General features: G+C 67.0%; 103 protein-coding genes, 1 tRNA gene and 1 pseudogene (1 of these 105 only partly in view). 57 read left to right on the plus strand and 48 right to left on the minus strand.

All coding sequences use genetic code 11. From position 1 onward, the window contains the following. Nucleotides 1–193: the beginning of a LysR family transcriptional regulator gene (locus tag ACF8NF_RS16390; RefSeq protein WP_392450864.1), read on the minus strand. Its footprint begins 737 nt before the window's first position; the window shows 193 of its 930 coding nt (coding positions 1–193); the start codon lies at nucleotides 191–193; its stop codon lies beyond the left edge, outside the window. Nucleotides 194–295: 102 nt separating this feature from the next. On the opposite strand from ACF8NF_RS16390, the gene lysA reads away from it, so the two are divergent. Continuing rightward, nucleotides 296–1,549, plus strand: coding sequence for a diaminopimelate decarboxylase (gene lysA, locus ACF8NF_RS16395; RefSeq protein ID WP_392450865.1), 1,254 nt, complete (start codon nucleotides 296–298; stop codon nucleotides 1,547–1,549). Nucleotides 1,550–1,739: 190 nt separating this feature from the next. Here the strand turns inward: lysA and ACF8NF_RS16400 are convergent, their stop codons facing one another. The 4 genes from ACF8NF_RS16400 to ACF8NF_RS16415 all read right to left on the minus strand — a co-directional run bounded on the left by ACF8NF_RS16400 (nucleotide 1,740) and on the right by ACF8NF_RS16415 (nucleotide 4,209). Next, on the minus strand, nucleotides 1,740–2,750 hold the full coding sequence (locus ACF8NF_RS16400; RefSeq protein WP_016454153.1) for an NAD(P)H-dependent glycerol-3-phosphate dehydrogenase: 1,011 nt from the start codon (nucleotides 2,748–2,750) through the stop codon (nucleotides 1,740–1,742). 120 nt (nucleotides 2,751–2,870) lie between these two features. Then, nucleotides 2,871–3,326 (minus strand): protein-export chaperone SecB, encoded by a 456-nt coding sequence (secB, locus tag ACF8NF_RS16405; protein WP_013803924.1) that lies wholly within the window; start codon nucleotides 3,324–3,326, stop codon nucleotides 2,871–2,873. A 129-nt stretch (nucleotides 3,327–3,455) separates the two neighbouring features. After that, the gene (gene grxC, locus ACF8NF_RS16410) at nucleotides 3,456–3,713 is read right to left on the minus strand and encodes a glutaredoxin 3 (protein ID WP_016449064.1); all 258 of its coding nucleotides are present in this window, start codon (nucleotides 3,711–3,713) and stop codon (nucleotides 3,456–3,458) included. Nucleotides 3,714–3,801: 88 nt separating this feature from the next. Then, entirely contained in the window at nucleotides 3,802–4,209 is a 408-nt protein-coding gene (locus tag ACF8NF_RS16415) for a rhodanese-like domain-containing protein (protein WP_016449065.1), read from the minus strand. A 98-nt stretch (nucleotides 4,210–4,307) separates the two neighbouring features. Here ACF8NF_RS16415 and gpmA point away from each other — a divergent pair, with 98 nt between their 5' ends. The 4 genes from gpmA to ACF8NF_RS16435 all read left to right on the plus strand — a co-directional run bounded on the left by gpmA (nucleotide 4,308) and on the right by ACF8NF_RS16435 (nucleotide 7,951). Beyond that, entirely contained in the window at nucleotides 4,308–5,051 is a 744-nt protein-coding gene (gene gpmA / locus ACF8NF_RS16420) for a 2,3-diphosphoglycerate-dependent phosphoglycerate mutase (RefSeq protein WP_016449066.1), read from the plus strand. A 121-nt stretch (nucleotides 5,052–5,172) separates the two neighbouring features. Continuing rightward, on the plus strand, nucleotides 5,173–6,609 hold the full coding sequence (locus tag ACF8NF_RS16425; RefSeq protein ID WP_016449067.1) for a S41 family peptidase: 1,437 nt from the start codon (nucleotides 5,173–5,175) through the stop codon (nucleotides 6,607–6,609). A gap of 71 nt (nucleotides 6,610–6,680) precedes the next feature. Then, nucleotides 6,681–7,433, plus strand: a complete 753-nt coding sequence (locus tag ACF8NF_RS16430) for a HesA/MoeB/ThiF family protein (protein WP_017404230.1) — start codon at nucleotides 6,681–6,683, stop codon at nucleotides 7,431–7,433. Between the two features lie 119 nt (nucleotides 7,434–7,552). Further along, nucleotides 7,553–7,951 (plus strand): response regulator, encoded by a 399-nt coding sequence (locus ACF8NF_RS16435; RefSeq protein ID WP_013803928.1) that lies wholly within the window; start codon nucleotides 7,553–7,555, stop codon nucleotides 7,949–7,951. 89 nt (nucleotides 7,952–8,040) lie between these two features. On the opposite strand, the gene ACF8NF_RS16440 is transcribed toward ACF8NF_RS16435, so the two are convergent. Continuing rightward, entirely contained in the window at nucleotides 8,041–8,673 is a 633-nt protein-coding gene (locus ACF8NF_RS16440) for a response regulator transcription factor (protein ID WP_012203736.1), read from the minus strand. Nucleotides 8,674–8,816: 143 nt separating this feature from the next. Here ACF8NF_RS16440 and ACF8NF_RS16445 point away from each other — a divergent pair, with 143 nt between their 5' ends. From ACF8NF_RS16445 to ACF8NF_RS16465, 5 genes are all read left to right on the plus strand, one after another. Beyond that, nucleotides 8,817–10,166 (plus strand): CHASE3 domain-containing protein, encoded by a 1,350-nt coding sequence (locus tag ACF8NF_RS16445; RefSeq protein ID WP_016449069.1) that lies wholly within the window; start codon nucleotides 8,817–8,819, stop codon nucleotides 10,164–10,166. A 244-nt stretch (nucleotides 10,167–10,410) separates the two neighbouring features. Continuing rightward, a complete protein-coding gene (locus tag ACF8NF_RS16450) occupies nucleotides 10,411–10,572 on the plus strand; it encodes a DUF1328 domain-containing protein (RefSeq protein ID WP_013803930.1) in 162 nt (53 codons plus the stop codon). 111 nt (nucleotides 10,573–10,683) lie between these two features. Continuing rightward, nucleotides 10,684–11,073, plus strand: a complete 390-nt coding sequence (locus ACF8NF_RS16455; RefSeq protein WP_016449070.1) for a hypothetical protein — start codon at nucleotides 10,684–10,686, stop codon at nucleotides 11,071–11,073. Nucleotides 11,074–11,144: 71 nt separating this feature from the next. Beyond that, nucleotides 11,145–11,465 (plus strand): BON domain-containing protein, encoded by a 321-nt coding sequence (locus ACF8NF_RS16460; protein ID WP_012203732.1) that lies wholly within the window; start codon nucleotides 11,145–11,147, stop codon nucleotides 11,463–11,465. A gap of 165 nt (nucleotides 11,466–11,630) precedes the next feature. Then, nucleotides 11,631–12,749 (plus strand): putative zinc-binding metallopeptidase, encoded by a 1,119-nt coding sequence (locus ACF8NF_RS16465; protein WP_016449071.1) that lies wholly within the window; start codon nucleotides 11,631–11,633, stop codon nucleotides 12,747–12,749. Nucleotides 12,750–12,802: 53 nt separating this feature from the next. Here the strand turns inward: ACF8NF_RS16465 and coaD are convergent, their stop codons facing one another. From coaD to ACF8NF_RS16485, 4 genes are all read right to left on the minus strand, one after another. After that, complete coding sequence (coaD, locus tag ACF8NF_RS16470) at nucleotides 12,803–13,303, minus strand: pantetheine-phosphate adenylyltransferase (RefSeq protein WP_016449072.1); 501 nt, start codon at nucleotides 13,301–13,303, stop codon at nucleotides 12,803–12,805. 130 nt (nucleotides 13,304–13,433) lie between these two features. After that, nucleotides 13,434–14,141 carry a 16S rRNA (guanine(966)-N(2))-methyltransferase RsmD gene (gene rsmD / locus ACF8NF_RS16475; RefSeq protein WP_016449073.1) on the minus strand — a complete coding sequence of 236 codons (708 nt, stop codon included), beginning with the start codon at nucleotides 14,139–14,141 and terminating at the stop codon, nucleotides 13,434–13,436. Then, nucleotides 14,138–15,499 (minus strand): M16 family metallopeptidase, encoded by a 1,362-nt coding sequence (locus ACF8NF_RS16480; protein WP_392450866.1) that lies wholly within the window; start codon nucleotides 15,497–15,499, stop codon nucleotides 14,138–14,140. Before ACF8NF_RS16480 ends, rsmD begins: the two co-directional genes overlap by 4 nt. Nucleotides 15,500–15,525: 26 nt before the next feature. After that, complete coding sequence (locus ACF8NF_RS16485) at nucleotides 15,526–17,004, minus strand: pitrilysin family protein (protein WP_016449075.1); 1,479 nt, start codon at nucleotides 17,002–17,004, stop codon at nucleotides 15,526–15,528. Between the two features lie 28 nt (nucleotides 17,005–17,032). On the opposite strand from ACF8NF_RS16485, the gene ftsY reads away from it, so the two are divergent. The 4 genes from ftsY (at nucleotide 17,033) to ACF8NF_RS16505 (ending at nucleotide 22,689) form a co-directional block, all read left to right on the plus strand. Next, on the plus strand, nucleotides 17,033–18,253 hold the full coding sequence (gene ftsY, locus ACF8NF_RS16490; RefSeq protein ID WP_016449076.1) for a signal recognition particle-docking protein FtsY: 1,221 nt from the start codon (nucleotides 17,033–17,035) through the stop codon (nucleotides 18,251–18,253). 932 nt (nucleotides 18,254–19,185) lie between these two features. Continuing rightward, entirely contained in the window at nucleotides 19,186–19,923 is a 738-nt protein-coding gene (locus ACF8NF_RS16495) for a GntR family transcriptional regulator (protein WP_241150346.1), read from the plus strand. A 523-nt stretch (nucleotides 19,924–20,446) separates the two neighbouring features. Next, nucleotides 20,447–21,376 (plus strand): DMT family transporter, encoded by a 930-nt coding sequence (locus ACF8NF_RS16500; RefSeq protein WP_061288227.1) that lies wholly within the window; start codon nucleotides 20,447–20,449, stop codon nucleotides 21,374–21,376. Between the two features lie 323 nt (nucleotides 21,377–21,699). Next, on the plus strand, nucleotides 21,700–22,689 hold the full coding sequence (locus tag ACF8NF_RS16505) for a Bug family tripartite tricarboxylate transporter substrate binding protein (RefSeq protein WP_392450867.1): 990 nt from the start codon (nucleotides 21,700–21,702) through the stop codon (nucleotides 22,687–22,689). Here ACF8NF_RS16505 and cutA read toward each other — a convergent pair. The 8 genes from cutA to ACF8NF_RS16545 form a co-directional block, all read right to left on the minus strand. Then, entirely contained in the window at nucleotides 22,676–23,074 is a 399-nt protein-coding gene (gene cutA, locus ACF8NF_RS16510) for a divalent-cation tolerance protein CutA (RefSeq protein ID WP_034366069.1), read from the minus strand. The two genes, ACF8NF_RS16505 and cutA, sit on opposite strands and share 14 nt — an antisense overlap. A 52-nt stretch (nucleotides 23,075–23,126) precedes the next feature. Next, nucleotides 23,127–24,152, minus strand: coding sequence for a 2-dehydropantoate 2-reductase (locus ACF8NF_RS16515; protein WP_043791133.1), 1,026 nt, complete (start codon nucleotides 24,150–24,152; stop codon nucleotides 23,127–23,129). 18 nt (nucleotides 24,153–24,170) lie between these two features. Further along, nucleotides 24,171–25,004 (minus strand): class II aldolase/adducin family protein, encoded by an 834-nt coding sequence (locus ACF8NF_RS16520; protein WP_264675423.1) that lies wholly within the window; start codon nucleotides 25,002–25,004, stop codon nucleotides 24,171–24,173. Continuing rightward, on the minus strand, nucleotides 24,997–25,542 hold the full coding sequence (locus ACF8NF_RS16525) for a MarR family winged helix-turn-helix transcriptional regulator (protein WP_034366065.1): 546 nt from the start codon (nucleotides 25,540–25,542) through the stop codon (nucleotides 24,997–24,999). The genes ACF8NF_RS16520 and ACF8NF_RS16525 overlap by 8 nt, the downstream gene beginning before the upstream one ends. Before the next feature lie 156 nt (nucleotides 25,543–25,698). Continuing rightward, entirely contained in the window at nucleotides 25,699–26,934 is a 1,236-nt protein-coding gene (locus ACF8NF_RS16530) for a dienelactone hydrolase family protein (RefSeq protein WP_016449084.1), read from the minus strand. A gap of 59 nt (nucleotides 26,935–26,993) precedes the next feature. Next, nucleotides 26,994–27,521 (minus strand): flavin reductase family protein, encoded by a 528-nt coding sequence (locus ACF8NF_RS16535; RefSeq protein WP_016449085.1) that lies wholly within the window; start codon nucleotides 27,519–27,521, stop codon nucleotides 26,994–26,996. Between the two features lie 14 nt (nucleotides 27,522–27,535). Continuing rightward, nucleotides 27,536–28,843, minus strand: a complete 1,308-nt coding sequence (locus tag ACF8NF_RS16540) for a styrene monooxygenase/indole monooxygenase family protein (protein ID WP_392450868.1) — start codon at nucleotides 28,841–28,843, stop codon at nucleotides 27,536–27,538. A gap of 36 nt (nucleotides 28,844–28,879) precedes the next feature. After that, on the minus strand, nucleotides 28,880–29,671 hold the full coding sequence (locus ACF8NF_RS16545; protein WP_392450869.1) for an SDR family oxidoreductase: 792 nt from the start codon (nucleotides 29,669–29,671) through the stop codon (nucleotides 28,880–28,882). A gap of 192 nt (nucleotides 29,672–29,863) precedes the next feature. Here ACF8NF_RS16545 and ACF8NF_RS16550 point away from each other — a divergent pair, with 192 nt between their 5' ends. After that, entirely contained in the window at nucleotides 29,864–30,871 is a 1,008-nt protein-coding gene (locus ACF8NF_RS16550) for an AraC family transcriptional regulator (protein ID WP_392450870.1), read from the plus strand. 18 nt (nucleotides 30,872–30,889) lie between these two features. Here the strand turns inward: ACF8NF_RS16550 and ACF8NF_RS16555 are convergent, their stop codons facing one another. The 4 genes from ACF8NF_RS16555 to ACF8NF_RS16570 form a co-directional block, all read right to left on the minus strand. Next, nucleotides 30,890–31,660, minus strand: coding sequence for an SDR family oxidoreductase (locus tag ACF8NF_RS16555; protein WP_013803947.1), 771 nt, complete (start codon nucleotides 31,658–31,660; stop codon nucleotides 30,890–30,892). Between the two features lie 138 nt (nucleotides 31,661–31,798). Continuing rightward, nucleotides 31,799–32,602: a 2-oxo-hept-4-ene-1,7-dioate hydratase gene (gene hpaH, locus ACF8NF_RS16560; RefSeq protein WP_392450871.1), complete on the minus strand. Its 804-nt coding sequence runs from the start codon at nucleotides 32,600–32,602 to the stop codon at nucleotides 31,799–31,801. A gap of 10 nt (nucleotides 32,603–32,612) precedes the next feature. Then, nucleotides 32,613–33,299, minus strand: coding sequence for a flavin reductase family protein (locus ACF8NF_RS16565; protein WP_392450873.1), 687 nt, complete (start codon nucleotides 33,297–33,299; stop codon nucleotides 32,613–32,615). 39 nt (nucleotides 33,300–33,338) lie between these two features. Further along, entirely contained in the window at nucleotides 33,339–33,797 is a 459-nt protein-coding gene (locus tag ACF8NF_RS16570) for a VOC family protein (RefSeq protein WP_017404212.1), read from the minus strand. A 162-nt stretch (nucleotides 33,798–33,959) separates the two neighbouring features. Here ACF8NF_RS16570 and ACF8NF_RS16575 point away from each other — a divergent pair, with 162 nt between their 5' ends. The 14 genes from ACF8NF_RS16575 to ssuD all read left to right on the plus strand — a co-directional run bounded on the left by ACF8NF_RS16575 (nucleotide 33,960) and on the right by ssuD (nucleotide 49,035). Further along, nucleotides 33,960–34,532 (plus strand): MarR family winged helix-turn-helix transcriptional regulator, encoded by a 573-nt coding sequence (locus ACF8NF_RS16575; RefSeq protein WP_392450874.1) that lies wholly within the window; start codon nucleotides 33,960–33,962, stop codon nucleotides 34,530–34,532. 267 nt (nucleotides 34,533–34,799) lie between these two features. Beyond that, the gene (locus tag ACF8NF_RS16580; protein WP_016449091.1) at nucleotides 34,800–35,615 is read left to right on the plus strand and encodes a MetQ/NlpA family ABC transporter substrate-binding protein; all 816 of its coding nucleotides are present in this window, start codon (nucleotides 34,800–34,802) and stop codon (nucleotides 35,613–35,615) included. A 48-nt stretch (nucleotides 35,616–35,663) separates the two neighbouring features. Next, complete coding sequence (locus ACF8NF_RS16585) at nucleotides 35,664–36,470, plus strand: MetQ/NlpA family ABC transporter substrate-binding protein (RefSeq protein ID WP_016449092.1); 807 nt, start codon at nucleotides 35,664–35,666, stop codon at nucleotides 36,468–36,470. A 23-nt stretch (nucleotides 36,471–36,493) separates the two neighbouring features. Then, on the plus strand, nucleotides 36,494–37,687 hold the full coding sequence (locus tag ACF8NF_RS16590; protein ID WP_392450875.1) for a methionine ABC transporter ATP-binding protein: 1,194 nt from the start codon (nucleotides 36,494–36,496) through the stop codon (nucleotides 37,685–37,687). Then, nucleotides 37,659–38,321, plus strand: coding sequence for a methionine ABC transporter permease (locus tag ACF8NF_RS16595; RefSeq protein ID WP_012203707.1), 663 nt, complete (start codon nucleotides 37,659–37,661; stop codon nucleotides 38,319–38,321). Before ACF8NF_RS16590 ends, ACF8NF_RS16595 begins: the two co-directional genes overlap by 29 nt. An 83-nt stretch (nucleotides 38,322–38,404) precedes the next feature. Then, the gene (locus ACF8NF_RS16600) at nucleotides 38,405–39,697 is read left to right on the plus strand and encodes an SfnB family sulfur acquisition oxidoreductase (RefSeq protein ID WP_392450876.1); all 1,293 of its coding nucleotides are present in this window, start codon (nucleotides 38,405–38,407) and stop codon (nucleotides 39,695–39,697) included. A gap of 5 nt (nucleotides 39,698–39,702) precedes the next feature. Then, entirely contained in the window at nucleotides 39,703–40,980 is a 1,278-nt protein-coding gene (locus ACF8NF_RS16605) for an SfnB family sulfur acquisition oxidoreductase (protein ID WP_016454125.1), read from the plus strand. A 25-nt stretch (nucleotides 40,981–41,005) separates the two neighbouring features. Beyond that, on the plus strand, nucleotides 41,006–41,830 hold the full coding sequence (locus tag ACF8NF_RS16610; protein ID WP_012203704.1) for a MetQ/NlpA family ABC transporter substrate-binding protein: 825 nt from the start codon (nucleotides 41,006–41,008) through the stop codon (nucleotides 41,828–41,830). A gap of 25 nt (nucleotides 41,831–41,855) precedes the next feature. Further along, nucleotides 41,856–43,220, plus strand: a complete 1,365-nt coding sequence (locus ACF8NF_RS16615; RefSeq protein WP_016454123.1) for an LLM class flavin-dependent oxidoreductase — start codon at nucleotides 41,856–41,858, stop codon at nucleotides 43,218–43,220. Between the two features lie 125 nt (nucleotides 43,221–43,345). Beyond that, complete coding sequence (locus ACF8NF_RS16620) at nucleotides 43,346–44,647, plus strand: acyl-CoA dehydrogenase family protein (protein WP_392450877.1); 1,302 nt, start codon at nucleotides 43,346–43,348, stop codon at nucleotides 44,645–44,647. A gap of 271 nt (nucleotides 44,648–44,918) precedes the next feature. Further along, the gene (msuE, locus tag ACF8NF_RS16625) at nucleotides 44,919–45,536 is read left to right on the plus strand and encodes an FMN reductase (protein ID WP_212646466.1); all 618 of its coding nucleotides are present in this window, start codon (nucleotides 44,919–44,921) and stop codon (nucleotides 45,534–45,536) included. Further along, nucleotides 45,533–46,714 (plus strand): acyl-CoA dehydrogenase family protein, encoded by a 1,182-nt coding sequence (locus tag ACF8NF_RS16630; RefSeq protein WP_392450878.1) that lies wholly within the window; start codon nucleotides 45,533–45,535, stop codon nucleotides 46,712–46,714. Before msuE ends, ACF8NF_RS16630 begins: the two co-directional genes overlap by 4 nt. A 9-nt stretch (nucleotides 46,715–46,723) precedes the next feature. After that, the gene (locus ACF8NF_RS16635) at nucleotides 46,724–47,884 is read left to right on the plus strand and encodes a sigma 54-interacting transcriptional regulator (protein WP_392450879.1); all 1,161 of its coding nucleotides are present in this window, start codon (nucleotides 46,724–46,726) and stop codon (nucleotides 47,882–47,884) included. After that, the gene (gene ssuD, locus ACF8NF_RS16640; protein ID WP_016453780.1) at nucleotides 47,881–49,035 is read left to right on the plus strand and encodes an FMNH2-dependent alkanesulfonate monooxygenase; all 1,155 of its coding nucleotides are present in this window, start codon (nucleotides 47,881–47,883) and stop codon (nucleotides 49,033–49,035) included. Before ACF8NF_RS16635 ends, ssuD begins: the two co-directional genes overlap by 4 nt. 23 nt (nucleotides 49,036–49,058) lie before the next feature. Here ssuD and ACF8NF_RS16645 read toward each other — a convergent pair whose 3' ends face one another. The 4 genes from ACF8NF_RS16645 to ACF8NF_RS16660 all read right to left on the minus strand — a co-directional run bounded on the left by ACF8NF_RS16645 (nucleotide 49,059) and on the right by ACF8NF_RS16660 (nucleotide 54,378). Next, nucleotides 49,059–50,396: an MmgE/PrpD family protein gene (locus ACF8NF_RS16645; protein ID WP_392450880.1), complete on the minus strand. Its 1,338-nt coding sequence runs from the start codon at nucleotides 50,394–50,396 to the stop codon at nucleotides 49,059–49,061. A gap of 72 nt (nucleotides 50,397–50,468) precedes the next feature. Then, nucleotides 50,469–52,571 carry an acetate--CoA ligase family protein gene (locus tag ACF8NF_RS16650; protein WP_343740702.1) on the minus strand — a complete coding sequence of 701 codons (2,103 nt, stop codon included), beginning with the start codon at nucleotides 52,569–52,571 and terminating at the stop codon, nucleotides 50,469–50,471. A 4-nt stretch (nucleotides 52,572–52,575) separates the two neighbouring features. Further along, on the minus strand, nucleotides 52,576–53,367 hold the full coding sequence (locus tag ACF8NF_RS16655) for an enoyl-CoA hydratase/isomerase family protein (protein ID WP_017406507.1): 792 nt from the start codon (nucleotides 53,365–53,367) through the stop codon (nucleotides 52,576–52,578). A gap of 33 nt (nucleotides 53,368–53,400) precedes the next feature. After that, nucleotides 53,401–54,378, minus strand: coding sequence for a tripartite tricarboxylate transporter substrate binding protein (locus ACF8NF_RS16660; protein WP_016453777.1), 978 nt, complete (start codon nucleotides 54,376–54,378; stop codon nucleotides 53,401–53,403). Between the two features lie 274 nt (nucleotides 54,379–54,652). Here ACF8NF_RS16660 and ACF8NF_RS16665 point away from each other — a divergent pair, with 274 nt between their 5' ends. The 3 genes from ACF8NF_RS16665 to ACF8NF_RS16675 all read left to right on the plus strand — a co-directional run bounded on the left by ACF8NF_RS16665 (nucleotide 54,653) and on the right by ACF8NF_RS16675 (nucleotide 57,465). Continuing rightward, nucleotides 54,653–55,441, plus strand: a complete 789-nt coding sequence (locus tag ACF8NF_RS16665; RefSeq protein ID WP_392450881.1) for an IclR family transcriptional regulator — start codon at nucleotides 54,653–54,655, stop codon at nucleotides 55,439–55,441. A 115-nt stretch (nucleotides 55,442–55,556) separates the two neighbouring features. Continuing rightward, nucleotides 55,557–56,399 carry an alpha/beta fold hydrolase gene (locus ACF8NF_RS16670; RefSeq protein ID WP_235434561.1) on the plus strand — a complete coding sequence of 281 codons (843 nt, stop codon included), beginning with the start codon at nucleotides 55,557–55,559 and terminating at the stop codon, nucleotides 56,397–56,399. A gap of 73 nt (nucleotides 56,400–56,472) precedes the next feature. After that, nucleotides 56,473–57,465, plus strand: coding sequence for a tripartite tricarboxylate transporter substrate binding protein (locus tag ACF8NF_RS16675; protein ID WP_017406504.1), 993 nt, complete (start codon nucleotides 56,473–56,475; stop codon nucleotides 57,463–57,465). Between the two features lie 29 nt (nucleotides 57,466–57,494). Here the strand turns inward: ACF8NF_RS16675 and ACF8NF_RS16680 are convergent, their stop codons facing one another. After that, nucleotides 57,495–58,394 (minus strand): LysR family transcriptional regulator, encoded by a 900-nt coding sequence (locus ACF8NF_RS16680; RefSeq protein WP_016450162.1) that lies wholly within the window; start codon nucleotides 58,392–58,394, stop codon nucleotides 57,495–57,497. A 118-nt stretch (nucleotides 58,395–58,512) separates the two neighbouring features. Here ACF8NF_RS16680 and ACF8NF_RS16685 point away from each other — a divergent pair, with 118 nt between their 5' ends. Next, nucleotides 58,513–59,310 carry an SDR family NAD(P)-dependent oxidoreductase gene (locus ACF8NF_RS16685; protein WP_392450882.1) on the plus strand — a complete coding sequence of 266 codons (798 nt, stop codon included), beginning with the start codon at nucleotides 58,513–58,515 and terminating at the stop codon, nucleotides 59,308–59,310. A 95-nt stretch (nucleotides 59,311–59,405) separates the two neighbouring features. On the opposite strand, the gene ACF8NF_RS16690 is transcribed toward ACF8NF_RS16685, so the two are convergent. Then, nucleotides 59,406–61,364, minus strand: a complete 1,959-nt coding sequence (locus tag ACF8NF_RS16690; RefSeq protein ID WP_392450883.1) for a sigma-54-dependent Fis family transcriptional regulator — start codon at nucleotides 61,362–61,364, stop codon at nucleotides 59,406–59,408. 320 nt (nucleotides 61,365–61,684) lie between these two features. On the opposite strand from ACF8NF_RS16690, the gene ACF8NF_RS16695 reads away from it, so the two are divergent. The 9 genes from ACF8NF_RS16695 to ACF8NF_RS16735 all read left to right on the plus strand — a co-directional run bounded on the left by ACF8NF_RS16695 (nucleotide 61,685) and on the right by ACF8NF_RS16735 (nucleotide 72,480). Next, nucleotides 61,685–63,487 (plus strand): NAD(P)/FAD-dependent oxidoreductase, encoded by a 1,803-nt coding sequence (locus tag ACF8NF_RS16695; RefSeq protein ID WP_046986487.1) that lies wholly within the window; start codon nucleotides 61,685–61,687, stop codon nucleotides 63,485–63,487. 69 nt (nucleotides 63,488–63,556) lie between these two features. Beyond that, entirely contained in the window at nucleotides 63,557–64,624 is a 1,068-nt protein-coding gene (locus ACF8NF_RS16700) for a 2,3-butanediol dehydrogenase (protein ID WP_016450158.1), read from the plus strand. A 272-nt stretch (nucleotides 64,625–64,896) separates the two neighbouring features. Then, nucleotides 64,897–65,841 (plus strand): RNA polymerase sigma factor RpoH, encoded by a 945-nt coding sequence (rpoH, locus tag ACF8NF_RS16705; RefSeq protein ID WP_016450157.1) that lies wholly within the window; start codon nucleotides 64,897–64,899, stop codon nucleotides 65,839–65,841. Nucleotides 65,842–65,937: 96 nt separating this feature from the next. Continuing rightward, nucleotides 65,938–66,930, plus strand: coding sequence for a tripartite tricarboxylate transporter substrate binding protein (locus tag ACF8NF_RS16710; protein ID WP_017404747.1), 993 nt, complete (start codon nucleotides 65,938–65,940; stop codon nucleotides 66,928–66,930). Between the two features lie 33 nt (nucleotides 66,931–66,963). Continuing rightward, complete coding sequence (locus ACF8NF_RS16715; RefSeq protein WP_392450884.1) at nucleotides 66,964–67,710, plus strand: sterol desaturase family protein; 747 nt, start codon at nucleotides 66,964–66,966, stop codon at nucleotides 67,708–67,710. Next, nucleotides 67,707–68,642, plus strand: coding sequence for a fatty acid desaturase (locus tag ACF8NF_RS16720; protein ID WP_209798728.1), 936 nt, complete (start codon nucleotides 67,707–67,709; stop codon nucleotides 68,640–68,642). Before ACF8NF_RS16715 ends, ACF8NF_RS16720 begins: the two co-directional genes overlap by 4 nt. A 15-nt stretch (nucleotides 68,643–68,657) precedes the next feature. Further along, the gene (locus ACF8NF_RS16725) at nucleotides 68,658–70,610 is read left to right on the plus strand and encodes a 3-oxoacyl-[acyl-carrier-protein] synthase III C-terminal domain-containing protein (RefSeq protein WP_392450886.1); all 1,953 of its coding nucleotides are present in this window, start codon (nucleotides 68,658–68,660) and stop codon (nucleotides 70,608–70,610) included. Continuing rightward, entirely contained in the window at nucleotides 70,610–71,587 is a 978-nt protein-coding gene (locus ACF8NF_RS16730; RefSeq protein ID WP_392450887.1) for a DUF6999 family protein, read from the plus strand. Before ACF8NF_RS16725 ends, ACF8NF_RS16730 begins: the two co-directional genes overlap by 1 nt. A gap of 227 nt (nucleotides 71,588–71,814) precedes the next feature. After that, on the plus strand, nucleotides 71,815–72,480 hold the full coding sequence (locus tag ACF8NF_RS16735; protein WP_392444638.1) for a Crp/Fnr family transcriptional regulator: 666 nt from the start codon (nucleotides 71,815–71,817) through the stop codon (nucleotides 72,478–72,480). A gap of 69 nt (nucleotides 72,481–72,549) precedes the next feature. Here the strand turns inward: ACF8NF_RS16735 and ACF8NF_RS16740 are convergent, their stop codons facing one another. The 5 genes from ACF8NF_RS16740 to ACF8NF_RS16760 form a co-directional block, all read right to left on the minus strand. Further along, nucleotides 72,550–74,445: a putative bifunctional diguanylate cyclase/phosphodiesterase gene (locus ACF8NF_RS16740; protein ID WP_392450888.1), complete on the minus strand. Its 1,896-nt coding sequence runs from the start codon at nucleotides 74,443–74,445 to the stop codon at nucleotides 72,550–72,552. Continuing rightward, nucleotides 74,442–76,037: a methyl-accepting chemotaxis protein gene (locus ACF8NF_RS16745; RefSeq protein WP_392450889.1), complete on the minus strand. Its 1,596-nt coding sequence runs from the start codon at nucleotides 76,035–76,037 to the stop codon at nucleotides 74,442–74,444. The genes ACF8NF_RS16740 and ACF8NF_RS16745 overlap by 4 nt, the downstream gene beginning before the upstream one ends. A gap of 160 nt (nucleotides 76,038–76,197) precedes the next feature. After that, nucleotides 76,198–76,812 (minus strand): SCO family protein, encoded by a 615-nt coding sequence (locus tag ACF8NF_RS16750; RefSeq protein ID WP_016453745.1) that lies wholly within the window; start codon nucleotides 76,810–76,812, stop codon nucleotides 76,198–76,200. Nucleotides 76,813–77,020: 208 nt separating this feature from the next. Next, nucleotides 77,021–77,710, minus strand: a complete 690-nt coding sequence (locus ACF8NF_RS16755) for a transmembrane protein (RefSeq protein ID WP_047326130.1) — start codon at nucleotides 77,708–77,710, stop codon at nucleotides 77,021–77,023. Continuing rightward, a complete protein-coding gene (locus tag ACF8NF_RS16760; RefSeq protein ID WP_016450146.1) occupies nucleotides 77,697–78,470 on the minus strand; it encodes an SURF1 family protein in 774 nt (257 codons plus the stop codon). Before ACF8NF_RS16760 ends, ACF8NF_RS16755 begins: the two co-directional genes overlap by 14 nt. Nucleotides 78,471–78,499: 29 nt before the next feature. On the opposite strand from ACF8NF_RS16760, the gene ACF8NF_RS16765 reads away from it, so the two are divergent. After that, the gene (locus tag ACF8NF_RS16765; protein ID WP_016450145.1) at nucleotides 78,500–78,742 is read left to right on the plus strand and encodes a twin transmembrane helix small protein; all 243 of its coding nucleotides are present in this window, start codon (nucleotides 78,500–78,502) and stop codon (nucleotides 78,740–78,742) included. Nucleotides 78,743–78,812: 70 nt separating this feature from the next. On the opposite strand, the gene ACF8NF_RS16770 is transcribed toward ACF8NF_RS16765, so the two are convergent. From ACF8NF_RS16770 to ACF8NF_RS16800, 7 genes are all read right to left on the minus strand, one after another. Continuing rightward, entirely contained in the window at nucleotides 78,813–79,694 is an 882-nt protein-coding gene (locus ACF8NF_RS16770) for a cytochrome c oxidase subunit 3 (RefSeq protein ID WP_016450144.1), read from the minus strand. A gap of 70 nt (nucleotides 79,695–79,764) precedes the next feature. Then, entirely contained in the window at nucleotides 79,765–79,977 is a 213-nt protein-coding gene (locus ACF8NF_RS16775; RefSeq protein ID WP_016450143.1) for a DUF2970 domain-containing protein, read from the minus strand. After that, nucleotides 79,974–80,594: a cytochrome c oxidase assembly protein gene (locus ACF8NF_RS16780; RefSeq protein WP_080945248.1), complete on the minus strand. Its 621-nt coding sequence runs from the start codon at nucleotides 80,592–80,594 to the stop codon at nucleotides 79,974–79,976. The genes ACF8NF_RS16775 and ACF8NF_RS16780 overlap by 4 nt, the downstream gene beginning before the upstream one ends. A 28-nt stretch (nucleotides 80,595–80,622) precedes the next feature. Beyond that, complete coding sequence (locus ACF8NF_RS16785; RefSeq protein ID WP_016450141.1) at nucleotides 80,623–80,730, minus strand: cytochrome oxidase small assembly protein; 108 nt, start codon at nucleotides 80,728–80,730, stop codon at nucleotides 80,623–80,625. A 105-nt stretch (nucleotides 80,731–80,835) separates the two neighbouring features. After that, entirely contained in the window at nucleotides 80,836–82,506 is a 1,671-nt protein-coding gene (gene ctaD, locus ACF8NF_RS16790) for a cytochrome c oxidase subunit I (protein WP_392450890.1), read from the minus strand. Between the two features lie 35 nt (nucleotides 82,507–82,541). Continuing rightward, entirely contained in the window at nucleotides 82,542–83,723 is a 1,182-nt protein-coding gene (gene coxB / locus ACF8NF_RS16795; protein ID WP_016450139.1) for a cytochrome c oxidase subunit II, read from the minus strand. A 670-nt stretch (nucleotides 83,724–84,393) separates the two neighbouring features. Then, the gene (locus ACF8NF_RS16800) at nucleotides 84,394–85,296 is read right to left on the minus strand and encodes a trans-aconitate 2-methyltransferase (RefSeq protein ID WP_017406701.1); all 903 of its coding nucleotides are present in this window, start codon (nucleotides 85,294–85,296) and stop codon (nucleotides 84,394–84,396) included. Nucleotides 85,297–85,385: 89 nt separating this feature from the next. Here ACF8NF_RS16800 and ACF8NF_RS16805 point away from each other — a divergent pair, with 89 nt between their 5' ends. From ACF8NF_RS16805 to ACF8NF_RS16815, 3 genes are all read left to right on the plus strand, one after another. Next, nucleotides 85,386–86,129: a ComF family protein gene (locus ACF8NF_RS16805; RefSeq protein WP_252653107.1), complete on the plus strand. Its 744-nt coding sequence runs from the start codon at nucleotides 85,386–85,388 to the stop codon at nucleotides 86,127–86,129. A gap of 52 nt (nucleotides 86,130–86,181) precedes the next feature. Then, on the plus strand, nucleotides 86,182–86,679 hold the full coding sequence (trmL, locus tag ACF8NF_RS16810) for a tRNA (uridine(34)/cytosine(34)/5-carboxymethylaminomethyluridine(34)-2'-O)-methyltransferase TrmL (RefSeq protein ID WP_016450136.1): 498 nt from the start codon (nucleotides 86,182–86,184) through the stop codon (nucleotides 86,677–86,679). 183 nt (nucleotides 86,680–86,862) lie between these two features. Then, entirely contained in the window at nucleotides 86,863–87,168 is a 306-nt protein-coding gene (locus ACF8NF_RS16815) for a DUF4148 domain-containing protein (RefSeq protein WP_016453737.1), read from the plus strand. Nucleotides 87,169–87,299: 131 nt separating this feature from the next. On the opposite strand, the gene ACF8NF_RS16820 is transcribed toward ACF8NF_RS16815, so the two are convergent. After that, entirely contained in the window at nucleotides 87,300–87,764 is a 465-nt protein-coding gene (locus ACF8NF_RS16820; protein WP_034390662.1) for a MaoC family dehydratase, read from the minus strand. Between the two features lie 341 nt (nucleotides 87,765–88,105). Beyond that, nucleotides 88,106–88,735, minus strand: a complete 630-nt coding sequence (locus ACF8NF_RS16825; RefSeq protein ID WP_012203595.1) for a LysE family transporter — start codon at nucleotides 88,733–88,735, stop codon at nucleotides 88,106–88,108. A gap of 297 nt (nucleotides 88,736–89,032) precedes the next feature. Between ACF8NF_RS16825 and kefC the strand changes: the two genes are divergently transcribed. Beyond that, nucleotides 89,033–90,916, plus strand: coding sequence for a glutathione-regulated potassium-efflux system protein KefC (gene kefC, locus ACF8NF_RS16830; RefSeq protein ID WP_392450891.1), 1,884 nt, complete (start codon nucleotides 89,033–89,035; stop codon nucleotides 90,914–90,916). A gap of 10 nt (nucleotides 90,917–90,926) precedes the next feature. On the opposite strand, the gene ACF8NF_RS16835 is transcribed toward kefC, so the two are convergent. After that, a complete protein-coding gene (locus tag ACF8NF_RS16835) occupies nucleotides 90,927–91,817 on the minus strand; it encodes a LysR family transcriptional regulator (RefSeq protein WP_016453734.1) in 891 nt (296 codons plus the stop codon). 106 nt (nucleotides 91,818–91,923) lie between these two features. On the opposite strand from ACF8NF_RS16835, the gene ACF8NF_RS16840 reads away from it, so the two are divergent. Then, nucleotides 91,924–92,523 (plus strand): short chain dehydrogenase, encoded by a 600-nt coding sequence (locus ACF8NF_RS16840; RefSeq protein ID WP_212646478.1) that lies wholly within the window; start codon nucleotides 91,924–91,926, stop codon nucleotides 92,521–92,523. 77 nt (nucleotides 92,524–92,600) lie between these two features. Continuing rightward, nucleotides 92,601–93,059, plus strand: coding sequence for a DUF1841 family protein (locus tag ACF8NF_RS16845; protein ID WP_016453732.1), 459 nt, complete (start codon nucleotides 92,601–92,603; stop codon nucleotides 93,057–93,059). 75 nt (nucleotides 93,060–93,134) lie between these two features. Here the strand turns inward: ACF8NF_RS16845 and ACF8NF_RS16850 are convergent, their stop codons facing one another. Continuing rightward, nucleotides 93,135–93,809 (minus strand): cytochrome c, encoded by a 675-nt coding sequence (locus ACF8NF_RS16850; RefSeq protein ID WP_016450129.1) that lies wholly within the window; start codon nucleotides 93,807–93,809, stop codon nucleotides 93,135–93,137. A 116-nt stretch (nucleotides 93,810–93,925) separates the two neighbouring features. Here ACF8NF_RS16850 and ACF8NF_RS16855 point away from each other — a divergent pair, with 116 nt between their 5' ends. The 6 genes from ACF8NF_RS16855 (at nucleotide 93,926) to ACF8NF_RS16880 (ending at nucleotide 103,143) form a co-directional block, all read left to right on the plus strand. Next, nucleotides 93,926–94,780, plus strand: a complete 855-nt coding sequence (locus tag ACF8NF_RS16855) for a MoxR family ATPase (RefSeq protein ID WP_016450128.1) — start codon at nucleotides 93,926–93,928, stop codon at nucleotides 94,778–94,780. An 8-nt stretch (nucleotides 94,781–94,788) separates the two neighbouring features. Beyond that, nucleotides 94,789–95,523, plus strand: coding sequence for a GNAT family N-acetyltransferase (locus tag ACF8NF_RS16860; RefSeq protein ID WP_046240826.1), 735 nt, complete (start codon nucleotides 94,789–94,791; stop codon nucleotides 95,521–95,523). Nucleotides 95,524–95,554: 31 nt separating this feature from the next. Beyond that, complete coding sequence (locus tag ACF8NF_RS16865) at nucleotides 95,555–96,742, plus strand: VWA domain-containing protein (RefSeq protein WP_392450892.1); 1,188 nt, start codon at nucleotides 95,555–95,557, stop codon at nucleotides 96,740–96,742. 76 nt (nucleotides 96,743–96,818) lie between these two features. Then, nucleotides 96,819–98,669: a BamA/TamA family outer membrane protein gene (locus ACF8NF_RS16870; protein WP_046987464.1), complete on the plus strand. Its 1,851-nt coding sequence runs from the start codon at nucleotides 96,819–96,821 to the stop codon at nucleotides 98,667–98,669. Between the two features lie 2 nt (nucleotides 98,670–98,671). Beyond that, entirely contained in the window at nucleotides 98,672–102,991 is a 4,320-nt protein-coding gene (locus ACF8NF_RS16875) for a translocation/assembly module TamB domain-containing protein (RefSeq protein WP_392450893.1), read from the plus strand. Nucleotides 102,992–103,068: 77 nt separating this feature from the next. Further along, nucleotides 103,069–103,143 (plus strand) — tRNA-Arg (locus ACF8NF_RS16880). A 262-nt stretch (nucleotides 103,144–103,405) separates the two neighbouring features. Here ACF8NF_RS16880 and ACF8NF_RS16885 read toward each other — a convergent pair. From ACF8NF_RS16885 to ACF8NF_RS16900, 4 genes and pseudogenes are all read right to left on the minus strand, one after another. Continuing rightward, nucleotides 103,406–103,732 carry a hypothetical protein gene (locus ACF8NF_RS16885; protein ID WP_392450895.1) on the minus strand — a complete coding sequence of 109 codons (327 nt, stop codon included), beginning with the start codon at nucleotides 103,730–103,732 and terminating at the stop codon, nucleotides 103,406–103,408. 304 nt (nucleotides 103,733–104,036) lie between these two features. After that, nucleotides 104,037–104,496: pseudogene (locus ACF8NF_RS16890) on the minus strand (hypothetical protein). 95 nt (nucleotides 104,497–104,591) lie between these two features. Then, a complete protein-coding gene (locus tag ACF8NF_RS16895) occupies nucleotides 104,592–104,888 on the minus strand; it encodes a YciI family protein (RefSeq protein ID WP_099752075.1) in 297 nt (98 codons plus the stop codon). A 34-nt stretch (nucleotides 104,889–104,922) separates the two neighbouring features. Beyond that, nucleotides 104,923–105,726: an SDR family NAD(P)-dependent oxidoreductase gene (locus ACF8NF_RS16900; RefSeq protein ID WP_016454548.1), complete on the minus strand. Its 804-nt coding sequence runs from the start codon at nucleotides 105,724–105,726 to the stop codon at nucleotides 104,923–104,925. A 264-nt stretch (nucleotides 105,727–105,990) separates the two neighbouring features. Between ACF8NF_RS16900 and ACF8NF_RS16905 the strand changes: the two genes are divergently transcribed. Beyond that, the gene (locus tag ACF8NF_RS16905) at nucleotides 105,991–106,428 is read left to right on the plus strand and encodes a helix-turn-helix domain-containing protein (protein ID WP_016454547.1); all 438 of its coding nucleotides are present in this window, start codon (nucleotides 105,991–105,993) and stop codon (nucleotides 106,426–106,428) included. Then, nucleotides 106,425–107,654 carry a multidrug effflux MFS transporter gene (locus ACF8NF_RS16910; RefSeq protein WP_392450897.1) on the plus strand — a complete coding sequence of 410 codons (1,230 nt, stop codon included), beginning with the start codon at nucleotides 106,425–106,427 and terminating at the stop codon, nucleotides 107,652–107,654. The genes ACF8NF_RS16905 and ACF8NF_RS16910 overlap by 4 nt, the downstream gene beginning before the upstream one ends. Nucleotides 107,655–108,045: the final 391 nt, after the last annotated feature.

Here is a 108,045-nt window from a genome sequence, read left to right on the forward strand (position 1 = left end):
CGCGCTCGAACAGCGCATAGCCCAGCAGGCTCTCCATCCGCGCCAATTCGCGGCTGACGGTGGGCTGGGAGCTGTACAGCATCTGCGCCGCGCCAGTGGCGCTGCCGCTGAGCATGAGCGCGCGAAACACCTCCAGGTGGCGATGGGAGATGCGGGGCTCGGGGGACGTGTGCGGCAGCGCGGGGTCTTGCATGGGCAGAGCATATCCAAATCAAATGGACACCATAAGAACAAGCATTGGACTGAATGACCCCCATCCGCCATCATGCGCGGCAGTTCCCCTGAAAGAGACACCATGTCCAATCCCTTCTCGCCCGCCCAGCTCTGGGCCCTGGCCGACCAGCACGGCACGCCGCTGTGGGTCTATGACGCCGCCACCATCCGCGCGCGCATCGCCCAGCTCAAGGCCTTCGACACCATCCGCTTTGCGCAGAAGGCCTGCTCCAACATCCACATCCTGCGGCTGATGCGCGAGCAGGGCGTGAAGGTGGATGCGGTATCGCGCGGCGAAATCCTGCGCGCGCTGGCCGCCGGCTACGCGGCCGGCCATGGCGACGACCTGCACAGCGACATCGTGTTCACCGCCGACGTGATGGACGAGGCCACGCTGGCCTGCGTGGCCGAGCACAAGGTGCCCGTGAACGCCGGCTCCATCGACATGCTGCACCAGCTGGCCCAGGCCTCGCCCGGCCATCCCGTGTGGCTGCGCATCAACCCCGGCTTCGGCCACGGCCACAGCAACAAGACCAACACGGGCGGCGAGCACAGCAAGCACGGCATCTGGCACAGCGACCTGCTGGCGGCGCTGCAGGCCGTCCGCGACGGCGGCCTGCAGCTGGCCGGCCTGCACATGCACATCGGCTCGGGCGTGGACTACGGCCACCTGCAGCAGGTCTGCGGCGCCATGGTCGAGCTGGTGCGCGCCACCCGCCAGGCAGGCCATGACCTGCAGGCCATTTCGGCCGGCGGCGGCCTGTCCATTCCCTACCGCGATGGCGACGCCACCATCGACACCGCCCACTACCACGGCCTGTGGGATGCGGCACGCAAGGACGCCGAGGCCATCGTGGGCCACGCGCTGGCCCTGGAGATCGAGCCGGGCCGCTTCCTGGTGGCCGAGTCGGGCGTGCTGCTGGGCCAGGTGCGCGCCACCAAGAACGCGGGCAGCAACCATTTCGTGCTGGTCGATACGGGCTTCAACGAGCTGATGCGCCCCTCCATGTACGGCAGCTGGCACGGCATGGAAGTGCTGCGCCGCGACGGCCAGGCCATGCCCCTGCGCGATGCCGTGGTCGCCGGCCCGCTGTGCGAATCGGGCGACGTGTTCACCCAGGGCGACGGCGGCGTGGTGCTGCCGCGCGCGCTGGCAGGCGCCTCGGTGGGCGACCTGCTGGTCATCCATGACACGGGCGCCTATGGCAGCTCCATGTCCAGCAACTACAACACGCGCCCGCTGGCCGCCGAAGTGCTGGTCGATGGCGACAGCACCCGCCTCATCCGCCGCCGCCAGACGGTGGAGGAACTGCTGGGTCTGGAGCTTGGCCTGTAACTGGGCCTGTAACTGGGCATGTAGCGCGCCAGGCACCAGGATTTCTGACGCAAAAAAGCCCCGGGGCCTTCCAGCTCCGGGGCTTTTTCATCGCCGGGCCGCCCCAAGATGAAAAGCGGCCCCCTCGGGGGGCAGTGGACCTTGCGCAGCAAGGGGAGCGTGTGGGCCATTTTTCATGGACACCGAAGAATCACTCGCCGCGTGGATCGCGCGCCATCAGGTGCTGCACGGCCTCGGCCGCCTGCAGCCGGCCGTCCAGCAGCTCGACCACGGTTTCGGTGATCGGCATCTCCACATTCAGCAGCCGCGCGCGCGCCAGCACGGTGCGCGCGCTGTACACGCCCTCGGCTACATGGCCCAGCGAGGCCACGGCCTGCTCCAGCGTGCGGCCCTGGGCCAGCAGCAGGCCCACCTTGCGATTGCGCGACAGGTCGCCCGTGGCCGTCAGCACCAGATCGCCCAGGCCGGACAGGCCCATGAAGGTCTCCACCCGCGCGCCCAGGGCCAGGCCCAGTCGCGTCATCTCGGCCAGGCCGCGCGTGATCAGCGCGGCGCGGGCGTTCAGGCCCAGCTGCAGGCCGTCGCACAGGCCGGTGGCAATGGCCAGCACGTTCTTCACGGCGCCGCCCACTTCCACGCCCACGATGTCGGCGTTGGCGTAGACGCGCATGGCATCGCCATGGAAGGCCGCGACCAGGGCGTCATTGACCTCGGCATGCCGGCTGGCCGCCACCAGGGCCGTGGGCTGGTGGCGCGCCACCTCGGCCGCAAAGCTGGGGCCGCTGAGCACGCCGCACAGCAGATCGGGCGCCACCTCGGCGCAGACCTCGTGCGCCATCAGTCCATGGGCGGCGGCCGACGCGCCTGCGGGCACGGCCTCGAAGCCCTTGCACAGCCACACCACGGGCGCCCGCACATTGCGCAGGCGGCCCAGCCATTCGCGCAAGGCCGCCATGGGCGTGCCGATCACGATCAGGTCTGCCGCAGCCAGATGGCCGTCGATCTCGCCATGCACCACCTGCAGCGCGGCAGGCAGCGCCACGCCCGGCAGGTAGCGCGCGTTCTCGCCGCTGTCCCGCATGGCCTGCGCCTGGGCAGCGTCGCGCGCCCACAGCGTCACGACACGTCCGTCATCGCGCGAGGCCGCGCTCATTGCCAGCGCCGTGCCCCAGGCGCCTGCACCAATCACCACAATGTTCATATCTGCCCGACGTTGAAGAAGCGACGTTGATGAAAAAAAGAGGCCCTCGGGCCTCTTTTCTTGTACCACAGCGATGCGACGCGCCTGGGCGCAAGTCTCATCGGCCGGGATGGGACCGGCTTACTGCGGCAGCGAGTTGCCGTCCGCCTGGGCGGCTGCCTGCTGCTGCTCGTACATGGCCTGGAAGTTGATCTCGGCCAGGTGCACGGGCGGGAAGCCGGCGCGTGTGACCACGTCGGCCACGTTGCCGCGCAGGTAGGGATAGATGATCTGGGGGCAGGCAATGCCGATCACGCCACCCATCTGGTCTTCGGGCACGTTGCGGATCTCGAAGATGCCGGCCTGCTTGGCCTCGACCAGGAACACGGTCTTGTCCTGGATCTTGGTCTGCACGGTGGCCGTCACGGCCACTTCGTAGATGCCTTCGGCCACGGGAGTCGCCTCGACGCCGAGCTGGATGTCCACGCTGGGCTGCTCCTGCTCCAGCAGGATGGCGGGCGAATTGGGCTGCTCCAGCGACAGGTCCTTGAGGTAGACGCGCTGGATCTGGAAGACGGGAGTGTCCTGTTCGGCCATGGAATCAGTCTTTCTGGGCAAAAAACCCTGGCACGGCGGCCAGGGCATCAAAAAAATCACCAACAAAATGCCCGCTGCCAATAGGTTGCGCAGCGGGCACCTGGGCCTGCATTATGCAGTGCCCGTGTTTCAGCTTTGCAGCATGGGCACCAGGCCACCGTCGGCGTCCAGCGCCATCAGGTCGTCGCAGCCGCCCACATGGTGGTCGCCGATGAAGATCTGGGGCACCGTACGGCGGCCCGTGCTCTGCATCATCACGTCACGCGCGGCAGGGTCGGTATCGATGCGGATCTCTTCGATCTGCTCCACGCCCTTGGACTTGAGGATCTGCTTGGCCCGGATGCAATAGGGGCAGACAGCGGTGGTGTACATCTTCACGGCTTGCATATGCGACTTTCTTCGAGTGGGCGGCTTGCCGGCTGCAGGCGCCGGGGACGCGGCGCAGCGGCTTCCATCGTGATCAACTGGAGGCGCTTCAGGCCTTTTCAACCGGCATGCCGGCATCGCGCCAGGCCTTCAGGCCACCGGCCAGGGCCTGGGCCTTTTCGTAGCCCAGCTTCTTCGCAATGCCTTCGGCACGCGAGGCGCGGTTGCCCTTGGTGCAGATCAGCACCAGCGGCAGGGCCTTGTTCTTCACGGTGGCAGGCAGCTTTTCCTCGAACTGGCCCAGCGGCACATTCTTGGCGCCATTGGCATGGGCGGCCGCGTACTCCTCGGGCTCGGAGACATCGATGACCACGGCCTTTTGGCGGTTGATCAGTTGCACGGCCTGCGCCGCCGTCAGCGAGCCGCCGCCTGCGCCGCGCACCAGGGGCAGCAGCAGCATCACGCCGGAAGCCAGCGCGATCAGGATCAAATACCAGTTATCGATGATGAATTTCACGTCATTCCTTGGGTTGGCAAACCTGTCAATTCTAGAATGCTGGCTTTTGCCCCCGCGACAGCCCAGCTTTGTCGCATCGAGAGACTTAGAAAGCCGCCATGTACAAGCTCGTGCTGATCCGCCACGGTGAATCCACCTGGAACCTCGAAAACCGCTTCACCGGCTGGACCGATGTGGACCTGACCGCCACCGGCGTCGAACAGGCCAAGAACGCCGGCCGCCTGCTTAAGGCCGAAGGCTACGACTTCGACCTGGCCTTCACCAGCGTGCTCAAGCGCGCCACGCGCACGCTGTGGCACACGCTGGACGAAATGGACCGCACCTGGCTGCCCGTGCAGCACAGCTGGCGCCTGAACGAGCGCCACTACGGCGGCCTGCAGGGCCTGAACAAGGCCGACATGGCCAAGCAGTACGGCGACGCCCAGGTGCTGGTCTGGCGCCGCAGCTACGACACTCCCCCGCCGGCCCTGGAGCCCCAGGACCCGCGCAGCGAGCGCAGCGACGTGCGCTACGCCCAGCTGGACCCCAGCCAGGTGCCGCTGACCGAATGCCTGAAGGACACGGTCGCGCGCGTGCTGCCGTTCTGGAACGAGTCCATCGCGCCCGCCATCCTGTCCGGCAAGCGCGTCGTGGTTGCCGCGCATGGCAACTCCATCCGCGCGCTGATCAAGTACCTGGACGGCATCTCGGATGACGCCATCGTCGGCGTCAACGTGCCCAACGGCATTCCGCTGGTCTATGAGCTGGATGCCGATCTCAAGCCCATTCGCCACTACTACCTGGGCGATGCCGAGGCTGCCGCCAAGGCGGCTGCCGCCGTGGCCGCACAGGGCAAGGCTTGAGCCTGACCCGCCTGAGGTGAGCGCCTGCTACGGAAATTGCGCTTGCTGCGCCGTTTTTAGGGAACCACGCGGGCGCTTGCCTTTCCAAGCGGGTGTATATTGACGCGGTTAAAGGGGTGATATGGGCCAGAAAATCAAAATTGCCGGCTGGGTTTCCGTAGGCGTAATCGCCGGAGCACTGACCACGGTTTCCTTGCAGACCGTGGCCCGCGGTGCCATGACCCCGCTGCCGCTGGAGGAAATCCAGCAGCTGTCCGCCGTCTTCGGCCTGATCAAGACCGACTATGTCGAGTCGGTCGATGACAAGAAGCTGATCACCGATGCCATCTCCGGCATGGTGTCCAGCCTCGATCCGCATTCGCAGTACTTCGACAAGAAGTCCTACAAGGAATTCCGCGAGGGCACCTCGGGCCGCTTCGTCGGCGTGGGCATCGAGATCACGCAGGAAGACGGCCTGATCAAGGTCGTCTCGCCCATCGAAGGCTCCCCCGCCTTCCGCGCGGGCCTCAAGACCGGCGACCTGATCACCAAGATCGACGACACGGCCGTCAAGGGCCTGTCGCTCAACGACGCCGTCAAGCGCATGCGCGGCGAGCCCAACACCAAGGTGCAGCTGACCATCCTGCGCAAGGATGAAAGCCGCAGCTTCCCCGTGACCATCACGCGCGAGGAAATCAAGACGCAATCCGTCAAGGGCAAGGTCATCGAGCCCGGCTACGGCTGGATCCGTCTGAGCCAGTTCCAGGAACGCACGGTGGACGACTTCGTGCGCAAGGTCGAAGAGCTGTACAAGCAGGAACCCAACATGAAGGGCCTGGTTCTGGACCTGCGCAACGACCCGGGCGGCCTGCTGGACGCGGCCGTCGCCATCTCGGCAGCCTTCCTGCCGCCCGATGTGACCGTGGTGTCCACCAACGGCCAGCTGGCCGAGAGCAAGGAAACCTACAAGGCCTCGCCCAGCTTCTATGCCCGCCGCGGCATGGGAGACCCGCTGCAGCGCCTGCCCGCCTCGCTCAAGAAGCTGCCGCTGGTGGTTCTGGTCAACGAAGGCTCGGCCTCGGCCAGCGAAATCGTGGCCGGCGCCCTGCAGGACCACAAGCGTGCGGTCATCATGGGCAGCCAGACCTTCGGCAAGGGCTCGGTGCAGACCGTTCGCCCGCTGGGTCCCGACACGGGCCTGAAGCTGACCACGGCCCGCTACTACACGCCCAGCGGCAAATCCATCCAGGCCAAGGGCATCGTTCCTGACGTGATGGTGGACGAGACCCCTGAAGGCGATCTGTTCGCTGCCCTGCGCATGCGCGAGGCCGACCTGGAAAAGCACCTGTCCAGCGGACAGGGCGCCGAAGTCAAGGACGAAGTGCGCGAGAAGGCCCGCGAGGAAGCCCGCAAGCGCCTGGAGGAAGAGGCCAAGAAACCCCTGGCCGAGCGCCGCCTGCCCGAGTTCGGCACCGAAAAGGACTTCCAGCTGCAGCAGGCGCTCAACCGCCTCAAGGGCCAGCCCGTCATGGTCAGCAAGACCCTGACCGAGCGCGAGCCCGAAAAGAAGGAAAACTGAAGAGCGCGGACCGGGTCCGCGCTCCCACCAAGCCGGGCCCGCGCCCGGCTTTTTCACGTCTGGAGACGCGAATGAACGACGATCAACTGCTGCGCTACTCGCGCCACATCCTGCTGGACGAGATCGGCATCGAAGGCCAGGAGCGCATCCTGGCAGCGCATGTGCTCATCATCGGCGCAGGCGGCCTGGGCGCGCCTGCCTCGCTGTACCTGGGCTCGGCCGGCATCGGCCGCATCACCCTGGTGGACGACGATGCCGTGGACATGACCAACCTGCAGCGCCAGATTGCCCACACCACCGATCGCGTGGGCCAGCCCAAGGTGCAATCCATACGCACGGCCGTGCATGCCATCAACCCCGGCATCCGCATTGATTGCCGCCAGCAGCGCGCAGACGATGCCCTGCTCGACGAGCTCGTGCCCCAAGCCACGGTGGTGCTGGACTGCACGGACAACTACCGCACGCGCCACATGATCAACGCGGCCTGCGTGCGGCACAAGGTGCCCCTGGTGGCGGGGGCGGCCATCCGCCTGGATGGCCAGCTCATGGTGATGGACCCACGCGACGAGAACTGCGCCTGCTATGCCTGCGTATTCCCGCCGGAGGCGCAGTTCGAGGAAGTGCAGTGCTCGACCATGGGCGTCTTCGCCCCCGTGGTCGGCGTCATGGGCACGCTGCAGGCGGCCGAAGCCCTCAAGCTGATCGCGGGTTTTGGCACGCCTGCAACAAACCGCCTGACCATGTTCGACAGCCGCAGCCTCGATTGGAGTAGCATGCAAACCACCCGTGTGCCGGACTGTCCCGTTTGCGGCAACAAGGCGTAGGAATCGGCTGACTTCCAGGCCGATCCCCCACTGGCACAATCGCCCGCTGTCGCGCAGGACAATGAAGGCCGGGTTCCGCCGGACTCCGATTGCCATCCGCGTCCCTATTGGATACAGCCGTGAAATTGCGCACCTATCTTGTTGAAGACAACCCTACGATCCGCGAGAACCTGATCGCCACGCTCGAGGAACTCGCCGATGTCGAGGCCGTGGGCATCGCCGAGACGGAAAGCGCGGGGACGGACTGGCTTCAGCAGAACCCCGACGCATGGGATCTGGCCATCGTCGACCTGTTCCTGCGCCAGGGCAGCGGCCTGGGTGTGCTCACCGCCTGCCGCGAGCGCCAGCCGCACCAGAAGATCGTGGTGCTCAGCAACTACGCCACCCCTGACATCCGCAGCCGCTGCGCCCAGCTCGGCGTGGATGCGGTCTTCGACAAGTCCAATGAGATCGATGCACTCATGGACTATTGCATGAATATCGACGCCGCATCGCTCAATCAACTCAAAACAGCCTGAACCCAAAACACGGCATTTTTACTCTCCATCAAAGAAAAAGGCTGCACGACTTGATAATCGTGCAGCCCGTATTTTCTATTGACTGGAAATCAGTCGATCAGCCGGTTTTTCAGCGCGTAATACGTGAGATCGCTGTTGGATGACAATCCCATTTTCTCCATAAGCCGCGTGCGATAGGTACTGACCGTCTTCACGCTCAGCGAGAGCGATTTCGCAATATCACCTGCCGTTTCGCCGCGCGCGAGTTTGAGGAAGACCTGGAACTCACGCTCGGACAGTTGTTCATGCGCTGGCGCGTCATCCTTGCGGTTGAGCTGCTGGGCCAGCAGGTCGGCCACGGCCGGCGTCAGGTAGCGGCGGCCCAGGGCCACGGTGCGGATCGCTTCGGCAATCTCCTGGGGATCGCATTCCTTGTTCAGGTAGCCGCTGGCGCCCTGGCGGATCAGGTTGATCGCGTAGTGCTCCTCGGGATATCCGCTCAGGATCAGGATGCCCATGTCGGGGGCCTTGGCCCGCAGCATGGCCAGCGCATCGATGCCGCTTTGCCCGGGCATGGACAGGTCCATCAACAGCACGTCGATCTCGTGGGCTCGGACCAAGTCGATGGCCTCACGGCCATTGGCGGCCTCACCGACTACACGCAGGTCCACATGTTCCGAGAGAAACTGACGCAGACCCGAGCGCACAATTGCATGGTCGTCCACAATGCCGATTCTGATCATGAATACCTCTTTTTCGGGGGACCAGCAGGAACGCCGGTCGTGCAAACAATATATGGTAACGGCCGGGGCAGGAACTGCTCCGGCTGCCGATAACACGAATTATGCAGAATATCGGCGAAGATCTTGTAGGTGAGAGGATGCTTATGCGTTGGATAAATTTCCGAAGAATTGCGATCAGCCTGGCATTTGCCATCGTTGCGGCCGTGCTGCTTGTCAGCATTAACGAGGCCAGCTACAAGCGCTCGACCAAGGCGCTGGAGGCCATGACCCAGACCCAGGCGACCCGCTCGGAAATCAGCCAACTGTTGCGGTTGATGCTCGATGCCGAGACCGGCCTGCGCGGCTACCTGCTTACGGGGGAGGAGCGCTACCTGGAGCCCTACAGCAAGGCGATCACGGCCATCAACTACAACATGGACGAGTTGCGCCAGATCTTCATCTACGACCCCCAGGAACTGGCCATCTTCACGCCGCTGGCCCGCCAGGTCGAGCGCAAGATGAGCGAGATGGAGTTGAGCCTGCGCCTGTACCGCCAGGGCAACGAGGAAGCCTGGCGCTTCGTCATGTTCACGGACGTGGGCATGGAGAACATGGACGCCATCCGGGACTACACCGGCAAGCTGCTGTCAGGCATAGACGAGCGCTCGGCCAAGAACCTGCAGGATATCGAGCACACGCTGTCGCTGTCGCGCATAGGCATTGCCACGGTGACCGCGCTGGGCGTGCTGGGCTTTTTCATGTACCTGCGCCAGGCCCACGCGCTGCAGCAGGCCCATCAGCGCGAGCAGGAAATCCAGCGTGACGAGCGCAACCGCCTTGAAGCCCTGGTGCGCGAACGCACGGCCACGCTGACGGAGCTGGCCAACCACTTGCAGCAGGTGCGCGAGGATGAGCGCGGCCACCTGGCGCGCGAGCTGCACGATGAACTGGGCTCGCTGCTGACGGCGGCCAAGCTCGATGTGGCCCGGCTCAAATCCAAGATCGACCTCAGCGCCCCCGACGTGGGAGAGCGCGTCAGCCATCTGGTGGAGACGCTCAACAGCGGCATTGCCCTCAAGCGCCGCATCATCGAGGACCTGCGTCCTTCGTCACTGTCCAACCTGGGCCTGACCACGGCGCTGGAAATCCTGGCACGCGAATTCGGCGAACGCAGCGGCATCGAGGTCACAGCGAACCTGGAGCAGGTGGAGCTGCCGGAATCGACCCAGCTCACGGTCTACCGCATCGTGCAGGAGTCGCTGACCAATATCGGCAAATACGCCAAGGCCAGCCACGTACTAGTCTCCGTGCACAACTACCCGACCTATGTGACAGTGCAGATCCAGGACGATGGCGAGGGCTTCGAGACCTCGGCCATGCGCCCCAACTCCCACGGGCTGGCCGGCATGCGCCATCGCGTGGAGGCGGCAGGCGGGCGGCTGACAGTCTCCTCCGAACTGGGCAAGGGCACGGCCATCTCCGCCGTCATTCCGCTGAGCCCGGCATCCGCCTGACCACGACGCCTCGCCTGCACGCACAACCCCTGCCCGGCACCGCCCTGGCAGGGGTTTTTCTTGATGGGCACTGCGGGCCGGCGCTTTTCCTACACCCACCCCCTGCCTAACCCTGACGCCATGCCACGCCGGGCACCGTCAATCCGGCCTCGGGCGGCTCGGTACAGTCAATCGCATGGGAACAGCACTCGGCTCCTGACAGCCAGATGCCGTTTCTTGGCAACGAACAACCAAGGAGTTCTACATGCTGCACTACGCCATCGTGTTTTTCGTGATCGCTCTCGTCGCCGCCATCTTCGGCTTTGGCGGAATTGCGGCAGGTGCTGTAGGCATCGCCAAGATCCTGTTCTATATTTTCGTGATCATGGCTGTAGTCACCTTTGTGATGAGCCTGATCAAGAAGTAGCGGCGGCGCCGCCTTCAGCCACCTGCCAGCCCAAGCCCGCCTCCGGCGGGCAGCCAGCCCGGCAGCCCGACCGCCTTTCCCATTCATGCAAGTTTTGAGGAGATAGAACCAATGAGCCAAGCCGAGAAAGCCGTGAACAAAGCCGCCGATACCGCCAAGGACGTTGCCCAGGACGTAGCAGACACTGCCAAGGAAGCCGTCAACACCACGCGCCGCACTGCAGCAAATGCTCTGGACAAGGCCGAGGAAGGCGTGAAGTCCATCGAGCGTGAACTGAATCCCGTCATCGACGACCTCGCGGCACGTGCCCAGGAACTGGCCACGCGCGGAATCAACTTCTGCGCCGACAGCTCCGACCGCGCCCGCCGCCAGCTGCAATCTGCCACGGAAGCCACCACGCGCTACGTCATCGAGCAGCCTGGCCGCTCCATGCTGCTGGCAGCAGCCACGGGCGCAGCCCTGGCCACCGCGTTCTTCATGAGTTCCCGCTCGCGCAAGTGAGCTGCAGCCCAGCCCCCCGAGTTCCCTCGACTACCGTTTCCCTCCATTTCTTGTCCAAGAAAGAACTGACCATGCAAAAGTACACCCGTGCCATCGCTTTCGCTCTCGTCGCCGGCGCCACCGTGCTCGGCACCACCGCCTGCTCCGTAGCCCGCGACCAGCAGACCGTGGGTTCGTATGTGGATGACGCCGGCATCACCACTGCCGTGAAGGCCAAGATGGCAGAGGACAAGAGCGTCTCGGCCACCTCCATCAGCGTCGAGACCCTGAACGGCACGGTGCAACTGTCGGGCTTTGCCAAGTCGGAGTCGGAAAAGGCCCGCGCTGCCGAGATCGCACGCACCACCAAGAACGTGCGCGAAGTGCGCAACAGCATCGTGGTTCGCCCCTGATGCAGGCCCCCATGGGGCCATCGAAAGGCCGGTGTCATCCGGCCTTTTTTCATTGCAGGGCCACCCCGGTGAAAACCACCGTTGGGGGAATCTGACCTTGCAGCGCCAGGGCGACATGGGAATCATTTTTCATGGCGCCAGGGCATACGGCGTAAAGTGACCGACATGCGAGTTTTCAACTGCGATGCCTGCGGCCACCCGGTTTTCTTCGACAGCGTTCAATGCGTGCACTGCGGCGCCACCCTGGCCTTCCTGCCAGAGCGACTGCATGTGGCTTGCCTTCGACCGGTTTCCGGCGCGCGGGACAGCGCGCTGTGGGAGAGCCTGTCCTCCCTGGGCGCAGGCAAGCCGCCAGGCCGCCTCTACAAGATGTGCAGCCACCGGGGACCTGTGGGCCAGTGCAACTTCGCCCTGCCCGCCGACGACCCCCACGCGCTGTGCGAATCCTGCCGCCAGACACGCTGGCTGCCCGATCTGTCAGACCCGGCCAATGCCTTGCGCTGGACCAAGATCGAGGCGGCCAAGCGCCAGCTGTTCTATACGCTGGCCCGCCTGGGCCTGGGCCCCAGGCCTGGAGAGGACGGGCCGCGCTTCGAACTGCTGGCCGACCTGCCCGGGCAGGCGCCGGTGATGACCGGCCATGCCAACGGCACCATCACGCTGAACGTGGTGGAGGCCGACGATGCCGAGCGTGCCCGGCGCCGCCAGGCGCTGCATGAGCCCTACCGGACGCTGGTGGGCCATCTGCGCCATGAGTCAGGCCACTTCTTCTGGGACAGGCTGGTGGTGGGCGCGGGCCGTATCGAGGAATTCCGCCGCCTGTTCGGCGACGAGCGCCAGGACTATGCCCAGGCCCTGCAGAACTACTACGCACGCAGCCCGCTGGATGGGCAGTGGCGCGACAACTTCGTCAGCGCCTATGCCACCTCCCACCCGTGGGAAGACTGGGCCGAAAGCTGGGCCCACTACCTGCACATGGTGGATCTGCTGGAGACTGCGGCCAGCTATGGCACCTGCATCACCTTGCCAGGAGGCGCAGGCACGGCGGCGGGCATGGGAACGCCGGCCGCGCTGTGCGTGCAGGACCCGTTCGCGGTCCCTGCCCGGCCGGACTTCGGCACCATGCTGGACCAGTGGGTGCCGCTGACGCTGCTGACCAACAGCCTCAACCGCAGCCTGGGCCACGGGGATGCCTATCCGTTCGCTCTTTCAATGGGCGCGCGGCGCAAGCTGGAATTCGTGCATGCGGCCGTGAATGCAAGTGCCGCCACGCAGAGCGCCTGATATCGTGAACTCGTCATGGGGGCGGGCCAAGGCGCCTGGCCAGCCTCCCTCTCTCAAGGAGCGCGATTGGCCTGCACCTTCTCAAGCAGTCGCGTGCGCACGTTGGGCGAGACGAACTTGTCGATCTCGCCATCCAGCGTGGCGATCTCGCGCACGAAGGTGCTGCTGATGAACTGGTAGCGGTCGCTGGGCGTGAGGAAGACGGTCTCCACCTCGGGCATCAGCGTGCGGTTCATGCCGGCAAGCTGAAACTCGTAGTCGAAGTCGGTGACCGCGCGCAGGCCGCGCACCATGGCCTTGCCGCCGCGCTCGACCACGAAGTCGCGCAGCAGGCCATGAAAGCTCTCGACCTGGACATGGGGATAGATGGACACGGCCTCGCGCACCATCTCCATGCGTTCCTCGAGATTGAACATGGTCTTCTTGTGGTGGCCGGCCGCCACGGCCACGATGACGTGGCTGAACAGCTGGGTCGCACGGCGCACCACGTCTTCGTGGCCCAGCGTGATCGGATCGAAGGTTCCGGGGTAGACGGCAATCACGTCGTGGCTCATGGCGTTCACTTTCCTTGGCTGCGCGTGCCCTGGTCCGGCACGGATGGCGCATTATGCATTGCACTGCAGCATGGCCCGTCGGCTGCGCGACAGCCGCATTCCTGCGCTGGAACACGGCTGCGGCGCCAGCCTACTCGTCCTGCGCGGCCTTGCGCAGCAGATGGGCGTGGACGGCACCCGCCTTGAGATGGCGGAACAGCTGCAGGCCGCCAGCCTCGGCCAGTTGCTCCTCGGTCCAGGCCTGGGGCGCCTCCAGATAGACATAGCCCTGGGCGGAGACGGCCAGCGCAGCGGCCTTCAGCGCAGGCTCGAACAGCTCGGCATGGTCGAACGGCGGATCGATCAGCACCAGGTCCAGCGTGCCCGGCGCCACCTGGCGCAGGCAGCCGATGCCATCGCCGCGCAGCACGCGCACGGACTGGGCGTCCAGGCGCTCGCGCAGGCGCTGCAGCTGCAGCACCAGGGCGGCGTCCTGCTCGTTCATCAGCACGCTGGTCGCGCCGCGCGATGCGGCCTCGAAGCCCAGCGCACCCGTGCCCGCGAAGGCGTCCAGGCAGTGCCAGCCCGTCAGGTCCTGGCCCAGCCAGTTGAACAGGGTCTCGCGCACGCGGTCCGGCGTGGGGCGCAGGCCCGGGCGCTGCGCCACGGGCAGACGCGTGCGGCGCCACTGGCCGCCGATGATGCGGACCTCGCCCGCACCCGAGGGTGCCGGCTTGCCCGCCTTTGCCTTTGCGGCCGGTGCTGCGGCAGGCGCCTTGGGCGCCGCGGCCTCGGCCGTGGCCTTTTCCAGCCAGCGCTTGCCGGCAGGGGTATGCAGTTTGATGCTGTTGCGGCTCATTGCTTGCCTCCCACGACGACGGTCACCATGCGATCGGGCTGCAGCATGCGCTGCATGGCCTCGCGCACATCACGCACGGTCAGCGCCTGCACGCGCTCGGTCCAGTGCTCCAGATAGTCCAGCGGCAGGCCGTTCCAGGCGATGTTGGCCACATTGCCCAGCAGCTTGCGGTTGCTGTCTATGCGCAGCGCAAAGCCGCCGATCAGATTGTCCTTGGCGGCCTTGAGCTCCTTCTCGGTCGGGCCGTCGGCGACAAAGCGGCGCAGCGTGTCCTGCGACACCTTCAAGGCCTCGGCCGCCTGGTCGGGGCGTGTCTGCAGGGCGATCGTGAAGGCACCCGCGTCCAGGCCTGGCGAGAAGTCGCTGTAGACGCTGTAGCTCAGGCCGCGCTTTTCGCGCACTTCCTCGGTCAGCCGCGAGGTGAAGCCGCCGCCGCCCAGGATGTGGTTGCCCACGAGCACGGCCATGAAGTCCGGGCTGTTGCGTGCAATGCCGGGCTGGGCGATCAGCACCTGCGCCTGGGCCGAGGCGAAGGGGATGTTCTCGTTGACCGGCGCCTTGAGCGCCTGCACCTTGGGCACGTCGGGCAGCGGAGCGCAGGCGCCCGCATCCTGGCCCTGCGCCGCCTGCAGCGGAGCCAGCAGTTGCTGCACCAGCTGGTCGGCCTGCTCGCGGCTGACGGCGCCGACGATGCTGACCTTGGCACGGCAGGCGGCGATCAGCCGGCGGTGGAAGGACTGCATGTCCGACAGGTCGATGCGCGACAGGCTCTCGGCCGTGGCACGCGCACCGTAGGGGTGGGTGCCGAACACGCCCTGGCTCAGGGCCTTGCCGGCCACCGTTCCGGGGCGCGTGTCCGACTCCTTGATGGCCGCAGTCCAGCGCTCGCGTTCGCGCAGCCACACGTCCTGCGGCCAGCTGGGGCTGGCGATCTGGCGCGCGGCCAGGGCCACGGCGCGCTGCAGCAGCGCAGGCTCGGTCAGGGAGCGCAGCCCGTAGCTGAAGCTGTCGCGGCCCGCCTGGGCGCCAAAGCTGGCGCCCAGATCGGCCCAGGCCTGACCCAGGCCGTTCTCGTCCAGCGCAGGCGCATCGCCCTGGGCGGTCACGCCCTTGGACGCCATCAGCGCCACGGCGCTGGCCAGGCCAACCTGGTTGGCGGGATCGCGCCGGCTGCCGGCGTCGAAATCCATCTGCACATCGACCATGGGAATGCCCGGGCTGTCCACCAGCCAGACCTGCGCCCCGCTGGGCTGGGTCCAGTGCTGGATGGGCAGCAAGGCCCATGCGGACGTGGCGCCAAAGCCCAGGCCCACGCTTGCCAGCACGGAGCTGGCCACCATCTTTTTCATGTTCTTCATCTTCACTCCAGCGTGCTTCGGGGGCATCAATGCAGGGGTCCGCCAATGCCGGCACCCGCGTCGGTGCGGCGGGGCTTGCCGCCTTCAGGCAGGGGCTGCGGCACCAGGGTGCCCACCGTGAGCTGGTCATCGCCAAAGTACTTGGCCGCCACGCGCTTGACGTCATCGGGCGTGATGGTGCGAAGCTGGGCCAGCAACTGGTCTTCCGCATCCAGCGGCATGCCCTGTATCCAGTAATTGCCCAGGCTCTGGGCCTGGCCCATGACCGAGTCGCGCTCATAGACATTGGAGGCCATCCATTGCGTCTTCACGCGCTCCAGTTCGGCAGGCTCGACGCCGTCCCTGGCGACCTTGGCCACTTCGGCGCGCAGCGCGGCCTCGACCTCGGCCGCAGTCTTGCCGGTGGCGGGCACGCCCGTCAGCATGAACAGGCCGGGGCCGCGGCTCATGAGCGACATGGAGCTGCCCGCGCCGTCGGCCACGCGGCCTTCGCCCTGGACCAGGGCCCGCTCCAGGCGGGCGCCGTCATAGCCGTCGAGCACGGCCGAGAGCACCAGCAGCGCCAGCGCATCGCGGTCATCGGCCTGCAGATCGCTGACGCGCGTCAGCGAGGGCGCACGGAAGGCCAGGGCCACCAGGGCCTGCTCGGCCGGCTGCTTGACCTCGATGCGGCGGATGCCGATCTGCGCAGGCTCGGTGCGCGGCTTGCGCACCGGCACGGCGCGTGCGGGAATGCTGCCGTAGTACTTCTCGGCCCAGGCGCGGACCTTGGCAACGTCCACATCACCGGCAATGACGACGGTGGCATTGCCGGGCACATACCAGCGGCTGTGGAAATCGCGCACGTCGCCGGGCGTCAGGGCGTCCAGATCGCTCATCCAGCCGATCACGGGCCGGTGGTAGGGCGAGGCCATGAAGGTCGCCGCCATCAGTTGCTCCATGAGCACGGCGCGCGGCTGGTCCTCGGTGCGCATGCGGCGCTCTTCCTTGATGACCTCGATCTCCTTCTTGAACTCGCTGTCGGGCCAGTGGTTGTTGGCGAAGCGGTCGGATTCGAGCTTCATCACTTCCTCCAGCCGGCTGGACGGGATCTGCTGGTAGTAGCCCGTGTAGTCGCGGCTGGTGAAGGCGTTCTCCTGCCCGCCCAGCGCGGCCACGCGGCGCGAGAACTCGCCGGGAGCCACCTTGCGCGAGCCCTTGAACATCATGTGCTCGAGCGCGTGGGCCACGCCCGAGGTGCCGTCCACCTCGTCGATGGCGCCCACGCGCACCCAGACCATGTGCACGGCCGTGGGCGCGCGCCGGTCGGGCTGCACGATGAGCTGCATGCCGTTCTTCAGGGTGAATTGCTGCGCTGCTGTGGCGGACCGCTGGCCGCCTGCGGCCTGGCTGGCCACCGTCTGCAGCAGTGACGAAGGGGAGGAAGAGGATGCATCCGGGGCTGCCAAAGCAGCCCCGGTGCCCATGCAGGCCATTAAGCCCAGGAGGGTGAGTGCATGTTTCATAGAATGCTGTGATTCTAAGAACCTGCCGATGTTCAGTTTTTTCAAGAAAAAGCCCACCCCCTCCTCCGCCGAGATTTCCCCGGCGGACAGCAGCGCCGCGCCTGAAGAGGCCGGCATTCCCGCAACCCCGCCGCAGGACCGCGCCCCAGACCTGCCCCCTGGCACGCCTGCCCCACCGGCCGCAGCCGACACCGGCAGCGCCTGGTGGCGCAAGCCCTTCGGCGGCGGCAAGGGCGATGCCGCCCCGCCTGCCGCACCCGCTGCACCCACTGCTGCTGCTTCCACGCTCGCGCCTGCCGACTTCATTGCCGCACCCGAGCCCACGGCCAAGCCCGAAGCCGAAGGCGCCAGCCGCCAGAACTGGATGCAGCGCCTCAAGGCCGGACTGCGCAAGACCGGCAGCAGCATCGCCACGGTCTTCACCGGCACGCAGATCAACGATGCGCTGTACGAAGAGCTGGAAGACGCCCTGCTGATGGCCGACACCGGCGTCAAGGCCACCGAGCACCTGCTCACCGACCTGCGCCGCCGCGTCAAGGAAGCCAAGGCCACCGACCCCGCCGCCGTCAAGGCGTTGCTGGCCGATGCACTGGCCGACCTGCTGCGCCCGCTGGAAAAGCCGCTGATCATCGGCGAGCACCAGCCTACCGTGGTCATGGTCGCTGGCGTCAACGGCGCAGGCAAGACCACCTCCATCGGCAAGCTGACCAAGCATCTGGCCGACGAAGGCCAGAGCGTGCTGCTGGCTGCCGCCGACACCTTCCGCGCCGCCGCGCGCGAGCAGCTCGGCGTCTGGGCCAACCGCAACACGGTGGAGATCGTCAGCCAGGAAGGCGGTGATCCTGCAGCCGTGAGCTTTGATGCCGTCACCGCCGGCCGCGCCCGCAAGAAGGATGTGGTGCTGGTGGACACGGCGGGCCGCCTGCCCACCCAGCTGCACCTGATGGAAGAGCTGCGCAAGATCCGCCGCGTGGTCACCAAGGCCGATGCCACGGCACCGCACGAGGTGCTGCTGGTCATCGACGGCAACACCGGCCAGAACGCGCTGGCCCAGGTGCGCGCCTTTGACGATGCACTGCAGCTCACGGGCCTGATCGTCACCAAGCTCGACGGCACGGCCAAGGGCGGCGTGCTGGCCGCCATTGCCCAGGAACGGCCGATCCCCGTGTACTTCATCGGCGTGGGCGAAAAGGTCGAAGACCTGGAGACCTTCAACGCCAGGGAATTCGCGCAGGCGCTGCTGTCCTGACAATCTGTTCAGAGTTTTCTCGACAGGCGCCACAGGAAGGCGGAATGGATGAATTGCGGGCTGGCGCTCAAGCCGCTCTCCGCTCATCCATTGGGGAGTGACCGCTCAACGAAGAGCTCTCCAGCCTCAACCTCTGACGCACTCAACCGCTTCGGGACTGATCAGGCCAGGCCCTACCGGGTTAGCTCATGTGACTTGCCGCAAAAGCCCAGTAACTTCGCCACAGCCGACAGCGTGGGCGCGGCAAAGACCAGAAAGGGCATGCCCTTCAATCACCGAAGCAGCCACTCATCGTCACGTGGCAATTGACGAATCTCTTCGGCCAGTCAAAGCAGCACTTCCGCCAGTGCTCGGTAGCACCGACAAGCCCGTCCTTGCTTCGGACGGTCAGAAATCCTAGCTCTTCCTCACTGACGCCGGCTGGCAGGCCTTGCGGTGCACCACCGCACTCATCTCTGGCCTCCGATGTGGAGAACGCATTTTTTCCCGTCGCTCCACCTTTGCGTGCGGGTGAGCGTACGGCCCATGCCTCGGCAAGCGCACCAACTCTGTTGAGTGCCTGTGCGAAAACTCGGCAACAGACTCTTCAGTGCGACCTGCCTTCGATATGCCAACTACGGCGTGTGCCGCGCATCATTTCAAGCATATTCTCCCGCTCTGCCACCCCCCACTTTTCGGGGCTCGTAAAAGCACATAAGTGTTTTAAACCAGCCGATTAGGCTACTTGCTGGCTGCAGATGGCAAGTTCAGGCCAATTTATGTGGCTTGCAAACCAATCAGAAACAAACCATCGATGGCGGAGATGGCTTGGTCACTGTCTTCCTGCTGCCTTCCCAACCAGATGCCTCTCAATTTTTCGCACCCTTCCATATCTTGACCCAAGATTGTATGTTGGTATACCATCACTCAATTCGCAAGAAAGTCCAACAGACATGAAACGGCAAGCCTCTAAAGCAGGTACAGACACAGACAGACCTGCATTGACAGACATGGGAATTCCGCGAGGCAGTATGGCCGTAGAGCGTGTGAATCCAACGCTCCGACAGCTGGCACTTGAGCAATTGAAGCGCGCCATTGTGGAAGGCCAACTTCCACCTGGATCACGCTTGGTAGAACGCAAGCTGTGCGATCTCCTTGATGTGAGCAGAACGATAGTTCGTGAAACCCTGGGGCAATTGGAGGCAGAAGGGTGGATCACAAAGGAGCCCTATAAAGGCCCGATAGTCGCCGTTATCGATGAAGACGGCATTCGCCAGATCTTTGAAATGCGTGCAGCCGTTGAAGGCTATGTGGCGGCACTGTGCGCAGAGCGAGCCACCATAGAGCAAATCGAGCGCCTGGATGTCACAGTGAAAGCGATGAATGAAGCGCAGATTTCGGGCGATGTCGAGGCTCAGATCGAGACCATCGAGGAGTTCTACGAAGTTCTCCTGGATGCAGCCCAAAATTCGCTGATGGCAAGCTATCTTTCTTCACAAAGGAGCCGCCTCGCACGCCTGCGGAGACTCTCACTTTCTCACAGCTCACGGGCTTCAGAAAGCACAGAAGAAAAACGCGGCATCCTCGCCGCCATCCGCAATCGCGACCCAAAGAAGGCCCAGGCCCTTGCCGAGCAGCATATCTGGAATTCTTCGAGAAGCCTGCTGGCGGCTATACGCAGGGGCCTATGAAATCGCTCTTTCAAAACTGGCACGCAAGATAAGCCACCATCTATAGCCATACTATTTTCAGATAGCATCAGGAAATAAAGAACCAGCATCACCTTTTCATAACAATCACGCTATGCGTGCTTGTTGAGAAAATCAGTTCTTTCTCTGAATTTCTTACTGGAATTGCGCATTCTGCAAATCGATTTCAATATCTCTGTATTTAAGAAAATCTTTATCTTAAGAGTATTTTTCGAGTTGCAAATTCTACGCATTGACCACATACTGCTTTCTCCGCAGCATGCGGATAAACGGCAGCAAGGATACCTGGATGATGCCGAGCTCTCCTCGCGCGGGCACCCCAGAAGAAACGCTCTACGCAGGCCTCATGTTCTATCTCGAGTCTCTGTCTTCAACCGTTCAATAAATCTTCAAGAGAGCAAAATTTCTCTAATCAGCAAATGAGCATTGCTGTGCATTACCAAATAATCCACAACAATGTAAGAATTTACTCTACGCCCCATTTACCCATCCCTCCTCCATATTCATGCTTGAATCCATTCAAGGTTTTTCTTGGTTATGGGTTCCCATAACCCTGTTCGCCGCTCTCGCTCAAACGGTACGAAACACAGCGCAGCGCAGCCTGACACAGGAGCTGGGCGCGCTATCGGCCACACTGGTGCGTTTTCTGTATGGCCTACCTTTTGCCATGTTGTGGCTGGCACTGCTGTATCTGGTACCAGCAAAGCCATACGCTGTACCTTCGATCACGCCGATTTACCTTGGCTGGATTGCATTGGGCGCTTTTTTCCAATTGGCTGGAACGGTCGCTTTGCTGCTGGCGATGAAGGAGCGCAACTTTGCCGTGGCTGTCACTCTGACAAAGACAGAGGTGCTGCAGCTAGCTCTGTTCGCATCGGTTTTTCTCCATGAACTTCCAACACCGCTGGCGTTGGCCGCAATGATCGTAGCCACAATCGGTATGCTGCTGCTGTCCCTGCCGCCACGCGAACAGTTGCTCTCACCGTCCGCGTGGCTCAACCGATCTGCACTTTATGGCCTGGCTTGCGGCTCCTGCTTTGCAGTTGCAACAGTAGGATTTCGAGGAGGGTCGCTGGCACTTGGCGCCGAAACGGCATGGTTATCTGGCGCCTGGGGCGTGCTGATCGCACAGTCGATGCAAACCGTCGGCATGGGACTTTGGATCCAGTTGCGCACAGCTCAAGGTCTGGCACCTATTTTTCGAGCTTGGCGCATCTCGCTGCTTGCCGGTTGCATGGGGGCAGCCGCTTCAATTGCTTGGTTCACGGCCTACGCCATGCAAGGAGCATCACCTGTGCGCACTTTGGGAATGATCGAGGTCGTTTTCAGCTACCTGGTTTCGCGCCGCGTGTTCAGCGAAAGCTTCAGTCGAACAGAGAAGATAGGCATGGGCCTGATGCTGTTGGGCTTAGTGGTGACTTGCCTACAGGCCTGACATGCGATGGCAGCAAGACCTGCTCGTGGAGCTGTCGTCCTGCGGCTTGGCATCGACTGCATCAGCTCCCCTGTTGATGCGCTTTGACCCATTCTCTGGAGTGGACTTACGGGAGCGCGCTGCGCTCCTTTTTTCTTGGGCATGCGAACGCAGCGAAGGCCCAGGCATGCAGGCAAGGGTTTTCCCTTGATTCGAATCAAGCCGCAGGTTTTATGCTTTGCATTGATTTATAAGAAGAACGTTGTTTTATACAAGAAACAATCGATAGCCCTCAGGCATTTCTTTTGCTTGTACCTGCCTTGCCTTGTTCCCCGGAGTTCCCCATGAAAGCCCCCACCTTGCTCGGCGCTGCCGCCCTGCTGGCAGCAGCCGCATGCCAGAGCGCCCTGGCCCAGGATGCCTCCGCCCAGCAGCAGCTGGCTGCCAAGCCTTTCACCATCGTCGCGCCCTTCCCGCCCGGTGGCCCGGTCGATGCGCTGGCCCGCCTGCTGTCCACGGGATTGGCCGAGCGCTATAAGCAGACCTCGGTGGTGGAGAACAAGCCCGGGGCCAACGGCAATATCGGCATCGACATGGTCAAGCGTGCCGCGGCGGACGGCCATACGCTGCTGGTCGTGCCCCAGGGCAACCTGACCATCAATCCCACGCTGCTGGCCAGGCCCGGCTACAGCGTGGAGGCGGACTTTGCGCCCGTGGCCTCGCTGGCCAAGGCGGCCAATGTGATCGCCGTGCACCCTGGCGTACCCGCCAAAACGGTGCAGGAGCTGGTGGCCCTGTCCAAGGCCAGGCCGGCCACCATCAGCTATGCCTCGCCCGGCGTGGGCTCCAGCCTGCATCTGGCCGGCGAGCTGTTCAAGCAGCAGACCGGTGCCGACATCCTGCACGTGGCCTACAAGGGCACGGCGCCCGGCCTCAACGATGTGCTGGGCGGCACGGTGCCGATGATCGTGGGCAATGTGCCCGCGCTGCTGCCGCATGTGCAGTCGGGCAAGCTGCGCGCGCTGGCCGTGACCGACCCGGCGCGCAGCAAGTACCTGCCCGAGGTGCCCACGCTGGCCCAGGCGGGCGTACCGGGCATTGCCATCTCGTCCTGGTACGGCGTGATGGCGCCAAAGAAGACGCCACCGGCCGTGCTCAAGCAGCTGGAAAAGGATATTCAGGAGATCTTCAACACGCCGGCCGTGGTCAGGCAGCTGGACCTGCAGGGGATCGAGCCCTGGGTGGTCACGGGCAGCGCCTTCGGCGAGCTGATCCGCAAGGAGACAGCGACCTGGGTGCCCGTGATCAAGGCCGCCAACGTCACGCCGCAGTGATGCGGGGCGCGGCGGCCCTTTCTGCAGTGTCCGCCACGTCCCGGGTCGAGACCTGGGAGCGCAGCCACTGCGCATAGTCGGCCATGCAGCGCTCGGTGCGCATGGTGATCTGCGGCACGCTGTAGCTGTGCCCGGCGCGCAGCAGCCGGGCCAGGCGCTCCAGCACGTCGGGCAGGGTCTTGCAGACCAGGCGCCACTCGGGCGTGGCGTGCATCTCGCCGTCCCACACGTAGTGCGAGGTGATGGCCTCCACCTGCACGCAGGCCGCGGCCTGCTGCTGCACCAGGCTGCGCGCCAGATGGGCGGCCTCCTCGGCACTGGGGACGGTGGTGGCCACCACGCACAGCGTGGACCAGGGCGAGGCGGGGTTCTTGGCGGAAGTCATGGAGGCGTAGTCTACGGTTGCGTGCTGCAGGCCGGTACTGGCCCTTGCGGCGTCAGGCCATCAGCCCCTTTTGCCGCGCCTGCAGCCGCGCCAGGCCCAGCAGCGCATCGGTGAACGGGGTGTCCACGCCGCACAGCTGCCCCATTTCGCGCACCGCGCCCACCAGGGCATCGAGTTCCACGGGCTTGCCCGCTTCCACGTCCTGCAGCATGGAGGTCTTGAAGGCGCCCAGCTTGAGCGTGACCGCATGGCGGTCTTCGGGCGATTCGTTGATGGGCAGGCCGATGCGCGCGCCGATCTCCTTGGCCTCCAGCATCACGCGCGTGATCAGGCCGCGCACCAGGTCGTCGCCCAGGATGCGGTCCGAGGTGGCACCCGTCAGCGCGCTGACGGGGTTGACGGTCATGTTGCCCCAGAGCTTGTACCAGGCGTCGCGCTGGATGTTGTCGGAGACCTTGGCCTCGATGCCGCCACGCTGCAGCAGTTGGGCCAGTGCCGCCAGGCGCGGCGTGGGCGGCTGGCCGGGTCCGTCGGCCAGGGGCTCGCCCAGGATCAGGCTGTTGCCGAAGTGCCGGCGCACCACGCCGGGCGCATCGTTGGAGCAGCTGGCATGGACCACCGAACCCAGCACCTGGCCCAGCGGGATGGCTTGCGCAATGCGGCCTTCAGGGTCCACGGCTTTCAGCTGCTTGCCGCGCACGCTGGCATCGACACCGCCGTGCAGGAACCACCAGGGCACGCCGTTCATGGCCGTGAGCACCACGGTCTGCGGGCCGATCAGCGGGGCGATGCGCTCGGCCACATCGGGCATGCCCGGCGCCTTGACGGAGATGATGACCAGGTCCTGCACGCCCAGGGCGGCCGGGTCCTGTTCGGCACGCAGCGCGAAGTGCTCGCGCTGCTCGCCGTGCACCAGGGTCAGGCCCTGGGTGCGCAGGGCCTGCAGCGCGGCGCCGCGCGCCACGGCGCTGAGCTGGCAGCCGGCGCGGGCCAGGGCCGCGCCCATCCAGCCGCCGATGGCACCGGCGCCGAAGATGCAGGCCTTGTCGAATGAAATGCTTGTCTGTTCCATGGTCATGCGCGGGAAGCTCCGGGTTCAAAGATCGAGATAGCTGCTGTCGCGCCGGTTCACGCGGCGCACCAGGTGGTCGAACACATCGCGGGCACCGCCGTGGCTGTCGTTGAAGGTCAGCGAGTCCTCGTTGCAGCGCCGCGCCATGGCGTCGGAGACCATGCGCGGCGCCCCCATGGACAGGGTGGCCATCTGCACGTCGCAGGCGCGCTGCAGCGTCCACAGCACCACGAAGGCCTGGGGCAGGTCGCTGCCCCAGCTGAGCAGGCCATGGTTGCGCAGGATCACGGCCTTGCGGTGGCCGATGCTGGCCAGCAGGCGCGGCCCTTCGTCGGCATGGATGGTGATGCCCTCGAAGTCGTGGTAGGCCACCATGCCGTGCAGCTGGGCGCTGTAGAAGTTGCTTTGCGACAGGCCCTGCTCCAGGCAGGCCACGCCCATGCCCGAGGTGGTGTGCGTGTGCATCACGCAGTGCGCGCCCGGCAGTCCGTCGTGGATGGCCGCATGCACGACGAAGCCGGCCGGATTCACCGGATGCCGCGAGCCGTCCAGCACCTCGCCGCGCACATTGATGCGCACCAGGTTGCTGGCCGTGACCTCTTCGTAGTGCAGGCCGAAGGGGTTGATCAGGAACTGCTTTTCACCGCCCGTCACGCTGTCGGGCAGGCGCACCGTGATGTGGTTGTAGATCAGCTCGTCCCAGCCCAGCATGGCGAAGACGCGGTAGCAGGCGGCCAGTTCGATGCGGGCGGCCCGCTCATCAGGGTGCATGGAGCAATTCATGGTGTGGCTCGTGGGGTGGGTTCTGAGGTGGGTCTTGAGGTGGGTTGTGCAGTGGCTTGTGGGTAAATCAGGCATCCAGCCCCTGGTCCAGCCCCTGGTCCAGCGCTTGGGAGGCACGGCCCAGCTTGTCCAGGATGCGGTCCAGCATGGCGCGCTCATCGGCCGTCAGGGCATTGAGCAGGGCCGCCTGGTAGGGGCGTGCGCGGGACAGCACCTCGTCGAAGAGCGCCTGCCCAGCTTCGCTCAGCTGCAGCAGGTGGCGCCGCGCGTGCTGCGGATCGGCGCGGCGCAGCACCCAGCCCCGGTCGATCAGCGGCTGCAGCGCGCGGCTGATCTGGGCCTTGTCCATCAGGCTCAGGCGCGACAGCGCGCTGGCATGCAGCTCGCCATGGCGCTGGATCTGGCCCATGAGCCGCCACTCGGTCAGCCCCACGGGCGATGCCGGCGCGATGTAGTGGCGCGTCACCTGGGTCTGCAGCGCATTGGACAGCGCGCCCAGGCGGAAGGTGATGAAGTCCTCCAGTGCCAGCGTCTGGCTGCAGACCTGCGTGTCCGGTGCAGGGCCGGTGGCGGCATCGGCGGCAGGGATCGTGGATGTGCGTGGGCAGGGCATTGGGCGGAGGGAACCGGGCGGCGACGGCGATTGCGATTGCGATGGCCGCATGATCCACCAATGTTGACATATCAACATTGGTGGCAACCCTGAGAGCCCTGGCGGCCTGCAGGCCGCCATCGGGCGCAGGGTGAAACCCGTGCGCCCGCGCCGCGCTCAACGCTTGAGCAGTTCGTTGGAAGGCAGGGTCTCGTCCAGCAGCTTGCGGGCCGTCTCCACGCCCGCCACGGGCAGCAGCGCCGGGTCCAGCAGGCCCACCTGCACCAGCACGCTGGCCTGGTCCCAGTAGATGTGCTCGTGGTAGAGCTTGTCGCCCCGGAACTTGACCACGGCCAGCAGCGGGATCTCCACGCGCCGCCCCGTGGGCCGCACGCCGGGCAGCATCCACGGGATCTCGGTGGTGTGCGTGAAGCAGAACAGCATCTCGTCCACCACCTGCGAGGCCCCCACCGTGCGTGAAATCGGGGTCAGCGACGTGTCGGGCGGATTGCTGTTGACGAAGTGGTTCGTATAGAAGGCGTGCAGGTTGCTGAAGCCCACGCCGCCGGTCATGGTGGGGATGTGGTTCACATAGGGCTCGGCCACCATGGTGGCCATGGTGTCGTCCACGTTGCGCGTGGCGAATTCGTACTCGCAGTGCTTGTCCCACAGCGCGGCCAGGTCAAAGTGCGGGCCGATGGCGGACTTGAGCGTGGCAATGCTGCGTTCATGCGCCATCAGGGCCGAGGCGCGGTGGAAGTGATCGCCGCCCTTGCGCGCAAAGGCATGGTCCACGCCCGGATAGACATGCACGGCCACGCCGGGACGACCGCCCAGCGCCTGGACGATGCGCTGGCGCGCCTCGGGCGGGCAGAAGGCGTCGAGCTCGGCCACATGCAGGGTGAGCGGGCAGCGGATGCGCTCGGCCTCGTCCAGCGCCGCCTCGATGCCCACGCCGTAGTAGCCGACCACCGCATCGGCATCGGTGCGGCAGGCGGCCAGGTAGGCCAGCTTGCCGCCCAGGCAAAAGCCCAGCACGCCCGCCTTGCCGTCCGTGACCTCGGGGCGCTGGCGCAAGGCGTTCAGGCAGGCCTGGATGTCCTGCACGCCCAGGGCCTCGTCGAATCCCTTGTAGAAGCCGAAGGCGCGCTCCCAGTCCGCCGGCGTGTAGCCCAGTTCCACATCGGGCTGCTGGCGCCAGAACAGGTCGGGCACCAGCACCACGTAGCCTTCTTCGGCGTAGTAGTCGGCCACCTCGCGCATGGTGGCGTTGACGCCGAAGATCTCCTGCGCCAGCACCAGGCCGGGGCCGCTGCCCGAGGCCGGCACGGCCAGGTAGGCGTTGAAGCTGCCGCTGCCGTCCAGCGCGTTGATGCGCACATGGCGGCTTGCCGGGGGTTCTTTCTGCTGCATGGGGTTGTCTCCGTTTCAAAGGGTGGGGAAAGCTGCGGTGCCGCTTTTTTCATGACCCGTCATACGCATTCGGGGTGCCGCACCGTCACCTGATAGTAGCCCGCGTGAAAGGCCAGGGGCTCGCCGTCGAAGCGTTCGCAGCGCTCGACCTGGCCGATGAAGATGAGGTGGTCGCCGCCATCGTATTGCCGGACGTTGCGGCAGACGAAGCGGGCCAGCACGCCATCGATCAGGGGCACGCCGGCCGGGCCTTCCGCGCAGTCCAGGCCGACGAACTTGTCTTGCTGCGGCGTGGAAAAGCGCCGCGACAGAAGGTGCTGGCCCGCAGCCAGCACGTGGATGGCGAAGTGGCTGGCGCCCTGGAAATCGCAGACGCTGGGCGCCTGGCGCGCCAGGCTCCACAGCACCAGCGGCGGGTCCAGCGAGACCGAGGAGAACGAGTTGGCCGTCATGCCCACGCGCCGCCCGTCCGGCGCGCGCGTGGTGATGACGGTCACGCCCGTGGTGAACTGGCCGAAGGCCTTGCGCAGCTCGCGCGGATCGAAGGAGCAGGCCGTGGCGGCGGCCGGGGTGTCGCATGTGCTCATGGCGGCCTCTGCGGCTAGGTGGGGACGGCTGCCATGGCGGCGATGGCCGCGCAGCTGTCGATGTAGTGGTCTGCCTCGCCCGCGTCCGCGAACCAGGGGAAGAAGGTGCGCGGGTCATCGAAGCCGTTGGCAAAGGCGCTGGCCAGCGGTGCCAGCGTGCCCGCGCTGGCCAGCAGCTTGAGCACATGGGGTGGCGGTGGCGCCAGCAGCATGTTGGTCCACTGCGTGACCCATTGCGCATAGCCGAACCAGTAGCGGTCGAAGGTCTGCTGCATCCAGGCGGCGTCGAATGCGCCATTGCCGTCACGATTTCCGTCGCCATTGCCGCCGCCATTGCCGCGCGCCAGGATGCTGCGCAGATAGGTGTCGGCGCACTTGGCCGCGTTGTTGGAGCCCTGGCCCGTGATGGGGTCGTTGAGCACCACCACGTCGCCCATGCCCAGCACCTTGCGCCCCGACGGCAGCGTGGCCACGGGCTTGCGCACCGTGGGGGCGAAGCGGCCCGCAAGGATGCCGTTGTCATCGGTCAGCGCAATGTCGCGGCAGCGCTCGGCCTCCCAGGGCACGAAGGTGTCGAGGATCCAGCGGCTGCGCTCCAGGTGCTGCTCCGGTGTCTTCACATCGCCCCAGCAGTCCATGGGGCCGCCGGGCACGCCTTCGAACACCATGATCTCGCAGGGGCCCGTGGTCGTCAGCGCCGGGAACACGAAATACTCGCCCACGCCCGGCAGCAGGTTGAAGGACACGGCGGAGAACGGCTCGCGCGGCTTCATGCCCGTCACATAGGTCAGCGCCAGCGCGCGCTGGGGCTGGTCGAAGCGCGAGCGGTGGGCATCGCGCTCGAACAGCCTCGATATCTCGCCCTTGCCGCTGGCAACCAGGGTCAGGTCATGGCTGCGCGTGCATTCCTCCAGTTCGGCGATGCCCGCGTCCCTGAGTACCAGCTCGCCGCCCTGGCGGCGGAAATCGTCCATCCATGCGGGGATCTTCAGGCGCTGGTCCACGGACTGCGCGCCCGCGTTCAGCCGCGCGGCCCAGTCGATGGCCTTGCCGGCCGCTTTCTCGCCGTGTTGCCCAGGGTGCGGCACGCACAGGCCGATGCCCTCGACCACCGGGCATTCGCGCGACCAGTGGTCCAGGCCCAGGCCGCGCTCTATCTGCAGCGCGCTGTCGAACATGCACTGGCTGGACATGACCCGGCCCTGGGCGATGTCCTGCGCCGTGCGGTTGCTCAGTATCGTGACCTGATGGCCCACGGCCAGCAGGCCCAGGCCCAGTTGCAGGCCCGACTGGCCGGCTCCGACGATGGCGATTTTCTTCATGGCTGTCTCCTTGCGGCTCCGTGTCCGTACTGCGTGCTAGTCCATCAATTGGGGAATGGCGGCCACGGCGCGCTCGGGCCCCATGGCGCCGTAGCCGCCGTCCACCGCGTAGTCGGCGCCGGTCACGAAGCTGGCATGGTCCGAGCACAGGAACAGCACCACCTGGGCCACCTCATGCGGATCGCCCACGCGGCCCAGCAGGTGAAAGGGCGCGGCCACGCGGTCGGTCTTGGCGCGGTCGCCGCCACTGAGCCGGTCCATCACCGCCGACCAGGTCCAGCCCGGGCAGACGCTGTTGACGCGGATGCCATCGGCCGCCAGATCCATGGCCATGCTGCGCGTGAGCTGCTTCATGGCCGCCTTGCTGGCCGGGTAGAGCCAGCGCCCCGTCTGCGCCGCTTCCGAAGAGATGCTGGTGAAATTCACCACGGCCCCGCCACCGGCGGCCACCATGTGCGGGTGCACGGCCTGCAGCATGGCCACGGCGCTGGCCACGTTCACGTTGAACGAGGCCAGCCAGTCCGCGCGCGGCGACTGCAGGCCTTCGTCTACATACGAGCAGGCCAGGTTGACCAGGATGTGCACGCCGCCGTGCCGGCTGCATGCCTGCTGAACGCAGGCGGCGACCTGCGCGTCGTCGGTGATGTCGGTGCGCACGAAAAGCGCGCCCTCACCCAGCGCATCGGCCAGCACCTGGCCGTTGTCGGCATCAATGTCGGCAATGACCACCTTCACGCCGGCCGCGTGCAGCGCACGCACCACGCCGGCGCCTATCAGGGTGGAGCCGCCGGTGACGATGGCGCTTTTGCCTTCGAGTCCATTGAACATGACGCTTGTTCTCCCGTGTGGATGCCAGGCCGGGCTGGCCTGTGCAGCACACGTTACGGGGGGCCGGGCCGCGCAGGCATCCGGCAAGCGCAGGCACTGTCCCTGGCGCGCAGAAATTGGCTCCCGGGGAATGGTCCGAATTGTGGGAGCGGGTGGTTTTTGCTACGTTCTGCGCAGCCTATGGAACACGCCATGCACACACCGCTGCCGCTGCAGCGCTACCGGCTTTTCGAGAGCCACGACATGGACGAGGCCCGCGAAAGCGTGGCGCGCGTCTTCTGTCCGCATGGCCTGGGCATGCTGCGCCCGCGCGCCGAGCTGGATGCCTGCCACCACAGCGCGCCGCTTTCCCGCAACGTCAGCCTGAACTATGTGCAATACGGCCCCGGCGTGCACATCGAGCCCGGCTACCTGCGGGACTTCTTCCTGCTGCAGATTCCCCTGCGCGGCAGTGCCGAGATCCGCTGCGGCGCGCAGCAGGTGGATGCCACGCCGCGCCTGGCCTCCCTGCCCTCGCCGACCGAGCCGCTGTCCATGCGCTGGGCCGACGACAGCCCGCACCTGATCGTGCGCATGGCCCGCCCGGCCCTGGTGGCGCGGCTGGAGGCGCTGCTGCAGGCGCCCGCAGGCCGGCCGCTGGTGTTCGATCTGGGCGTGCCGCTGGACCAGCCGGCACTGGCACCGCTGGTGCATTTCATCGACTGCCTGCGGCACACGCTGGATGCGGGCAACGCCCTGCAGGCCACGCAGGCACTGGCCCAGCATGCGGAGGAATACCTGCTGACCAGCCTGCTGATGTCGGCCACGCACAGCCACAGCCGCGCACTGGCCGGAGACAGCCGGCGCAGCCTGCTGCCGCGCGGCGTGCGCAAGGCCCAGGAGTACATGCAGGCCCATGCCGACCAGCCCCTGTCGCTGGCCGATGTCTGCCGCGAGGCCGGCTGCAGCGCGCGCACGCTGCAGGCCGCCTTCCGCCAGCACGCGGGCATGGGGCCCATGGATTTCCTGCGCCAGCTGCGGCTGGACCGGGTGCGCGCCGCACTCCAGGCAGCCAAGGGCCCGGGCGTCGCAGCCGGCTCCGGCGTGCGCGACGTGGCGCAGAAATACGGCTTCCTGCACCTGGGCCACTTCGCGGCCCAGTACCGCAGCCGCTTCGGCGAGCTCCCGTCCGAGACGGCGAGCCGCCGCGTGCAGGCCTGAGGGCCTGCCTTTGCCGGTTCAGCCCCGGCCCACGAAGGGCATCTTGGTGGCCATCACCGTGTGGAACAGCACGTTGGCCTCCAGCGGCAGGCTGGCCATGTAGAGCACGGACTGGCCCACCACATCCGCGTCGATCAGCGGCTCCACCGCGATCTCGCCATTGGCCTGGGGCACGCCCTTGGCCATGCGCGATGCCAGCTCGGTCATGGCATTGCCGATATCGATCTGGCCCACGGCGATGTCGTAGGCACGGCCGTCCAGCGCAGCGGTCTTGGTCAGGCCCATGACGGCATGCTTGGTGGCCGTGTAGGCGCTGGAATTGGGCCGCGGCGCATGCGCGGAGATGGAGCCGTTGTTGATGATGCGGCCGCCGCGCGGCGACTGGTCGCGCATGGTGCGAAACGCCTGCTGCAGGCAATAGAACATGCCGTTGAGGTTGACATCGACCACCTCGCGCCACTGCTCGGGCGTCCAGTCCAGGAAGGAGCCGGGCGGATTGCCCCGGCCCGCGTTGTTGAACAGCAGGTCCACGCGACCGAAGCGCTGCACCGTGCGCGCGAACAGCTGCTCCACGGCAGCCGGGTCGCTGACATCGGTGGCAATGCCCAGCATGCGCTCGCCCGCGCCGTACTTTGCCTGGGCCTCGGCGCAGGTCTCATCCAGCGGCGCCTGGCGGCGGCCCGCCACCACCACCTGGTAGCCGGCGCCCGCCAGGGCCAGCGCCACGGCCTTGCCCACGCCGGTTCCTCCGCCCGTGACCACGGCCGTCTTTGCGTTCTTCATCTCCATTGCTTGTCCATCCTGTAGTGCATGTGTTGCAGCCGCCGCCCGCGCACCGGTGGCGGGCGGCGCCGCTGCATTGTCGGCGACGCGCCGGGCCTGCGGACTGTGCCGCAGGCGACACCATCGCCACACTGCGGACGAAGCTCAGGCAAAGCGCCAGGCAATGGAGCCCAGCGGCCCGTAGTCCACATGGAAGCTGTCGCCGGCCTGGGCCGTGACGGGCCGCGTGAATGAGCCGGCCAGCACCACCTGGCCTGCGTCCAGCTGCTCATCCCATTGCGCGAGCCGGTTGGCCAGCCAGGCCACGCCCGTGGCCGGATGGTTGAGCACGGCGGCCGCCACGCCGGATTCCTCGATCACGCTGTTGCGCTGCAGCAGCGCCGACACCCAGCGCAGGTCCACCGCGTCGGGGCGCACGGGCCGCCCGCCCATGACGATGCCGGCATTGGCCGCGTTGTCGGCGATGGTGTCGCGCACCGTGCGCATGGCCTGGGTATCGCGGTCCTTTTGCTCGATGCGGGCGTCGATGATTTCCACGGCGGGCACCACCCAGTCGGTGGCGGCCAGCACATCGCACAGGGTGACGCCCGGCCCCTTGAGCGTGCGGCCCAGCACGAAGGCCAGCTCCACCTCCACGCGCGGAGCGATGAAGCGCGCAAAGGGAATGTCGTGGCCGGGCTCGAAGAACATGTCGTCCAGCAGGGTGCCGTAGTCGGGCTCGTTGATCTGCACGGCCTGCTGCATGGCACGCGAGGTCAGGCCGATCTTGTGGCCCCTGACCGTGCGGCCCTCGGCGCGCTTGAGCCGCATCCAGGCGCGCGAGATGGCGTAGCCGTCCTGCACCGTCATGTCCGGATGGCGGCGGGAAAAGTGCCGGACCTGCACGCGGCTTTTTTCGCTGGCGTGCAGCTCGGCCGCCAGGCTGTCTATGGTGTGTTGCGCAAGCATGGGCGGCCCTTCAGCGCGCGGCGGCGCCATCGTCGGCCCAGGCCAGGTAGCTGTCGGACACGCCCTGGCGCTGCACGGCATCCCACTGCGCCACCGAGGGCGTGGGCATCTGGAAGGCATCGCCCACGCGGCCATACCAGCCGGGGTTCTGCAGCCGCGCGATCAGCTCCATGGGCGCGGGGTCGAAGTACATGAGCTCGCCATCGACCACGGCCGCATCCATGACATGGGCGGCCAGCACGTCGGCCAGCACCAGGCTGCGCACGCCGTCGATATCGATGATCTGGCGCACGCGGCACTCGAATGAAGCAGGGCTGTCCACGATGCGCGGCGCCTTCACCCGCCGTGCATCGCCCAGGACCAGGCCGGCCTGGGCCGACTCGTCCACCTGCGCGCCGAACTCTATGGCCGTCACCGCCATGCGGCGCGCCAGCGGCTCGGACACCAGGTTCACCACGAACTCGCCCGTGGCCGCGATGTTGCGCGCCGTGTCCTTGAGCACGCCCTGGCGCGAGCCAATGCACACGCACAGCAGCGGCGGATCGCCCGACATGGCGTTGAAGAAGGAAAACGGCGCGACGTTGACCGTGCCGTCCCCGTCCACCGAGCTGATCCAGGCGATGGGACGGGGCAGAATCAGGGAGTGCAGGATGTTGCTGCGCTGCTCGCTGTTGAGCGATTGCATTTCAAAGTACATGGGATTCCGGAGGGGAAGGGAAAAAGGGAGGGCGTCGCGTCACTCGTTGCCGGCGCGCGCCGCGTCCTGCTCGGCCTGGGCGATGCCGGGGGCGCGCGCATTGGACTGGTGCAGTTCCACCAGGTTGCCGGCCGGGTCGCGCAGGAACAGCTGCTTGAGGCTGGGCGATGCCACGTTGTCCAGCGTGAAGTAATCGACGCCGCGCGCCAGCAGCTCCTGCTCGGCGCCGAGGATGTCGTCCACGGCCAGCGCGATGTGGTTGGACACGGGGTCCTTGCCCGGGCCCTGCGCATAGCGCGACGGCCCCTCGCTGCCGAGGATGTGCAACTGGCTGCCGTTGGGCAGGTTGATCCAGGAGCCGTAGATGCCGGGGATCTTCCAGCGCGCGGCGTCCTGGGGCAGGTTCAGCACTTCTCGGTAGAAGTCGAGCATGGCATCGGCCTGGGCGTGGTTGACGCCGAACCCGACATGGTGGAGTTCCAGAACTTTGATGGGCATGGGATGTCCTTGCAGATTTGTGTGCCGCTAAATAATACGCTTAACGTACTATACACAAAGCGTAATATATGAAAGCCGTAAAATCAACCGCCCTTTCTTCTCCCGGCTTCAACCCGCCTTCAACCCGGTTTCACACGCCTTCACCCGCTTCCATCCACTCCCATGAGTCCGCGCAAGACCGCTGCCGTACCGGCCCCCGACTCCACCCCCCTCGCCAACGCCCCCGAAGCGCTGCGCCCGCACCTGGCCCTGATGGCCGAGACCGCGCAGCCCGGCACCGACACGCCGGCCGCCGGCCTGGGCCTGCTGCTGCTGTGGCTGGCCGACGATGTGGAGCAGCGCGCCAACGCATCGCTGCAGGCGTTCGGCCTGTCCGAGAGCAAGCTCGACGTGCTCATGATCTTCGGCCTGGCCGAGCGCGGGCTGCTGGGCGACACGGTGGTCACGCCGTCCTATATCGCCAGCTACGTCGGCGTGACGCGCTCGTCGGTGACGGGCCTGCTGGACTGGCTGGAAAAGCGCTCGCTGCTGGCGCGCAGCCTCAGCCAGGAAGACCGCCGCAGCTTCGACCTGGCGCTCACCGACCAGGGCCGCGAGGTGCTGGCCCGCGCGCTGCCGGCCTTCTGGCGCATGTGCGAGTCGCTGGTCGACTACCTGGACGAGGGCGAGCGTGCCAGCCTGCAGTCCATCCTCTTCAAGGCCTGGACGAGGATGAAGGCGCAACAGGCCGCTTGAGCCTGGGAGCGCGGCAGGCTGCCCTGGCTGCCGCAAGCCTGCGCAGCCGGCACGGTGCCATATTTCGCGCGGGCATAAGCTCAATCTTGCCTGTGCAAAATTTCCTTTGCGATCAATGCCTTGCGCCGCGCATGGCTCGCTATAAGGAAATGTGAATTCCGTCGTGGTGCGCGCCGGGGCCGGGTGTTGCAATGCCTTCAGAGGCCATGCCGGCAGGCGCCATGTGGGCGCCGGCGCCGGGCCTGGCCGAGCTGGAGGAACCACGCCTTGCCCACGCGCAGAAACACATTGCTCTGGTCGCTCGCCGCCACGCTGGCGCTGCCCGGCCTTGCGGCGGCCGCCGCGCTGAAGATAGGCGTCACGCCCGGCTCGCTGGCCGACTCCGTGGAGGTCGCCGCCAAGGAGGCGCGCGCCCAGGGGCTGGACGTGCAGGTCATCGAGTTCACCGACTGGACCACGCCCAACACGGCGCTGGCGGCCGGCGACATCGACCTCAACTACTTCCAGCACCAGGCCTTCCTGGACAACGCCATCCGCGAGCGCGGCTATGCCTTCACCAGCGTGGCCACGGGCCTGCTGCCCAACATCGGCCTGTACTCGCTCAAGACCCAGCGCTTTGCCGACCTGAAGGAGGGAGCGCGCGTCGGCGTGGCCAACGACCCCGTCAACCAGGGGCGCGGCCTGCTGCTGCTGGAGAAGGCCGGCCTGATCCAGCTGCGCGAAGGCAAGGGCCCGCGCGCGGGGCTGGACGACATCGTGTCCAACCCGCGCAGGCTGCGCTTTGTCGAGATCGAAGGGCCGCAGCTGGTGCGCGCGCTGGACGATGTGGACCTGGCCCAGGGCTACCCGGCCCACTTCGTCAACGCCGGGCGGCCGCAGGTGGCCGGCAATGCGCTGCTGTATTCGGGCATTGACGACCTGTACTACGCCATCCGCTTCGTCTCGCGCCAGGACAACGCCCGGGACCCGCGCATTGCGCAGTTCGTGCGCATCTACCAGACCTCGGGCGCCGTGCAGGCGCAGATCCACAAGTCATTCGCCGCCAACGACAGGCTGTACAGCCTGCCGTGGCGCAAGCCGTGACGCGGCCCCTTCCTGTCTTTTTCGAACCTTTTTTTTCCGGAGATCCCGATGAAGCTTTCCCGTGCCCTGATCGCCCCGCTGGCCGCCCTGGCCCTGTTCTCCGCCCATGCTGCCGACAAGCTGCGCATCGGCGTGGTGCCCGGCGCCTACGCCGACTCGGTGGCCGTGGCCGCCAGGGAGGCCAAGGCCCAGGGCATCGATGTGCAGGTGGTGGAGTTCACCGACTGGACCACGCCCAACGTGGCCGTGGACTCGGGCGACCTGGACATCAACTACTTCCAGCACCAGCCCTTCCTGGACAACGCCATCCAGAAGAACGGCTACAAGCTGGCCAGCGCGGGCACGGGCATCCTGGCCAACGTGGGCCTGTACTCGCTCAAGCACAAGGCCATCGCCCAGGTGCCGCAGGGCGGCAAGGTGGGCATTGCCAACGACCCCGTGAACCAGGGGCGCGGCCTGCTCTTGCTGCAGAAGGTGGGGCTGATCAAGCTCAAGCCCGGCGTGGGCTACCTGGGCAGCCTGGACGACATCGTCGAGAACCCCAAGAAGCTCAGCTTCGTCGAGGTCGAGGGGCCGCAGCTGGTGCGCATCACGGGCGACGTGGACATCGCACAGGGCTACCCGCACTTCATCGTGGCGGCCAAGGCCTTCGATCCGTCCAGCGGGCTTGCATATTCGGGCATCGAGGACGCGCGCTTTTCCATCCAGTTCGTGGTCAAGGCCAACCGCACGCAGGACCCCGTGGTGCAGAAGTTCATCCGCATCTACCAGAACTCCGATGCGGTGAAGGCCGAAGCCCAGCGCGCCTTCTCCAACGACAAGCGCCTGTACAACCTGGCCTGGGTCAAGCCCTGAGCGGCGCGGGGAGGACTTCAGCCATGTCAACCAGCATTGCAGCCAGGCAGCCCCTGGCGGACAGGCCGGCCCACGAGGCGGACAGGCCGGCCCATGAGGCGGGCAGGCGCTCATCGGCAGCGGCCGGCACCGCGCGGGAATCCATCCGTGGACCCGGCGCCGTGGCCTTCAGCGGCGTGGCCAAGACCTACCAGTCTTCGGCCGGGCCCGTACAGGCGCTGGACGCGATCAGCCTGGAGATCGCGCCGGGCAGCATCTTCGGCATCATCGGGCGCAGCGGCGCGGGCAAGTCCAGCCTGCTGCGCACCATCAACCGGCTGGAGCAGCCCAGCAGCGGCCAGGTGCGGGTCGACGGCGTGGACATCGGCACGCTGGACGAATCGCAGCTGGTGCAGCTGCGCCGGCGCATCGGCATGATCTTCCAGCACTTCAACCTGCTGTCGGCCAAGACGGTGCATGACAACGTGGCCCTGCCCCTGCAGGTGGCGGGCCTTCCGCGCGCACGCATCAATGCGCGGGTCAATGAGCTGCTGGCCCTGGTGGGCCTGCAGGAGAAGGCTGGCACCTATCCGAGCCGGCTGTCGGGCGGGCAAAAGCAGCGCGTGGGTATTGCCCGCGCCCTGGCCACCGACCCCGAGATCCTGCTGTGCGACGAGGCCACCTCGGCCCTGGACCCCGAGACCACGCAGTCCATCCTGGAGCTGCTGCGCACCATCAACCGCAAGCTGGGCATCACCATCGTCCTGATCACGCATGAGATGAGCGTGATCCGCGAGATCGCCGACCGCGTGCTGGTGCTGGAGCAGGGCCGCATCGCCGAGCTGGGCGAAGTCTGGAAGGTCTTCGGCAACCCGCAGCACCCGGCCACGCGCGCCCTGCTGGCACCGCTGCAGCATGGCCTGCCCGACGACCTGCGCCAGCGCCTGCTGCCCGACGCGCCCGCAGGCCGCCACGAACGCATCCTGCAGCTGACCTACCGCGGCGAGGACGGGCTGGAGCCCGACTTCCCGCGCATCGCCCAGGCCCTGGGCGGCCGGGTGCGCCTGCTGCATGGCGGCGTGGACCGCATCCAGGGCCATGCCCAGGGGCAGCTGCTGATCGCGCTGGGCGGCGGCACGGCCGCGCATGACTGGCACACATTGACGCAGGGCCCGGCGGCCATTGCGCATGACATCAAGGATCTCGGATATGTCGCTGAATCTGTCCATTCCCATTGAGCGCTACGGCAACGCGCTGGCCGACACGCTGATGATGGTCGGCGTCTCGGGCGGCATCGCGCTGGCGGCGGGCATTCCGCTGGCGGTGCTGCTCATCGTCACCGCGCCCGGCGGCTTCCTGGCCTCGCCGCGCACGCACCGTGCGCTGGGCAGCGTGATCAACGGCTTCCGTGCCACGCCCTTCATCGTGCTGCTGGTGGCGCTGATCCCGTTCACGCGGCTGGTGACGGGCACCACCATCGGCGTGTGGGCGGCCATCGTGCCGCTGGCCATCAGCGCCACGCCGTTCTTCGCGCGCATCGTCGAGGTCAGCCTGCGCGAGGTCGATCCCGGCCTCATCGAAGCCGCCCAGGCCATGGGCTGCCGCAAGTGGGACATCGTGCGCCACGTCTACCTGCCCGAGGCCCTGCCCGGCATCGTGGGCGGCTTCACCATCACCCTGGTGGCGCTGATCAGCTCCTCGGCCATGGCCGGCGCCGTGGGCGCAGGCGGCCTGGGCGACCTGGCCATCCGCTACGGCTACCAGCGCTTTGACACCCAGGTGATGCTGCTGGTGATTGCCGTGCTGATCGCGCTGGTCACCGTGGTCCAGGTGCTGGGCGACCGCTACGTGCGCCGGCTGCGCAGCCGCTGACGCTGAAAACAGGCACCACGCCTTTCCCTCCGGGGCCGCCGCCTGGCGGCCCTCTCCCCACCGACTCAGCAACGAGGCACGGAATGACCACACCGGATGCCCTGGGCGCAGCCTTGCCCGGCAACACACACCACACCCCGGGCGGGGCGCTGCGGCGCCTGCCCCTGCCGCCCTCCACACCGCACCGCATCACCAGCGAGGCCGAGGCCCTGCAGGCCGCCCAGGCCCTGGCCGATGAATGGCGCGTGGACGCAGCCGCCCGCGACCATGAGCGGCGCCTGCCCTGGCAGGAAATCGAGCGCCACACGGCCAGCGGGCTGGGCGCCATCACCGTGCCCCGCGCCTACGGCGGCCTGGGCGCCTCGTACGAGACGCTGGCCCAGGTCTTCGTCACGCTGTGCGCGGCCGACCCTTCGCTGGGCCAGATTCCGCAGAACCATTTCGCCGTGCTGCAGAACCTGCGGGACATGGGCAGCGAGCCCCAGAAGCGCCGCTGGTTCGCCGACGTGCTGGCCGGCCACCGCCTGGGCAATGCCGGGCCGGAACGCAAGGGGCGCGCCGCGCATGTGCTGGAGGCCACGGCGCGCCTGTCGCGCGATGCGGCAGGCGGCCTGCGCGTCAGCGGCACGCGCTTTTACTCCACGGGCTCGGCCTTCGCGCACTGGGTGCCCTTCCGTGCCCAGGACGAGGAGGGCCGCATCGTGCAGGTCTGGGTGCGGCGCGATGCGCCGGGCGTGACCGTGTTCGACGACTGGGATTCCTTCGGCCAGCGCACCACGGCCAGCGGCAGCGTGCAGCTGGACCAGGTGCAGGTACAGCCCGAGGACGTGGTGCCTGCCTGGCAGTTCGAGGCCACGCCCTCGCTGTCCGGCCCGGTGTCGCAGCTGATCCAGGCCTCCATCGACGCGGGCATTGCCCAGGGCGCGCTGCGCGACGCGGTGGACTTCGTGCGCGACAAGAGCCGGCCCTGGATGGACTCGGGCGTGGCGCGCGCCAGCGACGATCCCCACCTCATCCACGAGGTCGGCCAGCTGCAGATCGAGGTGGATGCGGCCCATGCCGTGCTGCTGGAGGCCGCGCGCACGCTGGATACGCTTGCTGCAGCGGCGGCTGGCGCGGTGGACGAGCAGGCCAGCGCCCAGGCCTCGGTGGCCGTGGCCGAGGCCAAGATCCTCACCACCGAGGCCGCGCTGCAGGCCGGCGAGCACCTGTTCGCGCTGGCCGGCTCCTCGGCCAGCCGCGCCGCCCACCACCTGGACCGCCACTGGCGCAACGCCCGCGTGCACACGCTGCACGACCCCGTGCGCTGGAAATACCACCTGCTGGGCAACTACCTGCTCAACGGCGCCCTGCCGCGCCGCCACCAGTGGAACTGACCGCCATGACACAGACATCGACCCAAGAGCTGCAGGCCCTGGCCTCCACGCCGGGCAGCCAGCCCGCTCCCGCAGCGCCTCCGGCCCGGCCCGCCCACATCATCGGCAGCGAGGCCGAGGCGCTGGAAGCGGCCCGCAGTTTTGCCGCCCTCATCGCCCCCGGCGCGCTGGCGCGCGACCGCGACCGCCTGCTGCCCTGGCAGGAGGTGGAGCAGTTCAGCCAGAGCGGCCTGTGGGGCATCACCATTCCCCGGGAGTACGGCGGCGCGGGCGTGTCCACGGCCACGCTGACGCGGGCCATTGCCCTGATTGCGGCGGCCGATGGCAACTTCGGCCACATTCCGCAGAACCACTACTACTCGCTGGAAGTGCTGCGCGTGGGCGGATCACCCGCGCAAAAGGCCTTCTTCTATGACCGTGTGCTGCGCGGCGAGCGCCTGGGCAATGCGCTGGCCGAGATCGGCCACCGCGACTTCCAGCGCCGCACCCGGCTGCTGCGCGACAGCGGCGGCTGGTTCGTGCAGGGGCGCAAGTTCTATTGCACGGGCGCCCTGTTCGCGCACTGGATTCCCACCCTGGTCAGCGCGCAGGAAGAGGCGCCGGGGCAAGGCGAGCGCATGTATCTGGTCTTCATCCCGCGCGATGCGGCCGGCGTCACCGTCACCGACGACTGGGACGGCTTCGGCCAGCGCGTGACGGGCAGCGGCTCCGTGCAGTTCGACCGCGTGCGCGTGGAGCCCGAATGGGTGGTGCCCTTCACCAGCTCCTTCGAGCGGCCCACCACCATCGGCCCCTTTGCCCAGATCATCCATGCCGCCCTGGACGCGGGCATTGGCCACGGCGCGCTGCAGGCCGCCCTGCCCTTCATCCGCGAGCATGCGCGGCCCTGGGTGGACGCGGGCGTGGCCAGCGCCACGCAGGACCCGCTGCTGCTGCAGCAACTGGGCAATGTCCACGTGCGCCTGCGCGCCGCCGATGCCCTGGTGGCCCGCGCGGCCCTGGCCGTGGACGCCGCCCAGCGCGCGCCCACGGACGACAGCGTGGCCGCCGCCTCGGTGGCCGTGGCCCAGGCCAAGGCGCTGAGCACCAGCGCCAGCCTGCTGGCCGGCAGCAAGCTGTTCGAGCTGGCAGGCACGGCCTCCACCCTGGCGGGACAGGGCCTGGACCGCTTCTGGCGCAACGCGCGCACCCACACCCTGCACGACCCCGTGCGCTGGAAATACCACGCCGTGGGCAACTACGTGCTCAACGGCATACGCCCGCCGCGCCATGGCGCGCTCTGACCTTTATCAACGACACAGGAATGCAATGATGACAACGACCTCCCCCACACTCTGGCCCCGGCTGGCCGCCTTCCTGGGCGCTGCCCTGCTCGCGGGCAGCGCCCTGGCCGCGCCCCTGAAGATCGGCGTGGTGCCGGGCATCTTCGCGGACTCGGTGGAAGCCGCCGCCAAGGAGGCCAAGAAGCAGGGCCTGGACGTGCAGGTGGTGGAATTCACCGACTGGGCCACGCCCAACGTGGCGCTGGACGCGGGCGACATCGACCTCAACTACTACCAGAACAGCAACTACCTGGCCAATGCAGCGCGCAGCAAGGGCTTCAAGTTCACCAGCGTGCAGGCGGGCATCCTGTCCTACCTGGGCCTGTACTCCACGCGCCACAAATCCCTGGCCGACCTGCCCACGGGCGCCAAGGTGGCCATTGCCAGCGACCCCGTCAACGTGGGCCGCGGCCTGCGCCTGCTGCAGCACGCGGGCCTGATCACGCTGCGCCCCGACACCGGGCTGCTGGGCACCCAGGCGGACATCGTCTCCAACCCCAGGAAGCTGCAGTTCGTGGAGATCGAGGGCCCGCAGCTGGCCCGCACCACGCCCGACGTGGACCTGGCCCAGGGCTTTCCGTATTTCATCATCGCCTCCAAGGCCTTCGATGCCAGCAAGGGCCTGGCCTACACCAGCTACGAGGACGACTCCTGGGCCATCCAGTTCGTGGCCCGCAGCGACCGCGCGGCCGACCCGCGCATCGCCCGCTTCCTGGACATCTACAAAAACTCCGACGTGGTGCGCAAGACCATCCACGCCTTCTACCTGAACGACCAGAAGCTCTACCGCCTGGCCTGGTTGAAGAACTGACGCAACGGACTGCAGGACCCGCCCCATGACGCAAGCCAAGCGCCACATCCACGTCAACGCCTTCAACATGAACTGCGTGGGCCACATACACCACGGCCTGTGGACCCATCCGCGCGACCGCTCCACCGAGTACGGCACGCTGGCCTACTGGACCCACATCGCCAGGGTGCTGGAGGAAGGCCTGTTCGACGGCATCTTCATCGCCGACGTGGTCGGCTACTACGACGTCTACCAGGGCGGCGTGGACCTGACCCTGCGCGAAGGCATACAGCTGCCCGTCAACAACCCCTGGCTGCTGGTCTCGGCCATGGCGGCGGTGACGCGGCACATCGGCTTCGGCCTCACGGCCACCGTGGGCGCGCACCAGCCCTATACCTTCGCGCGCGACGTGACCACGCTGGACCAGCTGACCAACGGCCGCATCGGCTGGAACATCGTCACCGGCTATGTGGACAGCGGCGCGCGCGGACTGGGCCAGGACGGCCTGGCCGAGCACGACAGCCGCTACGACCGCGCCGACGACTTCCTGGAGCTTTCCTACAAGCTCTGGGAAGGCAGCTGGGAAGAGGGTGCCGTGATCGCCGACAAGGCGCGGCGCATCCACGCCCTGCCCGGCAAGGTGCACCCGGTGGTGCACGAGGGGCCGTTCTACCGTGCCAACGCCATCCACATGAGCGCGCCCTCGCCCCAGCGCACGCCCGTGCTGTTCCAGGCCGGCACCTCGCCGCGCGGGCTGCGCTTTGCAGGCCGGCATGCCGAGGGCATCTTCATCGGCGCGCGCACGCCCGAGGCCGCGCGCGAGGCCTCGCGCCAGCTGCGCCAGGCCGCCGTGGACGCGGGCCGTCGTCCCGAGGACATCAAGATCTACGCCGGCGTGGCCGTGGTGCCCGGCCGTACCGAGACCGAGGCGCGCGAAAAATACGCCGACTACCTGGCCCACGCCAGCGCGGAAAGCGGGCTGGCCCACTTTGCCGCCAGCACCGGCGTGGACTTTGCGCAGTACGGGCTGGACGACCCCATCTCCTTCGGCAACACCAACGCCATCCAGTCGGCGGCCCAGGCCGCCCAGAAGCAGGGCTGGACCACGCGGCGCAAGCTGCTGGATCAGTTCACGCTGGGCAGCCGCTACGCCACCATCGTGGGCGACCCGTCCCAGGTGGCCGACGAGCTGGAGCGCTGGATCGACGTGGGCGAGATCGACGGCTTCAACCTGACGCGCATCGTCGCGCCCGAGACCTGGGAAGACTTCGCCCGTCTGGTCGTGCCCGAGCTGCAGAACCGGGGCCGCTACCGCACCAGCTACGGCGACGACGCCACGCTGCGCCAGCGCCTGTTCGGCCAGGGCGACCGCCTGCCCGCCAGCCACGCCGCCGCGCGCTGGCGGCGCTGAAGGCGTTGAAGGCGTTGAAGGCGCTGGCAGCGTTGCAGGCCTTCGCCCCCCTCTCCCCACCGGCCCGTGGCCCGGCCCTGCCTTGCAGGCAGGCCGGGTTGGCGGGCCTTTGAATTTGCAAAGCCATGACCACCACCCTCCCCTGCGCCACCGAGCCTGCGGCCTACGCGGCGCCCGGCCCGACCACAGACGGCCCGGCCGATCCAGACGCGCCCTCGCTGCCGTCCCTGCAGGCGCGCTTTCGCCCCGTGTTCGACCGCATCGCCCAGGGTGCGGCCGAGCGCGAACGCACGCGCAGCCTGGCCCATGAACCCATCGCCTGGCTGCGTGACAGCGGCTTCACCGCGCTGCGCGTGCCGCGCCGCCTTGGCGGGGCCGGCGCCAGCGTGGAGCAGCTGTTTGCGCTGTGGACCGAGCTGGCCGAGGCCGACTCCAACGTCGCCCAGATCCTGCGCCCGCACTTCGGCTTTCTGGACCGCGTGCTCATCGACCGCGATGCCGCCACCCAGGCCCGCTGGCTGCCGCTGGCCGCGCGCGGCGCCGTGTTCGGCAATGCCACCACCGAGGTCGGCGCAGGCACCCTGGGCACGCTGCAGACCACCCTGGTGCCCGACACGCAGCCCGGCTGGTGGCGGCTGGACGGGCGCAAGTTCTACAGCACGGGCACGCTGTATGCCGACTGGGTGACCGTGGTGGCGCGCGCGGTGGAGCCGGGCAAGGAAGACCAGACCGTGCACGCCGTCGTGCCCACCTCGGAGTCCGGCGTGCAGCGCTTCGATGACTGGCGCGGCTTTGGCCAGCGCCTGACCGGCTCGGGCACCACCGTGCTCAGCCAGGTGCGCGTGCCCGACGACGCCGTGATCCGCTTCCCGCGCGCCCAGCCCACGCCCCTGGTGGCCTATTTCCAGCTGGCCCACCTGGCCACCCTGGCCGGCATTGCCCGGGCCTTGCAGCGCGATGCCATCGCCTATGTGCAGGCGCGCCGCCGCGTGTTCAGCCACGGTAGCGCCACCCTGCCCAAGGACGATCCGCTGGTGCAGCACATCGTCGGCCAGCTGGCCGGCACGGCCTACATCGCGGGACTGGCCGTGGCCGACGTGGCCGCCGAGCTGGGCCGCATCGCGCGCGAGCGCGAGGCCGGGCGCGAGGTGCCGCTGCAGCAGCTGCATGCCCTGGAGCTGCGCACAGCCCAGGCCCAGGTGGCCGTGGTCGATACCGTGCTGCAGGCGGCCGCGCGGCTGTTCGAGGTGGGCGGCTCCAGCGCCCTGTCCGAAGACCTGGCACTGGACCGCCACTGGCGCAATGCGCGCACCCTGGCCTCGCACAACCCCGTGCTGTACAAGGCCCGCTCGGCGGGCGACATCCTGCTCAACGGCGCCGACCCCATCTACTACTGGCACGTGGGCGTGACGGGCATGGCGGGCTGAAGGCCCTTGCGCGTCCGCGCTGCGCAGGGACGGGCGCAGCGGCCGTGCCCATATCGCCAGAACGCATTAGCACATGCCATGCGCCACAAAATCCCCTTCAGAAACAAGCACTTGCCAAGGCACCCAAACCGATAAGCAAATGCGTTAAGTTTCTTTCGCCATACCGGCGTTCGGCCCTGTAATGAAGGCATCCATCCCACCTCATCCGGGCTGGCAGTCTTCGCAAACCGCATGCCGCGCTGCCTCCTGGAACCCACGCCAAGGAGTTTCCATGAGCCGATCGCTGAAGACTGTCATCGTCAATGGCAGCCTGAGCCGCCCCTCCCGCACCCGTGTCCTGCTGGACGCCCTGCATGCCCGCCTGGGCCAGGAGCTGCCGCTGCAGGCACAGGTCATCGACCTGCTGGACCTGCAGCCCCACCTGGGCGCGGCCCTGTCCAAGAACGACCTGCCGCCGGCCACGCTGCAGGCCATCGAAGCCATCGAGCAGGCCGACTTCCTGATCGTCGGCGCGCCGGTCTTCCGCGCCAGCCTGCCGGGCCTGCTCAAGCACCTGTTCGACCTCATCGACCTGGACGCGCTGCAGGGCACGCCCGTGCTGCTGGCCGCCACCGGCGGCAGCCCGCGCCACGCCCTCATCCTGGACCACCAGCTGCGCCCGCTGTTCGGCTTTTTCTCGGCCCTCACCCTGCCCATTGGCGTGTACTCCACGCCCGAGGACATCCAGGACGGCCAGGTCCACAGCGAATCGCTGCGCCAGCGCATCGAGCTGACCGTGCAGCTGTCGGCCCCGGTGCTGCGGGGTGCGCTGCAGCAGTTGGTGCAGGCCGAGGTACAGCAGCCTGTTCCCGAAGCCGCCGACCTGGCCCTGGCCGGGCAGCCCGCGTGAGCCAGTCAGAGGCCGTCCCTGCGGACCCGATAGCCACTGCGCAGGATCTGGCGCAGCGCCTTGCCGCCACGGCGGCCCTGCGCGATGCCGCAGGCGGCACGCCCAAGGCCGAGCGCGATGCGCTGCGCGCCAGCGGCCTGCTGGCACTGAGCATTCCGCGCGCGCTGGGCGGCCTGGGCGCGGACTGGGTGCAGACGCTGGAGACGGTGCGCATCCTGGCCACGGCAGACGGCTCGCTGGCCCATGTCTACGGCTTCCAGCACCTGCACCTGGCCACCGTGCAGCTGTTCGGCCAGCCCGCCCAGTGGCGGCCCTGGCTGCTGCAGACGGCACGCCACCGCTGGTTCTGGGGCAATACGCTGAACCCACTGGACCGCCGCACCACGGCCACGCGCCAGCCCGGCCACTGGGAGTTCTCGGGCAAGAAGAGCTTTACCTCGGGCGCGTTGGACTCGCAGATGCTGGTGGCCTCGGCCATCGATGCCGACAGCGGCCAGCTGCTGATCGGCGTGGTGCCCACCGAGCGCACGGGCATCACCTTGCTGCGCGACTGGGACAACATGGGCCAGCGCCAGACCGACAGCGGCTCGGCCCTGTTCGAGCGCGTGCGCGTGGAGGAGGCCGAGCTGCTGCTGGACCCCGGCCCGCTGTCCACGCCGCATGCCGCGCTGCGCCCGCTGCTGGCCCAGCTCATCCTGGCCCATCTGTTCCTGGGCATTGCCCAGGGCGCGCTGGAGCAGGCGCGCGGCTACACGCTGAACGAGGCGCGGCCCTGGTTCAAGTCGCCTGCCGATGCGGCCAGCGCAGACCCCCACATCCAGGCGCTGTATGGCGAGCTGTGGGCCGCGCTGGAAGGCGCGCGCCTGCTGACCCTGCAGGCCGCGCAGCGCTTTGACGCCGCCTGGCGCCGGGGCCCGGCGCTGACCGCCCACGAGCGCGGCGAAGTCGCCGTGGCCGTGACGGCCGCCAAGATTGCCACCACGCGCTCGGGGCTGGACCTGTCCAGCCGCATCTTCGAGGCCACGGGCGCGCGCGCCACGCACGCGGCGCTGCGCTTTGACCGCTTCTGGCGCAACCTGCGCACGCAGACGCTGCACGACCCGCTGCACTACAAGCTGCAGGAGCTGGGCGACTGGGTGCTCAACGGAACCCATCCGCAGCCCAGCTTCTATTCGTGACGCCGCGCCATGAACACCCGTCTGCCCACCTGGCCGCCCGGCAAGTCCTCGGCAACACCTGCGCCCGTACCTGCGCCCACGCCCGCAGCCTCTGCCGCGCACGATGACGGCGCCGCGCCCGCGCCGTGGATACTGCAAGACCCGGCCTCGCAGGCCCTGCTCAAGACCATGGGACAGGTGGCCGCCAGCGAGGCCGGAGTCCTCATCCTGGGCGACAGCGGCGCCGACAAGGAAATGGTGGCCCGCCACATCCACCGCCTGAGCCCGCGCCGCCACGGCCCCTTTGTCGCCGTCAACTGCGGCGCGCTGTCCGAGGTCCTGATCAACGCCGAGCTCTTCGGCCACGAAAGCGGTGCGCTGACGGGTGCCTTCGGCAACCTGCCCGGCCGCTTCGAGGACGCCCACGGCGGCACCCTGCTGCTGGACGAGATCGACGACCTGCCCCTGCACATCCAGAGCAAGCTGGTGCGCGTGCTGCAGGACAAGGCGGTCACCCGCATCGGCGCCAGCCAGCGCACGCCGGCCGATGTGCGCGTGCTCGCAGCCAGCAGCGCGCCGCTGCATACCAAGGTGGCAGCGCGGCGCTTTCGCGAAGACCTGTACTACCTGCTCGATGTCGTCACCCTCACCGTGCTGCCGCTGCGCCAGCGCCCGGCCGACATCCTGCCGTTGGCGCGCCACTTCATCGCGAGCTACTGCCAGCGCATGCGCTACGCGCCCATGGCACTGAGCCAGGACGCGCAGCGCAAGCTGCTGGAGCACGACTGGCCCGGCAACAGCCGCGAGCTGGAGAACGTCATCCACCGCAGCCTGCTGCTGACCCAGGGCATGCACATCGGCGCGGGCGACCTGCACATCGCCAGCAGCCAGGGCGAGCCCGATCCCGTCCCCACACGCGAGGCCGAACACGGCGCCCAGGCCGCCGCCGCCGAACTGGCCCTGGGTGAAGCGCTGGACAGCCTGTGCGACGTGCATGCCGAAGGCCTGGAGCAGCACGTGCTGGGCGCCCTGCTGCTCAAGGCCTGGCAGCGCAACCGCGGCAACCAGGTGCAGACCGCGCGCCAGCTGGGCATCAGCCGCAGCGTGGTGCGCGCGCGGCTGCAGCGCCTGGGCCAGGTGCCGGGCGAGGCCGCGCCACCGTCTTTTCCATCGTCCCCGGAGATCCCATGAGCCAAGACCCCCACGCATCGCCAGACATCTTCTGGTTCCTGCCCACCTCGGGCGACACGCGCTACCTCGGCACCTCCGACTTCGGCCGCGCACCCACCAACGCCTACATGCGCCAGATCGCCGTCACGGCCGAGGAGCTGGGCTACGACGGCCTGCTGATCCCCACCGGCAGCTCCTGCCTGGACCCCTGGGTGGTCGCCTCCAGCCTGGTGCCCGTCACGCAGCGCATCAAGCTGCTGGTGGCCCTGCGCACCTCGCTGGGCGCGCCCGTGTCCAGCGCGCGCCAGGCCGCCACGCTGGACCAGGCCCTTGGCGGGCGCCTGCTGCTCAACGTTGTGCCCGGGGGCGATGCCACCGAGCTGGAGGCCGACGGCATCTTCCTGGCCCACGACGAACGCTATGCCTACGCCGATGAATTCCTGACCATCTGGCGCCGCCTGCTGGCCGGCGAGGCCGTGGATTTCGACGGCAAATACTTCAAGGTCAAGCAGGGCCGCAACTTCTTTCCCCCGGTGCAAAAGCCGCATCCGCCGTTGTACTTCGGCGGCTCCTCGGACGCTGCCCACGACCTGGCCGCGCGCCAGGTGGACGCCTACCTCACCTGGGGCGAGCCCCCCGCCGCCGTGGCCGAAAAGTTCGCCGACATCCGCCGCCGCGCCGCGCAGCAGGGCCGCCAGGTCCGCCTGGGCGTGCGGCTGCACGTCATCGTGCGCGAGACCAACGAGGAGGCCTGGGCCGATGCCGAGCGCCTGATCAGCAAGCTCACCGACGAGGACATCGCCCGCGCCCAGGCCGGCTATGCGCGCATGGACTCCGTGGGCCAGTCGCGCATGGCCGCGCTGCACGGCGGGCGGCGCGACCGGCTGGAGGTGGCGCCCAACCTCTGGGCCGGCGTGGGCCTGGTGCGCGGCGGCGCGGGCACGGCCCTGGTCGGCGATGCCGCCACCGTGGCCGAGCGCCTGCGCGAATACGCCGCGCTGGGTGCGGACAGCTTCGTGCTCTCGGGCTACCCGCACCTGGAGGAGTCCATCCGCTTTGCCGAGCTGGTCTTCCCCCTGCTCGGCAAGCGGGCCGTCACCACCAGCGACCAGGCCCAGACCGGCGGCGCGTTCGACATCCGCAGTATCCAGCGCCGGCAGTCTGCATCGTGAGCCGCCCCCGGGCTTGCGCCTTGTCAGACCGCAAGACCCCGCAGGCAGCTCGCCCGCTCAAGCCCCCAGATGTTTGACAGCAGCTGCCGGGCACGTCCCGCGCCGGCGACGGGAGCGGCAAGCTCCATGAACTTGTCCTCCAGCTCCCCATCCGACAACGGCAGTTCGGGATCGCCCTTGCGATCGGGCTGCAACCAGACATGGCGGCGTCCATCCCTGGCAACGATTTCCAGGCGCGCCGATCTCTTTCCCGGGAAGGCCCTATCGATTTGCGGGTCCACCGAGACCTGGACGCGCTCGAGCATCGCGCGCACGGCGGGATCGGCCAGGCGCTCGGGGGTGTACGCGGACATTCGCACGCTGCCATGGACCAAGGCCGTCGCCACCACGAACCGGAGACTGAAGCGCGCTTCGTTTTCGGTCACGGGATCGGTGTAGCAGGCGATATCCAGGGCCGGGCCATAGGTGGCCACGGCCACGCTGCAGATGTCGTCCGCCCGCAGGGCATGCTGGCTGCGCAGAGCCAGCGCGGCGTCGATGGCCGCAAAGGTATGGCCGCAGCCGACATGGTTCTTGAAGGTGAGCCGGGTGATGTGGAAGTCCCTGCCCAGCGTGTCCCCGATGCCTGACCAGTCCGGTCCGTCGCTGACAGCGCGGCCCAGGCCCGACTCCCCCTCCAGCACATCCAGCGATCCCGTCACCCCCCTGTGCGCGAGTTGCGCAGCCAGCAGGCCGGCCTCCGCTGCGCGCCCGGCATGCAGGGGCTTGGACATCGAATCCATGCGGAATGCCTGCTGCAGACCCGCAGAGAAGGTGGCCGCCGTGGCCAGTGCATGGGCGAATGGCCCTGCATCCAGCCGCAGCCCATACCCTGCGGCCGCCACAGCCCCGAAGACGCCCACGGTGCCGGTGTTGTGCCAGAAGCGGTAGTGGGCCCGGCCCAGGGTCACGCCGATGCGGGTGGAGACCTCATAGCCCAGCACCACGGCACGCAGGAATTCCAGGCCACTGGCCCCTGCCTGCTGGCTTGCCGCCAACGCCGCTGCAATGGTTGCGGCCCCGGGGTGGTACATGGCATCGCGGAAGCTGTCGTCCACCTCGGCGGCATGGGCCGCCGAGCCGTTGAAAAGTGCCGCCGCCCGCGCCGTGGCCATGCGGCCGTTTCCAAGCCGGCAGGACCCGCGGTCCAGATCCTCGGCAAGCACCTGTTCCAACTGTGCAAGAGGCGCGCAGCCCAGGCCCGGGAACAGGGAGGCATACCAGTCGATCACGGCCCGCTTGGCGTGGTGGATGACGGTGTCGGGAAGCTCGGTGCGTTGGTATCGAGAGGCAAATTGTCCGAACACTTCGGTCGCATGCATGCGTGGTCTCCTGGATGAACACTGGCCGGGGCAGTCTCACTTTTTTGGCACAAATGTGCAGTGGCCGGCCCCTCAGGCCAGAACCAGCACACCATCCGCAGCGCACACGCCCTGGCCCTGCGGCAGCACGAACACCGGGTTGATCTCCGCCTCGATCACGCGGTCGCCCAGTTGGGCGGCCATCGCAGAGAACGCGACGATGGCATCGGCCAGGGCATCGACATCCGCCTTGGGGCGGCCGCGAAAGCCGTCCAGCAGCGGCCAGGTCTTGAGCTCCCTGGCCATGTCCAGCGCTTCTGAGCGGCTCAGCACACCCAGTTGTGTCCCATCGTCCGGCAGCAGGCGCAGCGTGGTGTCCTGGAACAATTCGGCCGCAACGCCCCCCATGCCCAGCATCACGGCGGTGCCCAGCGCATCCTTGTGCAGGCCCAGGATCAGCTCGGTGCCACCGGCCACCATCTGCTGCACCAGGAACCGGTCCGGGCGCACGCCCGCCCTGGCCTGCACGTCGGCCACCATCGCACCCAACCGGGCACCTATGGTCTGCGTCGTCAGGCCGACGGCGACACCGCCCACATCGCTCTTGTGCGTGATCCGGGACGAAAGGATCTTGAGCACCACCCGGCCGCCCAGTTCTCGCGCGGCGGCTTCGGCCTCTTCGGCGGTATGCACCACGCGCTCGGCCGCGCATGGCACGCCGAAACGGCGGAAAACGGCCTTGGCCTGCGCTTCATCGAGGCAGCCACCGGGCAGGTCCAGTTCCTGCAGGGTGTGCTTGCCGACGACCAGCTCGGAAGGCGCACCCTGGAAGCCGTTGACGCGCAGCATGCCCGCCAGCGCGGCCGTGCAGCTTTCCGCCGCAGCGAAGGCCGGCACGCCGCGTTGCGTGAGCAGCGCGCCGATTTCCGGCGCATGCGGGCTGACGTAGGCCAGCACCGGCTTGTCGGAGTGGGGCAGGCAGTCCTGGATGGCACCGGCCAGCAGCTCGGGCATGGCCAGGCTGGAGGAGCCGACGATGATGACCAGCGCGTCGTAGCTCGGGCTTGCCAGCAGGGCATTGATGGCGCCGCGCAGCAGGTCGGGACGCAGGCCCGCCAGGGTCACGTCGATGGGGTTGCGGTCCAGCACGGCCTCGCTGCCGGTCTGCAGCGCGCGCAGTGCATCGGCCGTCGCCTCGTCCGGCGCAGGCGTGTCGAATCCGGCCACGCCCAGATCGTCCGACACCAGGGTGCCCGCACCGCCGGTGGAAGTCAGGATGGCGATACGCCTGCCGCGCAGCCTGCGGCCCGTGGCCAGCGCAGCGGGCACGTCCAGCAGGTCGGCAAAGCTGTGCGCACGGATCACGCCGACCTGGCGGAACAGCGCGTCGTACATGCGATCGGCTCCGGCCATGGCGCCCGTGTGCGATACGGCGGCCTTGGCGCCGGCCTCGGAGCGGCCGATCTTGAAGGCCACCACGGGCTTGCCGGCACGCGCGGCCTTCAGGCAGGCGGCACGGAACCTGGCGGGATGGCGCACCGTTTCCACATACAGCGCGATCACCTTGGTGGCCGGGTCATCGGCCAGGTGATCGATGAAGTCGGCCAGTTCCAGATCCACTTCATTGCTGGTGGAAATGAGCTTGGACAGCCCGATGCCACGCGCGGCCGCGCGCGACAGCAGCGAGCCCAGGATGCCGCCGCTTTGCGAGACGACGCCAATGCCGCCCGCGGGGAACTCATCCATCTCCAGGGCGCCCGAGGGCGACAGCACGATCCGGTCGGTCAGGTTGACCAGGCCGATGGTGTTGGGCCCCAGCAGGCGCATGCTGCCGGCCGCCTCGATCAGCTGCCGCTGGCGGTGCGCCCCGTCCTCGCCCGTTTCCGTATAGCCGCTGGCCAGCACGATGGCTGCCGCGCAGCCCAGCGCCGACAGTTCCCTGACGGCCTGGTGCGCACGCTCGGCGCCCAGCAGCACCACGGCCACATCGGGCACTTCAGGCAACGAGGCCACATCGGGATAGCAGGCCAGATCGCCGATGCGCTCCACGCGCGGATTGACGGGAAGAATGCGGCCGGCAAACCCGTGCTTTTGCAGGTAGGCCACCGGGCGGCCCGTGGTCTTTTTCAGGTCGGCAGAGGCGCCTATGACGGCGACGCTGCGCGGCGACAGCAGCTTGGCAATGGCTTGGCTCATGGCATCACTCCTTGGCGGCCGTCTTGGCCAGGAAGGCCTCCACCGATGCGCGGTGTTCACTGCTGGTGTAGCAGATGCCCTGGGCCTGGCTTCCCTGTGCGAAGACATCGTGCGAAGACAGCTCGAAGCTCTGGTTCAGGATGGTCTTGGTCAACGCCAGCGCGGTGGAAGAAGCCGAGGACAGCTCGCGCGCCCAGGCCTGGGCGTCTGCCACCAAGGTCTCGGCGCTGGCCTGGCGGTCCACGATGCCCAGGGCCAGGGCTTCCGGCAGCTTGACCTGGCGGCCCGTGAAGATCAGCTCCTTGGCCTTGGCCAGGCCCACGCGGCGCGGCAGGAAGTACATGCCGCCGCCGTCGGGGATGATGCCGCGCAGCACATAGCTCCAGGCGAAGCTGGCCCACTCGCTGGCAATGACGAAATCACAGGCCAGCGCCGTGTCCGCGCCCAGGCCCGACGCTGCGCCGTTGACGGCGGCGATCACGGGCTTGGGCATGGTGTGCAACAGGGCCTGGACGTGGTGCACGCGCTGCTGGCGCTGCCAGCCGTTGAAGCCCACCTCGCCCGCAGGCGCGTTCATGCGCCTTTGCATTCCGGCAATGTCCCCGCCTGCGCAAAAGCCCTTGCCCGCGCCTGTCAGCACCAGGGCCTTGATGGCCTTGTCTGCCGCCACGCGCTCCAGGGCATCGATGAACTCGGTGCGCATGTCATCGCTCATGGCGTTGCGCTTGTCGGGGCGGTTCAGGGTCACGGTCGCCACCGCATCGGCGACATTCAGTTGGATCAGTTCGTAGTTCATGGCGTGCTCTCAAGGTGATCGCGGGCAATGCGATCAATCGGGATGGATGTTGTTTTGCCTGACGATCTGGGCCCAGCGCTTTTCCTCGGCCTGCACATAGGTGTCCAGTTCCGCCGCCGGCCCGGCATTGACCACCAGGCCTTCGTGTTCCAGCTTGCGAACAAAGTCCGGCGAACGGGCCGCCTTGCGGGCCGCAGTGTTCAGGCGCTCGATCACGGCAGCGGGCGTGGCGGCCGGCACGTACAGGCCGTACCAGCTCTCGACGCGGTAGCCCGGGACGGTGACGGCGATGGGCGGCGCATCCTTGAAGGCCGCAGACGGCTCGGCCGTGGTCACACCCAGCACGCGCAGCTTGCCGTTGTCGATGAAGGTGGATACCGCCGCCGCGGTGGCAAACATCATGTCCACCTGGCCACCCATCAGATCGGTGAGTGCCGGGCCTGCGCCACGGTAGGGCACATGGGTGATCCTGACCTTGGCCAGGTTGGCAAACAGCTCACCCGCCAGATGCGCCGACGTTCCTGCGCCCTGCGAGGCATAGGTCAGCTTGTCGGGACTGGCCTTGGCGGCGGCCATCACGTCCGCCACCGTCTTGTACGGGCTGGCGGCGGGCACCACCAGCACGTTGGGGCCGCGGCCGATCAGGATCACCGGCGCGAAGGCCTTGTTGCTCCCGTACGGCAGCTTGGCCTGCAGCGCCGGATTGACGGCGTGCGCGAAGGAAGCCACGACCACGGAGTAGCCGTCCGGCGCGCTCTTGGCAACGTTGTCGGTGCCGATGATCGTGCCGGCACCGGGCTTGTTGTCCACGATGACGGGCTGGCCCAGGTCCTTGGCCATCTCGGCCCCCAGCGTGCGTGCGATCAGGTCGGTTCCGCCACCGGGCGCGAAGGGCACGACGAGGCGCACGGGCTTTTCCGGGAAGGCTGCAAAGACTGCGTTGCAGGCAGTCGCGAGCACGGCAATGAGCGCAATGGCCCTGGCGCAACGGCGGGCGGCGAAACGAAGCATGGTGTGTCTCCTGGTTCTATGGGCAGAGGTCCGTTCCATGCGCAAGCGTTGCGATGACGCTGGCGACGGATTGGTGAAAGCTTAGGGAAACGCGCCGCAGTTGTGACCCCCCATGTTCCAACCAGTGAAACCGCACAGCGAGCGCGCCAGGACTTGCGTTTTCATCTGCCATCCTTTCGGTGGAATACTCCACGCCATCAGGCGCCCGCGCCTGTGCAGCAAGAACCAGGCTTTCAACCGAGGATGAACCGGTCCTCCCGCAGGCGGCAGCAACATGACCCACAGGCGATCCCCCATACTCCATGACAAGCCCGGTCAGTCCCCGAGCAACCGCTCCCTGGAAAGAGGCATCGAAATACTCCGTGCGTTCAGGCCCGGGTCGGAACTGCTGGGCAACGGCGACCTGGTGGAACGCACCGGACTGTCCAAGGCCACCGTGAGCCGGCTGACGCAGACCCTGGTGGGCTGCGGCATGCTGCAGGTCGATCACCAAAGCCGCGCCTTTCGCCTGGCTCCCGCTGTCCTGAGCCTGGCGCACGCCATGCGTACCGGATCGACGGTGCTGTCGATGGCGGCCCCCCTGATGCGCACCCTCGCAGAGACACGCAGGATCAACGTGGGCCTGGCCTGTCCCGACAGGGACGAGATGGTCTATCTGGAATCGATCCGCTACAACCGCCGGATTGTGCTCAGGCATGTGGTGTCGGGTCAGCGTGTGCCCATGGAACTGACGTCGCTGGGCCGTGCCTACCTTGCCGTGGCGCCGCCTGCCAGGCGCAAGGCACTGTTCGACAGCTTCAGGATCAAGAGAGGCGCCCAATGGCGCGACCTGGAAAAACAGATCCAGGCGGCCATCAGCTCCGTGAAAAGCCAAGGCTTCTGCGCTGCATCGTGGCAGCCGGAAGTGGTTGCACTGGCCACGCCGCTGGTGACACCCGATGCCATCTATGTCCTGAACTGCAGCGTGTCCACGACGGAGCCTGTGCCAGCCATCGTGCAGGAGCTGCACCCGGCGTTGCTGCAGCTGGGCCGCCAGATTCAGAGCCTGCTGGAGAAACGGTGAGGTTTGCCCGCCGTTCCGCGCACCTGCGGGCGGCCCGCTTTGCATAGGGAAAAAACATAGCTGATATAGGCTGCATTGCCTTATCGCAATGGCGCCCGCAACCCAGACTGGCGGCATGACAAACACCCATCTGGAGACAACCGGCGTCACTCGCCGGCTCGTGCGCTACCGCCCGCAGGCTGCGAAGGACGAGATACAAATCGAGTATGCGGACCAGGGCGCAGGGCCGGTCGTCTGCATGCTGCCATCGCTGGCCCGTTCCGGCCGGGACTACGACGTAGTTGCCCGCCATCTGCAGGCGCAAGGGCTGCGGGTACTGCGCCCCGAGCCTCGGGGCATAGGCCAAAGCCGTGGCCCCATGCAGGGGCTGACGCTGCACGACTTCGCAGCCGACGTCGCCGCCGTCATCGACCACGAAGCCACCGGCCCTGTCGTGGTCGTGGGTCATGCCTGGGGCAGCCAGCCGGCGCGCATGTTGGCGACCGACAGGCCGGACCTGGTGCGCGGCGTCGTCATGGCCGCCGCCTCGGCAGGCAAGCTGCCGCCGGGATCGGACGAAAAGCCGTACGGCCGCCTGCGGGACGCAATCGACGGCGCGGGCGATGCACGGCTGTCCAGGGAGCAGCGCCTGGACTGCCTGCGCCGCGCCTTCTTTGCCCCGGGACATGACCCCAGCGCCTGGCTGGACGGGTGGAACGCCCAGGCCCATGAAGCGCAAGGCCATGCACGGCGCGTCACGCCCGTCGATGACTACTTCAGCGCAGGAACGACCGTTCCCATACTGGATCTTCGGGCCGAGCATGACGCGGTCGTGATCCCCCATGTGATGAAGTCCTGCCTGGGCGAGCGGGTGACGGAACAGGTGATTGCCGACGCGGGCCACGCCCTGGCGCCCGAGCAGCCCCTTGCCATGGCAGACGCCATTGCGGCATTCACGCGCCGCGTGTACGCCGCCTAGGCCAGCCCTTGCCCGCAAGACACCCGGCCCCTTCGGGGATGCGCCGGACAGAAACAGTGCTCAGGAGACAACGATGACCATCCACACGCCCGCAGCCGCCATCAGGAAAACCTGGAAGATCGCCATGACCTGTGCTGCCTGGGCCACCTGCACCCTGGTGGGCGCGCAAGACTATCCGGGCAAGCCGATCCGCATGGTGATTCCGTACACGCCGGGTGGCTCGATCGACACCGTGGGCCGCCTGGTGGCCGACCAACTGCAAAGGCAGCTGGGCCAGGCCATCGTGATCGAGAACGTTCCGGGGGCTTCCGGCCTGTTGGGAACCCTGCAGGTCAAGAAGGCCAAGCCTGACGGATACACGCTCATCTTCAATGCCTCCAGCCATGCCTACCTGCCGCTGGTCAGTTCCAAGAAAACCTATGACGCCGAGCGTGACTTCACGCCCGTGGGGCAAATCGGGTACGTGCCGCTGATCGTGGCGGTCACCAACGAGTTGCCCGTCAGGACCGTGGCAGAGTTCGTGCAACTGGCCAGGGCCCATCCAGGCAAGTACACCTGGGCGACTTCCGGCCTGGGTACCACCAGCCACCTGAGCGAAGAGATGCTGAACCGGGCCCTTGGCCTGCAGATGGACATCGTTGCCTACAAGGGCGCCGTTCCCCAATTGACGGACGTGATCGGCGGCCATGTCTCCGCGGCCATCTCGCCCATGCCGGGTGTCATGCCCTTCGTGCAGGCTGGCCGTCTGCGGCCCCTTGCCGTCACCAGCAAGACCCGCGTCCCGTCGCTGCCCGATGTGCCGACGCTGGCGGAGGGCACCATTGCCGGGTTCGAGCTCCTGTCCTGGTACGGAATCTGGGGCCCGGCCGGCCTGCCCGCAGACATCACCCACAGGTTGAACACCGAAATTTCAAAGGCCGTGGAGGCGCCGTCGCTGAAATCCAGGTTCGCCGAACTGTCCTTTGTCCCCGCGAAGTCCAGTCCTGCGCAGTTCCGGAAATTGATCGCTGACGACCTGAACAAGATCGGCAAGGCCGTCAGGGAAGCGGGCATCCGCATCGACTGACCTGCCGCTTCCGATCCGGGAGGCATGCCCTACACGGCGCGGGCGCCCTTGCGAAAGTCAAGCTCGCGCAGCAACTTGGCGGTTTCCGCGATCAGCCGGTTCGCGGGACGCGCCCTGGGCATGGCCAGCACAAGCTGGTTGCGTATGGCCGGCGGGCCGATGGGCGCAGACTGTATGCCAGTGCGGGCACCGGCCAGATTCAACGCACTGTCCGGAAGAATGGAGCAAGCCAGTCCCTCCTCCACCACGGACAGCGCCGTGTGCACGGCCCCCACCTCGGCCACCACGTTCAGCCGGATCTTGCGCGGCAGCAGGACGGCGTCCACGAGGCTGCGTATCGGGTTATGGGTGCCCGGCAGCACCAGCGGAAAGTCCGCCAGGGCCGAAAGGCCGATGCGCGAAGGCAACCGGTAGCCCTTGGGAGCCACCAGCAGCATGGACTCGCGCATCAGGGGTTCGTAGGACAGCAGGGGCGTCGGAGCGGGGTCGAACATCAGACCCAGGTCGATGCGGCCCGCAATCATTCCCTCACGCAAGGACAGGCTCAGCCCCTCCACCACCGAAAGCAGTGCATGCGGCAGCCGGCGCCGGAACTCACGTATCAGCGGTACGGCCAGGCTTGCCGCCACCCGGTGGGGCAGGCCCACGACCACGCTGCCGACGGGCTCGGCATGCATTTCCTTGAGATCGGACAGCGCCTGGCTGGCCGAGTTGAGCATCGTGCGTGCATGCGACAGCAGTGTCTCCCCGGCCGCGGTTGCTGCCACGCCGCGCCCTGTCCTGTCCAGCAGCCGCTGCCCCAGCTCCTCTTCCAGCAGTGCGATCTGGCGGCTCACGCTCGGCTGCGCCAAATTCAGCGCCACGGCCGCGCGGCTGATGCTGCCGTGCTCCACCACGGCGACGAAGTACTCCAGTTGGCGCAGATCCATAGGTATTCAACATAGCTGGTATAGGCGCCATCCAGTTTAACTTTGCCGGCATCGATCGCAAACTGGCCTGCATCGCCGCTTGCCACAGCGGCTCCACCGTGTCACATGAGGAAAGCCAATGAGCAGGTTCAAGTCCAAGATAGCCATCGTTACGGGGGCCGGATGCGTGGCAGCAGGCTGGGGCAACGGCAGGGCCATGGCCGTGCGCCTGGCGGAGGAAGGCGCGAAGGTGCTGGCGGTGGACCGTGACCAGGCGCGGCTTGACGAAACGCTGTCCCTGGCCGGCGAGGCGGCAGCGTCCATCACGACCTGCATCTGCGATGTCACCGACTCGTCCAGCGTCAAGGCCATGGTCCAGGCCTGCCTGCAGGCCTGGGGCGTCCCGGACATCCTGATCAACAACGTGGGCGGCTCCGCAGCCGGCGGCCCCATTGAGCTGAGCGAGCAGGACTGGGACAGCCAGATCGACATCAACCTCAAGAGCGTCTTTCTGACCTGCAAGCATGTGCTCCCGCACATGGTCGAACGCGGCAGCGGCGCCATCGTCAACGTGGCGTCCACCTCGGGCCTGCGCTGGACCGGCAGCGCGCAGGTCGCCTATGCGGCCAGCAAGGCCGGCGTGATCCACCTGTCCCGCGTGGTGGCCGTGCAGCATGCGCCTGACGGCATTCGCGTGAACACGGTGGTGCCGGGCCAGCTGCACACCCCCATGGTGGAAGCGCGGCTGGCCAGGCAGCGCACAGGCGGCGATGTGGAGACGCTGCTGGCCTCGCGGGTCAGGCGCATCCCGCTGGGCTTCATGGGCGATGGCCGCGATACCGCCAGTGCCGCCCTGTACCTGGCCAGCGACGAGGCCCGCTTCGTGACGGGAACCGAGCTTGTCGTGGACGGCGGCATGACCGCCCGCTGCGACTGAAATTGCACTGCGACTGACCTGGCGCTGCGACCGACGGGCCGATCGCCGCGGCCAGCCGCCATGGACATCGCATGGACCCTGGGGCAAAGGCCGTGCTATGTCCCGCGCCAATGGGCATGCCGCACGCCCAGCTGCAGCTGCTGGATGCGCCGGTGGATGGTGGAGCGGCTGACGCCGAGCTGGCGCGCCGCCTCGGAGACATTGCCCTGGCATTGCGCAAGCAGCTGTTCCAGCGCCTGTGCGGCGGGCTCGCCGGCATTGCCAGCCAAGGCGGTGCGCGCTGGTGCGCGGTGCAGCACATCGTGCAGGTGGTCAGGCAGGTGGTCGGGCTCGATGGTGCCGTCGCCATCGTGGCCGCACAGGGCTGCGGCGTAGCGCAGCGCGTTGTGCAGCTCGCGCAGGTTGCCGGGCCAGGCGTGCGCGGCCAGCACGGCGCGGGCTGCGTCGCCCAGGTGCAGGTGGCTGCCCAGGGTGGCCAGCATCTGGTCGGCAATGGTCTGCAGGTCGCTGCGCTGGCGCAGCGCAGGCAGGCGAAGCTCGGCCGCGTTGAGGCGGTACAGCAGGTCTTCCCGGAAGCTGCCACGCCGCACCAGCTCGGCCAGCGGCTGGTGCGAGGCCGAGATGAAGCGCACCGCCACCGCCCGTGGCGCGCGCGCGCCCAAGGGGGTGATTTCGGATTCGGACAGCACCCGCAGCAGCTTGGCCTGCAGGGCCAGGGGCATGTCGCCGATCTCGTCAAGGAACAGCGTGCCCTCGTGTGCCGCAGCAATCAGCCCTTCGCGGCCCTTGCTGGAGCCGCCGGTCCAGGTGCCGGGCAGGTAGCCGAACAGCTCGCTCTCCAGCAGTGCCTCGGGAATGGCTGCGCAGTTGATGGCAATGAAGGCGCCGCTGCGGCCGCTGGATGCATGCAGCGCGCGGGCCAGGTATTCCTTGCCTGCGCCGGTCTCTCCCTGCACCAGCACGGGCAGCTCTTGCGGTGCGAGCCGCGCGGCCTTGCGCAGCAGCGTCTGCAGTGCGGCATCACCCGTGTCCAGCGCCTGCAGCGCAGCAGGCAGCGGGGGCTGCGCCGGCCTTGCCTGCGCTTGCAGGCGGCGTGTCCGGCGCTGCGGCTCCATGGCATGGGCGAAGAGGATGCTGCCGTCGCGGGCGCGGATGATGCGCTCCTGCGCCGGGCGATTGCGGCGCAGCTCGGACAGGTGGCGCAGGTCCACGTCGAAGAAACGCTCCAGCGGCTGGCCGATGAGGCTCTTGCGCTGGCGCCAGTCCAGTTGCGCGGCCGCTGCCAACAGCCGCGCGCCCGCGTGGGTCATGGCGCGGATGCGGCCACGTGCATCGACGCTGATGGAGGCGTCGGGATCGACGTCGAGGAAATCGGGCGACTGGGCCAGGCGCACCACCCAGTCCTGGCCGGACTGCGCCATCAGGTTGGCCTGCTCCACGCGCCGCGCCGCGGCCATGACGAGGTTGAGCGCCAGGTTCTGGCTGGCCCGCTCGGCAGGTGAGCGCAGCAGCGACAGGTCCAGCACCGCCGCGAGTTCGCCGCGCATGTCGTAGATGGGCGCGGCCGTGCAGGACAGGCCGGTGTGGGTGAAGTCGAAATGGTCGCTCTGGTGCACCGTCAGCGCCTCGCCCGTCTCAAGGCAGGCACCCACGGCCGAGGTGCCCGAGTGGTCCTCGCGCCATTGCGCGCCCAGATACAGGCCCGCGCGGCGCAGGTCGCCCTTGTCGGCCTCATGCCCCAGAAAGTCCACGGCCACGCCATGCCGGTCCGCCAGCAGCAGCACGTAGTCCAGTCCCTTGAGCTGCTGGTACAGCCGCTCCAGCGCATGGCGGGCGATGTGGATCAGCGGCTCGGACTCCTCGCGGTGCGCGCGCAGCTGGCCTTCGGTGACGATGTGGGCTTCGCTGGTATGCGCCGGGTCGAGCCGGTGGGAGTCGATGCAGCGGCGCCAGCTGCGCAGCACGGCGCGGTCGCGCTCCTGCCCGCGGTGGGAGTAGCCCAGGCCGAAGGCTTCGATTTCCTGGATGTGCGAGGCGTAGGACTGCAGGGGCATGGCGTGGAGTCGATGCGGGCTTTGAACGTGCCGCAGACGATTCTGTGCCCTGTGCGGCGCAGCGCCAATCAAGACTTACCCACTGCCCCTGCTGCGCTGCAGCACGCCTGGTGCGACAGGTGTCGCAGGGCTGCCCCACCTGTCGCGGGCGGCAACGCCGGGCAGCGGGGTGCAAGGCGCAGGGTTTGTACCGGAGGCGCGCAGGCAACCCCTTGATTTGCCTGGCGCATCCTGCCGCCGGGCCTGCCTGGCATGGTGATTGCGTAAGAGCGCCTGCCCGAAGAAAAACCAGCGGGCATGACCGCATCAAGGAGACAACCATGACCGATACGACGCCCAACGCCCGCGCCAAGGCGATGCTTGACCAACTCAACCATGCCCTGGGAGACCGCGACTTCGCGGCCGCCAGCCGCCTGTTCGCCGACGAATGCTACTGGCGCGACCTGGTGCTGCTGACCTGGAACATCAAGACCATGGAAGGGCGCAGCCAAATCGCCGACATGCTGGCCGCGCAGCTGGACGCCGCGGCGCCCGTGCGCTTTTCGCTGGACGAGCGCGAGTCGGTGGAGGAGGCCGATGGCGTGGTGTCCGCCTGGATCGTGATCGACACGCGCCATGCGCGCGGCGGCGGCCATGTCCGCATCAGGGACGGGCGCATCTGGACGCTGCTGACGGCCGCCCAGGAACTCAAGGGCCATGAGGAACCCATGGGCACGCGCCGCCCGATGGGGGCCGAGCACGGCATCCGGCGTGGCCGCCAGACCTGGCTGGAGCGCCGCCAGCAGGAGGCCCAGGAACTGGGCCGCGACAGGCAGCCTTTCGTGCTCGTCATCGGCGGCGGCCAGGGCGGCATTGCGCTGGGCGCGCGGCTGCGCCAGCTGGGGGTATCGCACATCGTCATCGACCGCCAGGCGCGCCCCGGCGACCAGTGGCGCAACCGCTATAAATCGCTGTGCCTGCACGACCCGGTCTGGTACGACCACCTGCCGTACATGCCTTTCCCGGACAACTGGCCCGTGTTCGCGCCCAAGGACAAGATCGGCGACTGGCTGGAGATGTACACCAAGGTGATGGAGGTCAACTACTGGCCGTCCACCAACTGCCTGAACGCTCGCTTCGATGAGGACCGGCAGGAATGGGAAGTCACCGTGGAGCGCAATGGCGAGACGCAGGTGCTGCGCCCCAGGCATGTGGTGTTCGCCACCGGCATGTCGGGCAAGGCGAATGTGCCGAAGATCAAGGGCCAGGACATCTTCAAGGGCGAGCAGCAGCACTCGTCCCAGCACCATGGCCCGGACGCCTACGCGGGCAAGAAGGTGGTGGTGATCGGCGCCAACAATTCCGCCCACGACATCTGCGCGGCCCTGTGGGAGCACGGCGCCGATGTGACCATGGTGCAGCGCTCGTCCACGCACATCGTGCGCTCCGATTCGCTGATGGACATCGGCCTGGGCGACCTGTACTCGGAGCGCGCCGTGGCCAGCGGCGTGACGACCAGGAAGGCGGACCTGATCTTTGCCTCGCTGCCCTACCGCATCATGGCCGACTTCCAGGTGCCGTTGTACAACCGCATCCGCGAGCGCGACGCTCAGTTCTACCGCCAGCTGGAGGCGACCGGCTTCATGCTGGACTTCGGGGATGACGACTCGGGCCTTTTCATGAAGTACCTGCGCCGCGCCTCGGGCTACTACATCGACGTGGGGGCCTGCGATCTGGTGATCGACGGCAGCATCAAGCTGCAGGCGGGCAAGCAGATCAGCCACCTGTCGGAAAACGCGGTGGTGCTGGCCGATGGCACCGAGCTGCCGGCGGACCTGGTGGTCTACGCGACCGGCTATGGCTCCATGAACGGCTGGGTGGCCGACCTGATCAGCCAGGAGGTGGCAGACAAGGTGGGCAAGGTCTGGGGCCTGGGCTCGGACACCACCAAGGACCCGGGACCGTGGGAGGGCGAGCAGCGCAACATGTGGAAGCCCACGCAGCAAGAGGCGCTGTGGTTCCACGGCGGCAACCTGCACCAGTCGCGCCACTACTCGCTGTACCTGGCGCTGCAGCTCAAGGCGCGGCAGGAAGGCCTGCCGGTGCGTGTCTATGACCTGCAGCAAGTTCATCACCTGCGGTAAGGCCGAATAATCGCCATGGGGCGGCTGTGCCGCCCGCCAACCCAGCCTTGCAAAACAGAAAGTTCAATCATGAAAGCAGCACGTTTCCACGACCGGGGCGACATCCGCATCGAGGACATCCCCGAACCCGTGGTGGAGCCCGGCACCGTGGGCATCGAAGTGGCCTGGTGCGGCATCTGCGGCACGGATCTGCATGAGTTCATGGAAGGGCCGATCTTCATCCCGCCCTGCGGCCACCCGCATCCCATCTCGGGCGAGTCCGCACCCATCACCATGGGGCATGAGTTCTCGGGCGTGGTGTACGCCGTGGGCGCAGGGGTGGACGATATCCAGGTCGGCCAGCATGTGGTGGTGGAGCCCTACATCGTGGCCGACGATGTGCCCACGGGGCCGGGCGACAACTACCACCTGTCCAAGGACATGAACTTCATCGGCCTGGGCGGGCGCGGTGGCGGGCTGTCCGAGCGCATTGCCGTCAAGCGCCGCTGGGTGCATCCCATCTCCGATGCCATTCCACTGGACCAGGCCGCGCTGATCGAGCCGCTGTCCGTGGGCCACCATGCCTACACCCGCAGCGGAGCGAAGGCCGGCGATGTCGCACTGGTGGGCGGCGCCGGCCCCATCGGCCTGCTGCTGTCGGCCATCCTCAAGGCCAAGGGCCTGACCGTCGTCATCACCGAGCTCAGTGCCAAGCGCAAGCAAAAGGCGCGTGAATCGGGCGTGGCCGATCACATCCTGGACCCCTCCGAGGTGGACGTGGTGGCCGAGGTGATGAAGCTCACCGGCGGCAAGGGCGTGGATGTGTCGTTCGAATGCACCAGCGTGAACAAGGTGCTGGACACGCTGGTGGCCGCGACGAAGGCCACGGGCGTGGTGGTGATCGTGTCCATCTGGAGCCATCCGGCCACCATCAACGTGCACAGCGTGGTCATGAAGGAGCTGGACGTGCGCGGCACCATCGCCTACTGCAACGACCACCAGGAAACCATCAAGCTGGTCGAGGAGGGCAAGATCAACCTCGAGCCCTTCATCACCCAGCGCATCCAGCTCGATGACCTGGTGGCCCAGGGCTTTGACACGCTGATCCACAACAACGAGTCGGCGGTGAAGATCATCGTGCAGCCACGGTTCAAATAGCCGCTGGGCACCGCGACTGCACGAACCTGGATCTTTCGTGCCGGTCGCCCGGTCGCCGGCGGGGCCGGGCGCAAAGGGGTCAAAACCCGGCGGGGGCCGACACATGCCTCCCGCCGGCAAGCAGGGTTTCCAAAAATCGCTCAGACTAGCCAGAAGCGACTTTTGCAGTGCCGAAGATTTCTGCAACCGACTGAAAAACCCGCGGAACTTCGGCTTTAGCACTCAATCCTAACGAGTGCTAATATGAAGGAATGGAAGAAAGGAACTCTGCAATGACAAACGCCTCCGGCTCCATTGCGACCACCTTGGCGCCCGCTAACCCCTGGGCCCTGGTGCCGCCTCTGGGCAATCTGGATGCCTACATTTCCGCGGTCAACCGCCTGCCCATGCTCACCCTCGAGGAAGAGCAGGACTACGCCCGCAAGCTCAAGGAACACAGTGACCTGGACGCCGCAGGGCGTCTGGTGATGTCCCACCTGCGCCTGGTGGTGTCCATCTCGCGCCAGTACCTGGGTTACGGCCTGCCCCACGGCGACCTGATCCAGGAAGGCAACGTGGGCCTGATGAAGGCCGTCAAGCGCTTCGATCCCGATCAGAACGTGCGCCTGGTGAGCTACGCCATGCACTGGATCAAGGCCGAGATCCACGAGTACATCCTCAAGAACTGGCGCATGGTCAAGGTCGCCACGACCAAGGCCCAGCGCAAGCTGTTCTTCAACCTGCGCTCCATGAAGCAGGGCCTGAAGTCCGACGCCGCCATGGCCGAGGACGGCGCCATGCTGCGCGACACGCTGACCTCCGGCGAGATCGACGCCATGGCCGAGAAGCTCAACGTCAAGCGCGAAGAAGTCATGGAGATGGAAACGCGCCTGGCCGGTGGCGACGTGCTGCTGGACCCCTCGCCCAGCGATGATGGCGAGCAGGCCTTCGGCCCCATCGCCTATCTGGCCGACGGCGCACATGAGCCCACGGCCATGATCGAGTCGCGCCAGCGTGACCACCTGGCCACCGACGGCATTGCCATGGCGCTGGATTCGCTGGACGACCGCAGCCGCCGCATCGTCGAGGAGCGCTGGCTCAAGGTCAACGATGACGGCTCGGGCGGCATGACGCTGCATGAACTGGCCGCCGTGTATGGCGTGAGCGCCGAGCGCATTCGCCAGATCGAGGTGGCTGCCATGAAGAAGATGAAGAAGGCCCTGGCCGAGTTCGCCTGACGGCCTGACGGCCTGGGCTGACAGGCTGCTTCAAGACAAACCCGGATAATCTCCGGGTTTTTTATTGCCCGCAGCCTTCGCGGCCCCCACGCACCCATGCCCGCCCGCGCCATCTCGCCACTACGCCGCCTCTTCGCCAATGCCTTGGCCACCGCCCTGGCTTCGGCCCTGCTGCCTTGCGCTGCCGTGGCGGGCGACAACTGGCCCAGCAAGCCGCTGCACCTGATCGTCGGCTTTCCCGCAGGATCTTCCCCGGACCTCACGGCGCGCGCACTGGCCGAGCCGCTGGAAAAGCGCCTGGGCCAGCCCGTCATCGTCGAGAACAAGGTGGGAGCAGGCGGCAACATTGCAGGCGAGCAGGTGGCCCGTGCGCGCGATGGCCATACCTTCAGCGTGATGATCAACGGCAACCTGACGATTGCCCGCCTGCTCAACCCCGCCGTGCGCTACGACCCCGTCAAGGACCTGCAGCCCGTCAGCCTGATCGGCGTGGCACCCCTGGTGCTGGTGGCGCCGGCCGGCGCGCCCGAGGGCCGGGCCTTCCTGGAGGCCGCTGCCCAGGCCGGCAGCCGCTGGAGCTACGGCTCGCCCGGCGTGGGCACCGTGGGCCACCTGGGCATGGAGCTGCTCAAGAGCCGCTCCGCGCTCAGGCCCGAGCACATTCCCTATCCCGGCTACCCGCAGGTGTTCAACGCCATCCAGGGCGGCGACCTGCAGCTGTCCATGCTGCCGCCCGCGCTGGCCATGGCCCAGGTCCAGGCCGGCAAGCTGCGCGGCGTGGCCGTGACCTCGGCCGCGCGCAGCCCGCTGGCGCCGGGCCTGCCCAGCCTCAAGGAGCTGGGCGTGGGCGATTTCGACCTGGAGATCTGGAACGCCGTGGCGGCGCCCAAGGCCATGCCCGCCGCCCATGTGCACAAGCTGGCCGAGGCCGTGAGCGAGATCGTGCGCTCGCCCGAGATGCGCGCGCGCCTGGCCGCCCAGGGCTGGCAGGCCGTGGGCAGCTCGCCCGAAGGCCTGGCCCTGCGCATGCGCCAGGACGTGGCGACGCTGGGCCGCATCATCCGCGAACAGGGCATACGCGCACAATGATGCGCCCAGTGACGTGCCCTCTTTGACACCCCCATGACCGCAGCCCAAGCCTTTACCGAACTCAACGCCTGGCAGGTCATGGCCTGGGGCCTAGCCTTCTTTGGCGTGCTCTACCTGGCCGGTGGCTGGGGCATGTCGGCGCTCACGCGCTGGCTGCAGCGGCGCGGCGTGGGCCGCGTGCTGGACACGCGCCCGCTCAAGCCCGACCAGTTGCAGCGCGAATGGCGCCAGTCGCTGCATTCGGTGCTGATCTTCGGCATCGGCATGATCGTGCCCTGGGGCCTTCTGCAACTGGGGTGGGCGCGGCTGGAGCCCGATGCAGGCCCCTGGCGCATTGCCGTCGAAATCGTGGTGCTGCTGATCTGGAACGATGTGCATTTCTGGATCAACCACCGCCTGCTGCATACGCGGCTGCTGGGGCGCTTTCATGGTGACCATCACCGCTCCATCGTCACCACGCCGTGGTCCACCTACAGCTTCCATCCCATCGAGGCGCTGATGCTGGGCAACGTCATCCTGTTGCCCATGGTGGTGCATGACTTCAGTTTCTGGTCGCTGGCCTCGGTGCCCGTGCTCAGCCTGCTGCTGAACGTCATAGGCCACTCCAACTACGACTTCTTTCCCAGGGTGTCCGACACGCATGCGCTGGCCGCCAGCCGGCGCCACCATCTGCACCATGCCCGGCCCAATGGCAACTACGGCTTTGCGCTGGCCTTCATGGACCGGCTGATGCGCACGCGCGTGGCACTGCCCGCCACGGCCCGGCCCAGGACGGAATGAGCCGACCGCCTGCTCGCCACGTCCAGCCATGGCTGCCCCGGCTGCGCCACGGGCGCGACCTGCAGTCGCTGGCCTATCTGGTGGCGCTGCCGCTGATCGTGTGGTGGCAGTGGCAGCACGGCTGGAACCTGTGGCTCTACGGGATCGAGCTGTTCCTCACGCTGGGCGTGGGCGTCATCCACCACAACCACACGCATTTGCGCATGTGGCGCGGGCGCTGGGCCAACCGCTTCACCGACTACTGGCTGACCCTGCTGCAAGGCCACCCGACCTTTGTGTTCTGGCCCGCCCATGTGGCCAACCACCACCGCTTCCGCCACGGCCCGCGCGACATGGCACGCACCTACCGCTTCGGCGGCGACCACAACCATCTGCTGGGCTACCTGCTCCACCCGCTGCAGGCCGGCTGGGTGCTGTACCCGCTGTTCCTGCGCTGGCTGGGCCAGCTGCGGCGGCATTGGCCCGGCGCCTTTCGCTACTGCATGGGCCAGTACCTGCTGTGGCTGGGCAGCTGGGCGCTGCTGCTGTCGCTGGATTGGCAAAAGGCCTTGCTGCTGGTGATCGTTCCCCAGTTGCATGGCCTGCACTGGCTGCTGGCCACCAACTACCTGCAGCACGCCCATGCCGATGGCCGGCCACTGACGCGCGGCCAGCGGCTGGACAGCGCCACGCCACTGAACTACGCGCGCAACTTCGAGGGCTGGGTCAATCCGCTGCTGTTCAACATCGGCCTGCACACGGCCCACCACGAGCGGCCCCAGGCCCACTGGTCCGAGCTCACGCGCCTGCACAGCGAACACTACCGCCAGCGCGTGGCACCTGCGCTCAACGAAGGCGGACTGCTACCCTACATGGCCCGCGTCTTCGTGCTCGGCACGGTCTGGCCGCCGGCGCGCACGCGTGCGCAAATGCCTCCCGGAACATACGACTGATACGACCCTGAACCCATGCCCGTCGCCTATTCCAACGTCTATCTGCATGCCGCAGGCATGTTCCTGCCCGGTGAACCCGTGGACAACGCAGGCATGGATGCCTACGTGGCACCGCTCAACCGCCTGTCCGAGCGCCTCAAGCGCCGCATCCTGGCCGAGAACGGCATTGTCCAGCGCCACTACGCCATAGACGCCGAAGGCCGCACCGTGCACAGCAACACGGCCATGGCCGCCCAGGCCATCCAGGACTGCCTGGCGCAGGCCGGGCGCGCGCTGGGCGATGTGGGCTTCCTGGCCAGCGGTTCCTCGGGCGGCGATGCGCTCATGCCAGGCTTTGCCAGCATGATCCAGGGAGAGATGGCCGCGCCGCCCATGGAGACCCTGTCCGTGCACGGCGTCTGCGCCGCCAGCGTGGGCGCGCTGCAGGCGGCGGCCCAGGCCGTGGACCGCGCGCCCGACTCGCTGGCCCTGGCCGTGGCCAGCGAAATGCCCTCGCGCCTGTTCAAGCGCTCGCGCTTCGCGGCCCAGGGATACAACACGGACTTCGACGCCCACTTCCTGCGCTGGATGCTGTCCGATGGCGCAGGCGCCGTGCTGCTGGGCGGCCCGCAGGCCCTGCCCCAGGCGCCGGGCCTGCGCCTGAAGCTGCGCTGGACGCACCTGCGCAGCTTTGCCGGCGACTACCCGGTCTGCATGCAACTGGGCCTGACGCCCGACCGCGCCACCAGCCACCTGGACTTTGCCGCCTGGGGCGATGCCGAGGCCGCAGGCGCGCTGTCGCTGCGCCAGGACATCCGCCTGCTGCCGCACCTGTTCGATGTCTGCATCCACGAATACGCCCACCTGGCGCACACGGGCTGGGTGCCCGGGCGCGGCATAGACCATTTCCTGTGCCACTACTCGTCCGAGCGCTTCATCCCCGTGGTCGATGAGCTGCTGGGAAAGGCCCAGCTCGGCATCCCGCGCGAACGCTGGTGGAGCAACCTGGCCTGGCGCGGCAACACGGGCGCGGCCTCCATCTTCGTGATGCTGTCCGAGTTCCTGCGCACGCAATCGGCGCGCCTGAAGCACGGCGACACCGTGCTGTGCTTCATTCCCGAATCGGGCCGCTTCACGGCCGGCTACATGCTGCTGGAAGTGGAGGATGCGGCCCAGGCTCCCACCTCCACCCCGGCCACCGCCGCAGCACGTAGTGCCACCGCCGAAGCTCCCGCTGCCCCGGACCTGCTGCCCGATGTCTCCACCATCGCCCCGCCCCACGACCCGAACCAGGCCCCGGCCACGCTCGCGCCGCTGCTGACCGAACTGGCCAGCCTCTGGCAGGACTACCGCTCGCGCGTGTGGCGCACGCCGCTGCTGCAGCGCATACGCACAGGCAGGCTGCAGACGGCGGACTACGTGCGCTGGATGAGCCACTGGGTTCCCCAGGTTCGCGAGGGCAGCCTGTGGATGCGCGAGGGCGCGGCCTCGCTGACCGGAGAACACGCGGCGCTGGCTGCGCTGATCGACGTGCATGCGGGCGAGGAGCAAAACGACTTCCGCATCCTGCACGAGGACTACCTCAAGGCCGGCGGCACCGAGACCGACCTCACCCGCCTGCGCCGCAACCCCGGCGGCGAGGCGCTCAACGCCTATCTGCACGGCCTGGCCGCCACGCCCAATCCCGTGGGCCTGCTGGGCGCCATCTACATCATCGAAGGCACGGGCCAGCGCATCGTGCCCAGCCTGCTGCCGCTGCTGCGCGCCAGCCTGCCGCTGCCGCCCGATGCCTTCCGCTTCCTGGAATACCACGGCGCCAACGACGAACACCACCTGGAGCGCTGGCTCATGGCCGTGCAGATGGTGATGGCGCTGGACGGCACAGACGGCAGCGGGGGCACGGCGGCGCAGGCCATCGTGCGCACCGCGCGCCACACGGCGGCGCTGTACCTGATGCAGTTCGAGCATGTCCTGACCGAGGAGAACTGATGCCACCGCCAGACTTCATCGACCAGCCCCACGACGAGCGCGACCCCAGCCCCTGGCGTGCCCTGTACCTGGACCAGAGCACGCCGCTGCCCGACGACGTCAAGGCCGCCTGGCTGCGCGACTGCAGCAGCGGCTCGCGCCAGTACCTGCTGCCCTTCCTGCGGCCGCTGGCGCGCACCAGCATCGTCCTCATCCAGATCCTCAAGGTGCTGCTGCCGCGCAACTGGGCCCACTCCAGGCTGCTGCACCGGCTGCTGGCCTTCAGCATGAACCGCTTCGTCTCGCCCGAGGCCAACTGGCTCATCCTGCGCCACTTCCACCTGGGCTCGCAGATCCTGGCCTTTGTCGCGGCCAACGCGCCCACGCCCGTGTCCACCACACCGCTGGAGCCAGGCAGCATCGACGACATCAGGGACGACCTGTTCCTCAGGCACGACCTGAACCTGTTCAACTTCGTCATCCGCGTGAACAACGCGCTGCGCGCCGCAGGCCAGGAACTGCAGCCCGTGGTCGAGCCCGACTTCTCCATGCTGCGCAACCCGCCCCTGCGCCTGGAGGACATGCCGCGCGGGCGCCTGAACCTGCTGGACCTGCAAAGCGCCATCGAGGTCTACACGCCCGTCTACCAGCTGCTGCTGACCGACAACGACTTCTGGCGCGCCAGCAACTCGCTGCAGCTGGACGAGACCGTGGCCATCTATGCGGCCAAGATCCTCGCCTCGCCCGAGCACCTGGTCATGCTCAACAACAAGCACCCGCTGGTGCCCCTGTCCACCCTGCGCGCCGGCCACCGCCTGGTGCTGCACGGACTGTCCACCGAAATGCTGCACTGCCTGCTGATGAAGGTCGCCAGCGGCGACATCCCCCTGCCCGCACGCGAGCTGGCACGCATGCGCGAAGCCGCCCGCGCCCACGGCAGCGAAACGGCCAGCGGTGCCGACCATGCCAGCAGCGCCAGCAGCACGGCAGCCGTCTGACCCAGGTCAAGGAACAGCGGCGGATTGACGCCATCTGGCGCGAAAACGGTTACATCACGTTGCATTCAGCCGCAGGGCCCGCTAGCCTGCACGGCTTCGCCCTGGCCGCACGCCCGGGTCCCTGCCAGCGCCAGGGCGCCTCCTGCCCTGGCTTGCGGCGCCTTCGAACCGTCCGTGCCATGCCATCGTCGTCCTTTGCGCCTTCAGCCGTACGCTGCAGCGAATGCATGCGTTCGTCGCACTGCCTGCTGGGGCAACTGCCCGAACCCGCCTTCCTGCAATGGCTGCCGCACATCCGCGAACGCGGCCTGGCCAAGGGCCAGAAGCTCCAGGCGCAAGGCTGCGTTGCCCATGAATTCCAGGTGATCAAGCTCGGTTTCGTCCTGGCTATCCGCCGTGGCGGCGACGGCGTGCAGCGGCCCGTGGCGCTGTTCGGCAACGGCCACGCGCTGGGCAGCCCGGGCTGGCTGCAGCAGCCCTCGGCCATGCACTTCGAGGCCCTGGGCCCGGGGCGCATCTGCTGCGTGGATATCGCCACCATCACGCGCCGGGGCTTGGTCGATGCCGCCTTCGTGCGCGCGCTGGCCACCAGCTACACCTGCAACAACGCCCTGCTGGCGGAATGGGCCCACATCGTCCGCATCCCCGGCGTGCTGCGCCAGCTGGCCGCCACCCTGATGCAACTGGCCGCGCTGCAGTCAAGCCTGCTCGTGCGCCTGCCCAGCCAGGGTGCACTGGCCGCCCTGCTGGCCACCACGCGCGAAACCATCGCACGCAGCCTTGTGCGCCTGGTGCAACTGGGCGCGCTGGAGCGGCCGGATCGATGGCATTGCGTGCTGCAGCCTGCGGTGTTGTTGAGGATCAGTGGGGGTGGGGTGAGGGAGGTGGGGTGAAGGAGGTGGGGTGCGAGAGGCGTGGCGGTTGATCGGGCGGACCGGTAGGCTTGCCGACCTGTTGCAACATCAAGCGCCAGGTTTGGCAGAACCGCCGTCCCTGCTCACCATCGCTCCCTTCCCATCGCAACAGTCCGCAGTTTGATGCTCAAGCGCCTCTTCCTCCTGCTGCGCCAGCAAGGTCGCCACGGGCTTGTGAATCAGCGCGGGAATCTGCTCCGCCGGCATGGCGCGGGCGAAGAGCCAGCCCTGGTAGGCGTCGCAGTCCAGGATGCGCAGCAGGCGCAGCTGCTCGGCGGTTTCCACGCCTTCGGCCACCACCTGCAGGCCCAGGGTGCGGGCCAGCGCGATCACGGCCTTGACGATCTTGGCGTCGGCCGGGCTGTCGAGCATGGGGCCGATGAAGGTGCGGTCTATCTTCACGCGCGAGACGGGCAGATCGCGCAGGTGGGCCAGCGAGGAGTAGCCGGTGCCGAAATCGTCCAGCACCACGCAGACACCTGCGGCAAGCAGGCTGCCCAGCAATTCGCGCGCCTGCTGCGGGTCGGTCATGGCGGCGGACTCGGTGACTTCCAGCTCCAGCAGGTGCGGCGGCACGCCATGCCGGGCCAGGCTGCCCATGAGGCGCTGCTGCAGGTCGGCCTGGCGCAGTTGCTGGGCAGAGAGGTTGACCGCCACGCGCAGCGGCATGCCTGCGCGCAGCCAGTCGCCGGCCTGGCGGCAGGCCGCATCGATCACCCATTCGCCCAGCGCGAGGATCAGGCCCGTGGACTCGGCCACGGGCACGAAGCGCTCCGGCGAGACCCAGCCCATCTGCTCGTCGTTCCAGCGCAGCAGGGCCTCCACGCCCTGGACCTGGCCGCCCAGCACCTGCACCTGGGGCTGGAAATGCAGGCTCAGCAGACCCCGGTCCAGGGCGCGCTTGAGGCGTTCGTGCAGCAGCACTTTCTCGGCCATGGCCTCGCCCATGGCGCTGGCATAGCAGGCGTAGGAGGCACGGCCGCGCTGCTTGGCGTCGTACATGGCCATGTCGGCATAGCGCATGAGGGTGGCCGCATCGCCCGCGTCCTGCGGGTAGAAGGCCACGCCCACGCTGGCGCCGAAGTTCAGCGCGTAGTGGCCGATGGCGCAGGGCCGGCACAGCTCGCCCAGCAGCGCGTCGACGCGCCGGCGCAGGTCCGGCCCGTTGCAGGGATGCAGCACGGCGGTGAACTCGTCACCGCCCATGCGCGCCAGCGTGGCCGAAGTGCCCAGCGCGGCCTGCAGGCGGCGCGCCACTTCCTTGAGCACCTGGTCGCCCACGTCGTGGCCATAGCCGTCGTTGATGGCCTTGAAGTTGTCGAGGTCGAGCAGCAGCAGCGCAAAGGACGCGGGCCCGGTGCCCGAGCCCGAGCCCGAGCCCGAACCCGAACCCGAGCCCGAACCCGAACCCACTTGCGCCTGCGCCTGCGAGATCGCCTGCTCCAGCTGCAACCCGAACTGCCAGCGGTTGAGCAGGCCGGTGAGCGTGTCGTGCGTGGCGTGGTAGTGCATGCAGGCCTCCATCTGGCGCAGCTGCGACAGGTCGCGCACAAAGGCCACGGCCACGCCCCCGCCGTGCGGGGAATGGCCCAGGGCGATGTCCACGGACAGGCGCTTGCCGTCCTTGCGCAGCAGCCACAGGTCCCGCCCCTGCCCCATGGGCCGGCGCGCGGGCTGGGCGAAGTAGGACTGCAGCTGCGGCCCATGGGCCGCATGCGCCTCGGGCGGCAGCAGCATCTGCAGCGGACGGCCCAGCAGCTCGGAGGCGCCATAACCGCTCATGGCCTGCATGGCGGGATTGGCCAGCAGGATGCGGCCCTTGCGATCCACGAGCACGATGCCGTCGGGCGCGGCCTCCATGGCCACGCGCTTGAGCTCCTCATCCAGCGCCTCGCACGGCCCGATCAGATGGCCGGCTTGCGCGCTCCAGGCCGACGCCATCATGCGGACGGCCCCTTGCCGTGGAAGACCGATGCCGCAGCCTCCAGCGCCTGAGCCTGCGCGGCCAGCTGCTGCGCGTGCGCGATGGTGTCGCGCGCCAGCGTGGCGTTGTGCTGGGTCATCTGTTCGAGCTGCTGCACGGCGGCCTGCACCTGTTGCACGCCACCGGCCTGGGCCTGGCTGGCGGCCTGCATGCCTTCGGCCAGCAGCAGCTGCTCGCGCATGTCGGCCTGCACGGCGAGCATGGCCTCGCCCATTTCGCGCGCCATGGCGCAGCTTTGCGCCACCTGCTGCTGCGATGCCTCGATCAATGCCTTGATCTGGCGCGCAGCGTGGGCGCTGCGCTGGGACAGGCCGCGCACCTCGTCGGCCACCACGGCAAAGCCCTTGCCGTGCTCGCCGGCGCGCGCGGCCTCCACGGCGGCGTTGAGCGCCAGCAGATTGGTCTGAAAGGCAATGCCGTCGATGAGCGAGCTGATCTCCCCGACCTGGTCGCTGGTCCGGGCCACGCCGCGCATGCCCTGGTCCAGTTGCGCGACCATGCGGCTGCTCTGCCCGGCCATGTCCACGCCATGCCGTGCGCGGCGGGCGGCCTCGCCGGCCTGGGCGCTGCTGCGCTCTATGGCGCAGGCCAGGGCCTGCATGGCCTGGGCCGATTGCTCCAGGCTGGCGGCGGCAGCCTCGGTGCGGTCACTCAGTTCGGTGCTGCCCTGCTGCACGGCCAGCGCGCAGCGGCGCACCTGGTCGCTCTTGCCCTGGATGTCGTCCACCAGGGAGACCAGGTTGAGTCCGGTCTGTCGCACGGCGCCGCCGATGGCGCCGATCTCGTCCGTGCGCTGCGTGAACAGTTCCCCCGTCTGCTGCCCGCTGGCCACGGCCTGGGCCTGTCCGCGCAGGGCAGCCAGGGGCATGAGCAGCCTGGTGCGCAGCCACTGCCCGGCCGCCACGCAAGCCAGGCTCCAGATCAGCCAGGCGGGCCAGATCTCGGCCAGCGTCAGGGACAGGGGCAAAGCCGAGGCCCAGGCCTGCAGCGACGGCAACCACAGCCCGGCCGATCCCAGCAGCCACAGTCCCGCCACCATGGCCTGCGCCCGCCAGGCCAGCGGCCTGAAGCGCCACCAGCGCTGCAGCGCGCCCGCGGCGCCACGCCCCACTGGGAAGCCCCGGTGCAGGCCCAGCGAGCGCACGCCGGCATTGATCTGTTCATAGAGCGCCGCATGCTGCTGCACCTCGCACGGCTGCGGCCGGGTGCGCACGGACAGGTAGCCGACCACGGTGCCCGCATGGCGTATGGGACTGGCGTTGGCGCGCACCCAGTAGTGGTCGCCGTTCTTGCGCCGGTTCTTGACCAGGGCGCTCCAGGGCAGCCCTCGCTGGATGGTGGTCCACATGTCGGCGAAGGCGGCGGCCGGCATGTCCGGATGGCGCACGATGCTGTGGGCCTTGCCGTAGAGCTCGGCGGCCTCGAAGCCGCTGACGCGGATGAAGGCATCGTTGGCATAGACGATGCGCCCCTTCAGGTCGGTGACGGAAAGAAGCGTCTCTCCTTCGTTCAAAGGGTACTCACGCTGGGTGACGTACACGTTTCGCCGCATGGATCAGGTCTCTTGGAGATGGGCGGGGCGTCGGCATGACGCTCCAGGCGGGGCCCACTCTAAGCAGTCCTGCGGCGATGCACATCAGGGATGGTGTGCCGCATCGCGCCTAAACGCAGCCAATGTGACGGCGGTCACACTGGCTGCGGCGCGCGCAGGATCAGGAACGCTTTTCCTGCAGCAGGGCCTTGACGTCGGCGCCCAGCACCTGCGGGCCGCCGCCGTATCGCTCATACACACGCAGGCGGCCGGCCGTGTCATAGACATAGCTGCCGGCCGAATGGTCCAGCGTGTAGGTGCCTTCGGTCTTGCCGGGCACCTTCTTGTAGAAGAGCTTGAAATCCTTGGCCACGGCCGCCGTCTCCTCGGGCGTGCCGTGCAGGCCGACGAAGCCGGGGTCAAAGTTGCCCAGGTAGGCCTTGAGCACCTCGGGCGTGTCGCGCTCGGGGTCCAGGGTGACGAAGACGCCCTGCAGCCTGTCGCCATCGGCGCCCAGCTGCTGCTTGACCTCGACCAGCTCCTGCAGCGTGGTGGGGCAGACGTCGGGGCATTGCGTGTAGCCGAAGAAGACCACGACGACCTTGCCCGCAAAGTCCTTGATGCTGCGCTGCTTGCCGTCCACATCGCGCAGGGGAATGTCCTTGGCGTATTCGGCGCCCGTGACATCGACGCCCTGGAAACTGGTCTTGGCCTCGCGCGAGCATCCGCTCAGCGCCAGGGCGCCCCATGCCATGGCGGTCACGCCCAGAAAGCGCAGCGCTGTCCGTTTGTTCATGCTTCCTCAACAAGGTAGTTGCCGCAGGCTGCGTGGCCGCAAAGCCTGCGCGCCGCCCGGGCTGGAAAGTGAAAAGGCGAAAGCGTCCGCTGAAGGCGCTTTCGCACAGCCGCAAACCATACCCCATAACCGCAAGACCCCGGCGCTGCGGGGCCTGCCTGCCTCCATGAGACGACCTGGCTGCCGGCTCGGTTCCTTGGCGCAGGCCTCAGTCGCCGTCGCCGGGGCGTCCCGCCGTGTCCCACGAGGCCGATGCTCGCAGCAGCCGGTCCAGGTCGCGCTTGGCCTTGCCGGCGTCGGCCATGCCCAGCCCGGCGGGCATGCGCATCATCCAGTGACCCTGCGGGTCCACCACGTACAGGTGGTCCTGCAGCGCATGGCCGGGCGCGGGCTGCAGCCAGCCGCGCAGCACGGCCTCGGGCACGCGCAGCACCGTGGCCTGGGCCAGCGCGGGGCGCAGGTGGGCGGGCACGGGTGCGTCGTCGGAGATGAGCCAGACCCGGTCCAGCCGGTCCTTTTCGCGGCCCAGGGTCTCGCGCAGCTGGCGCTGCAGATAGAGATGGCTTTCGCAGGCGCTGCCGCAGGCCCCGCCCGCCACGCTCAGCAGCAGCCATTGGCCCTTGAGCGACTGCAGCGGTACAGGGGCGCCGTCCAGCGTGGTGGCCGTGGCCGGTGGCAAGGCTGGCTGGTCCGCGATCAGCTCGCCAAAGCTGCGCTGCTGGCCAGGCCGCAGCACGTAGTAGGTGAAATAGGAGGCCACCACGGGCGCGGCGCAGACCGCGAACACGGCCAGCATCTTCCAGCGGCCGCTGCGCGTGCGTTGCGCGCCGGCAAGGCCCGGCTGCAAGGGTGGCAGGCCATGGACAGTCATCTCCAGGGGAGTCTCAGGAGCGGGCATGGCGCGGGCGGACAAAGCGTCGGACGATTTGGAACCAGACATACAAAAGCGTGATCAGGGCCGCAAGTCCAAACCATTGGAACGCATAGCCATGGTGTTTCTCGACACCGGCCGTCACAACGGGCCAGTCGCGCCGCAGGCCTTCGCTGGCTTCGCCGGTCTGCAGCAGGCTCCATTCGCGCAGCGGCAGCCCGGAGGCCACGGCCCATTCGGCAATGTCCACATTCTGTCGGATGCGCGACTTTTGCCCATCAGGGTCTGCCCCTGCACGGCCGAATTCGTAGAGCCGGGACGGCGTGGCCTCCATGCGCCCCTGGACGGTCACCAGCCCTTCGGGCGTCTGCACCTCGGGCAGGGCCGTGCGGTCCAGGAAGTTGCGCGGCACCCAGCCGCGCTGCACGGCGATCACCACGTCCTCATGCGGCGCAGCCAGCCGCAGCGGCGTGAGCACGAAAAAGCCCGGCTGGCCCTGCATCTGGCGGTTGTCCAGGTACAGCGTCTGCCCCGCAATCCAGTGGCCCTGCAATTGCACGGGACGGTGCAGCCAGGGCGCGGCCTCGGGGTTCGGCACCGCACCGGGCTGCACGGCTGCCAGCTGGGCGTTGCTCCACGGCGGCAGGCCCTGCTGGCGCTGCACGGCGTCGAACAGTTCCTGCTTGTAGGCCGCGCGCTGCAGCTGCCAGCGGCCCAGGGACAGCGTGACGGCCACGCCGATCAGCGCGGCCAAGGTGATCAGTACAAACCGCCAGCGCTCTGGCATTCTGGAAACACGCACCGGATAATCCACCCATGAAATTCGTGATCGTTCTCGCCCTGCTGGCCATTGTCGCCAGTCTGGGCAGCGCCCTGTTCTTCATGATGCGCCGCAATCCCGAAGACCAGCAGGGAGCGGGCGACGACAGGCGCCGCAGCCGCGCCATGTTCCGTGCACTGGCGCTGCGCGTGGGCCTGTCCATCGCGCTGTTCCTGTGCGTGCTGCTGGCGGCCAAGCTGGGCTACATCCATCCCACCGGCTGGACCGCCGGGCAATAGACAAGCCCCCTGCCCCCACAAACAAAAAGAAGCGCCCTGGCGCTTCTTTTTGCATGGGGCCGGATACAGACTACATCCAGTAGACCAGCACGTAGAGGAACAGCCACACCACGTCCACGAAGTGCCAGTACCATGCCGCGCCCTCGAAGCCGAAATGCCGCTCGGCCGTGAAGTGCCCGGCATGCAGGCGCATGGTGATGAAGAACAGCATCAGCATGCCCACGAAGACGTGGAAGCCGTGGAATCCCGTGAGCAGGAAGAAGGTCGAGCCGAACACGCCCGAGGACAGCTTGAGGTTCAGATCCGTGTACAGGTGGTAGTACTCGTAGCCCTGCACGCACAGGAAGACGAAGCCCAGGATCACCGTCATCCACATGAAGGCGATGGTGCGGGCGCGGTGGCCGGCCTGCAGCGCATGGTGGGCAATGGTCAGCGTCACGCCCGAAGTCAGCAGCAGCGCCGTGTTGATGGTGGGCAGCCAGAACGGGCCCACGGTCTGGAAGGGCTCGACACTGTTGGCCGGCGAGGCCGTGGCACCCGCTGCCATGCTGGGCCAGACGGCCTTGAAGTCGGGCCACAGCAAGGCGTTGTCCAGGCTGCCCAGCGCGGGCACCGAGTGCGAGCGCGCCCACCACAGGGCGGTGAAGAAGGCGCCGAAGAACATCACCTCGGAGAAGATGAACCAGCTCATGCTCCAGCGGAAGGACAGGTCGATCTTGCGACCGTACTTGCCCGACTCGCTTTCATGCGCGGCCTCCCGGAACCAGAAAAAGAGCACGGCCAGCCACCAGACCAGGCCCAGGCCCAGGCTGTACATGCCCCATTCATGGCCGTTGATCCAGTTGCCCGCGCCCAGGATCACGAAGAACAGCCCCGCCGCCGCCATGACGGGATGGCTGGACTCTGCCGGCACGTAGTAGTAAGGCGTTTTGCCGTGGGTGGTTGCACTCATTGCTCAGCTCCTGACATTCTTGGTTCTGTGTTTCCCGTCTATCACTCTCTGTCCCCGATGGCCGCGCCGCTCAGACCACGAGCTTGACCAGCGCGATCAATCCCAGCACCAGCAGGAAGATGGCCGCCAGCCCCACTGCAATCACATGCAGCGGCGTGATGCGCTCCCCGTCCTGCTGGTACTCGCTAGCCCTGCGCACGCCGAACAGGGACCAAGCCACGGCGCGCACCGTGCGCCACACGCTGGGCGGGCGGCGCTTGTCCCCGGGTTGCGGCGCATTCATGAGGCCGGCTCCTGCTTCGGCCCTGCGGCCACCGGCGCATCGCCCGTGGGCGCGGCCGGCGTGCTGCCGCCCACCTCGAAGAAGGTATAGGACAGCGTGATCGTGGTCACGTCCTTGGAGATGCGCGGATCGATCACGAAGGCCACCGGCCACTCGCGCTTTTCCCCTGGCTCCAGCGTGTACTGCGAAAAGCAGAAGCACTCGAGCTTGTTGAAATGCGCAGCCGCCTGGCGTGGCGCATAGCTCGGTATCGCCTGGGCCGCCATGCGGCGGTTCTGCACATTCTGGAATTCGTACATGACCGTGGCCAGCTCGCCCGGATGGACCTGCATGGAGCGCTGCGCCGGCTTGAAGTCCCAGGGCCCGCGCGCATTGGCGTCGAACTCCACGGTGATGGTGCGGCTCTTGTCCACCTGCGAGTTGGCAGGCAGCTTCACATCGCGCCCGGCCGTGCCGTTGCCCGGCACCTGCCGCTCGGACAGCGACAGGATGTTGATGCCCGTGAGCTCGCAGATGTGCTTGTAGATGGGAATCAGCACGTAGCCGAAGGCAAACATGCCCAGCGCCACCACGGCCAGCTTGCCCACCATCTTCGCGTTTTCACTGCGCACGCTCACGGATTGCCCTCCTGTTGCCTTCAAGCGCTCAATGGAGCACGGTGATCTTGATCACGAAGCCGGCCAGAAAGACCAGCGCCACCGATACCAGGATCAGCGCCAGCCGCACATTGGCTTTTCGTTGCTGTGCATCCATTTTTCTGATCTCCATGACTACTGGCAATCTCTGAAACTGTCGCGCCCCACCCCAGGGACATCGAGGAAGGGGGAAGGCGCGAAGCGACCCAGGCGGTGGTTCATTTCAGCCTATGACGCGGGTCGCCGTCGCATCCAGCTTGGGCGGCGTCTCGAAGGTATGGAACGGCGCCGGCGAGGGCACTTCCCACTCCAGGCCTTCGGCAGCCTCCCAGGGCCTTTGCGGCGCCTTCTCGCCCTTGCCGCGCATGGCGGGCACGACGACGAAGAGGAAGAAATACACCTGCATCAGGCCAAAGCCCAGCGCGCCCAGCGAGGCCACCATGTTGAAGTCGGCGAACTGCATGGGGTAGTCGGCATAGCGGCGCGGCATGCCCGCCAGGCCCAGGAAGTGCATGGGGAAGAAGGTGATGTTGAAGAAGATCAGCGAGCCCCAGAAGTGGATCTGGCCGCGCGTCTCCGAATACATCACGCCCGTCCACTTGGGGGCCCAGTAGTAGTAGGCCGCGAACATGGAGAACAGCGATCCGGCCACCAGCACGTAGTGGAAGTGGGCCACCACGTAGTAGGTGTCCTGCAGCTGGATGTCGATGGGCGCCATCGACAGGATCAGGCCCGTGAAGCCGCCCATGGTGAACACGAAGATGAAGCCCACCGAGAACAGCATGGGCGTCTCGAAGGTCATGGAGCCACGCCACATGGTGGCCACCCAGTTGAAGATCTTCACGGCCGTGGGCACCGAGATCAGCATGGTGGCGTACATGAAGAACAGCTGGCCCGTGACGGGCATGCCGGTCGTGAACATGTGGTGCGCCCACACGATGAAGGACAGGATGGCGATGGACGAGGTCGCATACACCATGGACGCATAGCCGAACAGCTTCTTGCGGCTGAAGGCCGGCACGATCTGGCTGATGATGCCGAAGGCCGGCAGGATCATGATGTAGACCTCGGGGTGGCCGAAGAACCAGAAGATGTGCTGGTACATCACCGGATCGCCGCCGCCTGCGGGGTTGAAGAAGCTGGTGCCGAAATGGCGGTCCGTCAGCGTCATGGTGATGGCGCCGGCCAGCACGGGCATGACGGCGATCAGCAGGTAGGCCGTGATCAGCCAGGTCCAGGCGAACATGGGCATCTTCATCAGCGTCATGCCGGGCGCGCGCATGTTGAGCACGGTGACGATGATGTTGATGGCGCCCATGATGGAGCTGGCGCCCATGATGTGCATGGCCAGGATGGAGGTGTCCATGGACGGCCCCATCTGCAGCGTCAGCGGCGCATACAGCGTCCAGCCTGCGGCGGGTGCGCCGCCGGGCATGAAGAACGAGCCCACCAGCATCAGGCCGGCCGGGATCAGCAGCCAGAAGCTGAAGTTGTTCATGCGCGCGAAGGCCATGTCGGAGGCGCCGATCTGCAGCGGCAGCATCCAGTTCGCAAAGCCCACGAAGGCCGGCATGATGGCGCCGAACACCATGATCAGGCCGTGCATGGTGGTCAGCTGGTTGAACAGCTCGGGGTTGACGATCTGCAGCCCGGGCTGGAACAGCTCGGCGCGGATCAGCAGCGCCAGCACCCCGCCCACCATCAGCATGGTGAACGAGAACAGCAGGTACAGCGTGCCGATGTCCTTGTGGTTGGTGGCGAACATCCAGCGCCGCCAGCCCGTGGGCGTGGCGTGGTGGTGATGGTCGTCATGCCCGTGTCCATGCTCGTGCTCATGCGCATGTTCGTGGCCCTCGCCCGCAGGGCTGTGGATGGGGGGAAGTACGGCGCTCATGCTGTTATCTCCAATCGCTCATCTGTCTTGCGTGCTCACTGCGCAGGGAACTTGCCTGTGCGGGCGGCCACGAACTCGGCCGGCTGCACCAGCTGGCCGGTCTTGTTGGACCAGTGGTTCTTGGCAAAGGTGACCACGGCGGCCAGCTCGGTATCGCTCAGCTGCTTCCAGGCGGGCATGGCGCCGTTGGCACGGCCTTCCAGCACCACATGCATCATCTCGGCCGTGGGACCCAGGACCACGGGGCTGCCGTCCAGCGCCTTGATGGGACCGGCGCCCTTGCCGTTGGCCTGGTGGCAGGCCGCGCAGTTGGCCGCATAGACCTTCTCGCCGCGTGCGATCAGGTCTTGCAGGGACCAGACCTTGCTGGGGTCGTCCTTCTTGGCGGCGGCGATCTTCTTTTGCTCGTCCACCCAGGCCTTGTAGCCGTCATTGGACAGCACCTTCACGTGGATGGGCATGTAGGCATGCTCCTTGCCGCACAGCTCGGCGCACTGGCCGTAGTAGTCGCCGGTCTTCTCGGCGCGGAACCAGGTGTCGCGCACGAAGCCCGGAATCGCATCCTGCTTGATGCCGAAGGACGGCACCATGAAGGAGTGGATCACGTCGTTGGCCGTGGTGATGATGCGCACCTTGCGGTCCACGGGCACGACCAGCGGGTTGTCCACCTTGAGCAGGTAGTCGTTGGGTGCCTTGGACACATCGCCGCTGTCGGACAGCACGCGGTGGCTGCTGTCCAGCGTGGAGATGAAGCTCAGGCCCTCGCCTTCGCCGTTGATGTAGTCGTAGCCCCATTTCCACTGGTAGCCCGTGGCCTTGATCGTGACATCGGCGTTGGTGGTGTCCTTCTGCGCCACCAGCACCTTGGTGGCAGGCAGCGCCATGAGCACGACGATGATGAAGGGCACGACGGTCCAGACCACCTCGACCGTGGCCGATTCGTGGAAGTTCGCGGCCTTGGCGCCGCGCGATTTGCGGTGCTTCCAGATCGAATAGAACATCACGGCGAACACGCCGATGAAGATCACCGTGCAGATGATCAGCATCATCCAGTGCAGGTAATGCTGCTCATGCGCGATGCGCGTGACCGCCGGATGAAGGTTGAGCTGATTGACGGCCGGGCCGCCTGGCAGATCTGTCGCCGCATGTGCAAGGGAGCCTGCCCCTGCCACACTCATCAAGCCCCAGAGAACCAGCCTGGTGGAAATGCTTTTCATAGTTTTCACTTACATCTAAGCCTCGGGTTATCCACTCGCTCCGCTGCGCCGGCGTGGGGGCCGCGCAGCCAGACCGTTCAACGCCTGCCCAAAGGGCAACTCCCGGCCTCAACTGTCCGAGCATGCATGAAAGCGCCGCAGATGTGCCTGCGCGCAATCACCAATAGCGTGCCAGCCGGCATCAACGGCAGCTCGGACGTGGGACCAGGATGGGGGCGGGCCGCCATCCCCGCCTGCGCCTGCAGGCGCATGAACTCGGGGGACAGCAGCAAAGTGGATGGGAGGATGCGCGCGCGCCGGCCCTTCAGGGCATGTGTGCCGTGTGTGCCGTGCGGGCCGGGAGCGGATGGAAGAAGGCAGCGCATGCGGCCCAGCAGTGCGGGCAGCAGGGAACACAGGGACAGAAAGACCAGTGCCCGCTCCCAGAGGAGCAGGCACTGCTGCAGCCGGTGATGATCAAACTTGCGGGCGGGCCACTCTTGAATGCGCCGGCCCGTTCTCGTTCCCGTGGCAAAGCGAAACACCAAATCGTCTCCCCTTTCGGCCTGCGGACCGCTGGTCTTTTCCCGGCCCGGGAGAGCGAGCCCAGGGAAAAGCTGTTGTCTCTGTCAGCTCGGGAAAAGTGTAGACGTTTTTGTTTTCGATCAATGACCGGAAAGCGACATTCAGGCTATCGCAAACCCGTGTTGCGCGGCTGGCGCAGCATGCTGCGCATGTCCTCCAGCGACACGGCGCTGCTGGACTCCAGGCGCACGCGCGGCTGCGGCTTGTAGGCATGGCCGTAGACGATCTCGAAGGTCAGCGCCAGCTGCCCGTCGGGGCCGGCCAGCCGTTCGCGCAAGGCGTCGTGCAGGCGCTGCTGCCAGCGGCGGCCGCGCAGCGCGGCAAAGCGTTGCGGATGGAAGTTGCGGCCCAGCTCGCGCAGCTCCTGCAGCAGCCGCTCGGGCGTGGCAAAGGTCAGCGTGATGTGCTCCATGTCCATCACCGGCTCGCTGAAGCCTGCGTGCACCAGCATGTCGCCCCAGTCGTGCATGTCGGTGAAGGCCTGCCCGGCGGGCGGCCAGCCGAGCTGGGCGTAGAGGGCATGCAGTTCGCGCAGCGTATCGGGCCCCAGGCAGGAGAACATCACATAGCCGTCCACGGACAGCGCCTGGTGCCAGCGCGCGATCAGCGCCTGCGGGTCGGCCTGCTGATGCAGGGCCATGTTGGCCCACAGCATGTCCACGCCGGCGGGCTCGGGCTCGCCGAAGCGCGTGGCGCCCCCGGTCCAACGCGCGGGCTGCCACCAGCGCGCGCCCAGCTGCTCGCGGGCGGCGGCCTCATGCAGCGGCGAGGCTTCATAGACCAGGCATTCGGACTGCGCATAGCGCTGGCGCAGCAGCGCATGGGCCTGCAGGCCGCCGCGCACGGGCTGCCAGTGGCACCAGCGCTGGGGCGGCTTGACGATCCAGTCCAGCCGCTCCTGCATGCGGCGCGCCACCTCCTCATGCAGCCACGGCGAGGCCGCAGGCGCGCCCTGCTGCCAGCGCAATGCGGCGGCCGGATCGATGGTGGGAGGCAATTCGTGGGACATGGCTGGGCGGGGAATCCGTGCTCCTCAAAAGACAGGCGCCCGGCCCCGGAGCAAAGGGGTGGCGGACGCGGCGCGAGTATATTGACTCCATGCCCAACCTGCCTGCGTCATGGCTTTCGCGCTGGCATGCCGGCCTGCCCGGCCTGCTGCCCAGCCAATGCGCCGTCTGCCACCGCTGGCCTGCGCGGCGCCTGTGCCAGGACTGCCGCGCACGCTGGGCCGGACCCATGGCGCGATGCGGGCGCTGCGCCATGCCGCTGCCGGCCCGCACCGGCGCCGATGGTCCCCGCACCTGCGGCGCCTGCCTGGTCAAGCCGCCGCCGCTGACGCACTGCCTGGCCGCGCTGGACTATGCCTACCCGTGGCACACGGTGATCGGCGACTTCAAGTTCCGGGGAGATACCGGCCTGGCACGCAGCCTGGCCGATCTGCTGCTGGAGTTGCCTCAGGCGCGCGAGCAACTGCAGCAATGCGACCTGCTGCTGCCCATGCCGCTGTCGCCGCAGCGCCTGCGAGAGCGCGGCTTTCACCAGACCCTGGTGCTGGCCCGCGCGCTCTGCAGCGCATCCACCCGGGGCAAGCTGCGGCACCAGGCCGTGCAGCGCGCCCACACGGCACAGGCCCAGCATGACCTGCCGCGCGCCCTGCGCCTGCGCCAGCTGCGCACGGTCTTTGCCGTGCCACCTGCGCAGCTGGCCCACGTGCGCGGCCGCAAGATCCTGTTGATCGACGATGTGATGACCACGGGCGCCAGCCTGCATGCGCTGGCCACCTGCCTGCGCCGCGCAGGCGCGGCCGAGGTCAGCGCCCTGGTGCTGGCGCGCACGCCCTGACCGCAGGGGACCGGGGCCCGGGGGCATCTGCCACCGCGAGACAATACGGGCCATGTTCCATATCGTTCTCGTCGCGCCGGAGATCCCGCCCAATACCGGCAATGTGATCCGTCTGGCCGCCAACACCGGCTGCAGCCTGCACCTGATCGAGCCGCTGGGCTTTTCCATGGAAGACCGCCTGATGCGCCGCGCCGGCCTCGACTACCACGAGTACGCTCCCGTGCGCCGCCATGCCGACTGGCAGGCGTTCCTGCAGGACTGCCGGCCGGACCGCCAGCGCATGTTCGCCATGACCACGCACAGCAGCAGCCCCGCCCACGCCATCGGCTTCCAGCCCGGCGACTGGCTGGTGTTCGGCTCCGAAAGCAAGGGCCTGCCCGCCGAGGTGCGCGAGCAGTTCCCGCCGCAGCAGCGCCTGCGCCTGCCCATGCTGCCGCAGCAGCGCAGCCTGAACCTGTCCAACGCCGTGGCCGTGACGGTGTTTGAAGCCTGGCGCCAGCAGCAGTTTGCCGGCGCCGCACTGGCCGAGGGCGCGCCCGGCGCGGCCTGAGCAACCGGCCTGGGTCGGCGGAAAGTTCCCCGCCGATTGTTTCAACCGCTGAAAAAGCGCATTGCCAATCCAAGGGTTTATCCCGATTCCACACCGTCCTACATTTGAGTCATGGGCTCTACGTTACCAAGCGATTTCCGCAAGGAACGCCCTGTCCCAGAAACAAAACAAAGGACTTGAATCATGAAGAACACCCGCCGTTTTGCCGTCCTGGCCGCCCTCACCGTTTCCGCCTTCGCCGCCCAGGCCGCCGGCTTCGACTACGCCGACAACAGCAGCTACCCGCCCGAAGTGAAGACCCAAAGCACGCTGACACGTGCCCAGGTCATGGCCGACCTGAAGGCCGCCCAGGCCAACGGCACCATGCCCTCCGTCGCCGAAGGCTACCTGCCCATCCAGAACACCGCCACCGCTGGCGTGAGCCGCGAGGAAGTGCGCCGCGAGGCCGCCGCTGCCGAGCGTTCGGGCCAGCTGAACTTCGGCGCCTGAGCCCCAGACCCCGCAACCGCTGCCACCATGCAGCCAGCCCGCAGGTGCCGCCTGCGGGCTTTTTTCATCGCCGGGCCGCCCCAAGATGAAAAGCTCCCTCTTGGGAGGGTAGCGTGGGGATCAGTTTTCATTCAGGCCTTGGCACCGTAGTTGCGGGCCACGGACTCGGCCACGCAGGCGGGCTTGTCGGCGCCTTCGCGCTCCACGGTCACCAGCCAGGTCATCTGCAGGCCGCCGGGCTCGATGGGCTCGGCGGCCTGCAGCGTCAGGCGCGCGCGCAGGCGGCTGCCCACGGGCACGGGCGAGGTGAAGCGCACGCGGTTGAGGCCGTAGTTCACGCCCATTTGCGCGCCTTCGATGTGAAAGCAGTTCTGGAAAAACTGGGGAATCAGGGACAGCGTCAGAAAGCCATGCGCAATCGGCGCGCCGAAGGGGCCCTTGGACGCGCGCTCGGGGTCCACATGGATCCATTGCTGGTCGCCCGTGGCATCGGCGAACAGCTGCACCTGCTGCTGGGTGATGGTGATCCAGTCGCTGACGGCGACTTCCTGCCCCACGCAGGCACGCACTTCGGAATAGGAATGGAAGGTTTTCATGCCCCAAATGGTAGGGGCCGGTGCCGCGCGCTCCATGTCGGGCGCGCGACAGCTAGGGTCTGTTGACGTTAATTTGTGGATCGCGTTGCGCGGTTGCGGGGTTGTATGCAAGGCGCTCATGCGCAGCAAGGCCCATGCCTTGCGAGTGTGAGCAACGCGGCAGACGGCCCCGCAACCGCGCAACCCGAAGGGAAGCAGCCTGCCAGCGCGCCACTCGGCGTTGCACTCCTTGTGCGTGTAGGCACACGCACGGCGTCGCGCGCCTTGATTGGCACGCTGGCAGGCTGCTTCGCGACCGCAAATTAACGTCAACAGACCCTTGGGTTAGCCCAGGGAGGGGCTCAGCGCGAGGCGCGCTGCACGAAGAACAGCCCCGTGCCCACGGCCATCAGCAGCGCGCCGAAGACCCGGTTCTGGCTGCGCACGGCACGCGCGCTGCGCATGAAGCCGCGCAGCGCGCTGGCGCTGGCCGCATAGCCGTGCATGACCATGGTGTCCACGGCCAGCATGGTGGCGGCCAGGATCAGCAACTGCAGCCACAGCGGGCGGCTGGTGGTCATGAACTGGGGCAGCACAGCCACCATGAAGATGATGCCCTTGGGGTTGGTGGCGTTGGTCAGGAAGCCCGTGAGCACGCGGCGGCGCACGCTGAGCTCGGGCATGGATTCCTGGGTGGCCAGGGGTGCGGCACCCGAGCGCCATTGGCTGATGCCCAGGTAGATCAGATAGCAGGCGCCGACGATCTTCACGGCGTTGAACGCCCATTCGGAGGCCAGCAGCAGCGAGCCCACGCCCGCGCCGGCGATCAGCAAGATGGTCAGCAGCCCCAGCTGCAGCCCGAAGATGGTGGCGCTGCTCTTGCGCACGCCATACGACAGGCCATGGCTCATGGACAGCACGGCGCCCGAGCCCGGGGAGACCGCAATGATCCAGCAGGCCACAAAGTAGGCGATCCAAGTGTGCCAATCCATGCCAAACACCTTAAAAATACGGAGCAGGCCGGCATCTTAAAACCGTGCAGCCGATCTGGCGCACTGCCGCGGCAAAGCCGGATGGGGCGGTGAAGCATTCGGTGGCATTTTTCATCGCCGGGCCGCCCCAAGATGAAAACGGCCCCCTCGGGGGGCGCCCGGCCAGGGGCAGCGGACCTAGCGCAGCAAAGGGAGCGTGGGGGGCATTTTCAACCCTGTCAAAAAGCTGACCCAGCTGTGAGAGTGACACAATCAATCACCCCAGGGTAAACACCAACTCCAAGATCCCTAGCTTCCATGGAACACAGCGCCCCCATCTGGCTGACCTACGGCTTTCTCTATCTCACCGCCGCCGTGCTGGCCGTGCCCATTGCGCGTGCCCTGGGCCTGGGCGCCATCATTGGCTACCTGGGTGCCGGCATTGCCATGGGCCCCTGGGGACTGTCGCTTGTCAGCAATGTGGATGACATTCTTCATTTTGCCGAGTTCGGCGTGGTGCTGATGCTCTTCGTGATCGGGCTGGAGCTGCAGCCCAGCCGCCTGTGGGAGCTGCGCCGGCCCATCCTGGGATGGGGGCTCGCGCAGATGCTGGCCTGCACGGGCGTGCTGTTCCTGGCGGCCTGGGCCTTCGGCTTTTCCTGGCGCGTGAGCCTGATCGCGGGCATGGGCCTGGCCCTGTCGTCCACGGCCATCTGCCTGCAGGTCATGGCCGAGCGCAACCTCATGCGCACGCCCAGCGGCCAGGCCAGCTTTTCCATCCTGCTGTTCCAGGACGTGGCCGCCATTCCCATCCTGGCGCTGATCCCCATCCTGGGCGCGGTCAAGGCCGCCAATGCCACGCACACAGACAGCCACCTGTGGCTGCAGGTGCTCAAGACCGTGGGCACCATCGCCGCCGTGGTGGTGGGCGGCCGCCTGCTGCTGCGCCCCCTGCTGCGCTGGATCGCCCGCAGCCGCACGCCCGAGATCTTCACGGCCACCTCGCTGCTGCTGGTGGTGGGCATTGCCATGCTGATGGTGCAGGTGGGCCTGTCCATGGCGCTGGGAGCCTTCCTGGCCGGCGTGCTGCTGGCAGACAGCGAGTACCGCAGCGAGCTGGAGACCAACATCGAGCCCTTCAAGGGCCTGCTGCTGGGCCTGTTCTTCATGGCCGTGGGCATGAGCATCGATTTCGGCGTGCTGCTGCGCGCGCCCTGGGCCATGGCGGCCATGGTGCTGGGCTTTCTGGCGCTCAAGGGCGCCGTGCTCTACACCCTGGCCCGCGTGCTGAAGCTGCCCTGGCGCGAGCGCCCGGTGTTCACCCTGCTGCTGGCCCAGGGCGGCGAGTTCGCCTTCGTGGTGTTCCAGACGGCGGCGCAGTACAAGGTGTTCCACCACAGCATCTCGTCCATGCTGGTGGCCGCCGTGGCCCTGTCCATGCTGATCGGCCCGCTGGTGCTGGTGCTGATGGACAAGCTGCTGCTCAAGCGCTTTGCCGACATGAAGGATTGCCAGGTCGACGGCGCGGGCCAGGCTGCCAGGCTCCATGAAATATCGGAGCCGCAGGACGCGCAGGTCATCATTGCGGGCTTTGGCCGCTACGGCCAGATCGTGGCGCGCGTGCTGCTGACCCAGGGCGTGCCGGCCACCATCCTCGACCACAGCGTGGAGATGCTGGAAGTGGCCCACACCTTCGGCTACCGCGTGTTCTTCGGCGATGCCACGCGCATGGACCTGCTGCGCATTGCCGGCGCGGACAAGGCGCGGGTGCTGGTCATCGCGGTGGACTCTTCCGAGCAATCGCTGAAGATCGCCGCCCGCGTGCGCAAGCGCTTTCCGCACCTGGAGATCGTGGCCCGCGCGCGCGACATGGCCCACTGGTACCAGTTGCGCGACCTGGGCGTGCACCATGTCGAGCGCGAAGTCTTCGAGTCCAGCCTGGTCTCGGCGTGCACCGTGCTGGAGCTCGCTGGCCACAGCCGTGCCGAGGCCCGGCGCACCACCGCGCGCTTTCGGGAGCACAACCTGCAGCTGATCGAGCGCATGTACCCCCACCACAAGGACCAGGCCCAGCTCATTGCCGTGGCCAAGCAGGGCCGCCAGCAGCTGGTCGAGCAGATGGCCAAGGAGCGGCAGGAGGCCCAAGCGCAGCAGGAGAAGGAGCAGGCGCCGCAGGAAGCCCCGCCCCCGCCCGCCCCCTGAAAACCGGGCCTCAGGACGCGCCCAGCGCCTGCACCATGTGGTCCACGAACTGCGCCAGCTTGGGCAGTTGGCGGCGGTCCGGCAGATAGACCAGGTGCACCGGGCGCGGCAGTGGCACGCAGTCCTGCAGCACGGGCACCAGCCGGCCCGCGGCCATGTCGGCGGCCAGCAGCACCTCGGGCTGCAGGATCAGGCCCAGGCCGCGCAGCGCCGCATGGCGCAGCCCGTCGCCGCTGTTGCAGCGCAGGCGGGCATCGTCGGGCCACTGCACCGGCGCCGAGCCGTCGCCGCGCAGAATCCATTCCGATCGGCGCTGCCAGACCGCGTAGCTCAGGCAGTCATGGCGCGCCAGATCGCCCACGCCACGCGGATGACCGCGCCGCCGCAGGTACGAAGGCGCCGCCGCGATCACCATGCGATAGGGCTGCAGCGGCCGCGCCACCAGGCCTTCGCCGCCCACGGGGCCGATGCGCACGGCCACGTCGATGTTCTCGCCCACCAGGTCGACCATGCTGTCGCTCAATTGCAGATCCACGCGCACCAGCGGATGGGCCAGCTGGTAGTCGGCCACCAGCGGTGCGATCACATGGTTGCCCAGCGTGGTCGGCGCGCTGATGCGCAGCAGGCCCTGGGGCGCGCTGCGGCTGCGCTCCACGGCCGACTCGGCCCAGCGCAACTGCTCGAAGACCTGGCGGCTGTCCTCGTAGAAGCTGCGCCCCACCTCGGTCAGGCTGTGGCGCCGCGTGGTGCGCTGCAGCAGGCGCGCGCCCAGGTGGGCTTCCAGTTGCTGCACATGCTTGCCCACCATCACGGCCGAGATGTCCAGGCGCCGCGCGGCCTGGGCAAAGCTGCCGTCCTCGACCACGGCCATGAAGACCTCCATATTGCGCAGCTTGTCCATGGATTGCCAACCAATGCTTAGGAGTACAAAAAGATCCGGCTACTTTATGCCATCCATGATTTGCAAAACACTGGAGGCCTGTTCACCCCCTCAGAAAGAAAACCGCATGAAGATCCTTCTCATCGGTGCCTCCGGCACCATCGGCCGCGCCGTACAGGCCCTGCTGGCCCCGCGCCATGACATCGTCACCGTGGGCCGCAACAGCGGCGATCTGCGCGCCGACTTCACCCAGCCCGAGACGCTGCAGAAAATGTTCGAAGCCGCCGGCCAGGTGGACGCCATCGTCAGCACGGCCGGAAAGCTGCACTTCGGCCCGCTGTCCGAGATGACGGCCGAGCAGTTCAACTCCGGACTGCAGGACAAGCTGCTGGGCCAGGTGCGGCTCGCCCTGCTGGGCCAGCGCTGGCTGCGCGACGGCGGCTCCATCACGCTGACCAGCGGCGTCGCCGCCACCGAGCCCATCCGCCACGGCGCCAATGCATCGACAGTGAATGCCGCGCTGCACGGCTTCGTCACCGGCGCCGCGGTCGAACTGCAGCGCGGCCTGCGCATCAACGCCGTGAGCCCCACCCTGCTGACCGAATCGGCCGATGCCTATGGCTCGGTCTTCCCCGGCTTCGAGACCGTGCCCGCCGCCCGCGTGGCCCTGGCCTACCAGCGCAGCGTGGAAGGCGCCCAGACCGGCCGGGTCTTCGAGGTGCTCTGACCTCTTCTTGCGGCGGGCCCTCGGCAAAGTCCTTGCGTGCCCGCCCAAAAGGGCCGCGTGCTACGCTGCGCGCCACCATGTTCAACCCCACCCAAGCCGATGTGCGGCGCTTTTTCTGCGGCGTGCGCACCAAGATGCTGAGCGGCGCGCCGATGGAGGCCATAGAGACGCTGGCCAGCCTCTGGATCGCCGAGCATCCCGAGTATTTCGATGACCTTGCCGACGTGGACGCCGCCCTGCTGCGCGACTACGACGCCACGCCCGGCGTGACCAATCCGTTTTTGCATCTGTCCATGCATCTGTCCATCAGCGAGCAGTGCAGCATCGACCAGCCGCGCGGCATACGCCAGGCCGTGGAGCTGCTCAGCCGCCGCCTGGACTCGCTGCACGACGCCCACCACGCCACCATGGAATGCCTGGGGCAGATGCTCTGGGAAAGCCAGCGTTCGGGCCGCCCGCCCGATGGCGAAGCCTATATCGCCGCAGTCCAGCGCCGCGCCACGAGTGACGGCGCCAAGGCCACGGGCGGCGCATAGCGCCTCTGTGCACCACCCTCAAGACAAAGCCCGCGATTGCGGGCTTTTGCTATGGGGTATGGGGCTGCGCGCGATTCACTGCGATTTGTGGCCCAGGCGGAAATGGGGCTGCGGCAGGGTCTGCAGCTCGCCATCGAGGCTGCCGATGTAGTTGGCCAGCGCCTTGAGTTCGCTGTTGGTGAACTGCTTGGCAATGCCGGCCATCACGCCGTTGCTGCGGCCGATATGGGGGTTGCCTTCGGTCTTGTAGGACTTGAGGGCGGAGTACAGATAGTCCGCGTACTGGCCGGCCACCTTGGGGTAGCTGGGATCGATGGGTTTGGAAAAGCCCTGGCCGTGGCAGGATACGCAGGCGCCCTTTTGCAGCAGCGCGGCGACCTGGGTGCTGGGCTCGCGGACCTTGGCGTCGGCGGCCTTGGCCACGCCATGCTCGGCGTAGTAGGCGGCCACGTCGGCCATGTCCTGCTCGGTCAGCGGATCGGCAATGCCGCGCATGGTGGGATGCTTGCGTTCGCCCTTCTGGTAGGCCTGCAGCGCGGCCACGATGTAGGGTGCGCCCTGGCCGGAAATCTTGGGGACCTTGTACACCTCGGGGAAGCTGGCCTGGTAGCCCTGGATGCCATGGCAGCCAATGCACATGGCGATCTTCCCCTCCCCTGCCTTTGCGTCACCTTTGCTTTGCTGGGCCTGTGCCACAGAGGTCACAGATGCGACAGCCAGCGCCAATACCGTGGTCAAAGTTTTTATCATTTTGCGCGCACAATCCTTCAAGAGTTCTGACGGATGCCTACTGCTGAGCGGGTAGCGCGAACGATTATGGCAGTCACCGTCAAGCGTCCCCATCAATACTTACGCTGATACCGCCCATGAAATTTCAAGGTTCCGAGAACTACGTCGCCACCCAGGATTTGATGCTCGCGGTGAATGCCGCAGCCACCTTGCAGCGCCCGCTGCTGGTCAAGGGAGAGCCCGGCACGGGCAAGACCATGCTGGCCGAGGAAGTGGCCGCCGCGCTGGACATGCCGCTGCTGCAGTGGCACATCAAGTCCACCACCAAGGCCCAGCAGGGCCTGTATGAATACGACGCCGTCAGCCGCCTGCGCGACTCGCAACTGTCCGACATCGACGGCGGCGAGCGCGTCAAGGACATCCACAACTACATCGTCAAGGGCGTGCTGTGGCAGGCCTTCACGGCAGACCGGCCCGTGGCCCTGCTGATCGACGAGATCGACAAGGCCGACATCGAATTCCCGAACGACCTGCTGCGCGAGATCGACCGCATGGAGTTCTACTGCTACGAGACGCGCGAGATGATCCGCGCCAAGCACCGGCCGCTGGTGTTCATCACCTCCAACAACGAGAAGGAGCTGCCCGACGCCTTCCTGCGCCGCTGCTTCTTCCACTACATCAAGTTCCCCGACGCCGACACCATGCGCCAGATCGTGGCCGTGCACTTCCCCAAGCTGCAGGGCGAGCTGCTGGCCGCCGCGATGAAGGTGTTCTACGACGTGCGCAACCTGCCCGGCCTCAAGAAGAAGCCCTCCACCAGCGAGTTGATCGACTGGCTCAAGCTGCTGGTGGCCGAGGACATTCCCGTGGAATCGCTGCAGACCGCCGAGGGCAAGGTCTCCGTGCCGCCGCTGGTGGGCGCCCTGCTCAAGAACGAGCAGGACGTGAGCCTGTTCGAGAAGCTGGTCTTCATGAACCAGCGCAACCGCTGAGGCCAGCCATGCCGGATTCCAAGCCCGACACCGAAGGCCCCGACCACGCCGGCGCAGACCCGCGCGTGCCGGCCATCACCGGCCAGGTCACCACCATCCCCGTGGCTGGCGCCGTGGCGCACCAGGGCTTCGTGCAGCCCGTGGTCATGCGCTTCAACGGCGTGCGGCTCGAGCCCCTGGCGCTCAGCCATGAAGCGGGCCTGCGCGAGGCCGTGCAGGACGGCCAGCTGTGGCGCATCCGCGTGACCTCCGCGCCCGAGCCCGACGACGTGCGCGCCTATATCGAGGCCGCGCTGGAGCAGCGCAGCCAGGGCAAGCGCTTCGCGTTTGCCGTGCTCGACGACGACAGCGGCCGCGTGCTGGGCACCAGCAGCTACCACGACATCCTGCCCGAGGTGCGCCGCGTGGAGATCGGCTACACCTGGTACGCGCGCAGCGTGCAGCGCACCCATGTCAACACCTCGGCCAAGCTCATGCTCATGGGCCATGCCTTCGACACGCTGGCCTGCCATGTGGTGGGCTGGCGCACGGACTGCTTCAACTTCGCCAGCCAGCGCGCCATCGAGCGCCTGGGTGCCAGGAAGGACGGCGTGATCCGCGGCCACGCGCTGCGCCGCGACGGCACCATCCGCGACACCGTGATGTACAGCCTGCGCAGCGGCGAATGGCCCGAGTCGCGCGCCCAGTTGCTGGACCAGTTGCAGCGCCATTCGGACGGCAGCACCGCCGTGGCGCGCACATGAGGGCGCGTACGCCAGGCCCCCGGGAGATGCCATGCTGATCGACTTCTTCTACACCATGCGCGCGGCCAAGCTGCCCGTCTCGGTCAAGGAGTTCCTGACCCTGCTGGAGGCGCTGCAGGCCGGCGTGGTCGGCCCCAGGAGCGAGGACGCCTGGAGCCTGGACGACTTCTACCACCTGGGCCGCACCGTGCTGGTCAAGGACGAGAAGCACTACGACAAGTACGACCGCGCCTTCGCCGCCTACTTCAAGGGCGTGGAGATGGTGGCCGACCTCACGCGCGAGATTCCCCAGGACTGGCTGAAGAAGCTGCTGGAGCGCGAACTCTCGCCCGAGGAAAAGGCCGCCATCGAAGCCATGGGCTGGGACGAGCTGATGGACACGCTCAAGAAGCGCCTGGAGGAGCAAAAGGAGCGCCACGAAGGCGGCAACAAGTGGATAGGCACGGGCGGCACCAGCCCCTTCGGCCACGGCGGCTACAACCCGGCCAGCGTGCGCATCGGCGGGCCGGGCCGCAACAAGAGCGCCGTCAAGGTCTGGGAGCAGCGTGCCTACCGCGACTACGACGACACGCAGGAGCTGGGCACGCGCAACATCAAGGTGGCGCTGCGCCGGCTGCGCAAGTTCGCACGCGAAGGCAGCGACCTGGAGCTGGACCTGCCCGACACCATCCGCAGCACGGCCGCCAACGCGGGCTACCTGGACATCAAGATGATCCCGGAGCGCCACAACAACGTGAAGGTGCTGCTGCTCATGGACGTGGGCGGCACCATGGACGAGCACGTGCAGCGCGTGGAGGAGCTGTTCTCCGCCGTCAAGAGCGAGTTCAAGCACCTGGAGTTCTACTACTTCCACAACTGCGTCTACGACTTCATGTGGAAGAACAACCGCCGCCGCTTCGCCGAGAAGTTTCCGACCTGGGACATCATCCGCAAGTACAACAAGGACTACAAGCTGATCTTCGTGGGCGACGCCACCATGAGCCCCTACGAGATCCTGCAGCCCGGCGGCAGCGTGGAGTACATGAACGAGGAGCCCGGCGCCGAATGGCTGCAGCGCCTGACGCATGCCTTCCCGCGCTTTGCCTGGATCAACCCCGAGCCGCCCGGCGTCTGGCAGTACCGCCAGAGCATCAGCATCATCCAGCAGCTCACGGGCAACCGCATGTACCCTTTGACACTCAAAGGTCTGGAAGACGCCATGCGCCTGCTGTCAAAATAGGCCGATGCCCAAGCTCCCCCCCGCGACAGCGCCGGCCCGAGGGCCGGCGTTTTTGTTTCTGTTGAGTGCAGCCCTGATGCTCGGCGGCTGCAGCCTCCTGCCGTCCAAGAATGATGACAAGGACACGGACCCGTCGCTGATTGCAGCGACCGGCGACCCGGCCTTCTCCCTTGTCGTCGATGCGCCCAAGGAAGTGCGCGAGCTGCTGGAAAAGCACCTCGAACTGCGCCGCTACCGCTACCAGAGCGACCTGCAGCGGCGCGAGCTCACGCGGCTGCTGGGCGCCACCGACGCCAACGTGCGCGACCTGATCGGCACGCTGGGCTACTTCAGCCCCACGGTCACGGTGGAGATCAAGGAAACGCCCGAATCCGACGAGGCCCCGCTGGAGGTCACCGTCAAGGTGGACCCTGGCGAGCCCGCCACCATTGCGCGCAGCCAGGTGCGTTTTGCGGGCGTCAATGCCGACGATCCCGAAGGCGCCTCGCAGCGCGCCACCATCGAAAGCCAATGGCCGCTGCAGCCCGGCCAGCGCTTCAGCCAGTCCAGCTGGAGCCAGGCCAAGAGCCAGGGCCTGCGCACGCTGCAGTCGCGCCGCTACCCGCTGGCGCGCATCGACTCCAGCCTGGCCGACATCGACGCCGACACGCACGAGGCCGACGTCAGCGTGGCCTATGCACCCGGCCCGGCCTACACCTTCGGCCCGCTGCGCATCGAAGGCGCCCAGCGCTACGACCCCGTGGGGACGGCCCGCATCGCACGCCTGCCCGAGGGCGAGGAATACGACCAGACCGCCCTGGTCGACGCCCAGCTGCGCCTGGCCAGCAGCGGCTACTACGACTCCGTCTTCCTCACGCTGGCCAACGTGCCCCAGCAGGGAGACAGCGCCGCCGAGGACGAGGAAGCCATCAAGCGCAAGGGCGCCCAGGTCACCACGCCCGTCATCGCCCAGGTGCGCGAGGCCCAGATGCAGAAATGGGTCTTCGGCGTGGGCATGAGCACCGACACCGGCCCGCGCCTGAGCGTGGACCACATCCACAACCGCCTGCCCTGGCTGGGCTGGCGCGCCGTCACGCGCATGCGCTTCGACCGCAAGAACCCGCTGATCTCCACGCAGTGGACCGCCCTGCCCGATGAAACCCTGTGGCGCTGGTTCACCACGGCCAAGGCCGAGCGCGCGCCCTCGGGCGACTTCGATGTCAACAGCCTGCAGCTGCGCGCCGGCCGCACCAAGTCCGAAGACCACATCGACCGCAACTACTACCTGCAGTACGACTACGCCAAGACCCAGGGCGAGGGCGCGCCCCCGTCCAGCTCGTCGGTCACGGCCAACTACGGCTGGACGGGCCGCTACTTCGACAGCACGCTGGCGCCCTCCTCGGGCTTCGGCTTTGCCTGGGAAGTCGGCGCGGGCACCACGCTCACGCCCCAGCGCACACCGTTCGGCCGTGTCTCGGGCCGCTGGCTCAGCCTGATTCCCATCGGCGAGGTCGATCCCGAGACCAAGCGCCGCAGCCGCCTGGCGCTGCGCGCCTCCGGCGGTGCCTTGCTGGCCCGCAAGGATGCCGACCTGCCCGTCACCCAGCTGTTCATCACCGGCGGCGACAACACCGTGCGCGGCTACGGGTACCAGAGCATCGGTGCGCGCACCGACAGCGGCAAGGTCATCGGCGGGCGCTACATGGCCGTGGGCAGCATCGAGTGGCAGCGGCCCATCGTCATCAAGGGCAACACACAGGACTGGGAGCACGCCGTCTTCCTGGACGCCGGCACCGTGGGCGATGCGCCCGACTCCATGTACATGCGCGTGGGCGTGGGCACCGGCCTGCGCTGGCGCAGCCCCGTGGGCCCCGTGCAGGCCGACATCGCCTGGGGCGCCCAGGAAAAGCAGCTGCGCCTGCACCTGCGCCTGGGCTTCAACTTCTGACCATGGTGGATTCCCGCTTGAATACCCCTGCCTCCTTCGCCGCGCCAGACCAAAGCCCCCAGGCGTCCCCTCCGTCGCCTGCGCCCCGCCGCCGCTGGCTGCGCTACCTGCTCTGGTTCTTCCTGGTACTGGTCCTGCTGCTGGCCGCCCTGCTGGGTTCCGCCTGGTGGTGGAGCGGCCGTGCCGATTCGCTGGCCTACACCCTGCAGCGCGTGGCCGGCTGGCTGCCCGCAGGCCAGAGCCTGCAGGCCAAGGAAGTCACCGGCACCCTGCGCCAGGGCGGGCGCATCGGCTGGCTGCAATGGCAAAGCCCCACCATGAAGGTGGAGCTGCGCGACGCCACCATCGGCTGGCAATTGCGTCCCCTGCTGTCGCGCACCGTGCGCCTGGGCGAAGTACGCATCGCCGAGCTGAACATTGCCAGCACGCCCGACCCCGAGGACAAGAAACCCGTCGAGCCGCTGCAGCAGCTCGTGCTGCCCGTGAAGATCGACGTGCCCTTCCATGTGGAGCGCATCGTCTGGCAAGGCCCGCCCCAGGCCGAAGTACTGGGCCTGCAAGGCCACTACGCCTACGACGGTAGCGAGCACCAGCTGGACGTGCGCGACCTGCAATGGGCCGATGGCAGCTACCAGGCCAAGCTGCGCCTGCAGGCCCGCGCGCCCATGGCCATCCAGGCCGAGCTGCAGGGCGACCTGCAGGCGCCTGCCCTGGCTTCGGACGACGAGGCCTCCGCATCCAAGGCTCCCAAACCTGCACCGCTGGCCGTGCAGGCCAAGGCACAGATCGACGGCACCCTGGCCACCGCCGCTGCGCAACTGGGCATCAAGCTCCAGGTTGATGCCAAGCCCGGGACGGTGTCCGAGGAAACGCCTGCCCCTGCCGCCGTACAGAAATCCGCCAAGGCCGATGGCAAGAACGGCAAGGCCAGGGAGCGCAAGGAAGCCGCCCCCGTGTCCGAACCCATGCACGCGGACATCGAGGCCAGCATCCGGCCCTGGCAGCCCCAGCCGCTGCAGACCGCGCGCGCCCAGCTCAGCCAGATCGACATCGCCGCCTTCTGGCCCCAGGGACCGCGCACCCGCATCAGCGGCGAATTGCAGGCAGGGCCGGATGGCAAGGCAGCTGATACAGCCCAGGCACCCGCCACGGAACAGGCACCGGACCAGGCACCAGGCTCGGCCATAGCCACCACCGCCTGGCAGCTGACGACACGCCTGAACAACGCCATGCCCGGCCCCTGGGACCGCCAGCGCCTGCCGCTGGACCAGATCGAGGCCGCGGTGCGCTATGACGGCCAGCAGTGGCTGCTGGAGCAGGCGCAGATCGCCATAGGCTCGGGCAGCATCGACGCCCAGGGCCGCTTCGAGCCCGCCACCAAGGTCTTCGAAGGCCAGGCCAAGGTCCAGCGCCTGGACCCCGCCGCGCTCTACAGCCTCCTGGAAGCCGCACCCCTGCAGGGCGAGCTGCGCGCCAGCACCACGGCAGAGCAGCAGGTGGACTTCAGCGTGGACATCCAGGCCGCAGCAGCGCCCGCAGGCGCCAAGCGCCAGCCCCTGCGCATAGAAAAACTCGCCACCAAAGGCCGCTGGGCCCAGCCCGTGCTGTCGCTGGAGAACCTGCAGCTTGATGCGCTGCAGGCCTCGGTGCGCAGCCGCAGCCTGCAGTTCGACACCGAACAGCAAAAACTGCAGACCGTGCTGAAGGCCCAGCTGCCCGGCGCCGAACTCTCGCTGGACGGCCACATCAGCCCTGCCGCAGGCCAGGGCAGCAGCCAGCTCAAGCTGTCGTCACTCACCGCCCTCACACAGTGGCTGCGCAAGCTGCCCGGCATGAAGGACCCGCTGGCCGGCGCCCTGATCGAAGGCCAGGCCCAGCTGGACGCCAGCTGGCGCGGCGGATGGGGCGCACTGCAAAAGCGCATGAAGGCCGCCGTGGGCGACCCCCTGCCCGCCAGCGGCCTGCAGCTGCAGGCCGACCTGCAGGCCGCAAAGCTGCGCTACCTGCCCGCCAACACGCCGCCCGAGCAGGCGCTGGAGCTGCCCGAGCTGCGCCTGGCCCTCAAGGGCTCGCCCGAGCAGGCCAGCCTCACCCTGGCCGGCCAGGCGAAGCGCGGCACGCAGACCGCGCAGATCGACACGGCCCTGCAGGCAGGCCTTGCCACGGCGCGCGGTGCCGCGCCCCTGGACTGGCAGGCCAGCATCGACAAGCTGCAGGCCCGGCTGAGTCCGGGCCAGGACCTGCCCGGCCCATGGCAGCTGCAACTGGCAGGCAACCAGCCCGTACGGATCGCCCAGCGCACCACGGGCCGCACCGTGCTGTCCACCGCCTTCACGGCATCGGCCGGCAGCCTGCAGGTCACGCCGCCCACCCTGCCCCAGCGCCGCACCAATGCCCAAGCGCCCCAGCCCGTGCTGCTGGCCTGGGACGACACCCGCGCCAGCCAGGGCGGCGACGGCCGCTGGGCCCTGCGCAGCACAGGCCGCGCCCAGGCATTACCGCTGGCCTGGGTCGATGCCCTGTCCATGGCCGAGGAGCCCCCGCTGGCCGCCATGGGCCTGAGCGGCGACCTGAGCTTCAACGCCCGCTGGGACATCGACACGAAGGGCCCCGCGCTCAAGGCCGAACTGCTGGTCGAGCGTGCAGCCGGCGACCTGCGCCTGGCCGTGGAAGACGGCTCGGGCACCACCGTCATCCACACCACGGGGCCGCGCTCCAGCAAGCCCGGCGAAGTGCGCACGCATACCGTGCGCGGCGCCGGCATGCGCGCCCACATCAAGCAGGCCCGCCTGAGCGTGCGCGCCCAGGGCGACGACGTGCAGGCCAAGCTCGACTGGGACAGCGAACGCGCCGGCACCCTGACCGCGCAGCTGGGCACGCGCCTGGCCCAGCAGGACGGCACCTGGACCTGGCCCGAGAAGGCCCCTCTGTCCGGCCAGATCGACGCCCGCATGCCCGACATCGGCATCTGGGCGCTGTTCGCCCCGCCCGGCTGGCGCGTCACCGGCTCGCTGCAGGCCAAGGCCGAGATCAGCGGCGACCGCCAGAACCCGCAGTGGCAGGGCAATCTCTCGGCCGACGGCCTGAGCATCCTGTCCGCGCTGGACGGCATCGACCTGCAAAACGGCGTGCTGCGCGCGCGCCTGCAAGGCAACCGCCTGGACCTGACCGAGCTGCGCATGCAGGGCGGGCGCGGCAGCAATGCGCGCATCCTGGGCTACAGCGGCAACCTCACCACGGCCCCGCGCGAAGGCGGCGAACTCACAGGCTCGGGCTTCGTGCGCTGGGACCCGCCCAATGCCGATGGCAGCAACTCCGGCCTGAGCATGGACCTGCGCGCCCAGGCCACCAGGCTGCAGGTGCTGGTGCGGGCAGACCGCCAGGTCAGCATCTCCGGCGGCCTGCAGGCCAAGCTGGAGCAAGGCCAGTTCACGCTGCGCGGCGACCTCACCACCGACCGCGCCACCATCATCCTGCCCGAGGAATCCGCCCCATCGCTGGACTCCGATGTGGTCGTGCACTCGGCCGCCTCGCGCAAGGCCGAGCAGGAAGCGGCGCGCAAACAGCAGCAGGCCGACCGCAAGGCCCAGGCCCGCGCGGAAACCATCAAGCTGCCCGACATCCTCGTCAAGCTCGACCTGGGCCGCGACTTCGCGCTGCAGGGCTACGGCATCACCACCCGCCTGGAAGGCGCGCTGGAAGTGCAAGGCCCCACCGTGGCGGGCGGCCCGCCGCGCATCACGGGCGAGATCCGCACCGTGCAGGGCCGCTACCGCGCCTGGGGCCAGTCGCTGGACGTGGAGACCGGCCTCATCCGCTTCAACGGCCCCTACGCCAACCCCTCGCTGGACATCCTGGCGCTGCGCCCCAACATCGCCGTGCGCGCAGGCGTGCAGGTGCAGGGCACGGCCAACGCCCCGCGCGTGCGCCTGTACTCCGACCCCGAAATGCCCGATGCCGAAAAGCTCTCCTGGGTGGTCATGGGCCGCGACCCCGCCACGGGCGGCGCCGAAAGCGCCCTGCTCCAGCAGGCCGCGCTGTCCCTGCTCAGCGGCGGGCGCAACAACAGCGGCAAGATCGCCAGCAACCTGGGCCTGGACGAAATCGGCTTCAAGGGCCCAGGCGGCGAAGGCTCCACCGGCGCCGCCCTCACCCTGGGCAAGCGCCTGTCCAGCGACCTCTATGTCACCTACGAGCAAAGCCTCTCGGGGGCCATGGGCACGCTGTACATCTTCTACGACCTCTCGCGCCGCCTCACCCTGCGCGGCCAGACCGGGGAAACCAGCGCGCTGGACCTGATCTACACCGTGCGCAAGGACTGACGCCCCACCCCTGCGCAGCCGCCCTGCCGGCGCTGCGCGGGGCGGACCCGCCATGGGTTTACAATCGCCGTTTGCTCCTCTCCGTAGTTCAATGGATAGAACGGGCGCCTCCTAAGCGCCAGATACAGGTTCGATTCCTGTCGGAGGGACCATCAATTTTCCAATGGCGACAACCACTTACAGCTCATTGAGTGGGTGTCTGGGCCATAAGTGGGACATGAATACGGTCTAAAGGGCTGGATTGCATGCCCGCGCAGTGGGCTCTCAACACGGAAACGACGACAGCCCCCTCGGCGCCCTCATGGGAATCGAAGGGGCCGTTTTCGTTTCATTTGGCCCGAGCTAAGCGCGCGCACCCGCATCAGCGCCGAACCTTCTCCAGCGCCACCGCAGGGCCTGCTCAGGCAGGGCAAATCACTTAGTGATTGCTTTTTTCAGTTCTTCCTGGAATTCCTCACCATTCCGAAGGCGAAGATATTCCTGATGTGCCAACCGATAGGCTTCTGATTCCATACCGTACGAAGTCGACAGTACTTCATAGCGGTCGACTCCGGCACGACGCCAGAGTGCCAGATCGGCCATGACCTCCGCGCGGGAAGTACTATTTACTTCCTTTTTATTTACTGCGCTGCTCTCTTGAGAATTGGCTGCATAGCAAGTAGAAATAGCTATTGTGAAGAATGCAAATTTTAGAGTGCGCAATGCACTTACCCTGATCAAGGGCGAGGCTATTTTTGACATGGTTTAAATGACAGATGACTATGAGGCTACCGGCAAGTATGTTATGCGGCAGTGTTGACCGAATGAATCAAAGACGCAATATCAAATATTGGGCCACTCCTTTCCCAAAGAAAATTGATGACTACCAGATATATTCATCAATCAATATTCAGAATAAATTTCCAATCAGTTTTTCTTTTTCCATCCAAAAATAATTGAAAATTCAAAACACTTTGCTGATCTTTACCCAAAGCCTTGCTCAGGGAATATCGACACGCAGCAGACCAGTGCACGAATGCTGCAAAAACCAAATAGATGTTGAAATTCAAGTGAGGTAACGAGTAGCGGGCTTGGAGTTTGAGAAACCCTGGGCCAAATCTCCGCGCGCTTGCTCAAATGCGTCCCATGCCGCTGCCTCAGGCACTGGTGGAATGGTCACAAGCTCTCTGCGATCAAAACCCACCAAGGCTGCATCAACGAGTTCGTCAACCTCCATCCATGACATCGCCACCAGAGCGCTCATAGATCTCGGTGCGTGTGGCGGCCGGCAAAACCGCTGGTATGTAGACGCCCCTGGGCCCTGCCTCAGCTGCAAGGCGCTGCGAGAAGGCCAACATGTAGGACTTCGTTGCTGCGCAAATACCTTGTGAAGACTCAGGCAGCAATGCATTGAGCCGGTCGGTGGCACGGGCCACCCATACGAGATCGTGGCCACGAGCCGCAAAGCGGCGTGCGTAAACAGCACCAATGCCACTGGAGGCGCCAGCAATAAGAGAGCTAGTCATTTCAACTTCCCCAATCGATATCCACCATTTTTTATGGCAGCCTTGTCAATAAGACAAGTCAGCGCAGAGAGACGCTGCTGCGGAGAAAGATGCGTTCAGCTGCGGGAAGTCAAGCTGGCCATCGTGTAGTGCTCATAATGGCCAATCCCATTCTTCACGATGGGATCTTCGGATGTAAACGAACCGATCTCTTGGTTGTCGGCGATCTGGTAAAGAGACACGCCGTAGCCATCACCATCGTCAATCACAGGCCCGTGCGCTACGATCACACCTTGCTCGAGAAGACCGTTCATATATTCGCCATGCTGCCTCATCCATGTTTTTTCTTCGCCGGACATGGTGCCCAGGAAATTCGCGCGAGGCGGGACAAATTTGCACAGGTAGTATTTCATTTCGGCTCCTCTCAAAGATAAATGATGCTGAGATTCAAGCTGTTTTCACACTCTTCAATATTGCCCCCTCGAACATCTTGGGCGCATAGCTCTGCAGGAACAGGATCATTCCGGTCATCTTTCCAACGGGGTTACTGAACTTTGGCTTCTTGGTCTCGATCAGCTTGGTAATCGTGTTGACGACGGCGTCGGGCGCCTCCGCCTCATCGATCCCCTTCTGTGTCGCAGCATCTGCTTGCTTGCGGTAGGCGTTGTAATCAGCAATACGCCCGCTTGATTGAGACACGGAGTTATGAGCGAGGTTGGTCTTGAACCACACTGGCTCCACCATGCTGACTTGGATGTTGAACGGATCCAGCTCGAAGCGCAGAGATTTGAAGTAGCCCTGGACTGCGTGCTTTGAAGCCGTGTAGTACGAGAGATTCGGCGGGCCGATCAAGCCGACGATGGAGCTGATTGTGATGATCTGCCCATGCTTTTGCGCCCGCAGCCGGGGCAGCAAGGCATTCGTCACTTTGATCGTGCCCCAGAAGTTGGTTTCGAACTGCTGACGTCCCAATTCGACGGGAGTCTCTTCTGCCAGCCCCGTCACCATATAGCCGGCATTGTTCACCAATACATCCAGCTGCCTGACGCTGCGGAACAGCTCTTCAGCGAACGCGTTGATGGAGTTGTCGTCGCTGATGTCCAGACGCAGCAGCTTGAAGGGAACCTTCCCTTCGTGCTTTTCAGGTTCACGGCTGGTGCCGATGACTTCGAAGCCCTGGTTGTGCAGGCTGTTGGCGAGCAGCAGGCCGAAGCCCGAGGATGCGCCGGTGATTAGGACTGTCTTCTTCATGGGTAGCTTCTCCGTAGATGATGGAAATTCTTGAAAACTTTGCCCGGCTGAACGTGCGTGCAGAAGGGCTTTGGGCTATTTGCTATCGGGGTTGGCAGCGCGACCATGAACAAGCCTTCATCAGCCAAGGCATGGCTCACAACCGTTACCTCTCAAGATGAGGCCGGGCTCTCTGCGCGCATGACTCCTTTCGGGCGTGGGTGCTGGACTGAACGATGGGCGCATGTTAGTATCGTTTTAGTACTTAGTCAATACTGAAATGATATGGACTCGAAAAAAACTTCTGAAAGCACTTGCCCCATCGCGCGCAGCCTGGCCTTCCTGGGCGATGCGTGGACTATGTTGATCCTGCGGGATGCGAACGCTGGGCTGACGCGCTTCGATCAGTTCAGGAAAAGCCTTGGCATCGCTCCCACGATGCTGACGAAGCGTTTGGCGACGCTCACGGATGAGCAACTGCTGGAAAAGCGGCAGTATTCGGAGCGGCCACCTCGCGAGGAATACGTCCTGACCGAAGCTGGGAGGGACTACTTGCCCGTTCTCTTCATGATTGCTGCCTGGGGCCGAAAGCACCGTGGCGAAGGCAAGCTGGTTCGGTTTCTGGATGCCGAGACGGGCAACGATCTGAAGCCGATTGCGATCGACGCAGAGACCGGCGCAGAGATCGGGACTCGCGAAATCCGCATGGTGATGCCGGAATGAAGCCAAGCAGTCGGGCTCCAGTGCCGGCGGAAAATCAAGCAGGCACAGCGAACCGTGGCGTAGTTCTTCTGTTGGCTGCGCTCGCGGCGATAGGCGCTTTGTCAACCAACATCATCCTGCCGTCGTTTCCGGCGATGTCTAAAACCCTGGGTGCGTCAGATGCCCAGCTCGGCCTGACACTCAGTGTCTTCTTCGTAGTTTTCGCGGCGGGGCAACTCTTCGTGGGACCTCTGTCTGATCGCTTCGGGCGTCGCAAACTGGTCATAGGGGGCTTGCTGGTCTTCGCGGCCGGCGGGGTGGTGTGTGCCCAGGCGGCGGCTCCAGCCGAACTGATTGTCGGCCGAGCAATACATGCTGCAGGCGTATGCGCCGCGTCCGTACTTGCACGCGCGATCGCAAGAGATATGTATGAAGGCGAAACTCTGGCACGCGTTCTTGCGATGGTGATCGTGGCTATGGCCGCGGCGCCGGGGTTCTCTCCGCTGCTGGGCGGCATGACTGAGAAAATGATTGGCTGGCGCATGACCTTCCTGACGGTCAGTGCCTTCGGGCTCGCACTTTCAATGTGGTACGCCTTCCGACTTCCAGAAACACACGTCGCGTCGCGGCGGATGCCGCTTGCCGTTGGCCCCATACTCAGGATCTATGCCAGCCTTCTGATCGATCCACGCTTCCTCCGTCCAGTCGTCGCTGTCATGTGTCTCACAGGCGGGCTTTATGGATTCTTCGCTGCTGCTCCATCAGTGCTGATGGGCGCCATCAAGTTGAGCGCGCTGGAGATGGGGCTCTTTTTTGCAGCCACGGTGCCCGTTGTTTTTGCTGCAGGCCTCGCTGTACCAAGACTTTCACATCGCTGGGGTGCAGCTCGAGTCATCCAAGCCGGAATCGTCTTGGCCTTGGTTGGAGGCGTGATGATCTACCTGGCCTCGGTTCGATACCCATCCAGCCTCACAGCGTTCACGTTCGCGCTCTGTGTCTTCCTCATGGGAATGGGCGTTGCCAATCCTCTCAGTACAGCACAGGCGCTTTCTCCATTTGGAGCTCAAGCAGGTGCAGCCTCCGCCATGTTGGGCTTCATACAGATGTCCGGCGCAGCACTTGGCGCCATGCTGGTCAGCACGATGGCAGGGATCTCCCACATGGCGGCGGTAGGACTGCTTATCTCAGTCTTCGCACTTCTTGCTTTCATCACTTTCTGGAACCAGCCCAGCACGGCTGGTTTTTGACGAGATTCCAGTGGATACACGAGGCACACCTTCGCCAGTATGAATTGGATGGAGCCTTTGCCCGACTGCCGCAGCGTGAGGACTCAATGGCCGCAGGACCCTGCCCCGGTAGCACAAACACACAACTGGAAGAATTCTTGCGGAACGCCACTGAACACGCAGCGCGTCACCCAGATAACTCGTTGATTTCTCACGTCCTCGCAAGCCATGCGCCATCGATCTTTAGAGAGATGCGCCACTGGACTTTCGTCTGTACGGAAAACGCGCCACTGGACTTTAGTTTTTTAGACCAGTAAGGCTGAGGAGCGAGCTATCGGCCGAGGCGCAAGGGCTCAGGGCCGATGTGCGGCGGCGTAGCGGGTTGCCAAGGGCTCTCGTGTGGCAGCTACCG

It is taken from the genome of Delftia sp. WSY_22 (assembly GCF_043104185.1).
Taxonomy (GTDB): Bacteria; Pseudomonadota; Gammaproteobacteria; order Burkholderiales; family Burkholderiaceae_C; genus Comamonas; species Comamonas tsuruhatensis.

Bases quoted from the DNA above. Each gene is read 5' to 3' on its own strand.
- lysA (WP_392450865.1), top strand. From the start codon at position 296: ATGTCCAATCCCTTCTCGCCCGCCCAGCTCTGGGCCCTGGCCGACCAG.
- ACF8NF_RS16400 (WP_016454153.1), bottom strand. From the start codon at position 2,750: ATGAACATTGTGGTGATTGGTGCAGGCGCCTGGGGCACGGCGCTGGCA.
- secB (WP_013803924.1), bottom strand. From the start codon at position 3,326: ATGGCCGAACAGGACACTCCCGTCTTCCAGATCCAGCGCGTCTACCTC.
- grxC (WP_016449064.1), bottom strand. From the start codon at position 3,713: ATGCAAGCCGTGAAGATGTACACCACCGCTGTCTGCCCCTATTGCATC.
- gpmA (WP_016449066.1), top strand. From the start codon at position 4,308: ATGTACAAGCTCGTGCTGATCCGCCACGGTGAATCCACCTGGAACCTC.
- ACF8NF_RS16425 (WP_016449067.1), top strand. From the start codon at position 5,173: ATGGGCCAGAAAATCAAAATTGCCGGCTGGGTTTCCGTAGGCGTAATC.
- ACF8NF_RS16430 (WP_017404230.1), top strand. From the start codon at position 6,681: ATGAACGACGATCAACTGCTGCGCTACTCGCGCCACATCCTGCTGGAC.
- ACF8NF_RS16440 (WP_012203736.1), bottom strand. From the start codon at position 8,673: ATGATCAGAATCGGCATTGTGGACGACCATGCAATTGTGCGCTCGGGT.
- ACF8NF_RS16445 (WP_016449069.1), top strand. From the start codon at position 8,817: ATGCGTTGGATAAATTTCCGAAGAATTGCGATCAGCCTGGCATTTGCC.
- ACF8NF_RS16450 (WP_013803930.1), top strand. From the start codon at position 10,411: ATGCTGCACTACGCCATCGTGTTTTTCGTGATCGCTCTCGTCGCCGCC.
- ACF8NF_RS16455 (WP_016449070.1), top strand. From the start codon at position 10,684: ATGAGCCAAGCCGAGAAAGCCGTGAACAAAGCCGCCGATACCGCCAAG.
- ACF8NF_RS16460 (WP_012203732.1), top strand. From the start codon at position 11,145: ATGCAAAAGTACACCCGTGCCATCGCTTTCGCTCTCGTCGCCGGCGCC.
- ACF8NF_RS16465 (WP_016449071.1), top strand. From the start codon at position 11,631: ATGCGAGTTTTCAACTGCGATGCCTGCGGCCACCCGGTTTTCTTCGAC.
- coaD (WP_016449072.1), bottom strand. From the start codon at position 13,303: ATGAGCCACGACGTGATTGCCGTCTACCCCGGAACCTTCGATCCGATC.
- rsmD (WP_016449073.1), bottom strand. From the start codon at position 14,141: ATGAGCCGCAACAGCATCAAACTGCATACCCCTGCCGGCAAGCGCTGG.
- ACF8NF_RS16480 (WP_392450866.1), bottom strand. From the start codon at position 15,499: ATGAAGAACATGAAAAAGATGGTGGCCAGCTCCGTGCTGGCAAGCGTG.
- ACF8NF_RS16485 (WP_016449075.1), bottom strand. From the start codon at position 17,004: ATGAAACATGCACTCACCCTCCTGGGCTTAATGGCCTGCATGGGCACC.
- ftsY (WP_016449076.1), top strand. From the start codon at position 17,033: ATGTTCAGTTTTTTCAAGAAAAAGCCCACCCCCTCCTCCGCCGAGATT.
- ACF8NF_RS16495 (WP_241150346.1), top strand. From the start codon at position 19,186: ATGAAACGGCAAGCCTCTAAAGCAGGTACAGACACAGACAGACCTGCA.
- ACF8NF_RS16500 (WP_061288227.1), top strand. From the start codon at position 20,447: ATGCTTGAATCCATTCAAGGTTTTTCTTGGTTATGGGTTCCCATAACC.
- ACF8NF_RS16505 (WP_392450867.1), top strand. From the start codon at position 21,700: ATGAAAGCCCCCACCTTGCTCGGCGCTGCCGCCCTGCTGGCAGCAGCC.
- cutA (WP_034366069.1), bottom strand. From the start codon at position 23,074: ATGACTTCCGCCAAGAACCCCGCCTCGCCCTGGTCCACGCTGTGCGTG.
- ACF8NF_RS16515 (WP_043791133.1), bottom strand. From the start codon at position 24,152: ATGACCATGGAACAGACAAGCATTTCATTCGACAAGGCCTGCATCTTC.
- ACF8NF_RS16520 (WP_264675423.1), bottom strand. From the start codon at position 25,004: ATGCCTGATTTACCCACAAGCCACTGCACAACCCACCTCAAGACCCAC.
- ACF8NF_RS16525 (WP_034366065.1), bottom strand. From the start codon at position 25,542: ATGCCCTGCCCACGCACATCCACGATCCCTGCCGCCGATGCCGCCACC.
- ACF8NF_RS16530 (WP_016449084.1), bottom strand. From the start codon at position 26,934: ATGCAGCAGAAAGAACCCCCGGCAAGCCGCCATGTGCGCATCAACGCG.
- ACF8NF_RS16535 (WP_016449085.1), bottom strand. From the start codon at position 27,521: ATGAGCACATGCGACACCCCGGCCGCCGCCACGGCCTGCTCCTTCGAT.
- ACF8NF_RS16540 (WP_392450868.1), bottom strand. From the start codon at position 28,843: ATGAAGAAAATCGCCATCGTCGGAGCCGGCCAGTCGGGCCTGCAACTG.
- ACF8NF_RS16545 (WP_392450869.1), bottom strand. From the start codon at position 29,671: ATGTTCAATGGACTCGAAGGCAAAAGCGCCATCGTCACCGGCGGCTCC.
- ACF8NF_RS16550 (WP_392450870.1), top strand. From the start codon at position 29,864: ATGCACACACCGCTGCCGCTGCAGCGCTACCGGCTTTTCGAGAGCCAC.
- ACF8NF_RS16555 (WP_013803947.1), bottom strand. From the start codon at position 31,660: ATGGAGATGAAGAACGCAAAGACGGCCGTGGTCACGGGCGGAGGAACC.
- hpaH (WP_392450871.1), bottom strand. From the start codon at position 32,602: ATGCTTGCGCAACACACCATAGACAGCCTGGCGGCCGAGCTGCACGCC.
- ACF8NF_RS16565 (WP_392450873.1), bottom strand. From the start codon at position 33,299: ATGTACTTTGAAATGCAATCGCTCAACAGCGAGCAGCGCAGCAACATC.
- ACF8NF_RS16570 (WP_017404212.1), bottom strand. From the start codon at position 33,797: ATGCCCATCAAAGTTCTGGAACTCCACCATGTCGGGTTCGGCGTCAAC.
- ACF8NF_RS16575 (WP_392450874.1), top strand. From the start codon at position 33,960: ATGAGTCCGCGCAAGACCGCTGCCGTACCGGCCCCCGACTCCACCCCC.
- ACF8NF_RS16585 (WP_016449092.1), top strand. From the start codon at position 35,664: ATGAAGCTTTCCCGTGCCCTGATCGCCCCGCTGGCCGCCCTGGCCCTG.
- ACF8NF_RS16590 (WP_392450875.1), top strand. From the start codon at position 36,494: ATGTCAACCAGCATTGCAGCCAGGCAGCCCCTGGCGGACAGGCCGGCC.
- ACF8NF_RS16595 (WP_012203707.1), top strand. From the start codon at position 37,659: ATGTCGCTGAATCTGTCCATTCCCATTGAGCGCTACGGCAACGCGCTG.
- ACF8NF_RS16600 (WP_392450876.1), top strand. From the start codon at position 38,405: ATGACCACACCGGATGCCCTGGGCGCAGCCTTGCCCGGCAACACACAC.
- ACF8NF_RS16605 (WP_016454125.1), top strand. From the start codon at position 39,703: ATGACACAGACATCGACCCAAGAGCTGCAGGCCCTGGCCTCCACGCCG.
- ACF8NF_RS16610 (WP_012203704.1), top strand. From the start codon at position 41,006: ATGATGACAACGACCTCCCCCACACTCTGGCCCCGGCTGGCCGCCTTC.
- ACF8NF_RS16615 (WP_016454123.1), top strand. From the start codon at position 41,856: ATGACGCAAGCCAAGCGCCACATCCACGTCAACGCCTTCAACATGAAC.
- ACF8NF_RS16620 (WP_392450877.1), top strand. From the start codon at position 43,346: ATGACCACCACCCTCCCCTGCGCCACCGAGCCTGCGGCCTACGCGGCG.
- msuE (WP_212646466.1), top strand. From the start codon at position 44,919: ATGAGCCGATCGCTGAAGACTGTCATCGTCAATGGCAGCCTGAGCCGC.
- ACF8NF_RS16635 (WP_392450879.1), top strand. From the start codon at position 46,724: ATGAACACCCGTCTGCCCACCTGGCCGCCCGGCAAGTCCTCGGCAACA.
- ssuD (WP_016453780.1), top strand. From the start codon at position 47,881: ATGAGCCAAGACCCCCACGCATCGCCAGACATCTTCTGGTTCCTGCCC.
- ACF8NF_RS16645 (WP_392450880.1), bottom strand. From the start codon at position 50,396: ATGCATGCGACCGAAGTGTTCGGACAATTTGCCTCTCGATACCAACGC.
- ACF8NF_RS16650 (WP_343740702.1), bottom strand. From the start codon at position 52,571: ATGAGCCAAGCCATTGCCAAGCTGCTGTCGCCGCGCAGCGTCGCCGTC.
- ACF8NF_RS16655 (WP_017406507.1), bottom strand. From the start codon at position 53,367: ATGAACTACGAACTGATCCAACTGAATGTCGCCGATGCGGTGGCGACC.
- ACF8NF_RS16660 (WP_016453777.1), bottom strand. From the start codon at position 54,378: ATGCTTCGTTTCGCCGCCCGCCGTTGCGCCAGGGCCATTGCGCTCATT.
- ACF8NF_RS16665 (WP_392450881.1), top strand. From the start codon at position 54,653: ATGACCCACAGGCGATCCCCCATACTCCATGACAAGCCCGGTCAGTCC.
- ACF8NF_RS16670 (WP_235434561.1), top strand. From the start codon at position 55,557: ATGACAAACACCCATCTGGAGACAACCGGCGTCACTCGCCGGCTCGTG.
- ACF8NF_RS16675 (WP_017406504.1), top strand. From the start codon at position 56,473: ATGACCATCCACACGCCCGCAGCCGCCATCAGGAAAACCTGGAAGATC.
- ACF8NF_RS16680 (WP_016450162.1), bottom strand. From the start codon at position 58,394: ATGGATCTGCGCCAACTGGAGTACTTCGTCGCCGTGGTGGAGCACGGC.
- ACF8NF_RS16685 (WP_392450882.1), top strand. From the start codon at position 58,513: ATGAGCAGGTTCAAGTCCAAGATAGCCATCGTTACGGGGGCCGGATGC.
- ACF8NF_RS16690 (WP_392450883.1), bottom strand. From the start codon at position 61,364: ATGCCCCTGCAGTCCTACGCCTCGCACATCCAGGAAATCGAAGCCTTC.
- ACF8NF_RS16695 (WP_046986487.1), top strand. From the start codon at position 61,685: ATGACCGATACGACGCCCAACGCCCGCGCCAAGGCGATGCTTGACCAA.
- ACF8NF_RS16700 (WP_016450158.1), top strand. From the start codon at position 63,557: ATGAAAGCAGCACGTTTCCACGACCGGGGCGACATCCGCATCGAGGAC.
- rpoH (WP_016450157.1), top strand. From the start codon at position 64,897: ATGACAAACGCCTCCGGCTCCATTGCGACCACCTTGGCGCCCGCTAAC.
- ACF8NF_RS16710 (WP_017404747.1), top strand. From the start codon at position 65,938: ATGCCCGCCCGCGCCATCTCGCCACTACGCCGCCTCTTCGCCAATGCC.
- ACF8NF_RS16715 (WP_392450884.1), top strand. From the start codon at position 66,964: ATGACCGCAGCCCAAGCCTTTACCGAACTCAACGCCTGGCAGGTCATG.
- ACF8NF_RS16720 (WP_209798728.1), top strand. From the start codon at position 67,707: ATGAGCCGACCGCCTGCTCGCCACGTCCAGCCATGGCTGCCCCGGCTG.
- ACF8NF_RS16725 (WP_392450886.1), top strand. From the start codon at position 68,658: ATGCCCGTCGCCTATTCCAACGTCTATCTGCATGCCGCAGGCATGTTC.
- ACF8NF_RS16730 (WP_392450887.1), top strand. From the start codon at position 70,610: ATGCCACCGCCAGACTTCATCGACCAGCCCCACGACGAGCGCGACCCC.
- ACF8NF_RS16735 (WP_392444638.1), top strand. From the start codon at position 71,815: ATGCGTTCGTCGCACTGCCTGCTGGGGCAACTGCCCGAACCCGCCTTC.
- ACF8NF_RS16740 (WP_392450888.1), bottom strand. From the start codon at position 74,445: ATGATGGCGTCGGCCTGGAGCGCGCAAGCCGGCCATCTGATCGGGCCG.
- ACF8NF_RS16745 (WP_392450889.1), bottom strand. From the start codon at position 76,037: ATGCGGCGAAACGTGTACGTCACCCAGCGTGAGTACCCTTTGAACGAA.
- ACF8NF_RS16750 (WP_016453745.1), bottom strand. From the start codon at position 76,812: ATGAACAAACGGACAGCGCTGCGCTTTCTGGGCGTGACCGCCATGGCA.
- ACF8NF_RS16755 (WP_047326130.1), bottom strand. From the start codon at position 77,710: ATGCCCGCTCCTGAGACTCCCCTGGAGATGACTGTCCATGGCCTGCCA.
- ACF8NF_RS16760 (WP_016450146.1), bottom strand. From the start codon at position 78,470: ATGCCAGAGCGCTGGCGGTTTGTACTGATCACCTTGGCCGCGCTGATC.
- ACF8NF_RS16765 (WP_016450145.1), top strand. From the start codon at position 78,500: ATGAAATTCGTGATCGTTCTCGCCCTGCTGGCCATTGTCGCCAGTCTG.
- ACF8NF_RS16770 (WP_016450144.1), bottom strand. From the start codon at position 79,694: ATGAGTGCAACCACCCACGGCAAAACGCCTTACTACTACGTGCCGGCA.
- ACF8NF_RS16775 (WP_016450143.1), bottom strand. From the start codon at position 79,977: ATGAATGCGCCGCAACCCGGGGACAAGCGCCGCCCGCCCAGCGTGTGG.
- ACF8NF_RS16785 (WP_016450141.1), bottom strand. From the start codon at position 80,730: ATGGATGCACAGCAACGAAAAGCCAATGTGCGGCTGGCGCTGATCCTG.
- ctaD (WP_392450890.1), bottom strand. From the start codon at position 82,506: ATGAGCGCCGTACTTCCCCCCATCCACAGCCCTGCGGGCGAGGGCCAC.
- coxB (WP_016450139.1), bottom strand. From the start codon at position 83,723: ATGAAAAGCATTTCCACCAGGCTGGTTCTCTGGGGCTTGATGAGTGTG.
- ACF8NF_RS16800 (WP_017406701.1), bottom strand. From the start codon at position 85,296: ATGTCCCACGAATTGCCTCCCACCATCGATCCGGCCGCCGCATTGCGC.
- ACF8NF_RS16805 (WP_252653107.1), top strand. From the start codon at position 85,386: ATGCCCAACCTGCCTGCGTCATGGCTTTCGCGCTGGCATGCCGGCCTG.
- trmL (WP_016450136.1), top strand. From the start codon at position 86,182: ATGTTCCATATCGTTCTCGTCGCGCCGGAGATCCCGCCCAATACCGGC.
- ACF8NF_RS16815 (WP_016453737.1), top strand. From the start codon at position 86,863: ATGAAGAACACCCGCCGTTTTGCCGTCCTGGCCGCCCTCACCGTTTCC.
- ACF8NF_RS16820 (WP_034390662.1), bottom strand. From the start codon at position 87,764: ATGAAAACCTTCCATTCCTATTCCGAAGTGCGTGCCTGCGTGGGGCAG.
- ACF8NF_RS16825 (WP_012203595.1), bottom strand. From the start codon at position 88,735: ATGGATTGGCACACTTGGATCGCCTACTTTGTGGCCTGCTGGATCATT.
- kefC (WP_392450891.1), top strand. From the start codon at position 89,033: ATGGAACACAGCGCCCCCATCTGGCTGACCTACGGCTTTCTCTATCTC.
- ACF8NF_RS16835 (WP_016453734.1), bottom strand. From the start codon at position 91,817: ATGGACAAGCTGCGCAATATGGAGGTCTTCATGGCCGTGGTCGAGGAC.
- ACF8NF_RS16840 (WP_212646478.1), top strand. From the start codon at position 91,924: ATGAAGATCCTTCTCATCGGTGCCTCCGGCACCATCGGCCGCGCCGTA.
- ACF8NF_RS16845 (WP_016453732.1), top strand. From the start codon at position 92,601: ATGTTCAACCCCACCCAAGCCGATGTGCGGCGCTTTTTCTGCGGCGTG.
- ACF8NF_RS16850 (WP_016450129.1), bottom strand. From the start codon at position 93,809: ATGATAAAAACTTTGACCACGGTATTGGCGCTGGCTGTCGCATCTGTG.
- ACF8NF_RS16855 (WP_016450128.1), top strand. From the start codon at position 93,926: ATGAAATTTCAAGGTTCCGAGAACTACGTCGCCACCCAGGATTTGATG.
- ACF8NF_RS16860 (WP_046240826.1), top strand. From the start codon at position 94,789: ATGCCGGATTCCAAGCCCGACACCGAAGGCCCCGACCACGCCGGCGCA.
- ACF8NF_RS16865 (WP_392450892.1), top strand. From the start codon at position 95,555: ATGCTGATCGACTTCTTCTACACCATGCGCGCGGCCAAGCTGCCCGTC.
- ACF8NF_RS16870 (WP_046987464.1), top strand. From the start codon at position 96,819: ATGCTCGGCGGCTGCAGCCTCCTGCCGTCCAAGAATGATGACAAGGAC.
- ACF8NF_RS16875 (WP_392450893.1), top strand. From the start codon at position 98,672: ATGGTGGATTCCCGCTTGAATACCCCTGCCTCCTTCGCCGCGCCAGAC.
- ACF8NF_RS16885 (WP_392450895.1), bottom strand. From the start codon at position 103,732: ATGTCAAAAATAGCCTCGCCCTTGATCAGGGTAAGTGCATTGCGCACT.
- ACF8NF_RS16895 (WP_099752075.1), bottom strand. From the start codon at position 104,888: ATGAAATACTACCTGTGCAAATTTGTCCCGCCTCGCGCGAATTTCCTG.
- ACF8NF_RS16900 (WP_016454548.1), bottom strand. From the start codon at position 105,726: ATGAAGAAGACAGTCCTAATCACCGGCGCATCCTCGGGCTTCGGCCTG.
- ACF8NF_RS16905 (WP_016454547.1), top strand. From the start codon at position 105,991: ATGGACTCGAAAAAAACTTCTGAAAGCACTTGCCCCATCGCGCGCAGC.
- ACF8NF_RS16910 (WP_392450897.1), top strand. From the start codon at position 106,425: ATGAAGCCAAGCAGTCGGGCTCCAGTGCCGGCGGAAAATCAAGCAGGC.